86 protein-coding genes, 1 pseudogene and 1 riboswitch (1 of these 88 only partly in view) are annotated in these 109,892 nt (G+C 49.8%); of the genes and pseudogenes, 62 read left to right on the forward strand and 25 right to left on the reverse strand.

The window, feature by feature from the left end; genetic code table 11:
- Positions 1 to 811 carry the 5' portion of a spore germination protein gene (locus KJS69_RS12045; RefSeq protein ID WP_249730477.1) on the reverse strand. 716 nt of this gene lie to the left of the window's left edge, so the window shows 811 of its 1,527 coding nt (coding positions 1–811); its start codon is at positions 809 to 811; its stop codon lies off the left edge, out of view.
- Positions 808 to 1,902, reverse strand: coding sequence for an endospore germination permease (locus KJS69_RS12050; RefSeq protein WP_213583998.1), 1,095 nt, complete (start codon positions 1,900 to 1,902; stop codon positions 808 to 810). The genes KJS69_RS12045 and KJS69_RS12050 overlap by 4 nt, the downstream gene beginning before the upstream one ends.
- A gap of 958 nt (positions 1,903 to 2,860) precedes the next feature.
- On the opposite strand from KJS69_RS12050, the gene KJS69_RS12055 reads away from it, so the two are divergent.
- From KJS69_RS12055 to KJS69_RS12070, 4 genes are all read left to right on the forward strand, one after another.
- Positions 2,861 to 4,192, forward strand: a complete 1,332-nt coding sequence (locus KJS69_RS12055) for an ABC transporter substrate-binding protein (protein ID WP_213583999.1) — start codon at positions 2,861 to 2,863, stop codon at positions 4,190 to 4,192.
- 123 nt (positions 4,193 to 4,315) lie between these two features.
- Entirely contained in the window at positions 4,316 to 5,251 is a 936-nt protein-coding gene (locus tag KJS69_RS12060) for a carbohydrate ABC transporter permease (RefSeq protein ID WP_213584000.1), read from the forward strand.
- Positions 5,252 to 5,261: 10 nt separating this feature from the next.
- Entirely contained in the window at positions 5,262 to 6,095 is an 834-nt protein-coding gene (locus tag KJS69_RS12065) for a carbohydrate ABC transporter permease (RefSeq protein WP_213584001.1), read from the forward strand.
- A gap of 37 nt (positions 6,096 to 6,132) precedes the next feature.
- Entirely contained in the window at positions 6,133 to 7,287 is a 1,155-nt protein-coding gene (locus KJS69_RS12070) for a hypothetical protein (RefSeq protein ID WP_213584002.1), read from the forward strand.
- A gap of 90 nt (positions 7,288 to 7,377) precedes the next feature.
- Here KJS69_RS12070 and KJS69_RS12075 read toward each other — a convergent pair whose 3' ends face one another.
- The gene (locus KJS69_RS12075) at positions 7,378 to 8,151 is read right to left on the reverse strand and encodes a DeoR/GlpR family DNA-binding transcription regulator (protein ID WP_213584003.1); all 774 of its coding nucleotides are present in this window, start codon (positions 8,149 to 8,151) and stop codon (positions 7,378 to 7,380) included.
- A 426-nt stretch (positions 8,152 to 8,577) separates the two neighbouring features.
- Between KJS69_RS12075 and KJS69_RS12080 the strand changes: the two genes are divergently transcribed.
- From KJS69_RS12080 to KJS69_RS12110, 7 genes are all read left to right on the forward strand, one after another.
- Complete coding sequence (locus KJS69_RS12080; protein WP_213584004.1) at positions 8,578 to 9,657, forward strand: MDR/zinc-dependent alcohol dehydrogenase-like family protein; 1,080 nt, start codon at positions 8,578 to 8,580, stop codon at positions 9,655 to 9,657.
- Positions 9,658 to 9,703: 46 nt separating this feature from the next.
- The gene (gene rpiB, locus KJS69_RS12085) at positions 9,704 to 10,189 is read left to right on the forward strand and encodes a ribose 5-phosphate isomerase B (protein WP_213584104.1); all 486 of its coding nucleotides are present in this window, start codon (positions 9,704 to 9,706) and stop codon (positions 10,187 to 10,189) included.
- A gap of 42 nt (positions 10,190 to 10,231) precedes the next feature.
- Positions 10,232 to 11,233, forward strand: a complete 1,002-nt coding sequence (locus KJS69_RS12090) for a dihydroxyacetone kinase subunit DhaK (protein ID WP_213584005.1) — start codon at positions 10,232 to 10,234, stop codon at positions 11,231 to 11,233.
- 80 nt (positions 11,234 to 11,313) lie between these two features.
- Positions 11,314 to 11,961: a dihydroxyacetone kinase subunit DhaL gene (gene dhaL / locus KJS69_RS12095; protein WP_213584006.1), complete on the forward strand. Its 648-nt coding sequence runs from the start codon at positions 11,314 to 11,316 to the stop codon at positions 11,959 to 11,961.
- Between the two features lie 5 nt (positions 11,962 to 11,966).
- Positions 11,967 to 12,911 carry a class II fructose-bisphosphatase gene (glpX, locus tag KJS69_RS12100; protein ID WP_213584007.1) on the forward strand — a complete coding sequence of 315 codons (945 nt, stop codon included), beginning with the start codon at positions 11,967 to 11,969 and terminating at the stop codon, positions 12,909 to 12,911.
- A gap of 95 nt (positions 12,912 to 13,006) precedes the next feature.
- Complete coding sequence (locus KJS69_RS12105) at positions 13,007 to 13,828, forward strand: HAD family hydrolase (protein WP_213584008.1); 822 nt, start codon at positions 13,007 to 13,009, stop codon at positions 13,826 to 13,828.
- Positions 13,829 to 13,830: 2 nt separating this feature from the next.
- Positions 13,831 to 14,541, forward strand: a complete 711-nt coding sequence (locus tag KJS69_RS12110; protein ID WP_213584009.1) for a glycerophosphodiester phosphodiesterase — start codon at positions 13,831 to 13,833, stop codon at positions 14,539 to 14,541.
- A gap of 140 nt (positions 14,542 to 14,681) precedes the next feature.
- Here KJS69_RS12110 and KJS69_RS12115 read toward each other — a convergent pair whose 3' ends face one another.
- Positions 14,682 to 15,128, reverse strand: a complete 447-nt coding sequence (locus tag KJS69_RS12115) for a hypothetical protein (RefSeq protein WP_213584010.1) — start codon at positions 15,126 to 15,128, stop codon at positions 14,682 to 14,684.
- Positions 15,129 to 15,327: 199 nt separating this feature from the next.
- On the opposite strand from KJS69_RS12115, the gene KJS69_RS12120 reads away from it, so the two are divergent.
- Together KJS69_RS12120 and KJS69_RS12125 are read left to right on the forward strand one after the other, a co-directional pair.
- On the forward strand, positions 15,328 to 15,450 hold the full coding sequence (locus KJS69_RS12120; RefSeq protein ID WP_213584011.1) for a YjcZ family sporulation protein: 123 nt from the start codon (positions 15,328 to 15,330) through the stop codon (positions 15,448 to 15,450).
- Positions 15,451 to 15,622: 172 nt separating this feature from the next.
- Positions 15,623 to 15,721 (forward strand): YjcZ family sporulation protein, encoded by a 99-nt coding sequence (locus KJS69_RS12125; RefSeq protein WP_213584012.1) that lies wholly within the window; start codon positions 15,623 to 15,625, stop codon positions 15,719 to 15,721.
- Positions 15,722 to 15,800: 79 nt separating this feature from the next.
- Here the strand turns inward: KJS69_RS12125 and KJS69_RS12130 are convergent, their stop codons facing one another.
- A complete protein-coding gene (locus KJS69_RS12130; RefSeq protein ID WP_213584013.1) occupies positions 15,801 to 16,955 on the reverse strand; it encodes a Gfo/Idh/MocA family protein in 1,155 nt (384 codons plus the stop codon).
- Positions 16,956 to 17,320: 365 nt separating this feature from the next.
- Here KJS69_RS12130 and KJS69_RS12135 point away from each other — a divergent pair, with 365 nt between their 5' ends.
- A complete protein-coding gene (locus KJS69_RS12135; RefSeq protein WP_213584014.1) occupies positions 17,321 to 18,247 on the forward strand; it encodes a helix-turn-helix domain-containing protein in 927 nt (308 codons plus the stop codon).
- Between the two features lie 73 nt (positions 18,248 to 18,320).
- The gene (locus KJS69_RS12140) at positions 18,321 to 19,331 is read left to right on the forward strand and encodes an HD domain-containing protein (protein ID WP_213584015.1); all 1,011 of its coding nucleotides are present in this window, start codon (positions 18,321 to 18,323) and stop codon (positions 19,329 to 19,331) included.
- Between the two features lie 44 nt (positions 19,332 to 19,375).
- On the opposite strand, the gene KJS69_RS12145 is transcribed toward KJS69_RS12140, so the two are convergent.
- A complete protein-coding gene (locus tag KJS69_RS12145; protein WP_249730478.1) occupies positions 19,376 to 20,224 on the reverse strand; it encodes an AraC family transcriptional regulator in 849 nt (282 codons plus the stop codon).
- 156 nt (positions 20,225 to 20,380) lie between these two features.
- On the opposite strand from KJS69_RS12145, the gene KJS69_RS12150 reads away from it, so the two are divergent.
- Entirely contained in the window at positions 20,381 to 21,892 is a 1,512-nt protein-coding gene (locus tag KJS69_RS12150; protein ID WP_213584016.1) for a sulfatase family protein, read from the forward strand.
- A gap of 697 nt (positions 21,893 to 22,589) precedes the next feature.
- Here KJS69_RS12150 and KJS69_RS12155 read toward each other — a convergent pair.
- Positions 22,590 to 23,294, reverse strand: a pseudogene (locus KJS69_RS12155) (ISAzo13-like element transposase-related protein); the annotation flags it as partial.
- Positions 23,295 to 24,099: 805 nt separating this feature from the next.
- Between KJS69_RS12155 and KJS69_RS12160 the strand changes: the two are divergent.
- The 9 genes from KJS69_RS12160 (at position 24,100) to KJS69_RS12200 (ending at position 36,866) form a co-directional block, all read left to right on the forward strand.
- Positions 24,100 to 25,119, forward strand: a complete 1,020-nt coding sequence (locus KJS69_RS12160) for a response regulator transcription factor (RefSeq protein ID WP_249730479.1) — start codon at positions 24,100 to 24,102, stop codon at positions 25,117 to 25,119.
- Positions 25,119 to 26,990 carry a cache domain-containing sensor histidine kinase gene (locus KJS69_RS12165; RefSeq protein WP_249730480.1) on the forward strand — a complete coding sequence of 624 codons (1,872 nt, stop codon included), beginning with the start codon at positions 25,119 to 25,121 and terminating at the stop codon, positions 26,988 to 26,990. The genes KJS69_RS12160 and KJS69_RS12165 overlap by 1 nt, the downstream gene beginning before the upstream one ends.
- Positions 26,991 to 27,090: 100 nt before the next feature.
- Positions 27,091 to 28,059 (forward strand): ABC transporter permease, encoded by a 969-nt coding sequence (locus KJS69_RS12170; RefSeq protein ID WP_374706628.1) that lies wholly within the window; start codon positions 27,091 to 27,093, stop codon positions 28,057 to 28,059.
- Between the two features lie 34 nt (positions 28,060 to 28,093).
- Complete coding sequence (locus tag KJS69_RS12175) at positions 28,094 to 28,990, forward strand: carbohydrate ABC transporter permease (protein WP_213584019.1); 897 nt, start codon at positions 28,094 to 28,096, stop codon at positions 28,988 to 28,990.
- Positions 28,991 to 29,030: 40 nt separating this feature from the next.
- On the forward strand, positions 29,031 to 30,674 hold the full coding sequence (locus tag KJS69_RS12180) for an ABC transporter substrate-binding protein (RefSeq protein ID WP_213584020.1): 1,644 nt from the start codon (positions 29,031 to 29,033) through the stop codon (positions 30,672 to 30,674).
- A gap of 203 nt (positions 30,675 to 30,877) precedes the next feature.
- Complete coding sequence (locus tag KJS69_RS12185; protein ID WP_213584021.1) at positions 30,878 to 32,803, forward strand: alpha-L-fucosidase; 1,926 nt, start codon at positions 30,878 to 30,880, stop codon at positions 32,801 to 32,803.
- Positions 32,804 to 33,004: 201 nt separating this feature from the next.
- Positions 33,005 to 34,021 (forward strand): glycoside hydrolase family protein, encoded by a 1,017-nt coding sequence (locus tag KJS69_RS12190; protein ID WP_213584022.1) that lies wholly within the window; start codon positions 33,005 to 33,007, stop codon positions 34,019 to 34,021.
- A gap of 376 nt (positions 34,022 to 34,397) precedes the next feature.
- Complete coding sequence (locus KJS69_RS12195) at positions 34,398 to 36,623, forward strand: glycosyl hydrolase family 95 catalytic domain-containing protein (RefSeq protein ID WP_213584023.1); 2,226 nt, start codon at positions 34,398 to 34,400, stop codon at positions 36,621 to 36,623.
- 66 nt (positions 36,624 to 36,689) lie between these two features.
- On the forward strand, positions 36,690 to 36,866 hold the full coding sequence (locus tag KJS69_RS12200; RefSeq protein WP_213584024.1) for a hypothetical protein: 177 nt from the start codon (positions 36,690 to 36,692) through the stop codon (positions 36,864 to 36,866).
- 125 nt (positions 36,867 to 36,991) lie between these two features.
- Here KJS69_RS12200 and KJS69_RS12205 read toward each other — a convergent pair whose 3' ends face one another.
- Together KJS69_RS12205 and KJS69_RS12210 are read right to left on the reverse strand one after the other, a co-directional pair.
- Complete coding sequence (locus tag KJS69_RS12205; RefSeq protein WP_213584025.1) at positions 36,992 to 38,947, reverse strand: dihydroorotate dehydrogenase; 1,956 nt, start codon at positions 38,945 to 38,947, stop codon at positions 36,992 to 36,994.
- A gap of 314 nt (positions 38,948 to 39,261) precedes the next feature.
- Positions 39,262 to 40,125 carry an AraC family transcriptional regulator gene (locus tag KJS69_RS12210; protein ID WP_213584026.1) on the reverse strand — a complete coding sequence of 288 codons (864 nt, stop codon included), beginning with the start codon at positions 40,123 to 40,125 and terminating at the stop codon, positions 39,262 to 39,264.
- 118 nt (positions 40,126 to 40,243) lie between these two features.
- On the opposite strand from KJS69_RS12210, the gene KJS69_RS12215 reads away from it, so the two are divergent.
- From KJS69_RS12215 to fabI, 10 genes are all read left to right on the forward strand, one after another.
- Complete coding sequence (locus KJS69_RS12215) at positions 40,244 to 42,637, forward strand: glycoside hydrolase family 2 TIM barrel-domain containing protein (RefSeq protein WP_213584027.1); 2,394 nt, start codon at positions 40,244 to 40,246, stop codon at positions 42,635 to 42,637.
- 56 nt (positions 42,638 to 42,693) lie between these two features.
- On the forward strand, positions 42,694 to 44,493 hold the full coding sequence (locus KJS69_RS12220; RefSeq protein WP_213584028.1) for a sensor histidine kinase: 1,800 nt from the start codon (positions 42,694 to 42,696) through the stop codon (positions 44,491 to 44,493).
- Between the two features lie 4 nt (positions 44,494 to 44,497).
- Positions 44,498 to 46,129, forward strand: coding sequence for a response regulator (locus KJS69_RS12225; RefSeq protein ID WP_213584029.1), 1,632 nt, complete (start codon positions 44,498 to 44,500; stop codon positions 46,127 to 46,129).
- Between the two features lie 118 nt (positions 46,130 to 46,247).
- Positions 46,248 to 47,618: an ABC transporter substrate-binding protein gene (locus KJS69_RS12230; RefSeq protein ID WP_213584030.1), complete on the forward strand. Its 1,371-nt coding sequence runs from the start codon at positions 46,248 to 46,250 to the stop codon at positions 47,616 to 47,618.
- 97 nt (positions 47,619 to 47,715) lie between these two features.
- Positions 47,716 to 48,627 carry a carbohydrate ABC transporter permease gene (locus KJS69_RS12235; RefSeq protein ID WP_213584031.1) on the forward strand — a complete coding sequence of 304 codons (912 nt, stop codon included), beginning with the start codon at positions 47,716 to 47,718 and terminating at the stop codon, positions 48,625 to 48,627.
- 12 nt (positions 48,628 to 48,639) lie between these two features.
- Positions 48,640 to 49,515 carry a carbohydrate ABC transporter permease gene (locus KJS69_RS12240; protein WP_213584032.1) on the forward strand — a complete coding sequence of 292 codons (876 nt, stop codon included), beginning with the start codon at positions 48,640 to 48,642 and terminating at the stop codon, positions 49,513 to 49,515.
- 85 nt (positions 49,516 to 49,600) lie between these two features.
- Entirely contained in the window at positions 49,601 to 50,650 is a 1,050-nt protein-coding gene (locus KJS69_RS12245) for a glycoside hydrolase family 88 protein (protein ID WP_213584108.1), read from the forward strand.
- A 163-nt stretch (positions 50,651 to 50,813) separates the two neighbouring features.
- On the forward strand, positions 50,814 to 51,407 hold the full coding sequence (locus KJS69_RS12250; RefSeq protein ID WP_213584033.1) for an HD domain-containing protein: 594 nt from the start codon (positions 50,814 to 50,816) through the stop codon (positions 51,405 to 51,407).
- Between the two features lie 712 nt (positions 51,408 to 52,119).
- Positions 52,120 to 52,725, forward strand: a complete 606-nt coding sequence (wrbA, locus tag KJS69_RS12255) for an NAD(P)H:quinone oxidoreductase (RefSeq protein WP_213584034.1) — start codon at positions 52,120 to 52,122, stop codon at positions 52,723 to 52,725.
- Positions 52,726 to 52,909: 184 nt separating this feature from the next.
- Complete coding sequence (gene fabI, locus KJS69_RS12260) at positions 52,910 to 53,683, forward strand: enoyl-ACP reductase FabI (protein WP_213584035.1); 774 nt, start codon at positions 52,910 to 52,912, stop codon at positions 53,681 to 53,683.
- A 293-nt stretch (positions 53,684 to 53,976) separates the two neighbouring features.
- Here fabI and KJS69_RS12265 read toward each other — a convergent pair whose 3' ends face one another.
- Positions 53,977 to 54,168, reverse strand: a complete 192-nt coding sequence (locus KJS69_RS12265; RefSeq protein ID WP_213584036.1) for a PspC domain-containing protein — start codon at positions 54,166 to 54,168, stop codon at positions 53,977 to 53,979.
- Positions 54,169 to 54,780: 612 nt separating this feature from the next.
- Here KJS69_RS12265 and KJS69_RS12270 point away from each other — a divergent pair.
- The 3 genes from KJS69_RS12270 to KJS69_RS12280 all read left to right on the forward strand — a co-directional run bounded on the left by KJS69_RS12270 (position 54,781) and on the right by KJS69_RS12280 (position 58,168).
- Positions 54,781 to 55,362, forward strand: a complete 582-nt coding sequence (locus KJS69_RS12270; protein WP_213584037.1) for a hypothetical protein — start codon at positions 54,781 to 54,783, stop codon at positions 55,360 to 55,362.
- A 281-nt stretch (positions 55,363 to 55,643) separates the two neighbouring features.
- Entirely contained in the window at positions 55,644 to 56,711 is a 1,068-nt protein-coding gene (locus KJS69_RS12275; protein WP_213584038.1) for an acyl-CoA dehydrogenase family protein, read from the forward strand.
- 146 nt (positions 56,712 to 56,857) lie between these two features.
- Positions 56,858 to 58,168 carry an acetamidase/formamidase family protein gene (locus tag KJS69_RS12280; protein WP_213584039.1) on the forward strand — a complete coding sequence of 437 codons (1,311 nt, stop codon included), beginning with the start codon at positions 56,858 to 56,860 and terminating at the stop codon, positions 58,166 to 58,168.
- 666 nt (positions 58,169 to 58,834) lie between these two features.
- Here the strand turns inward: KJS69_RS12280 and KJS69_RS12285 are convergent.
- The 5 genes from KJS69_RS12285 to KJS69_RS12305 form a co-directional block, all read right to left on the reverse strand.
- Positions 58,835 to 59,842: a C45 family autoproteolytic acyltransferase/hydrolase gene (locus KJS69_RS12285; RefSeq protein ID WP_213584040.1), complete on the reverse strand. Its 1,008-nt coding sequence runs from the start codon at positions 59,840 to 59,842 to the stop codon at positions 58,835 to 58,837.
- 122 nt (positions 59,843 to 59,964) lie between these two features.
- Entirely contained in the window at positions 59,965 to 60,666 is a 702-nt protein-coding gene (locus KJS69_RS12290) for a GyrI-like domain-containing protein (RefSeq protein ID WP_283777455.1), read from the reverse strand.
- A 37-nt stretch (positions 60,667 to 60,703) separates the two neighbouring features.
- Positions 60,704 to 60,823: a MerR family DNA-binding transcriptional regulator gene (locus KJS69_RS30245; RefSeq protein ID WP_213584042.1), complete on the reverse strand. Its 120-nt coding sequence runs from the start codon at positions 60,821 to 60,823 to the stop codon at positions 60,704 to 60,706.
- A gap of 54 nt (positions 60,824 to 60,877) precedes the next feature.
- Positions 60,878 to 61,591 carry a hypothetical protein gene (locus KJS69_RS12300; protein WP_213584043.1) on the reverse strand — a complete coding sequence of 238 codons (714 nt, stop codon included), beginning with the start codon at positions 61,589 to 61,591 and terminating at the stop codon, positions 60,878 to 60,880.
- Positions 61,588 to 62,439 (reverse strand): ATP-binding cassette domain-containing protein, encoded by an 852-nt coding sequence (locus KJS69_RS12305; RefSeq protein WP_213584044.1) that lies wholly within the window; start codon positions 62,437 to 62,439, stop codon positions 61,588 to 61,590. Before KJS69_RS12305 ends, KJS69_RS12300 begins: the two co-directional genes overlap by 4 nt.
- Positions 62,440 to 62,956: 517 nt before the next feature.
- Between KJS69_RS12305 and KJS69_RS12310 the strand changes: the two genes are divergently transcribed.
- Positions 62,957 to 63,169 (forward strand): YezD family protein, encoded by a 213-nt coding sequence (locus KJS69_RS12310; protein ID WP_213584045.1) that lies wholly within the window; start codon positions 62,957 to 62,959, stop codon positions 63,167 to 63,169.
- A gap of 136 nt (positions 63,170 to 63,305) precedes the next feature.
- On the opposite strand, the gene KJS69_RS12315 is transcribed toward KJS69_RS12310, so the two are convergent.
- Positions 63,306 to 64,184: a carbohydrate ABC transporter permease gene (locus KJS69_RS12315; RefSeq protein ID WP_213584046.1), complete on the reverse strand. Its 879-nt coding sequence runs from the start codon at positions 64,182 to 64,184 to the stop codon at positions 63,306 to 63,308.
- A gap of 11 nt (positions 64,185 to 64,195) precedes the next feature.
- Positions 64,196 to 65,152 carry an ABC transporter permease gene (locus KJS69_RS12320; protein WP_213584047.1) on the reverse strand — a complete coding sequence of 319 codons (957 nt, stop codon included), beginning with the start codon at positions 65,150 to 65,152 and terminating at the stop codon, positions 64,196 to 64,198.
- A gap of 262 nt (positions 65,153 to 65,414) precedes the next feature.
- Here KJS69_RS12320 and KJS69_RS12325 point away from each other — a divergent pair, with 262 nt between their 5' ends.
- The 9 genes from KJS69_RS12325 (at position 65,415) to KJS69_RS12365 (ending at position 82,086) form a co-directional block, all read left to right on the forward strand.
- Positions 65,415 to 67,109, forward strand: a complete 1,695-nt coding sequence (locus tag KJS69_RS12325; protein ID WP_213584048.1) for an extracellular solute-binding protein — start codon at positions 65,415 to 65,417, stop codon at positions 67,107 to 67,109.
- A gap of 98 nt (positions 67,110 to 67,207) precedes the next feature.
- Positions 67,208 to 68,965 carry a sensor histidine kinase gene (locus KJS69_RS12330; RefSeq protein ID WP_213584049.1) on the forward strand — a complete coding sequence of 586 codons (1,758 nt, stop codon included), beginning with the start codon at positions 67,208 to 67,210 and terminating at the stop codon, positions 68,963 to 68,965.
- Positions 68,940 to 70,646 carry a response regulator transcription factor gene (locus KJS69_RS12335; RefSeq protein ID WP_213584050.1) on the forward strand — a complete coding sequence of 569 codons (1,707 nt, stop codon included), beginning with the start codon at positions 68,940 to 68,942 and terminating at the stop codon, positions 70,644 to 70,646. The genes KJS69_RS12330 and KJS69_RS12335 overlap by 26 nt, the downstream gene beginning before the upstream one ends.
- Positions 70,579 to 71,907, forward strand: a complete 1,329-nt coding sequence (locus KJS69_RS12340; RefSeq protein ID WP_213584051.1) for a GH39 family glycosyl hydrolase — start codon at positions 70,579 to 70,581, stop codon at positions 71,905 to 71,907. Before KJS69_RS12335 ends, KJS69_RS12340 begins: the two co-directional genes overlap by 68 nt.
- On the forward strand, positions 71,904 to 73,409 hold the full coding sequence (locus tag KJS69_RS12345; RefSeq protein ID WP_213584052.1) for a M81 family metallopeptidase: 1,506 nt from the start codon (positions 71,904 to 71,906) through the stop codon (positions 73,407 to 73,409). Before KJS69_RS12340 ends, KJS69_RS12345 begins: the two co-directional genes overlap by 4 nt.
- A gap of 1,011 nt (positions 73,410 to 74,420) precedes the next feature.
- Positions 74,421 to 76,172: a dihydroxy-acid dehydratase gene (gene ilvD, locus KJS69_RS12350; protein WP_213584053.1), complete on the forward strand. Its 1,752-nt coding sequence runs from the start codon at positions 74,421 to 74,423 to the stop codon at positions 76,170 to 76,172.
- Positions 76,169 to 76,930: an SDR family NAD(P)-dependent oxidoreductase gene (locus tag KJS69_RS12355; RefSeq protein ID WP_213584054.1), complete on the forward strand. Its 762-nt coding sequence runs from the start codon at positions 76,169 to 76,171 to the stop codon at positions 76,928 to 76,930. Before ilvD ends, KJS69_RS12355 begins: the two co-directional genes overlap by 4 nt.
- A 24-nt stretch (positions 76,931 to 76,954) precedes the next feature.
- Positions 76,955 to 77,851, forward strand: coding sequence for an SMP-30/gluconolactonase/LRE family protein (locus KJS69_RS12360; protein ID WP_213584055.1), 897 nt, complete (start codon positions 76,955 to 76,957; stop codon positions 77,849 to 77,851).
- Between the two features lie 68 nt (positions 77,852 to 77,919).
- Positions 77,920 to 82,086, forward strand: coding sequence for a CehA/McbA family metallohydrolase (locus tag KJS69_RS12365; RefSeq protein ID WP_213584056.1), 4,167 nt, complete (start codon positions 77,920 to 77,922; stop codon positions 82,084 to 82,086).
- Positions 82,087 to 82,489: 403 nt separating this feature from the next.
- On the opposite strand, the gene KJS69_RS12370 is transcribed toward KJS69_RS12365, so the two are convergent.
- Entirely contained in the window at positions 82,490 to 83,299 is an 810-nt protein-coding gene (locus tag KJS69_RS12370) for an extracellular solute-binding protein (protein WP_249730481.1), read from the reverse strand.
- A gap of 227 nt (positions 83,300 to 83,526) precedes the next feature.
- Between KJS69_RS12370 and KJS69_RS12375 the strand changes: the two genes are divergently transcribed.
- Together KJS69_RS12375 and KJS69_RS12380 are read left to right on the forward strand one after the other, a co-directional pair.
- On the forward strand, positions 83,527 to 84,093 hold the full coding sequence (locus KJS69_RS12375) for an RNA polymerase sigma factor (RefSeq protein WP_213584057.1): 567 nt from the start codon (positions 83,527 to 83,529) through the stop codon (positions 84,091 to 84,093).
- A 4-nt stretch (positions 84,094 to 84,097) separates the two neighbouring features.
- Positions 84,098 to 84,910, forward strand: a complete 813-nt coding sequence (locus tag KJS69_RS12380; RefSeq protein WP_213584058.1) for an anti-sigma factor — start codon at positions 84,098 to 84,100, stop codon at positions 84,908 to 84,910.
- Between the two features lie 199 nt (positions 84,911 to 85,109).
- Here KJS69_RS12380 and KJS69_RS12385 read toward each other — a convergent pair whose 3' ends face one another.
- Together KJS69_RS12385 and KJS69_RS12390 are read right to left on the reverse strand one after the other, a co-directional pair.
- Positions 85,110 to 85,778 carry a class D sortase gene (locus KJS69_RS12385; RefSeq protein WP_213584059.1) on the reverse strand — a complete coding sequence of 223 codons (669 nt, stop codon included), beginning with the start codon at positions 85,776 to 85,778 and terminating at the stop codon, positions 85,110 to 85,112.
- Positions 85,779 to 85,781: 3 nt separating this feature from the next.
- Positions 85,782 to 86,420, reverse strand: a complete 639-nt coding sequence (locus KJS69_RS12390) for a hypothetical protein (RefSeq protein ID WP_213584060.1) — start codon at positions 86,418 to 86,420, stop codon at positions 85,782 to 85,784.
- Between the two features lie 414 nt (positions 86,421 to 86,834).
- Between KJS69_RS12390 and KJS69_RS12395 the strand changes: the two genes are divergently transcribed.
- Complete coding sequence (locus KJS69_RS12395) at positions 86,835 to 87,803, forward strand: Gfo/Idh/MocA family protein (RefSeq protein ID WP_213584061.1); 969 nt, start codon at positions 86,835 to 86,837, stop codon at positions 87,801 to 87,803.
- Positions 87,804 to 87,925: 122 nt separating this feature from the next.
- On the opposite strand, the gene KJS69_RS12400 is transcribed toward KJS69_RS12395, so the two are convergent.
- A complete protein-coding gene (locus tag KJS69_RS12400; protein ID WP_213584062.1) occupies positions 87,926 to 88,810 on the reverse strand; it encodes an AraC family transcriptional regulator in 885 nt (294 codons plus the stop codon).
- A gap of 207 nt (positions 88,811 to 89,017) precedes the next feature.
- Here KJS69_RS12400 and KJS69_RS12405 point away from each other — a divergent pair, with 207 nt between their 5' ends.
- From KJS69_RS12405 to alr, 6 genes are all read left to right on the forward strand, one after another.
- The gene (locus KJS69_RS12405; protein ID WP_213584063.1) at positions 89,018 to 89,986 is read left to right on the forward strand and encodes a Gfo/Idh/MocA family protein; all 969 of its coding nucleotides are present in this window, start codon (positions 89,018 to 89,020) and stop codon (positions 89,984 to 89,986) included.
- A 98-nt stretch (positions 89,987 to 90,084) separates the two neighbouring features.
- A complete protein-coding gene (locus KJS69_RS12410; RefSeq protein ID WP_213584064.1) occupies positions 90,085 to 91,098 on the forward strand; it encodes a Gfo/Idh/MocA family protein in 1,014 nt (337 codons plus the stop codon).
- 98 nt (positions 91,099 to 91,196) lie between these two features.
- Entirely contained in the window at positions 91,197 to 92,060 is an 864-nt protein-coding gene (locus KJS69_RS12415; RefSeq protein ID WP_213584065.1) for a sugar phosphate isomerase/epimerase family protein, read from the forward strand.
- Between the two features lie 354 nt (positions 92,061 to 92,414).
- A complete protein-coding gene (locus KJS69_RS12420) occupies positions 92,415 to 93,500 on the forward strand; it encodes a D-alanine--D-alanine ligase (protein ID WP_213584066.1) in 1,086 nt (361 codons plus the stop codon).
- Positions 93,497 to 94,888, forward strand: coding sequence for a UDP-N-acetylmuramoyl-tripeptide--D-alanyl-D-alanine ligase (locus KJS69_RS12425; RefSeq protein WP_213584067.1), 1,392 nt, complete (start codon positions 93,497 to 93,499; stop codon positions 94,886 to 94,888). The genes KJS69_RS12420 and KJS69_RS12425 overlap by 4 nt, the downstream gene beginning before the upstream one ends.
- Positions 94,885 to 96,066 carry an alanine racemase gene (gene alr, locus KJS69_RS12430; protein WP_213584068.1) on the forward strand — a complete coding sequence of 394 codons (1,182 nt, stop codon included), beginning with the start codon at positions 94,885 to 94,887 and terminating at the stop codon, positions 96,064 to 96,066. Before KJS69_RS12425 ends, alr begins: the two co-directional genes overlap by 4 nt.
- A 270-nt stretch (positions 96,067 to 96,336) precedes the next feature.
- On the opposite strand, the gene KJS69_RS29970 is transcribed toward alr, so the two are convergent.
- Positions 96,337 to 96,465: a hypothetical protein gene (locus tag KJS69_RS29970; protein WP_283777456.1), complete on the reverse strand. Its 129-nt coding sequence runs from the start codon at positions 96,463 to 96,465 to the stop codon at positions 96,337 to 96,339.
- Positions 96,466 to 97,147: 682 nt separating this feature from the next.
- A riboswitch (cyclic di-AMP (ydaO/yuaA leader) is annotated at positions 97,148 to 97,289 on the forward strand.
- Positions 97,290 to 97,554: 265 nt separating this feature from the next.
- Here KJS69_RS29970 and KJS69_RS12435 point away from each other — a divergent pair.
- Together KJS69_RS12435 and KJS69_RS12440 are read left to right on the forward strand one after the other, a co-directional pair.
- The gene (locus tag KJS69_RS12435; protein WP_213584069.1) at positions 97,555 to 98,736 is read left to right on the forward strand and encodes a KamA family radical SAM protein; all 1,182 of its coding nucleotides are present in this window, start codon (positions 97,555 to 97,557) and stop codon (positions 98,734 to 98,736) included.
- A gap of 237 nt (positions 98,737 to 98,973) precedes the next feature.
- Positions 98,974 to 99,630 (forward strand): hypothetical protein, encoded by a 657-nt coding sequence (locus KJS69_RS12440; protein ID WP_213584070.1) that lies wholly within the window; start codon positions 98,974 to 98,976, stop codon positions 99,628 to 99,630.
- Between the two features lie 176 nt (positions 99,631 to 99,806).
- Here the strand turns inward: KJS69_RS12440 and KJS69_RS12445 are convergent, their stop codons facing one another.
- The 3 genes from KJS69_RS12445 to KJS69_RS12455 form a co-directional block, all read right to left on the reverse strand.
- Positions 99,807 to 100,775, reverse strand: a complete 969-nt coding sequence (locus KJS69_RS12445) for an ATP-grasp domain-containing protein (RefSeq protein ID WP_213584071.1) — start codon at positions 100,773 to 100,775, stop codon at positions 99,807 to 99,809.
- Positions 100,776 to 101,275: 500 nt separating this feature from the next.
- Positions 101,276 to 101,452 (reverse strand): hypothetical protein, encoded by a 177-nt coding sequence (locus tag KJS69_RS12450; protein WP_213584072.1) that lies wholly within the window; start codon positions 101,450 to 101,452, stop codon positions 101,276 to 101,278.
- A 385-nt stretch (positions 101,453 to 101,837) separates the two neighbouring features.
- Entirely contained in the window at positions 101,838 to 102,965 is a 1,128-nt protein-coding gene (locus KJS69_RS12455) for a PsbP-related protein (protein WP_213584073.1), read from the reverse strand.
- Between the two features lie 547 nt (positions 102,966 to 103,512).
- Here KJS69_RS12455 and KJS69_RS12460 point away from each other — a divergent pair.
- From KJS69_RS12460 to KJS69_RS12470, 3 genes are all read left to right on the forward strand, one after another.
- On the forward strand, positions 103,513 to 103,854 hold the full coding sequence (locus KJS69_RS12460) for a hypothetical protein (protein WP_213584074.1): 342 nt from the start codon (positions 103,513 to 103,515) through the stop codon (positions 103,852 to 103,854).
- 141 nt (positions 103,855 to 103,995) lie between these two features.
- On the forward strand, positions 103,996 to 105,018 hold the full coding sequence (locus tag KJS69_RS12465; RefSeq protein ID WP_213584075.1) for a DUF4261 domain-containing protein: 1,023 nt from the start codon (positions 103,996 to 103,998) through the stop codon (positions 105,016 to 105,018).
- A gap of 493 nt (positions 105,019 to 105,511) precedes the next feature.
- Positions 105,512 to 109,510: an FIMAH domain-containing protein gene (locus tag KJS69_RS12470; RefSeq protein ID WP_213584076.1), complete on the forward strand. Its 3,999-nt coding sequence runs from the start codon at positions 105,512 to 105,514 to the stop codon at positions 109,508 to 109,510.
- Positions 109,511 to 109,892 lie beyond the last annotated feature (382 nt).

Raw genomic sequence — 109,892 nt, forward strand, 5'->3', positions numbered from 1 at the left:
CGTCAATCAGAATGACGAACCGGCCTCTTAGCAAGCTGGCGGACGCATAGTCCGGCCTCCCGATGTAGTCGAAGAGCGGGAACAAGGAATGAGAATAATCGGATAGCGCCTCTTCCAATTGCTCATTGCTTAACAAGCCGTCCAGATCCAATTTGTTGATTCGGTGACGCACCTCAGCAATAACTTCCGGTCGGGCTACATCGTACAGGTACAGCAAGGAGACCTTCGTCTGGCTTCTTCGTCCCACCCGGAACTGTTCATGATGAAGAGAAGGAGTTTTAAGCCGCTTGCGAATCAAGGCAATGTTATCTGACAATTGCTCGGTAAAACCGTCCCGGGGACCTTTGATCGATACCTCCGTATTCGATTCTTCCGGTGTCCGATGGGGAATATTGGACACATCTGCCGAAAAGAGTTTCTGTTCTTTTTCAAAAACAATGACCAGGTTTCCGTCATAGAGATGATGCAGCAAATCTTGTCCATTCTGAATGACGTTTAATTGCAGTAATGGGTTTGATAAGAAATAATCGTCTATTTGTTCAGATTTATAGAGCATGCTATTGAGCTGGGGCAGCACGAATTCGTTAACTTGCTTAATATCAGCCATTCCTTCGCAATAAAACAAGATAGTCTTGATTTGCTGATCGATTCCAAACTGATAAATTTCTACGGTTATGTCCGCACTGGAGCCGAATAAGGCATGAATAGTATCCTCGTTCCAATGGTGGGGCAACCACCCGGTATGCTGCCATTCCTTTTCCGTATGAGACTTTCCCAGAAGCTTTTTTCGGAAATAGCGGTAAAAATTCAAGGCTGTTCTCTCCTCCGTAGATGGGATTTAACAAAAACAAGGGAAGCAAGCAAGCAGGAAAAGACGAGAATAAAACTCAACGATGCAGGATAATAAACTTGTTGAATCCATCTCAAATAGGTCATATCGCTGACAGGGGCGAGTGCGGCCGAGAGTAAAAAAACAAAAAACAGCGACAGGAAGACTCTTTTATTTAATCGGCTTTTAGGTTTCACAAGATCTAAAATGATGTATAGAGCAAGCGAAATCCGAATAAAGGCTCCAGACAGCCACTGATACAAAGCTAAAAAATCAACATGAGCTACATACTTTCCTACGCTGACGAGTCTCCATTGTTCGAATGCGGGATACCTTTGGTTGGCAGATTCGACCGGACCATAGGTGGCCATTGAGCCCATTAGTGGTCCCAAAGTTAATCCAACCAATATAAAAGCTAACAGGAGCCAGGCTTTCAAATGGACGGACTTCGACACCTTATGTTGAAAAAGAAGCAGGATAAACACTTCCACAAATCCTCCGCCTGCGTAGACCATCGCTTGCATAATCGGCTCAACCCCTTGGGTGAATACAGGAAAAAGCCTGGAGTAATCTTTGTACTGGAAGTTGGCGGACATGACAAAATAACCAAAAATCCAGACAAAAGGCAGTAAAATCCCGGTTGTAATGGCTATGGAACGGATACCGGAGCCAGCGATAAACAGGCAGAGTAAAATAAAACTGGCGGCTATTACTACTCTGGGTGTCAGCGTTAAATAAGTAATGTTCACCCAGGATACCGTTTCTTTTATTGTAAGAGCGGCGATGAACAGCAGGTAAATACCGAGCGACCAGATGATCAGGTTGGCGACCCATCGGTTGTAATGGTCTTTAAGCCAGTCGAACAGAGACTGCTGCCCCGTTCTTGAGGTAATGTAATAGGGGAGCAGTAACCAAACATTAAACAGCAAATAAGTGAACAGGACACTGATCCAGGAGTCACGCAATCCGACCTGCAGCAGCAATGGGATGATAATGACATGGTTGGAAAATCCGACGGCCATGATCAAAATGAACATAGCCTGAAGCAAGCTTATGTTTTTAGTACTTTTCATTCCATGCCCCCTAGCCATATCCGCTAATATATACATTGTGAACCGATTAGTGCCAAATCATACAAACTCATTTCCGGCACCTGCATGATTATCCATATAAAGGGTTTTCATTTAAGATTGCCTATGGTATAATGAGGATGTTCATTATTGGAAAATTTGGAATGAATGCGCTTTCCAGTAGTGAGCAACAATATCATAACGACAAAGGTAGAGACCGTGAGAAAACCTTTGGAGCTGGCATCCTCGTAGCGGGAGGACTGGTTTCAATGTGTTTTTTGTTGCGGTTTTTTTGTATTTACAAAATATTAGCAAAATGATTATTTTCCGTTAACATTCGATAGCTAATGTTAGGGAGAACCAAATTTTGAAAGGATGCAGCCCAAAGTTGAATAAAATCGAATAGGGGGAGAATGGGTAGTCATGTGCAAAAAATAAGTAAAAACAAAGATAAACGACAGAGAACGATATTAAACAATTGCAAAAACTAAAAATATCATTGACAAATAAAGGTCTAAGTGTTAAAAATAATAGTAATATTTTGGTTGTTATTGGCTTTTGTTGTTGTGTGTCCAGCGATGAATCCAGATAACGGCTTCATAGAATGACGAAATAGCTCGACCATGAAGGAAAGTGCTCATTGTTTGGTGCACTCCAGCATTTCACTCTTTAAGCAATTTGCGCGATATTCAGCAGTTTATCTTGCTGTTTGTTGCTTACGCAATGCGGAAACACTAATGTTTGCTTAAATAATAATGAAGCCTCAAATTGCAGCGAGAGATTTTTGAAGGCCCAAGAAATTAGCGCGGTGAAAGCGCATCCAATTCTTTTTTTGGCAATATTACTTTAGGTTGTTTTCGCCTGCGGGCGAATTCATACAAATCCCGCTTAATTAACGGGAGGTTGGAATGACGAGATTCAGAAAACATTTAATCAGGAAATAAGAGAGGGGAAAAATGTTATGAAGATGAAAAAAACATTGCAAACCGTTGCCGTAGCAGCATTAGCAGCGACCAGCATCGTCGGCTGCTCTTCCGGCCAGAACGGCGGGGGGGCATCGGCGCCAAACACAACACCAGCGCCAGCCGCAACACCGGCACCAGAAGATCAAACTCCGGTTACGATTCAATATTGGCACGCCCACGCAGAGGGCCAGATTGAAGGGCTCAATTTTATGATCAAGGAGTTCCAGGACAAATATCCATGGATTACGGTAGAACCTGTTTATCAGGGGGCTTATGGAGATTTACATAAAAAGCTCATGGCAGCCGTTGCCGCAAAGGAAGTGCCGGCCGTAACAAATGTGGAGGTGGCTTCGCTGCCCACGTTCGGTGAAGGCGGTATTTTCATGGACCTGGGCCCATTTATCCAGCGTGATCAATTGGATACTGACGATTTTGCACAAGGAATGTTTCAGGCCTATTCCTATGAGGGCAAGCAATACGGTTTCCCGCTTATTGTGAGCGCCAACGTCTTTATTTATAACAAAACCATGTTTGATGAATTGGGAGTTACCCCGCCGCAAACCTGGGATGAAATCGTGCCGTTCTCTGAAAAGGTAACCCAGAAAGAGGGCAATAATGTAACGAGATATGCCTTCTCCGTACCGGGTTGGGATGCTTGGTATGCGGAAACCTGGATTCGTAACGGAGGCGGGACCCCGCTGACGGAAGACCTGAAATCCGGATTGGATAAAGAAGAGAGCTTGAGAATGATTAGAAGCTTCAAAGAATGGATGGACAAAGGTTATATGCATATGGGTTACGGTAAAGGGGCTTCCGCCGATATGAGACAAATGTTCTTCGACGGCAAAGTCGGCATGGTTCATCATACGTCCGGACAAGTGAAATGGTATGTAGAAAATTCTGATTTTGAAATCGGGGTTTCCTTCCCTCCCGGAGATGCGAAACATATTTCGCAGATCGGCGGCGCGGGCATAGCGATTATGGATATGGCCAAGGATATTGAGAAGGAAGCTGCATGGAAGTTTGTCCAATTTATGACCTCTTCGGAATACAATGTCAGATGGGCGGATTACTCCGGGTACCTGCCTACGAGAAAATCGGCTATTAACTCTGACGAAGGTAAAGAGTACTTCGACAAACGGCCGCAATATAAAGCGATTCTGGACAATATCGACAACGTCGTGGCACGCCCGCAATATCCGCCTTATCCGGAATCTGTCAAATATATAACAGAGGCGCTCGGTAAAATTGTTCTGGAGAATTTAGATGTAGAAGCGGCATTTAAAGAAGCCGCCGAGAAGATGAATGAGGTGCTTGAGGATTATTAATCGTAAATAGGCGAGGGGGATTGCCCCCTCGCGCCCTTCATCGGACAGAAAAGCAAAGAATCAGCGACAATCGGCAGTATGCGGACACTTCTTAGCCGCTCAATTGGAAAAGAGGGATGATCGATGGATACAGATACGACGATAGGGAAGAATCCTCTGCCTAAGACAGGGAAGAAATTAAAATTTCAGACGATCCAGAGTATCAAAGATTTTTCGTTTGCCTTGCCTGCGATTTTACTCCTGGCAGCGTTTACCTACTATCCGCTGTTGTTTTCGGTTTATATCAGTTTTACCGATTGGAACTTGATTAAGCCGGTCAAAAAATTTGTCGGATGGCAAAATTACGAAAAATTGCTGACGGACGAAAAATTTTATCATGTTTTGAAGATTACTTTTACTTATACGATACTGGACGTTGTGCTGACACTGGTGATCGGCCTGCTGCTCGCCATGCTGTTTAATGTGCAGTCCAAACTGTTCGGATTTTTGCGGATGTTTATTTTTATGCCGCATTATATATCAATGGTTATTGCCTCCATGGTGTTCATATGGATTCTTAACAATCAGTACGGAATAATGAATCAGCTTTTGCAATCTATCGGGATGGAGCCTGTACGTTGGCTGGACAGCACGACCAACGCTATGTGGTCGCTCATTATGGTGGCTATATGGAAAAGCATTGGCTTCACCATGCTGATTTTTATCGCTGGTCTTCGCAGTATCCCGACGGAATACTATGAAGCTTCCAGTATCGATGGAGCTAACCGATTCCAGCAATTTAGAGCCATTACGATCCCGTTGCTTTCTCCGACATTGCTCTTCCTCGTTGTTACCCAGTTCATCTCGTCGATGCAGGTGTTTCAATCAGTAGACGTTATGACCGGGGGAGGTCCGTTGGAATCTACGAAGGTGATGGTCTACTGGATTTATCAGATGGCGTTCCATGATTTCAGAGCAGGCCGCTCGTCCGCTCTTGTCATTATTTTCTTCTTTATCATCATTACGTTAACGATATTGCAGTTTGTTCTATCACGGAAGAAAGTTCACTACGAAGGTTAGGAGGGATATAATGACAGCTAGGTTGATTTGGAAGCCAACAAGAATCGTACTTGCTATTATTGTCACATTAATCATGTTCTTTCCATTATATTGGCTGTTGATCACATCCGTGAAATCTCCCTCTGAGCTGAGCTTGGCTGTGCCGACATTCTGGCCGAAGAAATTTGCCTGGAACAATTATCAGGATATTTTCTATACGGCTCCGTTCGCCCGTTATGCTCTGAACACGTTGATTCAGACGGTAGGCCTTGTTATGCTGCAATTGAATCTGGGGCTGTTTGCCGCTTACGCATTTGCCAAGGGTCAATTCTGGGGAAGAGATAAATGGTTTATTCTAGTTCTTGCTGCTTTGATGGTGCCGGAACAGGTTACTTTTGTTCCTGTTTATGTCATGATGTCCAACCTGGGATGGCTCAACACTTTTCTCGCCTTGATTGTCCCGCATGGAGTATCGGCATACAGCATCTTTTTAATGCGCCAAGCTTTCAAATCTATCAACAACGATGTTCTGGAAGCGGCGAAGGTAGATGGGGCGGGGCGTTTCCGCATTATTTACCGCATTCTGGTGCCAATGGCACTGCCTACAGTGATCACGATTATTATTCTGAAAGTAATCGGCAGCTGGAACTCCTACTTCTGGCCGCTAATTATGACGAATTCCGATAATATGCGTGTCCTGACCGTTGGGATAGCGATGCTCAAGGATTCTTTCCCCGGTCAAGAAATGTTAAGTCTTCATCTGGTCATGGCGGCAAGTGTCGTTGCAATTACCCCGATAGTTCTATTGTTTATCTTTGCGCAAAAACACATTGTGAGCGCTATGGCCAACTCTACTTTCAAATAAGCCGGCCTCAGATTACGACTAGCCCAGGAGGTATGAAATGAAAGGAAACAATAGATACATGGCGATCTTGCTGGGCGGGTTGTTACTGGTGTTATCCGGTTGCGCAGCATCGACGGAAACCAGCGGGAAGCCATCATCCGAGACGAGTCCGTCGCCGGCACCCTCAGCGAACGATAATTTGTCCGGATCTAATGAGGAGAAGGGGGATGAGACCATCAAGCAGGAGGAAGTGGAGATTAAGTTAAGGGTGGATTCTCCCAGCTATAAAGATTTTTTTGAATGGAGTGAACCGGGGCCGGTCATTCCCGGATTGAATCAGGATTTGATTCCTCAGGGAATTGCTTATGAACACAGCAATGATTGGATGATAGTGTCCTATTATCGAAAAGACAAGAGACCCAGCATGTTAACTGTGATTCAATTAACGGACGGTAAGCTGGTCAAGTCGGTAGAGCTGTATAAAGATGAGAACACACCCTATAACGGCCATGCAGGTGGGCTCACCGTAAGCGATAGCCATGTCTGGTTATCTTCAGAAAAAAGTGTCTATCAAATCAAGATAGAGGATTTGGAAAAGGTGGAGGATGGCGGCAAGCTGATCATCTCTGATATTGTCCGAATTGAAACGAACGGTTCTTATGTGTACTATTCGGATGGGATTCTATGGGTAGGAGAATTCTCAAGAGCCAATTACAAAACAGATGAAACCCATCATATGAACAATAGGGATGATCGAAAATATGCCGCCTGGATAACCGGGTATAAGTTAAATGCTGACGATTCCATTGATCCCGCGAAAATACCGGAAGATTCTAAGCCGGCGGTTCCTGATTATATCCTGTCCGTTCCGGAAGAGATTCAAGGAATGGAAACGATGGCAGGCTCCGTCATATTAAGCCAATCCTACGGTCGAAATAATGAAAGCTCTCTGCTGGCGTATCGTTGGACATTGGAAGAAGACCCCCATGTCTATACGGACAAATTCGCCGAGCCGGTTCCTATATGGTTTCTGGATAGCAAGAATGCGGAAGGAGCATTAACTTTGCCTCCCATGTCTGAGGGGATCGTGAAACGGGATGGACGGTTATACGTTCTGTTTGAATCCGGCGCGGCCGAGTACCGCAACGGGTTGTATCCATTGGATCGGATATATAGTTTAGAGGTATCCCAATGGTTGGATAGCCAACCATGAGTCGACCCGCCGGTGGTCGCTAATAAAGATCACCCCCGTACCGGACCTGGCACGGGGGTGATCTTCTAGCGTTTATAAGCTTGTTGAGAGTTAGAGGATCGGCTGCTTCTCGGCTTGGATGATGCGGATCCCCTTCAACGAATTAAGGAATTCCGGGGGAGCCTGATCATCTGTTACGAGAGTATCGATTTGTGACAGGTCTGCGAAGGTGGCTATAGAGCGGCGGTTCAGCTTGGTGTGATCGAGCAAGGCGACCACCTGACCGACATTGGCTACCATCTGCTTCTTTAATTCCGCTTCATACACACTGAAATCCGTGAGCCCCTCATTGATAGTAAAGCCTTGAGCGGAAGTGAAGAACACATCGGCATGGATTTGTCCGAGCAGCCCCTTGCCAAGCAGTCCCTCTAACGAACTTGAACCAGGACGCAGCACCCCTCCGACGACGATGACGTTAATGCGTGGATTCTTGGTCAGCTCCTGGGCAGTTGTGAGACCATTCGTTACCACCGTCAAGTAATCATAATGAATCAGATGTTTGGCCAGCTCCAAAGAGGTCGAGCTTGCATCGAGAATGATGCATTGCCCGTTTTGTATCAGTTCAGCGGCAGCTTTGCCGATCGTCATCTTTTCCTGCTGATTAATTTGACTGCGGGAGTGAAACGTGTATTCTTGCGTCGGAGGCTTGGGCAGCACTGCCCCGCCATGGGTTCTCTCGAGCAGACCATCCTCCTCCAAAATTTTCAGGTCATTGCGCAATGTACCTTCCGACACGTTCAAAGCCTGAGAAATTTCCTTGACGAGAATCTGCTTGTTCTCATTCAAGATTTGCATAATTCGGTTTCTTCGTTCGGGTGCTAGCATGTTACCGCATCTCCTAATGTTATTTTATTAAATTATAGCAAACCAGATTTATCCATTCAACTGAAAAATTATTAAACATTAATAAAGGTCAATATTCTATAACGCAAATCCGATGTTTATTAAGAAAAGTTTGGCTGAACTGCCGAAAAATTAATCATCTTTCCGATAACATGTAATTTTTACCATATATTAATTTGAGAAAAGAAAGCTAAAATGAACGAAGTCCTATAAAAGTTAAGTGAATATCGTAATATCAGCAATAAACAACAATAATCGAATGATAAATGATGATGAAAGTAATTAAAAATCAATAAAAATCAACAAATGCATTGACAAAAACAGGGAGTGATGTGAAAATGATCGTAAGCTCAATTCGCTGCCAGAGTCAAAATCGGCAGTATTTTATCCAATAAGGAGGCCGTATAAATGAAGAGTAGCGCAATTCCAGATAAGATGAAGGCCGTCGTCGCTTATGCCCCCGGGGATTATAGATTGGAAACGGTTTCTGTGCCGCAGGCCGGGCCAGGCGAAATGGTGATCAAGGTGGAGGGATGCGGGATATGTGCTGGAGACGTGAAGGCTTATGGAGGAGCCCCCAGCTTCTGGGGAGACGAAACCCAGCCCCCCTATATTAAAGCTCCGATGATTCCCGGTCATGAGTTTATCGGTCATGTGGTCGAGATAGGAGAGGGAGTAGAAGGCTACGAATTGGGAGACAGAGTCATTTCGGAGCAGATCGTCCCCTGCTGGCAATGCCGGTTTTGTAATCGCGGCCAGTACTGGATGTGTGAGAAACATGATCTATACGGATTCCAGAATAACGTTAACGGCGGTATGGCGGAGTATATGAAATTTACGAAAGAAGCCATTAATTACAAGGTACCTCCTGAGCTGCCGTTAGAACAAGCGATTTTAATCGAGCCCTATGCCTGTTCACTGCATGCTGTTCAGCGGGCGCAAATTCAATTTGGCGACTTCGTCGTCCTCTCAGGAGCCGGAACGCTGGGTCTCGGTATGGTCGGTGCCGCCAAATTATCCGGCCCGGGTACATTAGTTGTGCTCGATCTGTTCGATGATCGATTAGAGCTGGCGAAATCGTTCGGCGCCGATCTGGTTCTGAATCCTAAAGAAACGGATGTCGTCGCGGAGATTAAACGGTTGACCGACGGCTATGGCTGCGACATCTACATTGAGGCGACGGGCCATCCCAAATCAGTGGAGCAAGGGCTGTCGATGATCCGCAAGCTCGGCCGGTTCGTGGAATTCAGCGTATTCAAGGACCCGGTAACCGTAGATTGGAGTATTATCAGTGACCGCAAAGAACTGGATGTTCTCGGCTCCCACCTTGGCCCCTATTGTTATCCGCTGGTCATTGATGGAATTGCAAGCGGTAAATTGCCTACAAATGGAGTAGTTACCCACAAACTTCCGCTGGATCGATTCGAGGAAGGATTTGAGTTAGTGCAGCAAGGTTCGCAATCGCTGAAAGTTGTCCTTATCCCCTAACTAAATATTCTCTACTATAATATAGGAGCGGAGGCAGGTGTCCGTTATGAAAATTGCGATAGGAGCCGATGAAGCAGGCTTCGGCTTGAAGGAAACTATTAAAGCTTATCTGAAAGAGCTTGGAGTGGATGTGACGGATTTTGGGCCGTCCGACTCGAGCCAGGAAGTGGACTATCCCGATGTCGGATTTGCAGTGGCCGACGAAATAGCGAGGGAAAGCTTCGAGAGGGGAATCCTCATTTGCGGGACGGGGATAGGGATGACGATAACGGCTGATAAAGTACCCGGAATACGAGCCGCTCTTTGCCATGATACCTATTCTGCAGAACGGGCGATCAAGAGTAATAACGCCCAGGTGCTTACGTTGGGAGCACGGGTGATTGGTCCCGAGCTTGCGAAGCAGATTGTGAAAGTGTGGCTGGAATCGGAATTTACAGGAGGAAACTCCGGCCGCAAAGTACAGAAGATTATAGATGGAGAGCGTCAGTACCGCGGCGGTCTGGAACATCCTGATTCCAATACTTGTTCTTAATGTCATCATTTTTACCTCTTAAACTGAAGGAGCGGATCAAGAGTGAAGAAGCTAATCAACCAACCGAATGCTGTCGTTGACGAAATGATTGAAGGCTATGCGGCTGCCTATCCCCAATATATCCGGGTGCTTCCGCAGAACAAACGCTCTCTCGTCTCCGTCCAGACGGTTCGGAAAGGCAAGGTAGGGATCGTCATTGGCGGAGGATCTGGCCACGAGCCGGCTTTTATGGGCTTGATCGGCAGCGGATTCGTGGACGGGGTTCCCGTAGGCAATGTGTTCGCATCGCCTCCGCCCGACCCGATTCTGGAGGTGACCCGGGCGGTTAACGGCGGAGCAGGGGTGCTGTACATGTATGGAAATTATGCAGGGGACTGCATGAATTTCGACATGGCGGCCGAACTGGCAGCGATGGAGGATATTCGCGTGGAAACCGTTAGAGTCACGGATGATGTGGCCTCGGCCCCTAAAGAGGACGCGGAGCAGCGTCGGGGAATTGCCGGCGGCTTCCTTGTCTTCAAAGCGGCAGGTGCAGCTGCGGACCAGGATTATTCGCTCGATGAGGTCGTGAGAATAGCGAATAAAGCGAATGATTGCGTCAGGACGATGGGTGTCGCCTTGTCCCCTTGTTCTGTGCCGCAAACCGGCAAACCAAGCTTCACACTGGCCGAGGACGAAATGGAGATCGGGCTGGGCATCCATGGCGAGCCCGGAGTGCGCAGAGGGAAGCTCAAGACGGCAGACGAGGTGGCCGATGAATTGCTCGATCAGATTACTGCTGATATGGAGCTTAGCAAGGGAGACCGGATCGCAATCCTCGTGAACGGACTTGGCTCTACTCCGCATATGGAATTATTTATCGTGTACAGACGTGTGGCGGCCAGATTAGAAGAGCTGGGCGTACAGATTCATCGGTCGTTTGTAGGAGAGTTCGTCAGCTCCCTGGAAATGGGAGGCTGCTCTGTCTCGGTTATGAAGCTCGATGAGGAATTGATTCGGATGATAGACCATCCGGTCGATACGCCAATGTACGTACAGAAGTGATCAGGCATTGTCTATGCCGGGGACGACAGGCTGTAAATAGGGATAATTCGCTGATTGAATGGGATTAAGGGGGAAAGCAAATGAGGCTGTCCATAGAACAATTCAAACAGATTATGGATCAGATCGGACGAGACATCGAGGATAGGAAAGATTATTTATCCGAGCTGGACCGAGCGGTCGGCGATGGGGATCACGGTGTGACAATGTCGCTCGGCTGGGAGGCGATCCGCAACAAGCTGCGGGAGTATGAAGGGGAAGACTGCGGCGCCATGTGCAAGGAGATGGGGATGGTCTTCCTCAATGCCGTCGGTTCTTCCGTAGGACCGCTGTATGCGACTGCCTTTATTCGAGGGAGCGGCGTATTGCAAGGCAAAGCGGAGCTGGAGGAAGAGGATATAACGAATTTCTGGCTGGCGGCCGTTAACGGGATCCGGGAACGGGGCAAGGCGGAAATTGGCGACAAGACGATGATCGATACCTGGCTTCCCGCTGCCGAGGCGCTGCAGAATAGCAGGGAGAAGGGCATGGGAGTAGCCGAGAGCTTCCGCGAAGCGGTACGGGCCGGCGAAGCTGGAATGAAATCTACGGCCGAACTGGTCTCGCGGAAGGGCAGATCCAGCCGGATCGGGGATCGGGCCGTCGGACACATTGATCCGGGAGCTGCTTCGGCCTGGGTTATCCTATCTTCCTTCAGCCAAGCACTCGACGATATTGAAGCGGGTGGGTGATCGTCATGAAGCAGTTGGCGCTTGATTTGCTGCAAGTAACGGAAGCGGCTGCGCTCGCGGCAGTTCCATGGATTGGCCGCGGCAATAAGCTGGGGGCCGATGATGCGGCGACTACAGCGATGAGAAAGCTGCTGAACGCGATGCCGATTGACGGATGTGTCGTCATCGGAGAAGGAGAGATGGACGAAGCGCCGATGCTGTACATCGGAGAAAGAGTAGGTATGGGGCAGGGCCCGCTGCTGGATATTGCCGTAGATCCATTGGAGGGGACTAATTTAGTCGCAGGCGGCTGGGATAATTCGTGCGCGGTGATAGCCGTCGCCCCCAGAGGTGCACTGCTTCATGCACCGGACATGTATATGGAGAAAATCGCGGTCGGGCGAAGAGCCGCCGGGGCGATCGATCTGAATGCTTCCATATTGGATAATATGAAGAGAACGGCTGATGCGTTAAACAAACGGATTTCGGAGTTGACCGTCATTATTCAGCATAGGGATCGCCATAAATCGGTGATTGAAGATATTCAAAAAACCGGAGCCCGGGTCAGGCTGTTTAGCGAAGGAGATGTGACCTGCGCTATTGCCGCTGCCCTGGATAAAACCGGCGTCGATTTATTCTACGGAGTAGGCGGGGCTCCCGAAGGAGTTCTTTCCGCCGTAGCTCTTAAATGTATGGGCGGCGAAATGCAAGCCCGGCTGCTTCCGGCAGACCGCCGCGAGCACGAACGATGTGTCCGCATGGGGTTGAGCGATCCCGGCCGCGTCTTGCGCATGGAAGAGCTCGTCTCCTCCGATGATTGTATATTCGCGGCTACCGGAGTAACTTCCGGAATGCTGCTGGAAGGGGTTAAGCTGGGCCGCGGGATAGAGGCAACCACCCATTCTTTGCTGACCTGCGGGGATATGGAGTCTGTCCATTTCATTCGATCCGTACGGGCAGCGACCGGATAAATGACACTGTCGGACGGAAGGGAATATTTTGCACCCCCGAGGAATTACAGACAGGAAAGGTTAGAAGATGTATGTTGAAGGGAAAGAGTGCAGCAATGAAAAACATCCGATTAATTGTGAGCGATTTGGACGGTACGCTTCTGTCTCCCGATCACCAGATCACTGATTCGGTTTGGCGCGCGGTGCGCGCCTTCACGGAGGCGGGAGGATGGTTTACAATAGCTACGGGTCGGACCGGAGTTTCGGTGCGGCAAACCGTCGAACGATTGAATATCGATCTGCCGATGATATTATGCAACGGTTCAATCCTGGCGGATAAGGGTAAAATATGGGAGCAGGCGGAGCTGTCCACCGGAGGATTAATTCCTTATTTGCAGGAAGCGGACCGACAAGGTCTTTCCGCAGTTGTGTTCCAGGAATCGGGGTTAAGCGCGATAAGTCGGACGCAGGACATTGCCCGGTTTGAGCAAAGGGAGAATGTCGATTGTCGTCTGGCGGATTTGACAGAAGAGCAGTGGGCAGTCGGCCACGCGCATAAAGTTTTGATCATAGGCGATATGAACAAGGCGCTCACCCTTTGGGAGGCTTATTCGCCGGATTTGCCTAATGCTTACTCCACGGTTCAATCCGAGGTTGATTTCTTTGAAATCCTTCCAGCGAACCAGAGCAAAGGCAGAGCCTTGATCCAACTGACCAACCTGCTCGGAATCGAACTGTCGGAAGTGATGGCAATCGGAAATCAGATGAACGATCTCGATATGCTGGAACAGGCGGGGATCGGTGTAGCTGTGGCAAACAGTCATCCAGAGCTCGCAGCCAAGGCGGACTATGTCTGCTCGGGGAGCTTTGGAGAAGGAGTAGTGGAAGCAATGAAAGTCTTTTGTGCAGATCGAATGAAAGGATACGAGGAGGAATAGCTATGGTTCGCGGAGTCGCTCATCGCGGAGATCCTGTACTTTATCCCGAGAATACGCTGCCGGCTTTTGAAGCGGCGGTTCGGAAATCATACTCACATCTGGAGCTCGACGTGCAATTAAGCAAGGACGGAGTACCCGTCATATGTCACGACCTGTCGGTCAATCGGACGACAGACGGAACCGGGAGAATCAAGGAATTAACTTTAGCGGAGCTGAAGAAGCTTCGTATCCGGGGTGAAGGAGAAATCCCCACGCTGGAGGAGGCTCTGACCCTGCTAAAGGATCAAATTATCGTTAACATAGAATTGAAGCAGTTAGGGGATTATTATCCCGGCTTGGAGCAAGCTGCCCTGGATGTTGTCCGCAAGCTGGGAATGGAGGAGCAGGTCTTCTTCACCTCCTTCGACCATTACTCCGTCTTACGGATGAGGGAAATAGATTCTGAGGTGGAGCTTGGACTGATCAGCCATGGAGCCTCACCGGCCTTTTTTCCTTTAATGAAAGAACATAACATGCGTTATCTGGCCGTCCAGTATCCTTTTTTAACACCGAGCTATATTGAAACATGCGAGCAGCTAGGAATTCAACTTATTGCATGGACGGTGGATGACGAGGAACCTATGCGGCGGATTCGCCAGTATCCATCCTTGCTCATTTGTACCAATCAATTGGATAGATGGGCAGCGATTCACCGTCATCCTGTTTCACAATAATCATTCCGTTCGGTTTATGTCCATTAACTTTTAAATAGCCGTGTCCTGCGATAAGCCGGAGGCGGCTTCTTTTTTTGGAGCCAAACTGAATTCAAGAGCGCAAGCGACGTGGCCGACACGGTCCGGGAGTAAACAGACCGTTAGCTCCCTCCAGAAGCGGAGGAGTTCCGTGAACCGCCCTGGCTGTTATTCTGCACAAAATCCGCGGTCCAATCAATCATTCCATCCATTAGTGTGAGTACAAGATTAACTACGTCCTGTTCCTTCAGGCTCCCGCTGCTTTGATTGGAAACAAATTCATTTGTTCTGGCTTCAAGCTCCGTGATCATCGTCTTAATTTGCATCAATTCATTGGCCAAATCCGATACCTGGGCGTTCGCCCTTTGTTGTTGTCCGCCATGCTGGCTGGAGGACGAGCCTTGTTGTCCGGATGATTGCTGATTGCGCTGCTGCCCGCTTGAATTATTGTCAGGCTGCTTTGTGAGGCCTTCCCTAATCAGCTTTTTTAATTGATCAATTTCGTCGAGAACCGTTTGATTCTGCTCGGTTAATTCCTCCACCCGGGTTTTTAAATCTTGTACTTTCATGGTTAAAACAACCTCCACTTTTGATTTCCAGCTTCTTTCATTATTCCCGATGACTAGAAAAACATGCTTGTCCAACTTAGAACATATTGACCTGAAAAAACAGGCGCAATAGACTTCTACATTTACCGAATAGTCCAGACAGCAAGATTTGCGTAGTCATATAATGGTATTAGTTGGCGTAGAAAGGAGGACTCATACTATGGGTGGATTTGTAGGAGGAGCAGGTTTTAGTTGCGGAGGAATCGGCGGACTGTTTACCAGCACAGGAGTCATCTTGGTTCTGTTTATTCTGTTGGTTATCGTAAGCCGTGCATTTATCTAAAGTGATCCTTTCAAGCTGAACAAACGGCCGATAACGGAAGGGTTATCGGCCGTTACATTAGAAAACCAGTTGATTGAAAAATAAGCGGTTGCCCATTTTGCAATACGTCCAGTTCATCTCAGTTGGAAGCGTCATAGGATATGACTAGCAAGTAAAGAAAGGAGGAATGAACATGGGAGGTAGTTGTGGATTTGGCGGCTTGTTTACAAGCACAGCAGTGATCCTCGTTCTTTTCATCCTTTTGGTCATCGTCAGCCGCCACTTTATCTAATCAGTCCATCTGATTGCATGACAAACAGGCTGGTACTTGAAAGTGCCAGCCTGTTTTTTTTGCATGCGGCATTACCGTTTTATCTGCTAATACTCGCGTTCGTGCGAAGCGGCGTCCAATCGATCGTCTGGAAGGTTCCTGTCTCCGCAGATTGCTTCGCCTTCAAACACATCAAAGCGCTTAATATACCATCGTCCAGAGTGCTGATAGATTCCGCTTGTCCACGCATGACCTCAATAAAGTTGCGGGCCAGAACGGTGTCCCCGCCAAAATGGCCATCGGTAGAAACGATATCATAGGTCTTGACGGTGTCTTCATGATGCATCATCACTTTGACTTGCTTCGTATAAAAATCGAATTCGACCGTTCCCTTAAAACCCATTAACCGGGCACTCCGGGCACCTGCCTGGTTGCGTACAAAGAAATTTTGCGTATAGGAAACGTGCATTCCTGTCTTGTAGCGGATTAATGCACTTCCTGAGTCCTCATTCCCGGTATCCTCGGCAAAGCAGCAATATTTCCAGGTGTCGGGAAGATCCTCACGGAAAGCAGTGCTTTCCGGACAAGTACGATTCTCTTCGCAATCCACGCATAGCAATCCGGCCGGCTTGGTTCCTTTAAATATTTGTTTGGATGTCATTGCGCATATACTCTCTGGCTGATTATTCAGCAAATAAGTAATGTAGTCGAAATCATGAGTTGCCTTCTGCAGGAACAATCCGCCTGTTTCCGCCTCATCCCGATACCAGTTATGATAGTACACTCCGCCATAGGGTACATTGTTAACCGCTTGCACATGTTCGATCGTGCCTAACTGTCCTGAATCGACAATTTCCTTGACTTTGTCTACGATCGTAGTCACCCTTAGCGGGAAGGAAACGACTACCTGCGAGCTCGATTGTCGAAAGCCTTCCTTTAATCGCTCCAAATCTTCCAGGTTTGTAGAAACCGGTTTTTCCAGAAATAACGGCAGACCTGTTGGCAGTACCTTGAGCGCCAATTCGGTGTGCAGGGAGCAGCGGGTGCCGATCAGAATCCCGTCCAGCTTGGGTCCGTTAAGCAATTCTTCTACCGAACCATACCAGGCAACATCGTGCAGCTCGGGATGCTCCTCCCTGACTTTGTTATGCCGAGTATCGGCAATAGCGGCAATTCGACAGGAAGGCTCCTGCCGGATGATTTCCTCAATAAAATGCGAGATTCGAACTCCATAACCAATCACACCAAGCTTCATTAGCTAAATCCCCCGATTTCTCATCCAAATTATTGACTTCAATGGCTCCATTATAAATCGATCCTGCTTTGGTTTCTTTGTTCTGAGAGCCCATTTATTTGTACTTTTGCATGGAGCTATCGGTTTTGGCGGGGTTTTCTAAAAGTAAATGGATTCGCTACGAAGCTTATTTTCACTTGTTGGGGGATAGTATAGAGGTTTTAAGCTTCGGAGCCCCTTTCCTTCGGAATGGGGGACAATTTACTTCAGTGCCACTTATATAGCGTAACGGCATTTTTTGCTAAAAGGAAAGTTCCCTAGATTTATTAGGTAGGGTATGATGGACATACAGATATTCATCATTCAAATGTGGGGTGAGCATCGACATGGACTGTGAAATAAGCAGCGCCAGGAGGCAGTATCCGCGAACTGTTCTGCGCCCGTCTATCGTTATTGATCGAATCATTTCCTTATATTATTTTGAATTTGCAAAAGATTACGTGTTTGCCGGCGAGTATCATGATTTTTGGGAAGTGCTTTATATCGATAAGGGCGAGGTGACGGTCAGGGCGGATAACATCCTGCATCACTTAAAGCAAGGGACGATTATTTTTCATAAGCCCAATGAATTTCATAGTATCTACGCCAATCATGTCGTGGCGCCTAACCTGATCGTAATGAGCTTCGAGTGCCATTCTGAAGAAATGAAAGCTTTTGAAAACAAACTGATAAGCCTTGGGGATGAGGAGCGGAATCTGCTGGCGGAAATTGTCCGGGAGGGCGTGAACGCGTTTCACTTTCCATTCCAGGTTCCATTACAACGCAGAGAGGATGCGCCTGTTGGAGCGGAGCAGTTGATTAAGCTATATCTGGAAACGTTTTTATTACGGCTGCTTCGCAAAGAAAAGTCCGGACAGACGGAGGAGAGAGTTTCCGCAACCCTATCGTCGACAGCCAAGGAAAATAATGAAGGTGAGGTTATCAAGAGCATCATTGCTTATCTGGAGGGGCAGTTAGGCTCCAAGCTGTCTCTTGCAGAAATGAGCGATGCCCTGCATTTGTCGAAGACGAAGCTTAAAGAGCTGTTCAAGCGCAGAACGGGATATACTCTGACGGAATATTTCGGGCAATTAAAAATCGACAAAGCCAAAACGTATATTCGAGAGGAACCGTCCAACTTTACAGAAATTGCGGAGAAGCTTGGATTCAGCAGTGTCCATTATTTTTCCAAAGCATTTAAAAAGGCGACCGGCATGAGTCCTTCGGAGTATGCCAAGTCCGTCAAGGCCAGAGTCCCCGCAGTGAAGAAGTAAGTTGTCAGATAGATCATTGGAATCAGAGGAGGATGGTCTAATCTTCCATTTTTAACGAGCAGGGGGAAATAGGATGACAAGATATGAAGCAGATTACATAGCCAGAACGGATGGGGCATCGGACCATCTATGGGAGCCTCTCTGGCAGATCCGTACGGAATTGCGGGATGCGGAAATAAAAATATTACGGTCCGGCGCGCTGAGAAGGCTGCATTACATTCACCACGGGGGAGCGTCGAGGATAAATACGCATCATACTTTCACCCGACTTCAGCATACGCTAGGCGTGTTCTCCTTGATTGCTTACTATTGTCCGGACCAAGAAGCTTTAAGAGCGGCTTCGCTGCTGCACGATATTGGTCATGGTCCGTTCAGTCATTCCTTGGAAGGAATCGAAGGGATGGATCATCATGAGTGGACCCGTGATCGGCTGGAGGGGCCGGAGTTGTCCGGGATATTGACGGAGCACGGATTAAACCCGGAGGAAATATGGGCTTATATTAACGGAGAACGTCCAAGCCTGCTAAGGAATTCATCCGGTGTCCTTCATCTCGATCATCTGGATTCGTTGGTTAGAAGCGCGCAAACCGGCGGATATCTGTCTATACGACCGAAGGACCTGCTCGATTGCTTGACCGTCATAGATGAAAATATGCAGACGGATAAGGAAACGGCGGAGCAGTTAGTCTTGCTGATTGCGGAGGAAGCGGTGTTGCATTGCTCGCATGCGAACATAGGGGTGAACGCGGTGTTGCGTCAGATTGCAGGACAATGGTTGAGCGATGTAAAGCCGGAAATGGAGCTGGTGGCCGACATGACCGACTCCATGCTGGAACAGCAGCTGCTAAGCTACCCTCCGACATCCGCAAGAATGAGGGCGCTGCTGATGGAATCTTCCCGGATTCACGTTACTCGTGAGCGGGATCAAGCACCCGCCCATGCTCTTGAAGCAGAGATCGATAAATTGTATTTTTCGGTCCCGCAGGTGGAAGGGAAGAAAATAACCGACATTTCCGAGCGGGCGCGCCGGACGATAGCCGATTTGCAGCACCGTAAGGGCAAGTATTTTGTCTATTGGCAATAAAAGTGTTGAATAGCGCGTTCTCTTCGCGGAAGTGGCTTTACTGTTCATTTGCGATAGTGGCTGGGCGGCTGGCCAAAGTATTTGGCAAATGCTTTAGAGAAGGAGAACAGATCCGGGTAGCCTGTTGACAAGGCGATTTCCGTTATCGGCAGAGAAGTGTCCTGGAGCAGCCTTGCTGCTTTATCCATCTTCAGCTTCTGCAAATAGCGAAGCGGGGGGACCCCCATCTGCTCCGTGAATACGGTGGAAAAATGGGACCGATGGACACCCGCATAATTAGCGGCATCCTGAATCGTAATGCCTTCGGCAAAATGAAGATTCATAAAATCAACGCTTTGCTGCACCCAGGCAGAGCGCTTGACAGGTGGGGAATTCGCTTGGCGGACAGCGAGCTGGCTGAATAATTGATAAATGAAAGCGAGGATCGCAAGCGAGGAGCTTGTCCCTCTAAGCTCGCGCAGCGTGTCCATTAATGCGTCTAACGTAGCGTTCACGTGGGACCCGACCGCCTGCTCCCGATAGGGGCGTTCTCGGACTACCCCCGCAGCTTGAAGCAAGGACGGAACTTGTCCGCCATCTATCGCCAGCCAACACATCTGCAGCGGTGAGGACGAGGGAACGACCTGATAGGAATAGGCGATTTGGGGAAACAGGCAGAATAAATCGCCTTGCCGCAAAATTACCGATTCCTCTCCCCGCTCCAGCTTGACCTGACCTTCGCGTACAAAGTGAATGCTGTAGCATTCGATAAATCGGGAGCCGACCTGGTAATTCGGTTTGGCGATATTCCTTCCTGCCCGAACAGGCCATACCCCTCCCAGTCGTTCCAGCTCTGACGGTTTGTAATAGTAATACTCGGCATATTCGTGAGTGTACTCCTGCATGTCTCTCATCCCGTATCTCCTTAAATGTGTTAAGCTTTATATTAATAAAATACGAGAAACCTAACAAAATGACAAGTCAAGCAAACAGGAGGGTATGGGTGTGAGTCCTCTGCTGCGTTAAGATGAAGGTATGACTATTTCCGATGGATAAGGAGGAAGAGGCTGATGAATAAGCCGAACATTTTATTGATTACGAGCGATCAGCAGCATTGGAATACGATCGGCGCCTTCAACAAGGAGATCCTCACGCCGAATTTGGACCGGCTGGTGGCGGAGGGAACGACGTTTACGAGAGCTTACTGTCCTAATCCAACCTGCACCCCTACCCGTGCTTCAATCATTACAGGACAATATCCGAGCCAGCATGGAGCCTGGACTCTCGGGACCAAGCTTCTGGAAGACCGGCATACGGTCGGTGAAGATTTCTTGAACGCAGGTTACCGGACCGCGCTGATCGGCAAGGCGCATTTTCAGCCCTTGAGAGGCAACGAGGAATATTCATCGCTGGAATCGTATCCGATTCTTCAGGATTTGGATTACTGGCGCAAATTTAATGGACCTTTCTATGGATTTGATCATGTCGAGCTCGCCAGAAATCATACGAATGAAGCGCATGTCGGTCAACATTATGCTATCTGGATGGAAGAGAAGGGCTGTGCGAACTGGAGGGAATACTTCCTTCCGCCAACAGGAACGATGGACCGGTCGATCCAGCATACATGGCCGATCCCGGAAAAGTACCACTATAATACTTGGATTGCGGAGCGAACCAACGCAATGCTCGATCGTTATAAGGAGGAGGATGAGAGCTTTTTCTTATGGGCGAGCTTCTTCGATCCGCATCCCGATTATCTCGTTCCCGAGCCATGGGATACGATGTACGATCCGGATCAATTGACGATCCCGGCAGTCACCCCGGGGGAGCATGAGAAGAATCCTCCGCATTTTCAATTGACACAGATGGATAACCCGGATTTTACCCCCTGGAAGGAATCGGGGAACGGCATCCATGGCTATCATTCTCATGTTGGTCTTTCGGAAGAAGAGCGTAAGCAGCGGGTGGCGACCTATTATGGCATGATCAGCCTGATGGACAAGTATATTGGGGTTATCCTGGATAAGCTGGACGAATTGGGATTAGCGGACAATACGATTGTCGTTTTTACGACCGATCATGGACATTTTTTTGGACAGCACGGTTTACAGGCCAAAGGCGGATTTCATTACGAAGATTTAATCAAGCTTCCCAATATCGTTCGCTATCCCGGTAAAGTTCCGGCGGGACGTATTTCCGACTCCATTCAATCCTTGGTCGATTTGGCGCCTACGTTCTTAAGCTTCAGCGGGATTCCCATTCCGCACGCGATGACAGGCGTAGATCAGAAGCAGGTTTGGCTGGGCCATCAGGAGCGGGCCCGAGATCACGCGATTTGTGAGTTTCATCACGAGCCGACAACGATCCACCAAAAAACATACGTGGATGCGAGGTACAAGCTGACGGTATATTACAATCAAACCTATGGCGAGCTGTTCGATTTGCAGGAGGACCCTGGGGAGATTAACAATCTGTGGGACGATCCGGCATCCCGTGATTTGAAATCGCGCCTGTTGCTCCAATATATTTGGGCGGAATTGGGCAAGGAGTCTTTGCCGATGCCAAGAATCTGGGGGGCTTGACAGCGTGCAGGGGAGTTGTTTAAGCAGAAAATTAAAGTGCAAAAATGCCTCTTAGGCTGAAATAGTAAAGTTAGGGTGCAATATTGCACCCTAACTTTAATGTCTAACATAAATATTTATATACTCGGCACTAAAGATTTCAAAGCTCATGAAGTGGAGAAAGAAAGATGCTTCCAGGGCGAGTTTTGGCTTTGTATTCCTACCATCCGAAGGCCCATCCATATAGAAGGAATCTGTTGGTTTCGGGGTCCCCGAAAAGTACCTGGAATCGCTTCGAAGCTCATCTTCACTTTTTGGGGAAGGAGTGTGATGTTTGAAGCTTCGGAGGCACTTTCCTTCGGAACGGAATGATCGCTTTCTTTAGTGCCACATATATAGATTAGCAAGTCTCGGCTGTGCACGGTGTGCATGGAGAATAAAAAAGGAAACACTGAAGTAACGTCGGCGTTGATTTCGTCAAGCACGGATCCTAGTATTTGGCGTTTATTTATTGGTTTCTTTAAAATGAAGAAGCAACTCTTTCAGCAGGTCCAGAGTGAACTTTCCTTGTGTCTGAACTTCATAGTACATCTCATCTTGAACTCCGCGCAGTAATTCGTCCGAGTAATAGCTCCATTCGATCTCTCCGATCCTAAAAGTTTCCACTGGAACGGGGGGATGAAAATCAGTGTCCGGCACTCTTATTATCGTATTACCTCGGATTGTATTTGCTGTGGTACGGCGGGTAGTAGGCCAGGACCACGGTCACGTTGTTCGTGACTGCGAATTCCACGATTCGCTTCATGAATTGCGTGCGACGGCTGTGATTTTCCGGGCCGTTGTCGCCATAGAGCACCAGGGTATCCTTTGTTCCTGCGCAACCGCTTGTTCGCCAATATTCCTCGATCCGATCCACTATAAAATCCGCCGTGACTTTCGATGTCGTAAAGAACAAACCGACTTGATCGGTGCACACGTCCAGTATTCCAAACGGGGTGACGAACTCCTTGGAGAAATCATGGTCCGCCGCCTTCACTTCCATTCGGCTGGCGCCGCCTCGAGAGAAGTTGCCGATCTTCACGCGATCTTTCGTATCGATGGAGAGGCAAGCGACGTTGCTTTGATCGTGATATGTCTCGCGCGTCTGTTTCAATTGCCCAAAGATGGCATCCGTCTGCTCAATTTTCTTCAGCGGCTTCGTTTTCTTCACTTTGCGAGGGGTGTAGCCGAGTTCATTGACCTTCGTATTCAGCGTCTGCGGCGTAGGCTGTTCTTCATCCGTATAGCCCTTCTCGCGAATCAACTGCTCGCGAATTTCCTTTACCGTCAGACGGGTAAAGAGCCGCTCGGTTTTAAAACTTGGATCGGTCTGGCTCTGGCTGTACACGATCGACCGGATGTCTTCAAGTAAATGAGGGAGCTTGCAGCTATTATAGTCGCTTTTTAATCATCCTGCACTCAAGAGATTTACCGCTTGGGACGCCATTCCGTCTGCCATTAGATATCGCCACACAAAAGTCGCGGCGGGAGCGACCCGTGCACGGAGGTGGCCGTAGGCAGGAGCGCATCAGCGCGGACTGGCCATCGGGGCGCATCGGGCGCGCACTTGCCGGAGACGGGGGCGCATCGGGCGCCTAACGAAACTGGGTAACCTTATTTGTGCAAAAACAGGCACGGCGGGATTGTAACGAAACTGGGTAAAGCTATTACCGAAAAAATCGATAAAAAGAGGTGAAAAAGTGAAGATAACGATACACAGTTTCGTTAGGATTTGAAACAGGGCAAAAATGGCGATTTAACGATATGGAGTTTGTTACGATTCGTAAATACGATCTTTAAACACGATCCGTGATCGTAATCGGTGATTGATCTCTTCGTACTCCAGTCTCTGCAAGGTTTCAAAATGATTTTCCTCATTTTCCTTGACCACTTACCCGTTGTGGTCTGTTATTTTCTTTAGCGTGCCTAATTAGATCACTCACGAGAGCAAAAGGTTCCTATTATTTTACCGTATCTGTGACTTTAAGAAAAGCACTTCCTGCCTACCGATTTTTACCCTCCTTTGGTCCCCCGTCCGTTATTCCGCTTGCCTATAACCGTAAAAAAAGCAATCCCATCATAAAACAGCCATGAGACAATTGGAAAAGTTTATGATAAGATCATCCAACCGTGGGGCTGAGTCCTCCAAGGACCTACCTATCGCCCCGGATGGGAAGGGAGTGTTTGAGGTGACAAGATTGATGGTCGTCGACGACGAGCCGATCATTCGCGCGGGCTTGATGAAGCTGATCAGACAATATAATCCGCATTGTGATGTAGTGGGGCTTCCGAATGGCGCGGCGGCTCTGGAGCAAATAAGCAGGCAAGCTCCCGATTTGGTGCTGACGGATATTCGTATGCCCAAAATGGACGGTCTGGAGCTGTGCAGACAAATTGATGAGCTCCAGCTTCAAATTAAAACGATAGTTATATCGGGGTACAGCGACTTTTGCTATGCCCAAAAGTGCCTGACTTATGGAGTTAAAGAGTATTTATTGAAACCGATTACAGAAAAAGAGCTGTATCCGGTGCTGGACAAGCTGCTGAGTGAAGAAGACCCCCATTCTATTTCGCTAATTCATTATGAAGAATGGCTGGAGCAAGTAGAGGAAGCGATTTGGTCGGTCAATGTGGAGGAAGTGTCTGCTTTGGCCGAGCAGTGGGTGAAAAGCGGATATGCTCATTTGAAAATATCCCAGCTTCAGCAATTCGCGGAAGATGGGCTGACGCTGCTTGTCAAAAAGCTGAATTCCCGCAACGTGTTTCGCTTCCAGATCGAGTCAACTCGCAAGCTGCTGGCGTCGCGAACGGAAGTCATCGAATATTTGAAGCAAGAACTGGATCAGCTTTGCAACCAATTGTATCAATGGCGGGGAGGCTCCGAAAGAAATTTGTTCGAGGAGGCGAAGGCTTACATAGACCAGCATATTACAGAGGAAATTAGCCTGGAGGCTGTTGCCGAGAAGGTGGGGCTTGCTCCTACCTACTTTAGCTTTTACTTTAAAAAAATGACGAATGAAACGTTCGTGCAGTACCGGATGAGAAAGCGGATTGAAATAGCCAAGAAGCTGCTGGAGCTTCCTCATTATAAAATTGTCGATGTTGGAATGGAGATCGGCTATCAGAATTATCCTCATTTCACTAAAATTTTCAAAAAGATAACGGGCCTTTCTCCGACAGAATATCGGCAGCTGCTGGGCATTCGGTAATGTGGAAATCCAGCCTGGCTTTCAAAGTATTTACGTCGTTTGTTATTGTCATCGTCGTCACACTCACTATTGTCAGCGTTTCCACCTATGTTACATCCTCGCGGGAGCTGGATCAGCTGCATGAAGAAATGCTGACGCAAATTGTCGACAATGCTCTGCATCATACCGATCTGTATTTAAAAAGCTACGAAAGGGCCACTTTGTCTCTGCTAACCTCGAGCTATGTCAAGCAGTTTTTGGATGCTGAGCAGAACCACTATTTTGCCTATTATTCTTTATCTGCACATATTAAGGAAGAGCTGTTCAAGCCTATTTTTATCAACAATCCGGAAATCAGCATGATCTATTTGATCAGCTATAACGGAATGAGCCTGCACGACTTCAATATCGACTATCCGGGGTTTACCGACTCGGATTTGACGGAAAGCTTAGAGGATCTGCGGGAGCAAACGAAGGAAGACGGTTCCCTCTCGTTGATTGACTGGAGCTTTCTAGATGGCCAATTAACGCTGGCACGCAAAATATCCGGACGCCAAACGTCTAAGCTTTTCAAAGGAATCGTGGGCATTGAGCTAAGAATAGAAGAATTGACCACGCTATGGAAAGGAATTCGGCTTGGAGATCAGGGGTATTTTTTTATTGTGAACGACCGGGGAAAAATTGTTTATGATCCGAATAAAGCGAAAATCGGCAAGCAGTTGGATGGCCGCTTGTTCGAACAGGTGAGGGATCATGCCGGCGCCTTCTTCATTAATCAGGAAGAAGGAGAGAATCAGCCGCAACGGGTATATTTCAGCAGACGTTCCGATTATTCCGGTTGGACGCTCGTTTCCTCCATGCCGCTGGAGGCGGTCCGCAAACCGGTCCTGAACATTAGACAAACCACCCTCATAGCCAGTGCCGTCAGCGTTATTCTTGCTCTGCTAGTAGCCTTTCGCTTTGGGCGTGCGATTATCTCTCCCATCCGCATGCTGGAGCAAGGGATGAGAAGAACGGAGAAGGGGGACTGGACGAAGGTCCCTTTGCGCGGCAAGAAAGACGAGATGGATCGGCTAATTCACAGCTATAATCTGATGGTAGCTCGTCTGTCTGAGCTGGTGGAGCGGGTATACGAGAGCGAACTAAAAAACCAGGATAATTTATTCAAGCGGCAGTTGGCGGAGTTCCAATCCTTGCAGCTGCAAATCAATCCTCATTTTCTGTATAACACTCTGGAAACGATTATTTGCTACGCAGTTGTTCAGGACTCCGAAGAGATTAAGGAGATTGTCCGTTCCATGTCGCTTATGCTCCGGTATTCCGTCCAGACCGATCTGGAGGAAATTACAGTAGCTAATGAATTGAAGCATGTTCTTCATTATATGACGATTATGAATTATCGTTTTGAGCAGCCTTTTGAAGTTCAAGTCCATATTCCTCCTGAATTTTTGCTGAAAAAGATGGTCCGGCTGACCCTGCAGCCTCTGGTGGAGAATGCGTTTAAACATGCGTTTCCCGACGGCATTGAGGATTATCACTTCATACGGATTAATGCGGAGGCGGAAGGGGGTCAGCTGACGATTACGGTGGAGGATAACGGTCAAGGAATGACGGAAGAAGAGCGGGCTGCGCTGCAGCGTAATTTGGAGGCCGGGCAATCGCAGCCGATCAACAAGCAGGGCGGGATTGGTCTGATTAACGTGCACAACCGAATTCAGATGGTTTTTGGAGAGCAGTATGGTCTATCGGTGAAAAGTGTGCCAGGGGAAGGGACAGCGTTTACACTAACAATGCCGGATACCGATGCGATCCGATTTGTCGGAATGGGCAATCGTCAACTTAAGTTAAGAGATAGGAACGTAAATCAATATAATGAGCTTTTTCCCGATTAATCTATGATTAATTTAGGCTTGGATACCGATGAGCTGCAATATTTAGTGCATGAGGGGGAATGTAAAACATAGTAACAGCATTCAGGAATAAAGGAGGAGGATGGATCTGGAACTAACCAGACAAAAACAAAACCACCGAGCGGCCCTGACCTCCCCGATGGTGCTGCTGGTCAAAAACGTAAAAAAATGCTGGCAGCTTTATTTGTTAATGGCAGCGCCTTTAGTCTACTTGCTTATTTTTAAGTACTGGCCAATGTATGGAGCGCTGATTTCCTTTCAGGATTTCGTTCCGACCAAAGGCTTTTGGGGGAGCGACTGGGTTGGATTGAAACATTTTAGCCGATTCTTCGACTCTTATGAGTTTTGGAGAGTCATGAAAAACACACTGATCCTGAGCTTGTACAGCCTGGTCGCCGGATTCCCGTTCCCGATTCTGCTAGCCTTGTGTTTGAATTATGTCAATCGAAGGTTTTTCAAAAAATCGGTGCAAATGATCACATATGCGCCCCATTTTATTTCAGTAGTCGTTATGGTCGGTATTATTTTGCAGCTGCTCGATCCGCGGATCGGGGTCGTGAACATGATTTTGCAATTTTTAGGATTTCAGCCGATCAACTTTATGGGCAGTCCCGATATGTTCAAGTCGATTTATGTATGGTCCGGGATATGGCAGAACGTCGGATTCTCCTGCATCATTTATTTGGCGGCGCTTTCATCGGTCGATCCTTCGCTGCACGAGGCGGCGGTCGTGGACGGAGCGAGCAAGGTTCAAAGAATGTGGCATATTGATTTGCCGGGAATTGTGCCGGTAGCCATTATCCTGCTCATCTTGAATACCGGGAATATACTCGACACCGGTTTCGAGAAGGTGCTGCTGATGCAGAACCCGTTGAATCTGAGCACTTCGGAAGTCATTGATACTTATGTTTATAAAGTGGGACTGGCTTCTACGGCGATCAACTATTCGTATTCATCCGCCATCGGATTGTTTAAATCGGTCATCAATTTGATTCTGCTAGTGCTCGTCAATCGAATCGCCAGAAAAGTCGGAGAAACGAGCCTATGGTAGTTCCCAGCTTAATGAACGAGAGGCGTGAATACAGATGAAAGAAAATCGAATAGTCGAAAGCAGTGGAGATCGATTATTTAATGTCATTAACTATATCATTTTATTTTTATTTACGATTACGATTCTTTATCCGCTTGTCTATATTGTCAGCGCTTCCTTCAGCTCTCCGCTTGCCGTCGTATCGGGCAAAGTCTGGCTGTGGCCGGTAGATTTTTCGCTGGACGGGTATGAGGCCGTGTTTAAACATAAGTTGATCTGGACCGGGTTTGCCAACTCGATTTTCTATACGGTCGTAGGAACGGCTGTCAATGTCGTTCTGACGCTCATGGCCGCGTATCCTTTATCGCGCAAAGATTTCTATATCCGGCATATTGTAATGGCTCTGTTCGTGTTTACGATGATGTTCTCCGGAGGATTAATCCCGTCCTACCTGCTCGTTAAAGATTTGGGCATGATCGATACGCGGTGGGCCTTAATCTTGCCGGGAGCGCTCAGTGTCATGAACGTCATTATTACGAGAACGTTCTTTCAGACAACGATCCCGGACGAGCTGTTGGATGCGGGGCAGTTGGATGGTTGCAGCGACTTTAAATTTATGCTTCACATCGTTCTTCCGCTTTCCGGACCGATTATTGCTGTACTGACACTATTTTATGCAGTCGGTCACTGGAATTCCTTCTTCAGCGCGCTCCTGTACTTAAAGAGCCAGGATTTGTACCCGCTGCAGCTTGTCTTGCGGGATATTCTGATCCAGAACGAAGTCGATGCGGAAATGATGTCGGATGTGGCGGATTCCGCCGCCAGAGAAAGCTTGCGGGAGCTGTTGAAGTATTCTTTGATCGTCGTTTCCACCATTCCTGTTCTTGTGATTTATCCTTTTATTCAAAGGCATTTTGTAAAAGGAATCATGATTGGTTCTTTGAAAGGGTAGTCTGCAGTCCATTATTAATCAGATTAAGGGAGGGGTCTATATGTTAAGAAAATATATGGTTGCCGGTATGTGTGTGGTGTTAAGCTCGTCTTTAGTTCTAAGCGCTTGCGGCAAAACAGAAGAAAAAGGAGCGGAGTCCAGCCCGGCGGGAGAAGTGAACCCAAAGGGAGTCTTCCCCATTACAAATGAGAAAACCACCCTCAAGGTGATGGTGAAAGGGAGCAACTCGGTCGAAAATTTCGCCACTAACGAGTTTACGAAGTGGCTGGAGGAAAAGACCAACATTCATATCGAGTGGGAAGTAGCACCCAACAAAACAGCCGATGAGAAGCTGAATATTACACTGGCCAGCGGGGATTATCCCGACGTTCTGCTTGGTTTCGCGGTCAAGCCTGTTCAGCAGGCGTTATACGGAAAGGATGGAGTATTCCTGCCTCTTAACGATCTGATAGACAAGTACGGGGAGTATACGAATCAGATGTTCGAAGCGGAACCTACGGCCCGGGATGTCATCACCGCTCCGGACGGAAATATTTATGCCCTGCCGATGGTCAACGACTGCTTCCACTGTTCGATGGGAACGAAGATGTGGATTAACCAAACGTGGCTGGATAAATTAGGCTTGTCCACTCCCCAGACGACCGAAGAATTCCGGGAGGTGCTTAGAGCGTTCAAGGAGCAGGATCCCAACGGCAACGGCAAGGCGGATGAAATTCCACTGGTTGGCGCTACGAATGGTCCACAGTCCAAAATCGAGTTGTTCTTAATGAGGTCGTTCATTGAATTTGACGGCTCGGGACAGTTCCTGAAGGACGGTAAAATCGATGTAGCCTACAACAAGCCGGAATGGAAGGAAGGCTTGAAATATTTGAATTCACTGTTTGCAGAAGGCTTGTTATCTCCGCAAAGCTTTACGCAGGACCGGAATCAATTGAAGCAAATGGGAGAAAATCCGGATGCTCAAATATTAGGGGCTGTCCCTTCACAGAATCCAACGGTGTTCGTATCGATGGAGTCCGAAAGAGCGAAGGACTATGTGACCATTCCGCCGCTTGAAGGGCCTAACGGTGTCCGCTCTGCCAACTATAACCCTTACGCTGCGACAGGCAACGGATATTTTGTCATTACGAACAAGGCTAAAAATCCGGAAGCCGCATTCCGTTTGGCAGACTTCCTGTACAGCGAAGAAGCGACGATGAGAGGGAATATAGGAAGGCCGGATCAGGAATGGAAGAAGGCGGACGATGGGGAATTGGGCATCGACGGCAACCCGGCCAAATGGAAGCAGCTTTCGACCTTCGGTAATGTGCAGAATGTCCATTGGGCTCAAACCGGACCGTCGCTGCGCACGAGTGAATTCCGCTTAAGTCAGGCGGCCGATCCGGACAATCCGCTGGAGATCATTCTGTACAACGAAACGAAAAATAACTACGAGCCCTATAAAATGGACGCCAGTCTAGTCGTTCCACCGATGTATTATACGAATGAACAGGCGGAGGAAATGGCCGATATTACGAAGACGATCACGGATTACAAGGATGAGATGCTGGCTAAAGCGGTCATTGGGGAGATCGATATCGACAAAGAATGGGACAACTATGTGAAAACGTTAGAAAAGATGAAGCTTCCTCGATACCTGGAAATCATGCAAGAGGCTTATGACGTTTCTGTGTTTAAAAAGTAAGCAGTCAGCATAAGAAAACCCAACGGAATGTTAAATAAGCCATCGGCTGGTTCCTTGTTGCTATGGTATCATTTTTAGAAAATATCCATGTGTAAAGGTCTGGTGAAGCTGTCGATTTCCATCGACTCTCTGCTAAAAGTAATCTTGGGAGTGATTAAAAATTTTGCCAGACCTCTGGATAAAGAAAGGAAAAGCCTATAGCGATGTTAAAAAAAGAAGATTTAATGGATAACGCCGAGCAGGAGGCTAAGGAGAGCCGGCAGCAAGGGAACGGCGCATTGGCTCTCCATGATCCGGAGCATGAAGAGAGGATAGCTTGGTGGCGGGAAGCGAGATTAGGAATGTTCATCCATTGGGGGCTCTACTCGTTACCGGGCGGAATATGGCGCGGCGAGGAAGTAAAGGCGGCCTATGCCGAGCATCTCCAATTAAAGGCGCAAATTCCGATTAAGGAATATGAAACGATCGCTGCCGAATTTAATCCCGTCAAGTTCGATGCCGATGAATGGGCGCGAGCCGCCAAGGATGCCGGGATGAAATATTTGGTCGTCACAACCAAGCATCATGACGGATTCGCGATGTACGATTCGAAGGTGAGCGATTATAACATCGTCAAGGCTACTCCTTATGGACGTGATCCGATGGCGGAATTGGCGGAGGCGTGCCATAAGCATGGAGTGAAGCTGTGCTTTTATTATTCGCATTCGATGGATTGGCATCACCCTGATTCCCAAGGGAATACGCTGGATTTTCCCGCCAATATCGGAGCTTATGATCCGGTCGAATCCTGGATTGACGATGAGGATAAAGCCTCTCGATACGAGCGATATTTACAGCAAAAAGCGTTCCCGCAAATCAAGGAGCTGCTGACGCAATACGGACCGGTCGGTGTGATCTGGTTCGATTGCGGACACAAGCTGACGAGAGAGCAGGGAGAACGCTTCATGGAAGTGGTCCGCAGCGAGCAGCCCGATTGTCTTGTTAATCGCCGTGTATGGAAAGACCCTCTCGGGGATTACGGCAATACGATGGATAACCAGCCTCACGTCCGGGTCTCGCGCCCGGATTGGGAATCGATTGCTACGCTGAACGATTCGTGGGGCTACAAAAAGCTGGATAACAACTGGAAAACGCCATTAGAAATAATCCACAATCTGATAGATGTGGTCAGCATGAACGGCAATTTTCTGATCAATGTCGGCCCGACGGGTGAAGGAGACTTTGATCCGATGTCGTTGCAGCTCCTTAGAGAGATTGGCGGTTGGCTGCGCGTCAATGGGGATAGTATTTACGGCACCGTACAAAGCCCGATCGGCAAACCGCCCTGGGGACGCTGTACGCTGAAGGGGAACAAGCTGTACCTGCATGTGTTCGACTGGCCGGCAAGCGGCAAGCTGCTTGTGCCGGGAATTCGTAACGGGATTGTACGGGCTTCCCTGCTAGCTGATCCGGAAGGAAGTGCCCTCGAGGTGACCCGGCTCAATAGCGATGATCTGCTTATCCGCGTTCCCAGCGAGGCTCCAGATGAGCTCGTATCCGTCGTTGCTCTCGAGTTGTCCGGGCCGGTGTCCGCCAATCCGGTCAAACGGCTGTATACGTCCGAATATGACAATGTTTTCTCCGCGTTCGATGGGGAAATTCATGGCACTATGTTACGTTACGATACCGGCAAGAAGGATCGCGACGTCGTAACCGCCTGGTCGGAGGTCAACGACTGGCTCGAGTGGACTTTTCGGGTCGCTGAACCGGCCTGCTGCAAGGTGGAAATTACTTACGGAGTGGAGCCCGGAGACGAAGGCGGGGCCTTCACCGTCTCGACCAGCCTGAAAGCCGGGTCGGAGGCTTCCGGAGCGAGCGGCATTAGTGGGGCCGATGTGGAGGGCGCGCTGGATTCGTCGGATTCAGCCCGTCTGAGTGCCAAGGCTGATACCATTCATGGCAAAGATGCGGCCTTCCTGTCGGCGGAGGTTCAAGAGACGGGGGGAGGGTATGAATACCGGACCTTCGATATCGGTGAAATCCGTCTGGAGCAAGCGGGGATTTATACGCTTGCCGTTCAGGCCGAGCACATAACCGGTCAGTCGCTTATGAACCTCAAGCAGGTGGTTTTGGTTCGAGCGGATGCTTAGCCGGCGAGCCTGAATCGCTCGGAGGCCGAGAGTTTTTTGGCCTATCCGTTCAAAATCATTCCATGGTATTGTGTTATTGAAAGATAGGGAACCCTGTTGGTTCCCTCTTTGCATACCCGGCAGCATATTTCGGTTCATGGATTATTAGAGATTGTTGGGCTTGCGTTAGATTATGGAAACTACAGATAGGGAGGAAGGATCATGTTTACAAAATTGCTGCCCGCGCCGGTAGGCGGAGGCTTTAAAATGGAAGGCTACTGGGTCTGGTGCGGCTCGGTTATTCAAGGCGAGGACGGCCGATTTCACCTATTCGCGTCCAGATGGCCTAAAACGGTCCCGATGCATCCCGGCTGGATAGTAGCCTCGGAAGTCGTTCGCGCGGTGTCGGATACTCCGGCAGGACCGTACCAGTTTCAGGAGGTCGTTCTGCCTGCCCGCGGAGCCGAGTATTGGGATGGCCGCAGCACGCATAATCCTCATATTACGAAGCATGGCGATACGTATTTATTGTATTACATGGGTTCTACTCATCCGTTACCTGATCCTGAGCCTGGGGAAGCGTTTGATTTGCAGGACCCGAGGTGCATTGTCGGCCGGGCCAACAAGCGGATCGGTCTGGCTACAGCCAAAAGCGTATTCGGTCCTTGGGAAAGAAGAGACGCTCCCATTCTGAACACTCGCCCAGGCAAGTTCGATAGCTTCCTGACGTCGAATCCGGCTCCCTGCGTTCATGAAGACGGTTCGGTGCTGCTTATTTACAAAGCGAGAAGGTACGAAGGGAATATCCATGGCAAAATGATGATTGGAAGCGCCAGGGCCCCTCATTACAATGGCCCTTACCAGGTAGTGAGCGAAAACCCCGTTTTTCCTCCGGAAAAAATTCACCTGGAAGATCCGTTTATATGGAAAACGTCCACCGGCTACGAAATGATTGCGAAAGATATGGAAGGTCACTTATGCGGAGAAAAACTCGGGGGCATTCACGCCTATTCCGAGGACGGTCTGGACTGGAAGCTGGCGGATGATCCGCACGCCTATTCCCGAAATATTGTGTGGGATGACGGGAAAACCCGGCTGATGGGGAATCTGGAGAGGCCTTTTCTACTGTTTCAGAATGGAAAGCCTACCCATCTGTTCGCGGCAACCTCTAACGGAACCAAAGGTTTTCATGACGCGACCGAAACGTGGAATATGGTTATCCCGCTTGCGACTGAATAGTCGGTCAAAGAGCGCTGGTGAGCTTGACCAAGGCACGTCCGAATAGTGGGCAGCGAAGGGGCCGTCGAACTGATCGACGATATCCCTTATTTTGTTAACAAAGAGGGCAGGAGGGAGCTTCCGATCACGGAATCAGCTTATGAAAGCAAAAGCTATTCATTGTATGAATTCGCCCGTTCGATTCGGACCCACACCGCGTCCAAGACGGAACCGACAATCTCAACACCTTTCTGATGGTCTATGGCGCGATTGAGTCCGCCAGAATGAATACGCGGAAGGAATATGAATTCTCACCTGACAAACTAATCGGCTCTTCTTATAAATCTTACCCATGTTTCGCCCTTGGGACAAGCTCCAGATCGAGAGGAGATTTGGAATGATCTATAATTCTAATGAAAATATTGAGGTTGAGATAGACTGGACAGAGTTTATGTCTCGCCACGACATGTCCTGGAGCGTTCGGCCGCTCTCCTGGAATGAGGGTGCTTTTATCGGCAACGGCTTGCTGGGAGCGATGATTTATTCCGAAGAGCATAGAAGCAAGCGGAATGTTCTTCGGTTTGTGCTGGGTCGGACGGATGTGACCGCCCAGAGGCCGGATGGAAAGGGCTTTCCCGTCAGAGTCCCTATCGGGGAGCTGGATTTGGAGCTGGAAGGGATGATCTACCAGCCTGCGGATATCCAGTTGGATCTGTGGAACGCTGAGCTTCGGGCTCATCTGCCGACTACACAAGGCGAGGTTCGGCTGCGTGCTTTTATTCATAGTGAAAAAAATACGCTGGTGGTCGAGCTGAATACGTCTTCGGGGGAGAGGACAGCTAAGTTTCAGTGGTATGCTTACCCGGATGTCGATCCAGTGCTCAAAAATGCAGACGGAATCAATTTCAATCAGTACATCCCCGAGATGGAAGTGGAGCGTGGAGAGCAGGAGGGGGTTCGGTGGGGACGGCAAATCTATCCGTCCGGAGAAGGCTGCCTTACGGCATGGAAGGAAATCGAGCTGGCTCCCGATTATCGTGTCTTGGTTTTGACTGTAGCCGGGGGAGTGGCGGAAGGCGACCTTCAGCATGCGGTTAGTACGATTCAATCGGCCGGAACTCAAACGTTAGATTCCTTGGCTGAGTCTCACCGAGACTGGTGGCATGATTATTACCGGCTAAGCTTCGTCTCGATACCCGATACGAGGCTGGAAGGGTTTTATTGGATTCAGATGTATAAGCTTGCTTCGGCAACAAGGGCTCATCATCTCCTCATCGATAACCAGGGACCCTGGCTGACAACGACGCCTTGGCCCGGGGTATGGTTCAACATGAATGTGCAAATGAGCTATTCCCCGGTATATGCGTCCAATCGGCTCGATATTGGACAGTCCCTTATTCGGGCGCTCGACCGCAACCAGGAGCAATTGATTCGCAACGTTCCCGAGCCCTTCCGTCATGATTCGGCTGGACTGGGTCGAAGCTGCAGCTACGATTTGGCCAGCGAGGTCGGCACAGAGGTCGGGAATTTGACATGGCTCTGTCACAGTGTGTGGAGGCATTACCAAGCTACAATGGATGACGAGCTGTTGAGGACACTGCTGTATCCGGTTTTGCGCAGAAGTGTCCATTATTATTTGCATATTCTGGAGGAGGGGGAGGACGGATTATATCATTTGCCCCCGACGGTATCTCCGGAATATGGCTCGTTCAAGCAATTGACGGTAAGGGATTGTCATTATGACCTGGCCCTGCTGCGTTGGGGCTGTCAGACATTACTGGACATCTGCGACCGGTTAGCGGTCGAGGATGAGCTGGCCGAACGCTGGCAGGAAGTACTGGACCGGCTGGTCCCCTATCCTTATGACGGGCAGGAAGGGTTTCTCATCGGCGAGGACACCCCGCTGGAATTCGGGCACAGGCATTTTAGCCATCTGCTGGCGGCTTTCCCGCTCCATCTTATCGGAGACAGCGAGGAAGATAAAGAGAAAATCCGGCGAACGCTAAGGCATTGGATCGGCCAGGAGGGAGATCTCCGCGGCTTCAGCTTTACAGGAGCGGCCTCCATCGCCGCCATCTTGGGCAGCGGAAGCGAGGCGCTGCGCTATCTGCATACGTTGATGCACCTTATCAAGCCGAACACGATGTATCGGGAGGCCGGACCGGTCATCGAGTCGCCATTAGCCGGAGCGGAGGCGATTCATGAATTGCTGCTGCAAAGCTGGGGAGGAGTGATCCGCATCTTTCCCGCAGTACCCGACGAATGGAGTGACGCGGTCTTCCATCAGCTGAGAGCAGAAGGAGCCTTCCTGGTAAGCGCCGTGCGGAAGGACGGGCAAACACAATGGATTCGGATAGAAAGTCTGGCGGGGGAGCCATGTCGAATTCGAACCGGTTGGCCGACTGACCGCATTGCCTCTGCTTCCGACCGTTCGCTTGCCATGAAGTCTTGCGGAGACGGGATAGTGGAGCTCGATTTACGGAAGGGGGAGGCGGCGACTCTTTATCTCCAGGATGAAGCCATCGATTTTACGCTCCGCCCGGTCGCCGCTCAGTCTCACCTATGCCGTTTTTTTGGAGGAAATAAACCGTGGAGGCTTTATGGCTTACCGCTGCAGGACTAGCCCCAGGCAAGTTGCTGCTAAGCTTCGCAGGCATGTTCCTGCGGGACGGAAGGATTGCTTTCTTTAGTGCCATTTCAGAGCCGACTGGAGCATGCCGGCTTTTATCCTCTCGAGGCGAAGATAGAAGAAGTGGCTGCCGGTTTGGGCCTGGCCGAGCTGGGCATAGACCGGGAAGTTGACAAGCTGAGCGGCTGGCAGCGGGTTACCGAGGTTTGGCAAATGCAGGACTGGATGACGAAATAGAGGACTGCCAATTGACCTCAAAAATAGTTACAAGGGAAGGAGGGTCTGCTTAATCGCAGGCCCTCTTGACGTATCAGAATGAATCTTGTCGATTGGAAAGGCCGAACGTTGACAGTTTAACCAAATTAACCGCGATGCTGCAGCCTCGTTCGGACGATCGATGGGCTCTGTGCTCCCATCATGTAGGGATACAGCAGAATAAGTCCGGCAACATATAATAGGACGGCAAAAATGGCCGGAGATAAATGAAGCAAATCAGTGTAACCGATAGCTATATGGACGCCAAAGCCGGCTGCAAATCCCGGAAGCCCCCCGAGCAGCAGCGCCCACCATATCCAGCGCTCCCCTTTATTGATGCCCCACAGAGCTATAATGGTTATAGCGGCAGCATCGCAAAATAAAGCTCCTCCGAAGCCGGCACGATCATGCGCAATTAGCGGGATCAGCCGGTCGTTGATTTGAGAAATCATCTCCGGAGTCATGCATAAATACGCCAGATCCTCTCGGACGAACACATAGCTAATTCCTACTCCGGCGATGACTAACCCTCCCAGTGCCAAAGCAAAACCAAGCACGACGAACATCAACTGTCCCCACTGAGCCAGCCTCCAGGCCCGATCATTATGAAGGCTGGGCTCTTGTCGCGATGGGCGATCCGCGCGACCGCGCATGGAGAGAATGAACAAGGGCAATAGAATAATAGCCGCCGAAGCATGAAGCGGATCGAAATAGCCATATCCAAGATACAGAAAAAAGCTGCCGAAGCCGATGATTCCGGAAGTGGCCAGAGCTGTTTTGGACCAATGAAGGCCGTAGCGCAAACCGAATCGGGCGAGCATCCCGTACAGAATGCCGATAGAAATCATCGTGCCGGCCAATGTGATCCGGTCATGAGACATGAAATAAAGCAATCTCTCGCTAATGAGAGAAAGCGAGAGCGGGTCCATACCAAGGAAAGCTTCGTCGTAAGGCAAAATAACGGTAGTCGCGGCAATGATCCAGGCCAAAATACCTCCCAGAACCATCCCCAGCCCCAACAGACACATCCACCCCCAATTGCGCCAAAAAGAGAACGGGCCCGGATCGGGGGAAGTGATCGTGCGCTTGTAAAGAATCGCTTCGTTCACTCGCTTGGGCAAGCCGGGACCCGAATAGACCAGCCCGCTATGAAGCTGAATATAGTCCGCGCCTTCCTCTATCAAGTCCAATGCATCCTGGGGTTCATGGACTCCTGCGGCGGCAAGAATCGGAACTGAGGGGCCTAACGTATCTCGAATCATTCGGATTTTGGTTAGACAATCGGCTTTGCCATTCCGTCCGATGACAGCCCCTTCTTCTGTCCGGATGAAATCTCCGATAGTTATTCCGTCCCACTGTGTCGAATGATCTTGAGAATACAGCTCATCCCACAGTGAAGGAGAGGAATCGAGAGGAAGATAGAGCAGCAGCGGCTTATCCGGGTAGCGGGTTCGAGCCGCTTCGTGGATCGATTGGAGCATGCTTTTTATTTCTTCGGGCTTCCAAGTCATATCGATGGCATCCACTACGAAAGCTGCTGCATAGGGGACTAATTGATCCATCAACCGAAGATGCTCCTTCATCGCTTGCTCTGGATCGGCCCCGGCATGATGAGCTATACGGAGCAGATAAGGCAGCTTGCGCCCCCGTTCCTTGCTTAACCGCCGAACCGTTTCATCCAGACCGATATTTACATAAGCATCCGGATAAAGGATAGCTTCTTGAGCCACATCCCGAAGGATGGGTCGGGGGTCCGATATCGGACGAACGCTGACTGGCCCAATTTCTATGTATCCGAAGCCGAATTGCGATAGAGCTTGGCGCGCAGTTCCGCGGGGATCGAGGCCTCCGCTTAATCCGATGGGACAAGACAGACTGAGCCCCCAACCGTCGCTGCGCAGCATAGGATGCAGCTCCATATGCCCCAGCGTTCGAATGATAAAGGAACCGCCGGGTATTCGGCTTAATCCGCCCATGGCCCGTAAGGTAAAATCTCTGGCAGCGGCCGATGGCAGACGAAAGAGCAACGGACGAAACAATGTCTGATAAGACCAATCCGGCATTACTGAAAATCTCCTCTCTGGGTGAATTTCAGGAAGGTTGCATAGCTATATAAAATGAACTAAAGAATGGATAGATCATGGAGTGGAGAAAGAAAGATGCTTCCAGGGCGAGTTTTGGCTTTGTATTCCTACCATCCGAAGGCCCTCCATATAGAAGGAATCTGTTGGATCGGGGTCCCCGAAAAGTACCTGGAATCGCTTCGAAGCCCATCTTCACTTTTTGGGGAAGGAGTATGATGTTTGAAGCTTCGGAGGCACTTTCCTTCGGAACGGAATGATCGCTTTCTTTAGTACCACATATATAGTAAACACTCCTATCCCCGATGAGAGCGGTATTGAAGGGGAGTAACGCCTAATTGTTTTTTAAACAGCTGGCAAAAATACGAAAAGTTAACGAAGCCGACCCGTCTGCCAATTTCTTGAACGGTCAAGGTACTGGTCCGCAGCAGCAGGCATGCCTGCTTCATTCTCCGCGCGGTCAAGTATTCCGTCAGACTGCTGCCGGTTTCCTTGCGGAACAGGTAGGAGACGTGATTGGGAGACAGATGAACGGCGTCAGCCAGCTCAACCAGCTGGAATTCGGCGGCGTAATTCTTCTCGATCCAATGCATGATGGCTGTAATATGATCCGATACGGTCATGGCCGAGTTGGAGCGGGTCCGCGCCTGGCTTTCCCAAATCGGCTTCAAATAATGAAGGAACGATACAAGGCACAGCGCATTCTCCTCCGTCAGATCCTGGCGAGGAGCAGAGGCTATTCTGCGATTGTAATTTTTCAGCATGCGGTCCGTCTCCTCCTTGTCCGGAGGGCGGATGATCTGGACCGCATAAGGATCCTTCCATAAGTACAGCAGGAATTGATAGATGGAAGGAAACGGTGTCACATATTGGCTCAATACGGACGGCTCGAAGACGAACAAGGAGCGAATGTAGGATTGCCCTTGCTCCGTACTCATTCGCACATGATGTAATTGATAAGGTCGGATGCAGAGCAAGGTTCCTGGAACGACATCGATCAATTGTTGCTCAATAACGACCCTTCCTGCTCCTTCATGAACATAAAGAAGTTCAATTCCTTGGTGGGAGTGGATGATTTCCCGAAAGTTCTTCGTCCGGTTAAGGTATAGAGACGACTGAATGGGACGTTTATTGAGGTTTAAATAGTTGGCCAGTCTCATATCGCGATTACTCCCTTTAAATCAATCGTAAACTAACAACATTTTATCATAATCTTTCACAAATGCCAGCGGGTAGTTTTTGCTATGATTAACCCACAACGTTAATTGGGAGGCTGCTATGATTACTAATCGATTGAATAACGGTTGGGAGCATTATCGGGGGAGTTTAGGAGGCGTCTGGGAAGTATGGCGTCAATATAAGTTAAACAATCATTATAACGTCCCGTGGATGGATGTGGAACTTCCCCATTGCTTCAACGGTGAGGATTCGGTGGATCCGGACGTTCTTTATTATGAAGGGCCAGGCTGGTACAGGACGTTGTTAGAGGTCAATAATCCGTATCCTAATGGAAGAACACTGCTGCATTTTGAGGGGGCCGGTCAGGATACGGACGTCTACCTATATACAAGCAAGGTGGCTCGTCATGTCGGAGGCTATGACGAATTCAAGGTAGATTTAACCGATGCGATTGAAGAGCGAAAATATAGTGAATTATTCGGAAATAGAGTACCTGTCGCTGTGCAATGCGATAACACCCGCAATTTGGAGACCATTCCGTCCGACATTAGCGATTTTAATCTATACGGAGGCATTTACCGCTATTTGAACCTCGTTTATGTTCCCGAAATTTCATTCGAATATATTCATATAGATACCGAAGTGAAATCTCAGAATAAAGCAGACATTACGGTGAAAGCCAGGTTGTACAACCCGCAAGGCCTGGGGGCAGATGTTCGCTTGACCATTGTCGTCCGCGATCCGCAAGGTCAGGAACTCCATCGTCACGAGGTAACGACGAAGGCGTGGGAAGGATGGCAGGAACTGGCGGTTTGTGAAATAGCAGACGTCAAGCTGTGGTCGCCTGATACCCCAGCGCTGTATACATGTGAAGTTAGCATGGAAGGGGAAACCAATCAGCAGACCTGGACAACTAGGCAGACGGAGCGCTTCGGGCTGCGGACTTTTGAATTCGTCAAGCAGGGCCCTTTCCTGTTGAACGGAGAGCGCCTGCTGCTGAAAGGAACTCACAGGCATGAAGATTTCGCCGGTGTGGCGGCGGCTATGACCGAGGACATGATCCGGCGGGAGATGGGGCTCATTAAAGAAATGGGAGCGAACTTCATTCGACTGGGTCACTATCAGCAATCGCGGATTGTCCTTGAGCTTTGCGACGAGCTTGGTTTACTGGTCTGGGAAGAGATCCCATGGTGCCGCGGCGGCATCGGCGGGGAAACGTACAGACAGCAGGCAAGGAATATGCTAAAGGCGATGATTGAGCAGCATTACAATCATCCGTCGGTCATTATTTGGGGTCTTGGCAACGAGAACGATTGGGAGAGTGATTTCGACACGTTTGATGAGGAGGAAATCCGCCAATTTATGAAAGAACTGCATGATTTGTCTCACTCTCTCGATGACAGCCGGGTGACCGGTATTCGCCGCTGTGAATTTTGCAAAGATATTATTGACGTTTATTCTCCATCCATCTGGGCGGGGTGGTACCGCGGAATCTACCCCGAGTACGAATCGTCCAGTCGGGCAGGCTTTGAAGGAACGGATCGTTTCCTGCATCTGGAGTGGGGAGCCGATAATATGACGGGCCGACATGTGGAAGAGCCCTATACCGGATTTAGTGAAGTTAAGACCGGAGCCGGGGCGGACGAGCGGGACGGTGATTACTTCCTGCAGGGAGGCGATCCCCGGGTATCCAGTCTCGGGGATTGGTCGGAAACCTACTTTTGCGACATGATCGACTGGTATCTGAAAAGCCAGGAAAAGATGGAGTGGTTGACCGGAGCCGCGCAATGGGCGTTCAAAGACTTTTCGACGCCGGTCCGTCCGGATTCGCCGATTCCCTATTTAAATATGAAAGGCGTCGTTCAACGGGATCTGACTCCGAAGGAAGCCTTTTACGTATTCCAATCTTACTGGACAGAGCAGCCGATGATCCGTTTGTACAGTCATACTATGGCGGTTCGCTGGGGACGGCCGGGAGAGAAGAAGCTTATGAAAGTATATTCCAACTGCGAGGAGGTCGAACTGTTCGTTAACGGGGAGAGCTGCGGAATTCGTCAGCGGAATACCCAAGATTTCCCTTGTGCGGGACTCCGTTGGGAAGTCGAGCTTGCGGCGGGTGAAAATCACGTGCAGGCAGTCGGCCGGAAGGACGGAGTTCGGGTAAGCGACGAAATCCGGTTCACTTACCAGACGGAAGCTTGGGAGGAGCCGGAAAGCTTGACCATAACCGCAAGCCGGCAAAAGGACGGTTTGGTGAAGGTAGAGGTGAAAGCATTCGACCGTCACGGCGTATATTGTCCGGATGCCAATCATTTCATTCGTTTTGGACTTGCGGGTGAGGGCAAATTGCTGGACAATAGGGGAACGATTAACGGATCACGGTACTTGCAGCTGGCAAGCGGCCGCGCGGCCATACTCGTGGATCCGCGGGAAGGACGATCGGTCGTCAGCGCATCGTCAGACGGAATGCAGACTGTTTTCGTGGAAGTTTAATATTGTCTTATACAAATCGATAAGCATTCAGTAAGTCAACTGGGAGGAAAACAGACATGAGACCGTTCACGAAGATGATAAGACAATTTCGGAATTCGAAATTGGAAAGCAAAGTCTTTATTATGACTTCTATTGTCATCTTGCTCGCGGTTCCGCTTACGGGCATGTTTTCCTACTCCCAGGCGGCAGGCATCCTGGAAAGATATGCTTACAATGCAGCGGAGCAGACGGCTAATCAATTGAGCGGCTCCATGAACAATGAATTAAAGAATATAAGCGACAAGCTGTATTGGATGAATACAAGCGATGAGATGAAGACGGCGCTTCGCTGGGCCGACGGCAAGCTCGATCTGAACAGCTCGGTCATATTTAATGAGATGTTCGGCCTGTTCTCCCAGACCCGGCTGGCTTCTCCAACGATCCGCTCGATTTATATGTACACCCCTCTCGGAGAATTCTATGAAGGGCTGCCTTATGAGAGGAGAGGAGTTTCTTTCAAAGATACTCCTTATTACGAGGCCATACGGAATGAAAGTACGAATCAATGGGTGTATATGAAGGAGGATCCTTTATTTGCGGGCAGAGGCGAGGTGATTGCGCTGGTCTCCCGTCCCGTGTTCGATATTAGTTTTCTGGAGCAGGATAATTACTTGGTCATGACCCTTTCCGCCAACCGTTTTATGGCGAATCTGAGAAATATCCAGCTCGTTCCGGAAGGCTTCTCGATGGTACTGGACGATAAAGGCAAGCCCATTCTGATGTCGTCTCCCGAGTTGGCTGAGCCTTTTCTGGAGCATTTCGATTTCCAGCAATTTCAGTCCCAGCCCGGATATTTCGAATGGAAGGTGGGAAACCACGAGTATCTGGTTAATCATCAGCCGGTTTCGTTTGCCGGCTGGAGAGCGGTGCTGGTACAGCCGAAGGACGAGCTGCTCCAGGAAATACGTTATATTAAATATTTCACGGTTTTGCTAACCGCTGTCCTCCTGCTGGTTTCCTTCATCTTCATCCGCTTGATTGCCCGCTGGGTAACGAATCCGCTGCGCAAGCTGCAAAGGCTGATGAATCGGGCCAAGGATGGCGATTTGAATGTTCGGTTCGCTTCGGAATATCGAGATGAAATCGGAGCATTGGGCTATCGGTTCAACGATATGATCGAACAAATCCAACAATTGCTGAAGCAGGTCGTGGAGGAAAGCCAAGCTAAGCGAAAAGCTGAAATGAAGGCACTGCAAGCACAGATTAATCCACACTTTCTATATAACACTTTGGATGAAATCTATTGGAAAACGTTGGATTCCCCGGATTCCTCCGCGAGCGAAATCATCTTGTCCTTATCGCGGTTTTTCCGTCTCAGCCTCAATAAAGGGGAAGAGATGACTACCGTAGCTAAAGAAATGGAGCATGTCGAGCAATACTTGAAGCTCGTTAATGTTCAATACCGCCGTCAATTCTCTTATGAAGTGACGGTGGACGAAAGAACCAAGGCGATCCGAATGCCGAAAATTATTTTGCAGCCGCTAGTGGAAAACAGTGTTCTCCATGCCTTCAAAGCGAACGATTACCGGGACCACCGCATTGATGTTTCCAGTGAATGGCTGGACCCCGATCAGGTCCGGCTCCGAGTGGCGGATAATGGCTGCGGGATGGAGCCGGAATGGGTCGAACAGCTTAACGGTCCCCTTTCAATGGGCACAGCGGGCAAGAAGCCATCCACTCCAGGGTATGCTATGGCCAATGTTAAGGAAAGGCTATGGTATGCCTTTGGGGAGCAAGCTTCTTTCCGTATCGAGAGTACTCTGGGAGAAGGAACGGTTATAGACATCGTGATTCGAGTAACGGAAATGGAGACGTAGAAAGATGAAGGTGCTCTTGGTAGACGATAAGGAAAGTGTTGTGCAGGGAATTCGCAAACATATTCCATGGGATCGGCTTGACGTAGCCGAGGTCGAAACAGCGATGGATGGGCTGGAGGCGTTAGCGAAGCAAAGGACGTTCAAGGCCGATCTGATCATCACCGATATCCGGATGCCTAATATGGACGGCATTGAGCTGATGGAGAAATTGAAGGACGAAGGGGAGTCCGTCTGGTATATCGTCCTGAGCGGTTATGAGGAATTCGATTATGCGAAGCAGGCTCTATCTCTGGGTGCGTCTGATTACGTGCTCAAGCCGGTCAACATCGAGGAATTGACCGGGATAATTGATAAAGTGCTGCAAGATATTCGAATAGAGAAAACCGAGGTAGAGCAGAAAGTCATTTTTCAACAAAAAATAAAAAAAAGCTTGCCAGCGCTGAGGAGGCAATATTTGAATGAAATGATCCATTTTCAACACGGCCAGCCGGTCCGCTTCCAGGATAAATGGGCGTTCGCCGAAATTCCGCTTAAGCCCCAGGCGATCGGATTGCTTTGCTTTTCTATAGATCATTTTTCTGAAATTGCGCGCACCTCTATTGAGGAGGTCGAGCTGTCCCGCTTTATTGTTGAAAATATAGTAGAGGATTGCCTAAAGGAATGGGGCGAAGGAATCGCCTTCTTTCCGGAATGGGGCCGATTGGTGCTGATGGTCAACTATAATCCAAGTCTCGCGGGTAAACAGGTTAAGGAGCAACTGGTCGGCTTTGCGGAAAGCTGTCGGCAAGCGGTGGAACAGAACTCCAAGCTGACGGTAACGATCGGAGTAAGCTCGCTCTGTCCGGAAATCAATAATTTGCCCGAAGCATTCCGCCAAGCGATGGAGGCGATCGATCACGTTTATTTTTTCGACCGCAACCTAGTTGTCCACTACGAGGATTTGGTTCATTACAGGGGCAAGCAAGCGAATTATCCTTCTGCCCGGGAAAAAGAACTAATCGCCATCGTCCGAAGAGGGCAAACTAACCTAGTCGACCGAGCTGTGGATCAATTTATTAATGAATTGAAACAGGGGGAAGGAACGCCCCATCAGTTCCGTTATTCCTGTATTCAGTTGGTTACAGTCCTGTCCCGAATTTTGTCCGAGCTTGGTCTCGAGGAGGAGCACCCCGCGGAAGCGTTGAAGCGGAAATACGAAGCTTGTGAATCGGCCAATTTGTATGAATTGCACGAACAAATTACGGAATGGGTCGGTCAATCGGCGCGGCTGGTCAGTCAGTCGATTCAAACCGGGTCCAAACATATTGTCGATCAAGCGAAGGATTTCATTCAGAGAAATGTTCAGGAGACGATTTCCTTATCCACGGTAGCTGATTATGTCAAGGTCAGTCCAACTTATTTGAGCGGTCTATTCAAGAAGGAGACCTCCTCCACCTTTCTCGAATACGTCACGGATACCAAAATGGAGCAGGCCAAGGACTGGCTGAAGAATTCACCTGTTCCGATCTATGAAATAGCCGAGCGTCTGGGCTATTATGATCGTAAATATTTTCGCGAAATGTTTAAAAAGAAGGTCGGAATGACCCCTTCCGAATACAGGGAATCGGAAACGGGAACGCTGGATTCAGAAGGTTAAAAAAACCCCCCCTCCGGATGAAAAATGCCTCCCTAACTGAATAAGGACGGGAAAAGTATACTGGATTTAATAACAGTTTATTAGATTCATGGATATCCATCCTTAAGGGGGAAAAGCAATGAAAAAGCAAGGAGCTATTAAATTAACATCCGCTGTTTTGCTGGCTGCGCTTGCTACGACAGGTTGTGGTCAAGCCAGTTCGCCGGATGGCAATGCTTCGGGAGGGAGCTCCGATAAAGTTAAATTAACTTTTTGGACGAATGCCCGTCATGATGCCGACTTGATCCAGGACAAAATCAAACATTTTAACGAAACGAATATGGACAATATCGAAGTAGATTTTCAGATTATGACGGAGAACTATGAGCAGGCGCTGCAAACCGCGATTCAATCCGACGAGGCGCCGGATATTTTCAACGCCAAAATGAAGCTGAAATTTGATGATCTCGTCAAAATGAATGCGGTTCAGCCGTTGGATGAATTTCTGACACCCGAGTTGAGAGAGCGGTTTGGTGAAGATAATTTAAAGATCGATAGAGTCAATTATTTGGACGGCAAAGTTTACAGCTTGCCTAACTATGGTTCGACCTTCCGTCTGATCTATAACAAAGATTTGTTCGCCAAAGCCGGCTTAACAGAGCCTCCTAAATCGTTGGATGAGCTCGTGGACTACGCTCAAAAAATTACGGAAGCCGGCAAAGCGGACGGAGTATACGGCTTTGGAATTAATATGAAAAATCCGGCCTCCGCGTTCGAAAGAAGTCTGGTGCCGCTCATGCGTATCAACGGCGACGACTACTACGACTGGAAGACCGGAAAATATGATTTCTCGAAAGTAAAGCCGTATGTTGAAGCATTCAAGAAAATGGCGGATTCTCAAAGCATCCTTCCGGGATATGAATCATTGGATATTGACCCGCTGCGCAATCAGTTTGCCTCTGGTAAAATCGGAATGTATTTCTCTCTCTCGGCGGAGCCTGGAGTATATGATTCCCAATTCCCGACCGAAATCGATTGGGCGGTAGCACAAGTGCCGACGATCGACGGCAACGCTCCACAAGGAGCCAACTACATTAACGGCGGTGGGAACTGGCTCTATATGTCCGCTAAGACGAAGAATAAAGAAGCCGCTTGGAAATTCATGGAGTATATGTACAGTGATGATGTTCTCGTTCCTTATTACGAGCAGGGGAAAGGAATCAGCGTCATTCCATCCGTTCTGGAGAAAGCCAATGAGCCTACACTGAAAAACTTTAATGGCTTCGCTCCGAAAGACGATGCGATCTGGCCTGCTTATATTACCCATAAAGTAGAAGGAAAAGCATGGCAGAACGTAATTGCGGAAGCTATCCTGAACGTTATTCCATTGGATAAAGCGATTGAAGATTTAACCAAGCAATATAACACTGATTTGGACAATGAGGAGAAAAACGGGAAGGTGGAGCGGGTCATTATCCCCGACTTTAACCCGAGAAGCTCTATCGAGTAATTGTCCGGCGCTGCGCCTGAGAGAAAGGCCGCTCTCCCGATGGGTCCCTAAACGAGAGCGGCTTTCTCTATGATCCCAATCCCGAGGAGGGAAGCTTATGAGTGCTATTAGAAAGAAATGGAAAGAATATTCGGGCCCTTATATTATGATTTTGCCTTGTGTGGTTTTACTGGCCTTGTTCTCCATCTATCCGCTCTTTTGGGCATTTAAGTATATGTTTTACGATTATGACGGCTTTACTCAAGCGACATTTATCGGCTTGGATAACTTTGTTCGATTGTTTAACCGCGATCCCCAGTTCTGGAATTCCGTGTGGAATACACTCGTGTATGCGGCCGGGAAGCTGATTGTCACTTTGCCGCTTTCTCTAGTACTGGCTGTTATCCTTAATCAGAAAATTTTTGCCAGAAATACGTTAAGAGCCATTTTCTTTATGCCGACCATCATTAGCGCCGCCGTTATTTCCCTGGTGTTTTATTTGATGTTCAACTCTTATAACGGGATTATTAACAATACCTTAATGTCGCTTGGAATCATTCAACAACCCATCGAATGGCTTGGTGTGAAATATTCCATGTTGACCGCTATTATCGTAGCGATATGGGGAGCGGTAGGGAACTACATGGTGTTATTCCTGGCTGGTCTGCAAGGAATACCTAAAGATTTGTATGAAAGTGCTTCGCTGGACGGAGCCAGCAAGATTCAACAGTTTTTTAAAATTACGATTCCGTTGCTTGGTCCAGTTATGCAAATTATCGTCATGTTGGCCATCGTTAACACTCTGAAAGGATACGAGAGCATTATGGTTCTGACCGCAGGCGGTCCGGCAAGCAAGACGGAAGTCATGTACTTATACATCTATAAGCTGTTCTTCCCGGTATCCGAAGGAGAGCCGGTCGTTCAGCAGTATGGATACGGAGCAGCGGTCGGTTTTGTAGCCGCCCTGATTGTCGGAGCGATTACCTGCTTGTATTTGTATCTATCCAGAAAGTCTAACAATGAGTACTAAGGCGGTGATGATATGACTGCATCAACGGAACGTCTGCCATCCTCTTTCTCGTTAGGGAAGCTTCTGTCCCGAGTCGGAATATGGGTGCTGTTGCTTGCCGTAGTTTTATTTACCTTATATCCGGTCCTGTTTTCTTTTTTCGGTTCCTTTAAAACGAACTTTGAACTGCTTGGCAGCACCAGCATATTTGCGAAGGAATGGCATTGGGAAAACTATCTTACTGCGTGGAATCTCGGAAATTTCGCGCGATATACATGGAACAGTATTTTTATTTCAGTCCTTTCTACAGCACTTACGATTCTTGTTTGCTCCATGGGAGCTTATGCACTTGGCCGCAGACAATTTCCGGGCCGCGGCATCATTATGGCTATCCTTGCGGGGACTATGTTTATTTCCATTGGTGCCATTACTTTCCGTCCGCTGTATGATATGATGAGAGAGGTAGCGCTTCATAAATCTTTGTGGAGCATCATTCTTATCTTTGTCGGAACACACTTACCTTTTAATATTTTTCTCCTGGAAAGGTTTGTCAAATCGATTCCAAGAGAATTGGATGAAGCGGCGACGATTGACGGCTGTGGATTTTTCGGAATCTACTGGCGGGTTATTCTTCCTTTGCTGCTGCCGGGACTCGGAGTCGTCGGCTTGTTCGCATTCCGCGATTCCTGGAACCAGTATATCCTTCCCCTTATCTTTACGATGAATAATCCGGAATTAAGACCGCTCACGGTCGGGGTCATCTCGCTGAAATATTCGTCCAACGCAGCCGCTGAATGGCATCTGATGCTGGCCGGATCGATGATTTCTATCATCCCTATTCTCATTGTCTACTTCATGACTAACAAATCATTTATTGAAGGACTGGCAAGTGGATCGGTTAAAGGTTGATTGTAGAAAGGAAATCTAATCTGAGGGGGTATTGAGATTGGACTACAACGCGTTATGGACTAAATTGGAAACAAAGGTTGACCGTATGATCGAAAGCATCGGGGATAAATCCCCCCATGTGGCAGCAGAGGGCAGTTATGACGATATGCGCCATGATTGGTGGACCTCCGGATTCTGGCCGGGGCTGCTGTGGATTATGCACGATATGACCGGTAAGGAGCATTACCGGGAGGCGGCTTGGCCCTGGGACGAACGGATTGAACAATGTATGGTGAGAGAATCGAATTTACATCATGATGTAGGGTTCCAATTCTTGCCAACGGCTATAGCGAAATACAAAATGACAGGCGATTCGGACGGCAGAAGAAGAGGGCTGCAAGCCGCTAATTTTCTGGCGGGACGATTCAACCTCGCCGGACAGTTTCTGCGCGCATGGAATCAGGAAAAGACAGGCTGGGCGATTATCGATTCCAGCATGAACCTGTCTATTCTGTATTGGGCCGCGGAGGAAATCGCTGATCCGAGATTCAGTCAAATCGCCAACGCTCATGCGGACACGGTGCTGAAGCATTTTATGAGAGAGGACGGCTCCGTCTATCATATTGTCAGCTTCGACCCGGCCAATGGCGACTTTATTGAAGGGCTTGGCGGACAGGGGTTCGCTCCCCAATCCGGCTGGAGCCGCGGTCAGGCTTGGGCATTGTACGGCTTGGCCAATTGCTATCGTTATTCCGGCCAAGCCCGTTATCTGCATGGTGCGAAGCGGGTGGCTCATTATTTCTTGTCCTCCCTCGAGGACGATTATGTTCCTCTGTGGGATTTTCGCGTGGATAATCCGGAAGGGGAGCCCCGCGATACGTCGGCCGCATCCTGCGCCGCATCCGGCCTGCTGGAAATAGCCAGCCATCTGCCGGAGACCGAGGCGAGGCTGTACAAAAAAGCATCCGAACGGATCATCCAGTCCTTAACGGATCATTACGCTTCGTTCGATGACGCTTCCTTTGACCCGATCCTGCGTGAAGGAACGGGGCATCGTCCGGCCAACCAGAACGTCAACGTAGGACTCATCTATGGTGATTATTTCTATGTGGAAACTCTGGCTAAGCTAAGAGGATGGAAGCAGCATATTTTCTAATCATGAATAATAATACAGTGATCGTGTAAACAACGGTGGCCTTAACGGGCTGCCGTTGTTTTGTACATTCGGAACGGAAGGATCCCTTTCTTTAGTGCCACTAATATATTATTGTATAAGAAATGGAAGATTCTGTGTCGATATGGGAAGGGGAAACGAGTTTATGGAAAATACAAGATTATTGAAGCAAATAGAGTTTATCGTCGAGATCGATAAATTAAAAAGCGTGTATCGAAAATCAGTCTTGATGGATAAAAGTCGGACAGAGAATGACGCAGAGCATACGTGGCATCTTTCGGTTATGGCCATTCTATTATTGGAGCATGCGAACGATGAGGAGATTGACATATTACGTGTCCTCAAAATGCTGCTGGTTCACGATCTGGTCGAAATTGACGCAGGGGATACGTTCGCCTACGACGATAAAGGTCATGAGGATAAATATGAACGGGAGCTTGCGGCGGCTAAGCGAATTTTTAGCTTACTGCCCGAAGATCAACGGGAGGAATTTTTAGCGCTTTGGCATGAGTTTGAAGATAGAGTGAGTTCGGAGTCCCGGTATGCTGCAGCTTTGGATCGACTTCAGCCCTTACTGCACAATTATTATACAGAAGGGTATACTTGGCAGAAGTATGGAATAACCAGTGATAAAGTGTTGGCGCGGAACCGGCATATCTCGGAAGGCTCGGCTTCGTTATGGGCTTTTGCCGAGAACTTAATCCGATCCGCCGTGGACAAAGGCTACCTGGAGCGATAACATTGGCAGGGAAACTGGGCAGCCAAGCCGCTTGCGGTGACGGGTGACACCTGGGTGTTGCAAGCTGGAAGAAAACCAACGACGCCGGTGCATTACGCCGACTATTCAATGAAGCATGATGTATGGTAATTCTGGTGGGATTAATTGGATCCGGAAAAAAAGCGCCAAGGACCGCGCAGCGTTTGTGGGCTCCTTGACGCTTCTTTGCGATGCTTACTTTGTTGATGATGCGTGGAGGCCGCATGGCAATCCGGGCACACTGAATGCCGCCCCGGTAAAACAACCCCGGTATGTTTCTCGCGCTCATCCGTATAGATGAAATTGTTGCGACGGTCGAGTTTTATTAAACCCTTCGTTTATACGATTTTCGCTACTTTCACGAAAAACAGAGTTATTTGCAGTCGGCGGAGCAGGGTCACGAATAATGTCATTCAGTTGAAGAAATGATAAGGAATGGAGGTTTTTGGGCTCCAGAAAAACCGAGGTTGACAAATGATCTAAAAACGTTTTATAATTATCTCGGATTCAAGATAAATTAATTAAAGATAATAGAGTTTGACTTTATATGCAGCTTGGCGGCGGAAAAGTTAAGGCAACCCGACTTGCCGTTCGATTATGATTTACTTATCCAGCTTGATTTTGCGTATTTGCGAGGCGCCGTAACGGTCTTCGCTTGCGATAATAAACAATAACTATACAAGGAGAGAATACAATGTCTAATGTAAAACTGGCGATTATTTATTACAGTTCTACCGGTACCAACTATAAGCTTGCGCAAATGGCGGAAGCCGGAGCTAAGGAAGCAGGTGCAGAAGTTCGTGTATTAAAGGTACAGGAACTGGCTCCAGAAGGTGCTATTGCTTCTAATCCGGCGTGGAAGGCTCATGTGGATGCAACACGAGACGTTCCGACTGTATCGCTCGAAGATTTGGAATGGGCAGACGCTATCATTTTTAGCGTACCAACCCGTTTTGGAAATATGCCTGCCCAAATGAAGCAATTCCTCGACACGACCGGTGGACTTTGGTTCCAGGGCAAGCTGGCGAACAAAGTCGTTAGCGCCATGTCTTCCGCTCAGAACCCGCACGGCGGCCAAGAAGCGACGATCCTGTCCTTGTATACGACTATGTATCACTGGGGCGCGATTGTAGCTGCTCCGGGGTATACCGATCCAGTCATTTTTGGCGCTGGGGGCAACCCATATGGAACTAGTGTTACCGTGGATCAGAATGGCAATATGGTAGAGAATGTTGAGGCTGCGGTTAAGCATCAAGCCAAACGAACCATTCAAATTGCTTCGTTAGTTAAGCAAGGCTAATCAATCAATCGAGGGTCCATATTAATGTGAGTGATCGAAGGAAGCGGGAGACCGCTTCTTTTTTTGTACTATAATCTATCTGTTTGAGCCATTTCCATGCGGACGGAAGGACAGCTTACTTTAGTGCCGCCCCAATAGTGTGGTAAAATAAAGCATAAGGCATGTAGCAAGAGGAGGACTATTCATGAAGCTGTTAGACGGAAAAACGATCGTAATTATGGGTGTGGCTAATGAAAGAAGTCTGGCCTGGAGCATCGCCAAATTGGCGAATGAAGCGGGGGCTAATCTCATCTTCACCTATCGGAAGGAAAGGTCGCTGCGTAAGCTCAGTCAATTGCTGGAGGAGCACGGAATTTCTCCTTTGCTAACCGTCTGCTGTGATGCGGACGACGACGAAAGCATCCGACAGGCTTTTGCGGAAATTAAGGACAGTGCCGGAATGATTCATGGGCTGGTGCATTCCATCGCTTTCGCGAACAAGGAAGAGCTTCAGGGGGAATATGTGAACACGTCCCGCGAAGGATATCTTCTTGCGCAGAGCTCCAGCGCTTACTCTCTCGTTGCAGTCGCCCGGGAAGCCAAGGCTCTTATGCCGGAAGGCGGAAGCATTGTCACTCAATCTTATATTGGAGCAGAACGGGTAGTTCCCAATTATAACGTAATGGGAGTGGCCAAAGCGGCATTGGAGGCCAGTGTCAAATATTTGGCCGAGGATCTGGGCCGATACGGGATTCGGGTAAATGCTGTCTCCTCAGGTCCGGTTCGGACATTGGCTGCTAAAGGGGTATCCGGATTCAATGAGATTTTCAAAACGATGGAAGCTAAAACCCCGCTCCGCAGAAATATCGAGCAGGAGGAAGTCGGGGACGTGACTTTGTTCTTGCTAAGCCGGATGTCCAGAGGGGTAACCGGAGAGATTATCCATGTCGACGCGGGTTATCATATTATGGGAATTTAAAACGTACCAGATCCTATGCAGGTTGCCGCTATTCTGTTTCATAGTAAAGAAGCTGGACGCGTTGTGAAACAAGATTTTTGGCTGGATATGCTTTGATCAATAAATACAGGCTCAAGGAATAACAGGCGTTGTTCCTTGAGCCTTTTCTCATAGTTGAACCTTGTTCACTCTTCATCCCGGTGCCCGGTGATAATAGAAAGTACGCCTCGTATTGTCTAACTGGATATCCCCCGAACCTTTTCCAATGATGGATTGCATTAAATTGGACTCGCTTCTTACCCTAATGAGGGCTCCTAATAAGTCGATTCATGAGGAACCAGAACACTGGCAATTAGATAAAGAACCAGTACCGCACCAAAGGAGAAGAAGGCAGCAGCCACAACGATTACCCTAATGAGGGTAGAATCCATGTTGAAATATTCACCCAATCCCCCACATAATCCAAAAAGTTTCTTATCTCTACGGGAAAGATATAATTTTTTCATTTCGCATCCCCTTTTCCAGAATTTAATTATTTCAACAGCCTGTTAGCCGTCTTAATTATCCGTTATAATAATAGCTGCTTATTCCATCGGCAACGGCTTGCCCTTCGGTTAATCCTATTGTAATCGGATCAAGCTCCTTTCTAAAACAGACTGCCGACGGTGATGATGCTGGACTTTCGTCGGGGATTTGGAGACAGAAGGATTTCTATTAGGGAATCAAGAATAGTACTTTTAATGAAACTTTATCGAAAGTCAAATCGTTATATATAATGAAGGTTTATGAATAGCCTGCTGAAAAGTTTATGTTAATCATAATATTACTCCGGTGCGAAGAACAAAATGATTCTTACCGCACCTTTTTATTGCCTGAATCATTCGGCAGCGCCTGTATTGCGACAGGGGTGAGGCCGCTTGTCAATCATTAATCGGAATTAAAGACCAAGACTTAAGTCGAGATTTGAATCCGGACGCTAGTCCGTTCTATAAGCAGTTATTGCATATTATAATAGATCTTGAATATTACGAATCATTCGGCGGTGTCGGTGAAGCGGCGGCTGCGACTCCTAACTATACTATATCTATTTCCAATTATGAAGATACGGGTGAGAGATTATGGCTCATGAAAAATCGGTATATATTCTACTATCTGATACGGGTACTTTATTCACGAGACTGATTCGACTATACACTAAGGCACCATATAACCATGCCTCTATTGCGTTCGATAGTGAGTTGACCGAGGTGTACAGCTTTGGGCGCAAACGTCCGAATAATCCTTTTATTGGGGGATTCATTAAAGAAAATGTTCGCTCTTCTTTCTTCCGAAACGCGACTTGCGCGGTCTATTGCTGTAAAGTGGATCTGGCTGTATACGAGAAAATGCGCAATCAAATCCGCGATATCGAGCTGAACAAATGCAAGTATCGTTACAACCTGCTAGGTTTATTCGGAATTCTATTAAAAAGACGCATCCATCGCACCAATGCTTATTTCTGTTCGCAGTTCGTCGCCTGGCTGTTTGAACAAAGCGGAGCTTCTCTCGTCGGTAAATGTCCTTCGATGACCACGCCTTGTGATTTGGAGAAATCGGAAAAAGTCCAGTTAATTTATACAGGGGAATTGTACGATTATTACTTGGATAACCAGGGACATTCTGCTTCCATTAACCACCCCAACACGATCCTCCCCGCATAAATCGATTTAAACCAGGCCGAGCATAGACGCCTGAAGGAGGAACGAAGTTGCTGAGGACTAACTTGAACAAGAGCGGCTGGCTATGTTAGCATGATGATCTCAATCTACTTTATCTTCCGTGCTATTGGACCGTTGTAAAGGCTCGGTTTCTTCCGGGTCGTATAACGCAGAAGGGGAGAGAGTGTATTTAAGCTATCGGGTATTGGTGTATAATAGATCTGACAAGATGGAACAAAAAATAATACATACTATTCATATCGAAATAAGGAGATTTGTCTTCCATGTTGAGCTCAGAACAGGTTTATACAATCAGAGAACGAGCGACCGAATGGGATAAGGCTGCGGTCTTCCCGTCCGAAATGTTAGAAATCATCTACGACCAACAATTATTTAAGTTATTCGTTCCGAATGCGCTCGGAGGGAGGATGACTCCGCTGCCGGAAGCTCTCCGTTCGTTCGAGCAGTGTTCTTGGGCGGACGGGAGCTTCGGCTGGCTGGTAACGATTGGTGCTGGCGGGGGATTTTTCGTCCCGTTTATGTCCGCCCCGGCCTGCACTCTCTACTCCGACCGAAAAGCGGTTGTGGCGGGAAGCGGATTTCCATCGGGAACGGCCGAGAGAGTGGATGGCGGTTATCGGGTTAGCGGCAGCTGGAAATATTGCAGCGGCTCCACGCATGCCACTATGTTTACAGCTAATTGCTTTATTGCCGGGGACTCGGCTTCATCTGAGAAGGAGATGCGCTCCTTCATTTTTCTGCCCGAGCAGGTAAAGATCGTACGGGATTGGACCGCCTTTGGTTTGCGGGCAACCGAGAGCCACACGATAACGGTGGATCAGGTTTTTGTGCCGGACGAAATGACTTTTGATCTGACAGGGAATCCGAATTTATATAACGATCCTATCTACAGCTATCCCTTCCTCCTGTTTGCTCAATCTTCGTTTGCTGCTGTTGCTGTCGGGATAGCGAAGCATTTGATCGAGGAGGCCGGGAGGGTAGCTGAAGGGAATCGGGAAGCATGGGAGCCATCCGGCCGCTATTTATTTATCCGCAACAAGATTGGGAAGGTTGAGGAGCAATGGCGAAGATCGGTGGATGAATTCTATTCCGGTATAGAGGAATCCTGGAACAAACATGTGAGCGGCTTCTTGCTCTCAGAGGATCACCAGCAGGAAATCAGCCGTCTCTGCAAAGCGACCGCCAGCATGGCCTTATCCTGCGGACAAGCATTATTTCCTTATATGGGTATTCGCTCTGTCATGGAGGAAGCTCCTATCAATCGAATTTGGAGAGATTTACAAACCGCTTGTCAGCATACACTGCTCATTTCATTTGAAGAAGTGGAGTAGACAGTATGTTTTGGTTTTCCAGAATATTATTGGAGGAAGTCTGTCCTTAATCTATCAACTCATTTGTATAATGCGGAAGAGAAGAGATATACTTAAAGGGAGTCACGTAGGGGTATAATAATTCCAATAAGCGAGGAGAGACAGACATGAATCATTCTAAGGCACAAGAAACCGTTTATGTCAGCACCTTCACCGATGGAATTTTGGATCCGGCCAAGCCCATGCTGGGACCCGTCAGGGACGGCGGGCATATTGTGGCCAACACGACTCCCGGCTGCTGGGGACCTATGATCACGCCGAAGCTGCGCGGCGGGCATGAAGTGACGCAGCCCGTATATGTCGAAGGAGCAGAGGTCGGCGACGCCATTGCGATTCACATCAAGTCGATTCGAGTGACGTCCTTGGCTACAGCTTCGGGTAACGACAAGACCGTGGAAGGACGGTTCTTGGGTGACCCGTTCGTAGCTGCCAAGTGTCCGGAATGCGGTACCTTCTATCCCGAGACACGCATCGAAGGAATAGGGCCGGAGGCCATCCGTTGTGCTCAATGCGGGGCGGATGTGACACCATTTGTATTCACCAATGGATACACGATGGGCTTTGATCCAAGCCGCGAGTTCGGCGTCACTCTTCCGAAGGAGGCGGCGGAACGAATTGCGCAGGATGGGCGCCGCTATATGGCAACGCCTGGCGGTTCGTGCCAGAATCCGATCGTGACGTTCGCCCCTCACGATATTGTCGGTGCCATTGCCAGAGTCCGTCCTTTCCTGGGCCAATTGGGGACAACTCCTGCCCGTCCCTTCCCGGATTCGCACAATGCGGGAGATTTCGGCTCCTTTCTGCTGGGTGCGCCGCATGACTATGCAATGACCAAGGAGCAGTTGGAGGATCGGACCGACGGACATATGGATATTAACCGCGTTCGCGAGAATGCGACATTAATTTGTCCGGTTAAAGTGCCCGGAGGCGGTGTATATCTGGGAGATATGCATGCGATGCAGGGTGACGGGGAAATTGCAGGGCATACGACCGATGTATCCGGAATCGTCACGGTGCAGGTCCGTGTCATCAAAGGACTGAACATCGATGGGCCCATTCTTCTTCCGGTAGAAGAGGATCTTCCTTATTTGGCCCGCCCCTATACGCCGGAAGAGAAGAGCCGAGCAATGCAATTAGCGCAAAGCTGGGGTGTGAAGCAGATCGAAGAGACGGCTCCCGTATCGTTCGTCGGTACAGGCGCCAACCTGAACGAAGCGACCGACAACGGGCTGAAGCGAGCTGCCGATACGCTGGGAATCACGGTTCCGGAAGTATTGAACCGGGCTACCATCACGGGGGCCATTCAAATCGGGCGTCATCCGGGCGTCGTGACGGTCACCTTCCTTGCTCCGATCCCTCTGCTGGACAAAGCCGGTCTCGCCGAAATGGTGCTTGAGCATTACCATCTCTCTTCTTAATAATATTTGAAGAGGCTGTCTCAAAAGTAGTTTTCCAAACTACCGAGAAACGGCCTGAACCGACAAAGTGATGAGCTTTCGGAAAAAAGAGCGAGGCTGGTGGTCAATTTTCCACTAACACTCGCTCTTACTCTTTCATTGTGCCGCTCGTCTTTCTTACGTATAAAGGTCGCATCCGGATCCGTAAGGACGTCGCAAAGACGAGCAAAAGTACATTGAAATCCGGCCGTTTTCAACAAAGAGAGCGAAAGACGCTCAAATGTGCAGGTCTTTTTGGCAAAATGGTCGATTTCGCAAAAATCACTCCAAAGACCTGCATTATCGCATTAGAATCAAGCATGTCGCGCCTTTTTCCAAAAAAGACCTGCAGTTTCGCTCTAGAATCAGGTGCGGTGCAGCTTTTTTCCAGAAAAGATCCGGACTATCGTCCGTCTTTTGCACTATCCGGCGGGGGAGTGGGGCTGTCCCGAAGGATTTCGCATAAAACCGGACCCTCCAGTATATATACGAAAGATGGACCTCGCACTCCACTGTAAAGGAGGATGGTGAGGTCCTTTTTCTCGCAAAAAGTCGATACTGAGCAGGGCTGAAAATTCGCAAACCCTCTCTTTTTTTGAGACAGCCCCTTATCTATGTAAAGATGTGGTAATATAAGACAAATCCGGATTAAACTGTTCTTTTCAGCAGAGCGGCTAACCGGTCGTCCCTCTTGTATTTGCAGCGATTAGGCGCACCTTCCGCACGGTATAATTCCAATTGGCTTAAATTCATTACTATGGAATATAAGGTCCCGAACCGATGCTCCTTCAAATTCAGGCATACATGCCCCTTCGTATCCGATAGTATCCGGATGGCATCCTCGACTCCCGGCTGGGGAAGAAATCTCAATTGCTGCTGTATGGCAGCATATCTTTCCGTTGTTTTGCTCCAGGCCTCCTGTTGTGAGCCGGTAATGTCGGTCATCTCCGGATGGAGATGATGATTGGTGCAAATAAGCGAATTTCCGTCCGCTTCGGGCCTGCGGACACGGATTCGTTCCGGGGAAGCTTCTACTACGGCCATACCGCCTGTCGGATCGGCCAGCAAGTAATTGCAGCAGAGGGAAGCGGGAAATCCGGACAGGACCCGAATCGCTTCGTCTACCGTACGGCAGTGCTCCAATACATAGCGGGTGGCAAAGTAAAAGTGGACTCCGGGCTGCCGGAGATGGCTCGGCACAAGTGTGATGGCCACAGCCAGTCCATGTTCGTTCATGCCATCCACTTTGCCAATAAAAACGTCTGAATGGCCAATATACCGGAAGCGACCATTGGGGCTTACCAGCGAGCTGTCCGTATACTTCTTGACATCAAGAAGCATGTCGTAGTTCCTACCGACGATCATATCGCTGCCGTTCCATACTGCAAAAATACTGCATTGAGGGGATTGGCCGAAGAGACCTACTGTCAGCAGGAAGGAGCTTACTTGCTCGAAGGAAGCCGCACAGCCGTCTGCAAACCCTTGTATTTCCGCAATCGCTCCGGGATAATAAGCCTTCAGAATCCTGCTGCTTTCCTCTCCGAATACCAGCTTCTCCGGCGAAACCTCGGGAAACCGGAATCCGTTCTTGTGCAGCAGGCTTCCATAGCGATAACCCATCTCATAATAATCTCCGCGTAATCTGGAATGATACATTTTAGAATCTTACTCCTTTCGATCGGGTTAGGGCACGATCAGAGTGGACCGGCCCCCAACCATAAAACATAGACCTCGGAACTGGCCTCAGGCATAATATAAACCCTCCGGCAGCCGGAGGGTCAATCGCTGTTGACAGGAATATAGAGTCGGGTTACGAAGGAAAGAGGGTTAAGCTGAAGGTTCGGTTTAATGGAGCGGAAATCGCGGCTGTTTCCCAAAGGAGGGAGCAGCCCGGTAATGTACATTTCGAAAGGGCGTCCCACGATGGTGTATCCGTTGGACAGGATATAATCGATCAGTTTGGCGTAACCGAAGGGGAGCTCGGAATAAGGGCCTTCGATCTCAACGCCGACATGCTTGCCTCCTTTCATGCTTCGGGTACCGGGCAGACCGGAGAAGGACGGCTGAACGGCCAGTCCAACCTCCAATTCCGTACAAGCCGGATCTATTTCATCATCATGGAATATCGTCATTAGCCTGGCATCATCTTCCACTTCGAGCTTCAGAGCGTATAATCTTTCCAACAGGGTTTGGACAAGATCATCGATACCGGAGATTGGAACAGCTTTACGGATGCTGTAAATCCATGTGTCCTTCCTCATTTCTTCAAAGCAATCGGAAATCGTCGAAACCGGCATAAGCGGCTTGTTGGTTTCCAGATCGTTCAATAAAGACAAGATGTTATTCTTCGTCTGGTTAAGCTCCTCAATGCTCCGCTCGACCTCGTGAATGCTTTCGGTCAGAATCGCTTCCCTTGGCTCCGCTTTTTCTTCACGAAGCCATTGGGAAATCTTGTTCAGCGGCAAACCGCAATCCTTCAAGCGCCGGATCTGCAGAGCGATTCGAATTTGCCCGTAGTCATAATAACGGTAGCCCGTTTCCGGGTCGACACGGTTTTAATAATCCGACTTCGTCATAATGATGAAGGGTCTTGACCGACATGCCGCAAATTCGGGAAAATTGGCCGACAGAGTACATATAGGGCTCCTTTCTTTATTAAAATCAAGAGACAAGATGACGGTATTCGATTGTTTATTTTCGGCGTACCTGCAGATAAACAATCGTCAGCAAGAATAGAACCATTGTATAAAGCAAAGGCCAGCCAAGCTTGGCAATGGTCTCAAGTTCACCCAAAGTATCGAAATTCATCAGGCTATCGATTAGGAGGGAGGCCGGAGGCAGCACCCACAACAGCCATCGGAGAGGGTAAGGAAGCCATTCGTTCAGGCCGGGTACGGCTAGAGACATAATCATCGTGAGCACCAATCCGCCCAGCTTGGAAATAAGCTGGGTGCCGATTTTGGAACAGAACAGGGCCGTCAGCACAATCGCCATCCAGGTGAAAAGCAGATGAGCGTACAGGGAGACCGCCATCTCTATGGCTGTCGGCGCGCGATCGAAGCTCCCGCGAATGATGGGATACAGCACAGCGAACAGCGTTAGGGGAAAAGCAGCCACCCATACGGTTGCCATTCGGCTGGCATGATAACGGATTCCGCCGCGGGAGTGCATCAAGGTCAACTGTTGTTGGGCAGGAGGCTCCGCCGCATAGAAGTTAAAGGCCAGCCAAGCGGCCACAAAAAACAAGCAGACCGAAGTGCTCGCATAGCTGCTCATGACCGGATTAGGAATCATGGAATAAATCCAGGCAATAAAGATGAGATATAAAGACATCGGAGCGAAGTAACGGTACGTTCGTGCAAAAAGCTGTAACTGGTAACGAATCAAGGCCAGCATGGATTTCATGGACGATCCCCTCCCGATGTCCGGTTTACGGTTACGATGGACCCGCCCCTGTCCAGCAGCTCCCGCAGCAAAGCATCGCTGTCGCTGGCATCGACCTTGAGCTCGATGCCGTTCTCCACTTCAGCTACTTCCATTACACCGGGCCTGCTGTGCCAGTCTTCGATTTCTCCGATTCCGACCTGACTGGCTACGATGCAGACGACCGCAGAAGGTCCTTCTTGCAACGTCTTCGATTCAATGCTTGTCTGATGAATCCGGATGGTCCGGTCTGCGAGCTTCTCCCAGAGGACCGCTTCATGACAAGCGAATACGAGAGTGACCCCTTGTGCCTTCAACTGAAGGAACAGCTCCAGCAAATCCTTCTCGGATTCCTCGTCCAGTCCGGATAAAGGCTCGTCCATTAATAGAAGCTCCGGTTTTTCCAGCACGGCCTGGACGATGGCAAGCTTTTGCAGCATTCCTTTGGAAAAATTTCGTATCCAGGTGCGGCCCGCATTCTCCAGACGGGCCCGCTGTAGCAGCTCGGGAATCGTGAGCTGCAAGAGGGCTTTGTCCATCTCTCGGATTTGTCCCATATGCATTAAATATTCAAAAGCATTAAAAGGCAGCTTCGGGAAACGATCAGGCACCCAACCAATGACCGGTCTTCGATTGTGGCCATAAAGTACTTTTCCCTCCGTAGGGGAGGAAAGGCCGGCGATCAGGCGCAATAAAGTGCTTTTACCGGAACCGTTCGGGCCGATAATGGCCAACGACTGTTGTTTATAAATGGATAAAGAGACCTTGTCCAGAATCGGTTTTGAACCGAAACGCATGCTGACTTGGTCCAATTTAACTAGTAGTTCCATGCTTGCCTCCAGTAAATGATGTGGTAGTAAGATTTCAGGATTGGATATTGAGTCTCTGATTGCAGGCGTTTCAGCTTGTCATAAAGTATTTTACAGGATTTGGCGGAGGAAATCATTCCGGCTCGCTTATGAAATGACATGAAATCACTATATTGACACCTGATTCCAGCGATGATAAGATATCGTTAACTAAATATCCGACTAAATTAATGGGAATAGTTGGTCGACCGGACCTCCGGAGGCACAACCCGAGTGTGACGAGCGTTGGTGTGTGTCTTTTTTGTCATTTAATAATAAGTTCCGGGGAAGCAAAATCAGGAAGAGCGACCGCGATTAGGGGAAGGTTTGTCGCCGGTCCTTAGGGTGTGGACGGAATAAGCTTCGAAGGCCATACGTCACTTTGCGGGGTAATTTTATTATTGTTTTTCCGCTTAATAGGGCTGCAATTGCAGCGGCAGATAAACGAAGTAAGCGGGAAGTCGGCTTCTCAATGTAAAGATGAACAGGAGGGAGAGCGGTGACAAAACCGTTACAAATCGACGAGGTGTGGGCAGACCGTATTATAGCGAGTGTTAGCGGATTGGAGTACGGATGTGTACAAATCATTGTCCATGATGGGAAGATCGTACAAATCGAACGAACCGAGCGTAAACGGTTTGATTCCAGTCCTCCCCTTTCCGGAGAGCGGAAACCGGGAAATGGCAGTAAAGGGAACGCCAAGCGGCAATAATACGAAATGTCTGTCGTCGGAATATCATTAATAAAGAAAAAAGCAAAGCGCCCGTCAGCCGTTATAACAATATGCTGGCGGGCTTTTTATAAGCTATATGTGATTTAGAAGTTACATTTTGCATGAAATTTTTATCTTATTCCTTAATGGCCCCCAGAACCACTCCCTTGACAAAATATTTCTGCAGGAACGGGTAAACTGCGAGAATAGGCAGGGCGCCGATAAAGATTTGCGCCGCCTTGACGGTTTTGTTGGAGATGTTCTCCAGATCCCGGCCGACCGAGGAGAGCTGGGACGTATCGATCTGCACCAAGATCGTCTGCAAGAAAGTGGAGAGAGGATACTTCTCTGCTTTAGTAATGTAAATAAGTCCGTCAAACCAGGAGTTCCAGTGATGCACCATCGTAAACAGCGACAGGGTCGCCACCGCCGGCATGGAGATAGGCAGAAAAATCGTGAATAAAATGCGGAATTGACCTGCGCCGTCCATCAGTGCGGCTTCTTCCAATTCCTTCGGAACGTTGCGAAAGAAGCTCATCATGAGAATCAGCAGCCAGACGTTAACCGCTGAAGGCAGAATCAAGGCCCAGATAGAGTTCATCAACCCCAATTTCTGTACTACGATATAGGTGGGGATCAGCCCCCCGCTAAATAATAGCGTGATGATGAAAAACCAGGAATAGTACGTTCTGAAGCGAAAGACGCTGGTCGTTCGGGACAGGGGATAAGCCGCCAGGAAGATGACCAGCATCCCGAATACGGTCCCCAGGAGCGTTCTCTGAAAGGCGATGAACAGCGCCTGCAGGAAATCCGGATTAGCCAATGTTTTTTGATAGGCATCGAGCGTAAAGTCGATCGGAATCAATCCGACCCGGTTGGCATTCGCCGGGGCTCTTCCGCTTAAGGACAAAGCTAGCGTATGCCATAGCGGCAGCATGCACAAGACAGCCACGCCAAACAGCAGCAGATGGTTGAAGAAGCTGAAGAAGCGGTAGGGCCACGTTTTGTAATACATGATCTAACCTCCTAGAAAATACGGTAATCGGCCACTTTATGCGCGATTCGGTATACAATAACGACCAGAATCAGGCTGACCACTGATTTGAATAACCCGATCGCCGTAGAGAAGCTCATCTGCTGATCCAGAATTCCGACCCTGTAGACAAAAGTGTCGATAATGTCCCCTTTGTCGTACACCATGGGGTTGTACAGGTTAAAAATCTGGTCAAAGCCGGCGCTTAATATGTTGCTGAGCTCCAAGGTGGTGCAGACAACGATGATTGGCACCAGGGCGGGCAGCGTAATATAGATCGTTTGCTGCCAGCGGTTGGCTCCGTCCACCTCGGCCGCCTCATAGAGATTGGGATTGATCCCGGCCAGTGCCGCCAAGTAAATTATCGTGCCGTATCCGAATTCCTTCCAAATATGACTAACCACGACAGTTACCCGGAACCAGTCTCCGTCGCCCAAGAAGAAAATCGGATCGAGGCCGAACCAGCCTTGAAGCACCCGGTTCACCAGTCCGGACTGCGGGGACAGCAAATCGACCAGAATCCCGCCAAGAATGACCCAGGACAGAAAATGGGGCAAATAGACAAGAGTTTGCACGGTTCTCTTGAACGCCATCTTCCGAATTTCATTCAACAGGAGCGCAAAGCTGACAGGGACGATAATAATAAAGACGATTTTCAACGAAGCAATGATAAACGTGTTCCAGATGACTTGACTGCTGTCGGATCTGGTAAACATGGAGCGGAAATGCTCCAGCCCGACCCAATCGGAATGCAGAAATCCAGTCCAGGGCTTATAGTTCTGGAAGGCCATCACTACGCCGAACATCGGCAGATAGTTAAATAGAAAGGCGAGGATCACCGCGGGCAGCAGCATAAGGTGAAAAGGCCACGTTTCCCGCAGGAGCTTTCTTTTGCCGCTTTGAATAGCGGTAACTGATGGCGGAGAACTTCGTTTGAGGTGTGAATCCATGGGCAAACCATCCTTTATCCGAGTGATAGTTCACATTTTAGCACGTCCCTTTTCAAACCTATATAACCCATCCTTAACCTGGCGTATTGTTTTATTAACCGGATTGGCAGGTGAATGATAGGGATTATTAACAAGCCATTAAGGTTCGATACCCAATCTTTATAAAACCATATCCCGTTGTTAATAATGGATTATTTCCTCTCTCTCGAAATGAGGTTAGGATTAATGAAGAAGCTTCTAATCATAGATTGGGGGAAAGGAAATGACTAATCACGTTCGCAAAGGTTCACTGCTCGCCCTGGCCGGGCTGCTGGCATCGGTGGCGGTGACGGGGTGTACGGGGGGAGATTCTTCAACCGGCAACAGCGATTCGGGAGGAGGAGGAACGGACAAGCCGCAGGAAACCGGCCTGCAGCTGGTGGACGGGAAGTATGACCCACCCGTTACGATAACGACCGTCAGGCGAATTGTCACTGCAGCCGAGTTCAAGAATGGCGAAACGATGGACGATAATGTTCATTACCGGTGGGCCAAGGATAAGCTGGGAATTGAAATCAAAAACTTGTGGTCCGTGAAGGACACTAACGGGGCTTACGCCACCAAGCTGAAGCTCGCTTTATCCTCCAATGAGGAGATGCCCGATGTGCTGTTTGCCAGCGGTTCGGTGGCACAGATGCTGATCGACTCCGGCAAGTTCCTGGACGTGGGAGAGCTTTTTGACAAATACGCAGGCGAAACCTGGAAGAAGGCCATGAACGAGAATCCTTCCGTGTGGTATGAATTCACCCGGGATGGCAAGCGCTACGGGATCCCGAATTTGGATTATGACTACAATAATGACCCCGTCTTATGGGTGCGCGGCGACTGGATGAAGAAATTGAACCTGGAAGCGCCTGCTACGCTGGAGGAATACGAGAAGATGCTGGAGGCCTTTACGAATGGCGATCCGGATGGAGACGGACAGAAGAACACGTATGGAGTTTCCACAGGGCTCAAGAACTCGTACAATGATTCCTTCGGATTGGGATGGGTATTCGGGGCGTATGGCTCTATGCCCGGCTTTTGGCTGAAGCAGGAAGACGGATCGATAGGCTACGGCTCCGTTCAGCCGGAAATCAAGGAAGGACTGCGGAAGCTGAAGGATTGGGTGCAAAAAGGCTATATTCCGCAGGAAGCCGGAATTTGGGATGGCGCCAAAGCCGGATCGTTCATGTCAGCCGGCAGCGCAGGCACCTTCGCCGGACCATATTGGTCGGAAGCCTATCCGATGGGGGATCTGGAGAAGAACAATCCGGAAGCCGAGCTCGTCACCTTCCCCTTGCCGGTAGGACCGGACGGAAAAAGCATGCATTATGGCCGGCATCCCTACAACGGGGGGATATTCATCAATAAAAATATGAAGAACCCGGAAATTTTCTTCACGTATGCCAATTACTTGTTCGACCATGTCGCTGATCCGAAGCCGGGCAGCGAGTTCGAGAACGGTTGGGTCAAAGGGTATGACTGGGATATCGTCGACGGCGAGGTTACATATGACCTGACGAAGATTCCGGGAGGCGGCGTTCGCGTGTTCTTCTACAGCTTGCTGGAGCAGGGCCCGAGAATTCCTTCACAAAATTTGCAGGCGCTGGTAAGAATTGCGGAGTCCGGCAAAGCAGAGACACCTTATGAGAAAATTTGGGGCGGCTTCGTTCCTCCGATCGAGCTGAAATCCGCTACCGATGTATGGAACTCGCGGGAGTTTTCGGTCAAGAGCGAATTTACGGGCGGAACAACCCCAACTATGGAAACCAAATGGGATTATTTGAAGAAGCTGGAGATGGAGAAGTACAGCAAAATCATTTTCGGCAATGATCCGGTAGAATCGTTCGATGATTTCGTTGAGGAGTGGAAGGCGCAGGGAGGGGAACAAATTACGAAGGAAGTGAATGAGTGGTACCAAAGTGTTACCCGATAAAGTGCCGTGGCGCGAATCCTAGTGTACGGTAAGGAAGGGCTATGTTACTGTTATTCTACAGATAACATAAACTTCACTTCAGGGCGCGTGATGAAACGATGAGTCAAAAGCTGAACAGCTTCTCCAAGGTCGTCATTCTTATCTTTGGACTGCTTCTGTTAATGGTCATCTTATTTACGATCTATAACCACACCACGGTGAAGGTGATCAAGAGCGAAATCGAAGCCGCCAATTTGAACAAGCTGCTCTTTCTGAAAAGCCAGCTGGAAGAGAAATTAAGTCAAATTTCCATCAATTCGATAACTCTTGCCAACGATCCGGCGATCCGGGAGCTGGAGTACCAGCAGCAGTCAGGGGACCCGTATGATCGACAGAAGCTGACGAATATGATCCTGGATCATATCTCGCTGCAATCGGGGATTACGGGCTGGAGAACGGAAATTACCGTTTACTCCCGTTTATCGCAAGAGGTGATCTCCACCTCCAGCAAAACGTTCGGCTACGTAGATTCCGAGCTGATAAGCGGAATTCGCAGGGGCTGGCAATATGTGAAGGGGCAGGGGGATGAACCGGCGAAATTCGTCTGGTTCTCCCTCACTCCAGCCACCGCCTATGAAGAGCCGGAATCCGCGAGATTGATCGTGAAGACGGCCTTCGAAGCCTCGCATCTGCAGACGCTGCTGGATCAGTACAAGGCGGATGGTCAAGGGGACCCTTTGCTGTACAGCCCGGAATTCGGAGTGATCGGCAACCGGACGCTGGATGAGGCCTATGCCCGAGGCGTCGTTGACTATTTACAAACGGTGCCTCTCCGGATCGGGAAGAATATATCGCTGCAGCTTACCGACCAGCAATATTTGCTCAGTTTCGTTCCGTTATATGGGGTGGACTGGTATCTGGTGGATTCCATTCCGGTCGATCAGATTTTATCTCCGGTGACCAAGGCCCGTGATTTATTTTACACGTTTACTCTCATCCTGCTCGGCTTCGGAGTGATCGCCTCTTACATACTGTATCGTCAGCTACAGGTCCCTATTCGGATGCTGGTAAGAAATATGCAGAGGATCAAGAGAGGGGATTATTCCTCCCGGATCCGGCTGGAGGGGGCCAGCGAATTCTCGTTTTTGTTCCAGCGTTTTAACGAGATGGCCGAAGAGATTGAAGATCTGATGACGAAGCTCGATGAAGAGCGCATCCGCTCCAGGGAGGCAGTATTGAAGCAGCTGCAATCGCAAATTAATCCTCATTTTCTTTATAATTGCTTGTTCTTCATCAAGAATATGGCCCGTCTGGGCGATGAAGAGGCCGTTGCGGCCATGGCTTTGAATTTAGGGGAATATTTCCGCTACACCACGAGATTAGGAAAACAAACAGCCCAGCTGGACGAGGAGTTAAACGTGATCGTGAACTATTTGGAAATCCAGAACCTGCGCACTAATCGGATGACCTATCATATCGACGTTCCGGACGCGTTAAAGAGGGTTGTCATTCCAAGGCTGATCCTGCAGCCCATCGTAGAGAACGCCGTCATTCACGGAATTGAGCCGAAGGAAGGCAGAGGCTGTATTTCGATTACGGGTCAATCCGAAGGGAACCGCTCCCTGATCTTCATAGAAGATAACGGTGTCGGCATGGACGACGCCCGTCTGGAGGAGCTTAGGGAGCGTCTGGGACGAGCCGAGAATACGGATAATGGATCGTTCGGGCTATGGAACGTCAATCGGCGGCTGCAATTGATGTTCAGTGAAGGATCTGGCCTGCAGGTGATGCATGGAAGAGACGGAGGCACGGCGGTCGCCGTCGTCCTGGAGAGGAAAGGGGAAGAGAACGATGTTCCGGATCTTGATCGTAGATGACGAACGCTCCGTCGTCGATGCGATTGCACAGACGACTCCTTGGTCGGAGCTGGATATCGAGGAAGTATTCTGTGCATATTCCGCCAAGGAGGCTTTGAACATCGTCGGACAGCAGTTCATCGATATCGTCCTGACCGATATCCGCATGCCGGGAATGGACGGCATCGAGCTGATCGAGACGATCCGTACTTATTCGAACCGGATCCAGTTCATCCTGCTGACCGGTCATGCCGAATTTGAGTATGCCCAGCAAGCCCTTCGCCTGCGTGCGGCCGACTATTTGCTCAAGCCGGTTCGCGATGAATGGCTGGCGAATGCTGTCCGTAAGCTGACGTCCTCCATGCGGAAGGAATGGAATGAAATCACCTCACAGCGGACAACGGTTCAATATTTGCAGAAGCATCTGCCCACCCTTAGGTCGGATCTGCTGCGCAATATGCTGGAGGGAAGCCAGACGGCCGCCGAGTTGAACGAAAAATGTGCACTTCTCGAGCTTCCCTACGGGGAAGGGGATGTGGTCTATCCGGCGGTCATTCGCCTGGAGCGCCGTACACCCGGTCGGGGCAACCGCTCTCTGCTTGAATATTCCGTTATGAATATTGCCGAAGAAGTGCTAGGCGCCATGTATCATATATGGTCATGCAAGGATATCCACAATTATTTGGTCCTTATTCTGAAGCCCAAGGAAAGCGTGCCCGATGGACGTCAAGAAGAATCGGTCTCGCGGCTGCTAAGCCAATTGCAGCATCTGGTCTTGCACTATTTAAAAGAAAATCTGTCGGTCGTATACGGCAAATGCGTCACTTTCCCATTCGATCTGATGACGGTATATGAATCAGCCGTGCAAACCTTAAGAAGAAGAATCGGGGATGATGCCGGACTGCTCCTGACAGCCGGACAATCCGAGACCGCCTCCGTGTTGAGTGCAGCTTCTGTCCTGCAGGCCCCTCCGTCGATATCCCATTTGTTCGCGGCCGGTTACTGGGAAGAGGCCAAAGCCAAGCTGCAAAGTGTCTTTACCGAACTCGAAGCGACTACACGGGATTCGCCGATTCATGCAGATTATTTGTCCGAGATCTACCATACGGTACTATCCGCATGCTTTCATTACGCCCATACGAACGGACAGACGGTGGCCCAGGCGCTGAATTGCGAGGGGGATCCAAGGTTCTATCATTCCCCTGAATTAATGCAGTCCGTCTCCTTGCTCAAGGAATGGGCCTTCGAGGTCTGTCGGCGGCTGTCCCTGTCGAATCAGGTAGAAATTCAAGACGTTAGAAAAACACTCATTGAACAAATTCAAGAATATATCCATTTAAATCTATCGGAGGATGTCTCGCTGCAAACGCTTGCAACCTACGTGGATATGCATCCCGTCTATTTGTCCAAGGTTTACAAGCTGGAAACCGGGGAAGGGCTCAAAGATTATTTGTCCCGGGTGCGAATGGAGCGGGCGGTTCACTTGTTATTAAATACGGATTTAAAAGTTTATGAGATTACGAATGAAGTCGGTTACTTAAATACGGCTTACTTTATAAAAGTATTCAAGAAAGCTTTTGGCGTTACTCCGCAGGAGTATCGCGACCAAAATAGCGACAATGGAGGAGTAGGACATGCCAGAAATTCAATTGAATATCGACCGGCCGCTTGGGGCCGTCAAGCCGATTCACGGGGTGAATAACGGTCCGGTGACTTACGGTTCACTGGTCGATGTTTCCGATTATTTCGTATCTATGAGGGTTCCGCTAGTCCGGCTGCATGATCCGAACTGGCCGCATCCCCGCGAGGTCGATATCCATATCGTCTTCCCTGATTTCTCGAAGGACCCGGCTGACCCGGACAGCTACAATTTCTCTCAGACGGACGAATATCTTCGTACAGTTGCCGCGACCGGGGCGAAAATCGTCTACCGCTTAGGGGAAAGCATCGAGCATACCGAGAAGAAATACTTTGTTCATCCGCCCGAAAATTACGAAAAGTGGGCGCAGATTTGCATCGGGATTATCCGCCACTATAACGAGGGATGGGCCGATGGTTTTCATTACGGCATCGAATATTGGGAAATATGGAATGAGCCGGACTTTAGTGTAAAGATGTGGTCCGGTACCCATGAGCAATATTATTCGCTCTATGAAACGGCGGCGACGGCCATCAAACGCTACGATCCTTCCCTTAAAGTTGGAGGTCCCGCCGTAGCCAGGCCAACCGCCGACTTTGTCCCTGAATTTCTTGAGCACTGCCGGGAGAAGCAGGTGCCACTCGATTTTTTCTCCTGGCATACGTATACGGCCGATCCGCAGGTCTTTGCCGACCGTGCGCTTCATGTCCGGAGCCTGCTGGACCAGTACGGGTTCAAGGATACGGAGAGCCATCTCAATGAATGGAATTACTTTGTCGCCGATTTCGGCACTATCTGGCAAAAAGGCAATGAATATTTGCGCGCAGACACCTTCAACCGGCAAAAAGGGGAGGAAGGGGCATCCTTCTCCGCCTACATTCTTGCTTTATTGCAGGATCTTCCGGTGGATGCGGCCAACTATTACGACGGTCAGCCGACCGCTCTGTTCTGCGGCCTGTTCGATTACCACGGCGTTCCGCAGAAGACGTACTACACCTTCCAGGCCTTCGAGAACTTGCGGCGGCATAATGTACGCCTTCACTGTGAGCTGCCGGAGGATGCCGAGGGGCTGTCGTGTCTGGCGGCCAAGGATGAGAACGGCGCGATCGCGGCTTTGCTGACCAATTTCCATAACGAGGACCGCGGTCTGACCTTGCGTCTGAATGGATTAACCGATTCCGCCTCCGCTTATGAGCGGATTCAAATTTATTCTATCGATGGAGAAAGGAATTTGGAGCTTATTCAAGAAGAACAGCTTTCCTCCGCTGAATGGAAATTGGAGCTGAAAAAATATTCCGTATTCTATGTGAGAATCCTCCCATGAACAAACCGAAGGTATTAATTGGCGCTGTCATTCAGGAGAGCAACACATTCGGTCCGGCTAGAAGCACTATGGACAATTTCCGCCGGCATCGGCTGCTGTTCGGAGAAGATGTGCTGCATGCGGGGACGGAGAATGAACTGAGCGGATTTATGCGCGCCGCCTCTACCGAAGGAATAGAGGTGATTCCGACGATGGCTGCCAATGCGGTCTCATCCGGAATGTTTACGGCAGAAGCCTTGGAACAATTGAAGGCAACCCTGCTTCGGGAGCTTCAATTCCATTCCGGATACAACGGAGTATATTTCGCGATGCATGGCGCTATGGTGGCCGAAGGGTGCGACGATGTGGAAGGATGCTTAATGGAAATGATTCGGAGTGTTATAGGGGACGTCCCTTTCGTCGTCTCCCTTGATTTGCATGCCAATGTAACGGATAAAATGGCTTCCGTGACGGACGGAATCGTAGGGTTTCGCACCTATCCCCACACTGATTTTGTCTCCACGGGCATGCGCTCCGCTGCTCTGTTGTTCTCCATGCTTCGAAGCGGGAGGAAGCCGGTGGTACGCATGCGGAAGATCCCGATGATCGTCCCCGCCGAGAACAGCCAAAGCTCTCACGGCCCATTCGCCGAGCTGTGGCAAGCAGCGGAGGAGGGAGAGAGGTTAGGGAACTCCTGGGTGACCTCCCTGTTTCCCGTACAGCCGTGGCTCGATATCGAGGAGATGGGCTGTGCGGTCGTCACGGTCCATGAGGATGAAGAGGCGGCGGAGCGGGAGGCGGACCGGCTTGCCGATCTGTTCTGGCAGAAGCGTCACGAGTTCCATATCCGGCTTTACTCGGTACGAGAAGTGGTGAAGCTCGCCTCTGAGCGGCAAGCGGGCGACGGGCCGTTCGTCATCTCCGATTCGGCCGACAGTCCCGGCGCGGGTTCGACCGGGGACAGCAACTATGTCCTCCGGGAACTGTTGAGCTGCGAGGCGCATCTTCGTCATAGTATTTTGTTGACGATTGTCGATGCACCGGCGGTGGCTCGGGCTATAGACGCCGGAGAAGGCCAGTCCGTAGAGCTGGAAGTCGGCTATTCCATCTGCCCGGACGGTGAACCGCTGCGAGTCTGCGGTCGGGTCAGGCATATAGGAGACGGGCGCTTTACTCTGGCCGGAGGCTATGCCAAGGGAACGGAAGCGAATATGGGCCGCTGCGTCGTGCTGGAGCTGGAAAGGCTGTCGCTTCTGATTACGGAACGGCCCACCTTCTCCGGTGATCCAAGCATGTATCGAAGCGTGGGACTGGAACCGGCGGCCGCCGACATCGTTCTGGTGAAATCGGCCAATCAATTCCGGGCCGATTACGAGGCGATATCGAAGCGCATCTTCCTGCTGGATACGCCGGGACGCAGTCCAGCCGATCTGCGAAAGCTGGTATTTAACAACCTAAGGCGCCCCTGTTATCCGTTCGACGATTCCTTCGACTGGAGGAATCCGCAGCAGAAGTCGACATAAACAGCCTTTGCTGTACACATTGTTCTGCTATCCCTTTGTCTCAGGGGAGTGTTCAGGCCGTTCTTGTCCTGTTATCCCTTGGACTCAGGGGAGGTGTTCGGGTCGTGCTTGCACTGCTATCCCTTGGACTCAGGGGAGAGTTCGGGTCGTGCTTGCACTGTTATCCCTTGGACTCAGGGGAGAGTTCGGGCCGTCCTTTGTCCTGTTATCCCCTAGCCTCAGGAGATGGTTCGATGGTGATCTGGCACTATTATCCCTTTGTCTCAGGGGCTATTCGGGCTGCCCCTTGTTCTGCCATTAACTCAGGTGATGGTCCGCCCGTGCTTTTGCACTGTTATCCCTTGGACTCAGGGGAGAGTTCGGGCCGTCCTTTGTCCTGTTATCCCTTAGACTCAGGGGAGAGTTCGGACCATCCCTTGTCCTAGCCTTTTGACTCAGAGAGCTGGTTGGACCCGTACCATTGACCTGCTATTCCATTGCTCAGTAGGCAAATCGGCCAAGATTATTGTGCGGATTTCTGGCAAAAGTTACAGCGGGCTAGGCAGGCACCGGGGACAATCTGACCAAATCGACAGTGAATTCTGAGCGAGGGGGATAACAGTCAAAAGGTACCGGTAATCAACCAGTCCAAGGTCATAGCGGATATCCTGATAAAAGTTACAGCGGGCTGAGGCAGGCAACAGGGACATCTTGACCAATCAACAGTGGACATTCTGATCTAAGGGGATAACGGACTAAAGGTGTCGGTAATCAACAGCCCAAGGTCATAGGGGACACTGTGGCAAAGTTACAGCAGGCTAAGCAGGCACGGGGGACATCCCAACCTAATCGATAGCGGATTCTGAGCGAAGGGGATAACAGTCAAAAGAGGTTGATAATCAACATAGGGCTCGTATTATGCAACTATTTTCCCATTATTCCCATGTGAATAATCAATATTTAGTAGTTGCAGGTTGGCTCGTAATGATTATCCACACGATACAAAAGTAAAGCCTATAGGAGGTGCAGCCGGTGGCTGAAATAGACCATACGCGAGCCAGTCAGAAGGTTCGCAAAATAAGCTTTGAGGGCGACGCCCTGCGCATGTCGATGGACTGGACGGTGGAAGACCTGGACCGCATTCAGGTATTGGTAGAAAGCACGCACGGGGCAAGTCACCCCAGCTCCTACCACTTGAATGAACTGGTCGGAGAAATGGAGAAAGGGGTCTTCCAGATGGGCGGGAAGCCCGCCATCTATACGACGACCGATATTTGCGATGGTATTGCACAGGCGCATAACGGGATGCACTACTCCTTGCCTTCGCGGGACATGATCGCTTCTATGGCAGAAATTCATGCGCTGAGCACACCTTTTGACGCCATGGTGCTGACTTCTGCGGGGGACAAGGCGGTTCCCGCCCATTTGATGGCGATTGCCCGATTAAATATTCCGTCCATTCATGTGCCGGGTGGTGCCATGGGGGCAGGCCCCTGCATGCGTTCCAACGAAGAGCTGTGGCATATGAGCGTTGAGGTCGAGCGAAATCAGATGACGAAGGAGGAATTTTTGGCATTCCAAAGGGCCTGCTGCCCAACCTGCGGTGCCTGCCAGTATATGGGGACGGCCGCCACAATGCAGGTCATGGCCGAAGCGCTTGGTTTGGCGCTTCCCTGGTCCGCGCTGATCCCCGCCACCAATGCGGAAATCCGTAGAGCGGCCCGGGCTGCCGGTCAACAAGTCATCAGGTTGTCGCAGGCAGGAATCCGGCCCGAGCATATCCTTACACGCGAGGCTTTCGAGAACGCGATCATGGTGCACTCCGCCGTTGGAGGGTCGCTGAATGCCGTCATGCATCTGATCGCCATTGCCAAGGAAATCGGGATCGTCTTGGAGCCTAAGCTGTTTGACGGCATCCATCGAAGCATTCCTGTTCTGGTGGATACGAAGACCGCCGGGCATTACCCGACGGAGCTGTTTTGGTATGCTGGCGGCGTTCCTTTTCTTATGGATGAAATTAAAGACTTCCTGCATCTGGATGTGATGACCGTAACGGGCAGGACGCTTGGAGAAAATCTGGAAGAGATGCGGCGCAGCGAAATGCGGAATTATGCCGAGATGTTTCTGGCTAACTACAAGCTGAACCGCAGGAACGTCATCTATCCTATCGCTAAACCACTGAAGCCGGAAGGCTCGCTGGCCGTTCTATACGGCAACCTGGCGCCGGAGGGAGCGACGATCAAGAAGTTCGCCGTTGCCGCGGAGATGCAGGTGCATACCGGCCCGGCCCGCGTGTTCGACAGCGAACGGGAAGCGGTGGATGCATACGTGGCCCAAAGCATTCAGCCCGGGGATGTCGTCATCATCCGCTATCAGGGGCCTAAAGCGGTCGGGATGCCGGAGATGTTCTTCATGTCCGAACTGATCGCTTCGGACCCGGTGCTGTCCCACACTACCTCGCTGATTACGGACGGAAGATTTTCGGGCGCGACCCGGGGGCCGTGCGTCGGCTATTTGGGGCCGGAGGCACTCGATGGAGGCCCGATAGCGTTCGTGGAGGATCGGGACATGATCTGTGTCGACATTCCCAACCGCCGCATCGATATTGTGGGAATTCGAGGGACGGAACGGACGCCGGCCGAGATCACCAGCATTCTTACGGAAAGAAAGCGGTCCTGGAACCCGCCGGAATTTCGCCACAAAGGGATCTTGAGCCTGTACACCCAATCCGCTAGCCCTGCACTGCAGGGAGGATCTTGCGCACAAGGAGGAATAGGGCTATGAGGTTAGCCGAGAGAGTAGCAATCATCACCGGTTCTTCCCGCTCCATCGGGGCGGCGGTGGCCAAGCGTTATGCCAGGGAAGGAGCCAAAGTCGTCATCAATTACCGTACGCATCCCGAGCTTGCGGAACAGGTAAAGGAGAACATTGTTGCCGCTGGCGGAGAAGCTTTTGCCATACAGGCGGATGTATCCCGGGAGGAAGATGTTCACAGGATGGTGGAAGAAACCGTACGAAGATACGGTAAAATCGATATTCTGGTCAATAACGCGGCGATGGACCCGCGTAAAATCTGGCACGAGATTACAACGGAAGAATGGGATGCCCTGATGGGAGTGAACGTCCGGTCGCAATTTCTCTGTGCCAAAGCTGTCTTTCCCTATATGAAAGCGCAGAGCTACGGGAAAATCATTAACGTATCATCCGTCACGTTTTTTACCGGACAGAAGCAGTTTCTTCACTACGTCACCTCCAAAGGCGCCATCATTGGTTTTACTCGTGCGTTGGCGCGCGAGGTTGGCGAAGATTCCATCACGGTTAACTGTATTACTCCCGGGGCCGTTCTGACGGAAACGGAATATGAGAAGGTGAGCTTGGAGACGATCGAGGAAAGTGCTGTCTTCCTGGCCAAGGCGCAGTGCTTCTCCAGACGCGAAGTCGCAGCGGACGTCGAAGGGGCCTTTGTCTTCCTCGCTTCGTCAGACAGCGATTTTATAACCGGGCAAACGCTGAACGTGGATGGCGGCTGGATGCTGCATTAACTTATAACGGAAAGGAAGGGACTCATGCACAAGGAGCTGGAATGTCTGGTACATCGAGAAGCATTACTTGGTGAAGGTCCATGCTGGGACGCAGCCCGCAACCGATTGCTGTGGGTGGACATTACAGGCAAGACCCTGCATTTGTATGATCCGGAGAAGCGCGAGGATACCGTGCATTCCTTCGGGCAATTTGTCGGGGCGGCGGTACCGTCGGAGGACGGTAGCTTGCTGCTGGCTCTGCAGGATGGATTTTACCGGTACGATGAACACGACAGGTCGCTTGCAAGGATAGCCGCTCCGGAGAAGCATCTGCCCGACAATCGGATGAATGATGGCAAATGCGATCCGGCGGGACGTTTTTGGGCGGGCACGATGAGTATGACAGGTAAGCCTGAAGCAGGAAGTCTTTATTGCCTGCATTCCGATTTCACCCTGACGCGGGAAGTCTCGAACGTTAGCATTTCTAACGGGCTGGGATGGAGCCCCGACGGGAAGACGATGTATTACATCGACACAATCGCGGGACAGGTATATGCTTTCGATTATGAAATGGCTTCCGGGAGGATTGACGGCCGCCGAACGCTGCTGGAAATTGCGCGGGAGGACGGGCTTCCCGACGGCATGACGGTGGATGAGGAAGGGGCGCTCTGGATAGCCCATTGGGGCGGGGGCAAAGTATCCCGCTACGATCCTACCAGCCGACAATTGCTGGAGGAGATTAAGGTTCCGGCCCGTTTGGTGACGTCTTGCGCTTTCGGAGGTCCCGAACTCGATGAACTGTATATTACAACAGCGAGAGACGAGGAAGCGGATGATCGCCACGGAGGCAGCTTGTTCCGGGTGAAGCTTAACGTCAGAGGCCTTCCGTCAGCCTCCTTTCGTCCGACCGCCGGCCGAAGCCGGCCATTAGCCCTTTACTAATGCTGAAGAAGGGATGAACGGATCGGTTCACGTACAAACTGCTCTTTATTTGAGAGAGGAGGAAGAACATGGGATCGCGATTTTTCTCGAAAGGTGTAGCTGTCATCTTATCGGCGATGTTATTGGCGGGCTCTTTCCCGAGCGGGTCAGCGGGCGCTGCCTCTGGCAGCGCAGTAAGGAGCAAGGAGAGCTCTGCCCCCGGAAACTTACAGGAGGGCAACGGGAGGGGGTTCAGCGACATTGTGGCGGGGAATGAAGAAATCTCCGTTACGGAAGCGAGCTATGGGGTGGATAGCCGCAGTGTTTCCGAAACGAGCGTCGTGCCGGAGCTGCCGGATTCCACCACCGCTGTAGCGGGGAAGACCGGTGGCGACCCCGGATTTACTTATGCTGTTGGGGCCAGAGATTGGGTAGAGGGCAAAGACTACTATTTTATTGAAAACGATCAGGTCAAGCTAACCATCGGGACGGACAGATTATCGACCAATGATCCTGTAGACACAAGCGACGAAGCGACCGGCAATAACAAATGGGGGACCTTGACACCCGGCCATATGATGGATGCCGCCCCCAAATTCAACATGCGGGACAACCTGGATTACACGGAGTTTGTGCTTAGCAAGAACGTCGGGAGGACGTGGTGGTATCCGACCGAAAAGCTGAGCATGCCGAATATTCAAGTGGCGGATCACACGGTTGTGGCCGATGGAACTTGGGACAGCGATCCGAGCGTCAAAGCCCAGGTTACTTACTCGATTGTCGAAAATTCCCCCCTGATTAAAATGAAAGTCAAGCTGATCAACGAGGGGACCGCCGATTTCTCCGGACATCTTGCCTACATCATTGATCCGGAGGAGGCGCTTGAGCAGCAGAGCTATGTTCCCGGCTGGGGCTGGAGAGGCGGCCAGGTCAGCGAATATATTACCTCCGGCTGGAATAAAAACTACATTTTCAACGGAATACAGGATAAATATACCGGCCGTACAGCTCATGCGATCATTTGGCCGGACGATCAGCAGCCCTCGGCGCTCATCCCGGAAGGATATATAACCGGCGCCTGGTTCAAGGTGACTTTGCCTGTCCGCGGGACCAAGGAACTGGTGATCTATCATCTGCCGCATAACCCGGGCCCGGCCTATGAAGCGTATCAGACTGCGGAGTTCTGGGCCAATGTGGTGAAGCAGGGAATCGATCCGGCAGCGATTGGCCAAATAACGGGGCAGGTCACCGATTCCGAGGGCCGTCCGTCAGGCGGCGTGGAGATTGAACTCAGAACGGCGGAAGGAGGAAAATATGCCGCGGCCACTACGGACAGCAGAGGAATGTACAGCCTATACGCCGTGAAAGGAGAAGGCTACAGCCTTCACGCCACCAATGGAAGCGAGAATTACGAGCAGCAGTTAGCGGGGTGGGGCGACGGAAATCCGATTCGGGTTGACTTCAACATGACCGCTCCTGTCGGGGAGATTGTAGCGGGCGTGACCCGCGGGGACCCGGGATTTACCTATGAGGGAACATCAAGAGATTGGTGGCCGAAGAACGATTACTATTACATCGAAAGCCCGGATATTAAATTTACGGTCGGGACGGTAAGAACAGCTGGCAAAGACCCGGTGGATTGGAGCAACGACGCTTCCGGGAACAATAAGTGGGGCAGTCTGACCCCCGGTCATATAATGGATGCCGTTCCCAAACTGACGATGCAGGAGAACCTCGATTTTACGGAATTCGTCCTGAGCGATGACTTGGGTGTAACGCCGGAGGACGAAGCGAACGGCAAGCATATGGAATGGTCCTGGTTTCATCCGCTAACGAAGCTCCAGCTTCCGGATATCCGTCTGGACGGCAATGCCATTGTAGCCGACGGGGACTGGGATTCCAATGACGAGATGAAAGCCTCGGTGCGGTATTCCATAGTTGAAGGCACGCCGTTAATTAAGATGGAAATTACGCTCGATAACCGGACGGGAAGCGATTTTAACGGAAATTTCGGGTATATTATCGATCCCGATCAGCCGGGAGAGCAGCATAGCTACCTGCCGGGAAGAAATTGGGTGTATAGTCAGGAAAAGAATGCGATCAGAAGCGGATGGACGGATCACTATCTGTTCAACGGAATCAACAACGCCTTCACCGGGAAAACAGCCCATGCGATCCTTTGGCCGAACGAGCAGCAGCCCGAAATCATTATGCATGAGGCTATATTCATGGGGGTTTGGTTCCCGGCGGTAATCCCTGACGGCGAGAGCCAAAGCTATGTGATCTACCATTTGCCTCATGTCGCCGGCCCTGCGGATAAACCCTACGCCGCAGCAGAATTCTGGGCGCAATTCATTCGGGATCATGGTCAGGCCGAAGAGTACGGGAGCATAATCGGCTCAGTGACGGATGAGGCGGGGGCCCCTGTGCCTTTTACAGAAATAGCGGCTGCGGACGAGAACGGAGCCGTCTATGCAAGAGCAGTAACTAATCGCGAGGGCAAATACCAGATTTTTGCGAAGAAGGGCGTCTATCGGATCACTCCTGTAAATGAAGAGTACTCGGTAGAAGGCCGAACCGTCGAAATTGGGGAAATAAGAAGGATACAAGCGGACTTTACGATGAAAAAGTATGCGGAGGTCAGGGTTGAGCTGCCTCCGGATCTCGTGGCGGAGGCACCGTTTGAGATCACAATGACCGTGCAAAATCTGACCGATGCCCCTTTGCAAAACGTTGCCCTGGAGGTACATCCTCCGTATTTTGTCCATTTGCTGGACGAGGGAAGCCTGGAAATCCCGGTTATCGATGCCCGTGTGCAGGCGGTAAGGAAGGTCCGCGCGGTGGCGATGGAAGGCGGGAGGTCTGTTATCCAGGCCAAAGTATCCACAGATATTTTTAATCTGACGGGCACTAGCAGCTTTGATGTCCGCGGGGCAGGGTATTATGGAGGAGACAATCATTCCCATACGAAGCACAGTGACGGAGTTCATACCGTAGCCGAAAACTCCGCCAGCGTTTATAATAATCGGCTGTTATCCTGGCTATGGAGCTCCGATCATAATACCGACTCGCAGAGGCCGGATACGGATACGGTTACCGAGAGCTATAACGGACGCTTCCTCAGTCTTCCGGCTGCGGAAATCACTACGAAATCAGGCCATGCGCTGGCCTTCGGAATAAATGGCGTCCCGAGACATGACATTAACGACCCGGAATCCGGCTACAGCTGGCAGGACAGTATCGATGAGGTGACAGGTCTTGGCGGCCTGTTCTATATCGCTCATCCGTTCGATCAAACCTATACGTTCCAGAATCCGTATCAGTGGACGGGATATACCGGGGTGGAAGTATGGAACGGCACCTGGCATGCCCTGGACAACGGGGTGAATGAGCGGGCGTTCCGGTTCTGGGACGAAATCAATATACGTATACGCGGGGACGGCAAGTACTATGGAATAGCCAATTCCGACGGTCATACCAAAGATAAGGTTGGAGATCCCTATATCAAAGGCTTGATCGGGGAGCTTTCCGAGCAGAATGTTCTGGAACTGCTGCGGAACGGGGGTTATTACGGCTCTAACGGCCCAGAACTCAGATTCAGCATCGGCGGAGTCGATATGGGAGGAACCCTCCAACTGGAAAGAGCCGGCCATATGCCGTTTCAGCTTCAGGCTTATGATCCCAACTCTAATCTGACCAGCGTCCGCGTCATTAAATATCCGGTAACCGGTAATATCGCGGATTATGCCCGCAGAGAGATTGTTTTTGAAGAGGACCTTACGGGCCGGCAAACGAACACCTTCTCCAAGACGATTCCTTTGCCTGTGACGGATAAGGAATTTTACCGTATGGAGGTGCGCAGTGAGAAGGCACAGGAGAATAGCTCCGGCATCGGCCCTCTGGCCGGCACGGGCTTCGCTTTTTCCAATCCGGTCTGGGTAGAGCTCTCCGGTTCTTCCAACTCTGCGGCCATCGAGTCCATTTCTTATAAAAATAAAACCAAGTATAAACTGCTCCCGCCATTCGGGGTGAATCGCTTAGAGATGTATGACAACCGTTTCGATCCCAAAAAGCTGTCTGTCACCACAAGCAGCGGAGCAAAAGTAACGTCCGCCCATTATACTGAGCTGATTAAAGGTGCAAGAAGTGTCGGTCTGCTGAAGATTAGCGTGACCGCCAAGGATGGAACGCGGAAAGACTATTCCTATGTAGTGGACACCATAAGTGTTCGCGATAAACAAAAGTACGGGCAATAATGACCTTTTAAAGTCAAATCATACAGCGTGATAAATCGCTTGCGGAATGCTGCCCCCACTCAATCAACATGAAAAAAAGAACCTCGGATTCCACAATACATGTGGCTCTCGAGGTTCTTTTTTACCGCGTACAGACTTTATCTTTCGCAGAGCCAAAAATGGGCTCAACTGCCTGCAAAACTATATTCTTTTTCTCGTTCCAGTGACGATCGGGTGGTATTATGTGGAAAATGCTGTATCATCGCAGGCTTTTGTCTCTAGCACTCGAACTCGATTCCTAATAACTTGATATTCGCAGGAATTCGTATACGTTAAGGAACTAAGAAACGGGTAAGCGTTGACCAAGCCTCAAGTGAAAGTGAATGAGCGTGGCTGCGCAGGGCACGGGTTTCGATCCATTTGGTTACTTCCAGCCCCACTTTTGAAACACTTGATGGGAATCTTCCGTTTTTAGATAATCAATAAACTGTTGTGCTTCTTTTCTATTATCGGTATGCTTGGCAATAGCTATCGGAGTTCCCCGGTACAGCTTGTCCTGGTCAGGCAGCTCGATCAATTCGGTCACGTCCTGCAAGCGGTAGTGCCAGGATTCGTAGGTGATCCAGGCATCCAGGGACGAGTTCGATTTCCACAGTTCGATCGCTTCTGCGCTGGACTTGACGGAGACCGCGATATTATGGTCGATGCCCGGAATCAACCCTTGCCGCCCGGCCAAATCTTCCCATAGTCCAAGCTGGCCGGCGCCGTTCACGTCTATGATCTTGACGCCCGGCTTGGTCAGGTCGTCCAAAGAATGGATCTTTTTGGGATTGCCTGTGCGCACCAATATCCCGGCGGCCCGCGAGTAGAGCTCGGTACGCGACTTAGCGTCGATCAGATCGGGATAGTTATTCATCATCTCGCGGAGCATATATTCGGCCCCGCCATAGATGAGATCCGCATCCTGCTTTGCTTGATCGATCCATTTGGCCTCCGGCCCGGCTGTAATTTCCACCTCAATGCCCGTTTCCTTCGTAAAACGGTCAGCGAGCTCCTGAATAGGGCCCAGCGGCCCCCCGGGACCGTATACTTTAACGGTGTTGGAAGTTTTGTCTCTTTTGCCCGGATGGTTTCTTGCGGTGTCCGGCTGACCTTGACCGGCGAGCACGACCGTAGCGATAACGGCCGAAGCCACCAGCAGGGTGAATAGGGTGGTGAGCGTCTTTTTCATCATAAACCTCCTTGGAATTTAGATTTGAACCCGGAGTTGGATTTCCGGTCACTATAAGTCAACGTAAGGAAGGGTCAAACGGTTTGGTCTTTCGGAAAATAGTTAGCAGCGTGTTGGTCGTCCAAACTTGCTGCGGGGTTTTTAATAAATTATCAACTTTTAGCGTTCACCCTAAAACTGTTATACCTTTGTTTACGTTTTCTTATAAGAGGCATGAAGGAGGACCGCAGATGCAGAATATGATGGACGAACAATTGATGGATCGGGTTAGGGATAAATCCCGTGCGGCTCTGGAAGAACTGTATGATCGCTATGTGCGTCTCGTTTATTCGTTTGCCCTGAAATCGACACGGAATGAACAATCCGCCAAGGAAATCGTTCAACTGGTCTTTACCCGATTATGGACTACGGAGAAGGGGTATCAATCGCACAAAGGTCGATTCGTCAGTTGGCTGCTTACGGTTACCCGCAACTTGACGATTGATTATATCCGGAAACAGAGAAGCGAGCATAAGACGATTTCTATGGATGAGATGGAGTGGGGGCGAACGCCATCCCCCTCTTCCAACTCGACGGAAAATGAAGTGCTTCGTAAAATGATCAGGCTGCAAATCCAGGAGGCTTACCGCTGGCTGTCCGCCAGTCAAATTGAATTGCTCCAGCAGTTGTACTGGGAAGGATATTCGCTTGCGGAGATTGCTCGAATGCGGGACGAACCGCTCGGTACGGTGAAGAGCCGGCTTCATCAAACGTTAAAAGTATTGCGTAAACATCTGCAAATCGAATGGGAGGGATAACGATATGGATTACCGGAACGACGATTGCTTGCTGCTCGTCTCCTATATAGCCGAGGAATGCCCGGAGGAAGAACGGATCCGTTTTGAGCGCCATTTGCTTCATTGTCCCTCTTGCCGGAAAGAAGTCCGGGAATTAAAACAGGTTTGGACGGCATTGGCTTTACAAGCAGAGGAAGAGGAAGTGCCTGCTGATTTGAAAGCGCAGGTGATGGGCTCCCTTTTTCCCGAGAAGCAGATAGAACCGGAGGCAATCCCGGTCACCCTTCCTTCCCGTGTGGAGACGGCCCGCAGACGCAAAGAGGAGCGGCGTCGGGCGAGATGGAAAAGGGAGCGTTATACTCCGTGGTTCTTTAAATCTGCCTCGGCTGTCCTTCTTGGGGCGCTTCTGGTCTCCCTATGGGGGAATGTTACGATGCTCGAGCAGCTGATGGCCGTGCAGAAACCTTCCAAGCCTTCCGTTGTACAGACACCCTCGGTCCCCGCGCAAGTGATGAAGATTTATGCCCTGGAATCGGCGGATGCAGCCATGGATACGGCGAAAGGTACCGTCTGGCTGTTGAAGCAAGGGGAGGAGGTAAAGATCGTCGGCAGCTTCGAAGGACTAGCGGCCAATCAGGCAGGAGAAGCTTATCAGGTCTGGCTCATTCATGAAGGGCAGCGGCGGAATGCCGGGACATTCCAGGTGGACCCTCTGGGCAATGGCGCGATTACTTACCGTATGGAAAATCCGGACTTGCCGTTCGATTCAATAGGCATTACCTTGGAGCCGGACTCTCATGGAACGGAGCCGAGAGGCAAAAAAGTGTTAGGGACCTAGCGGATTAAGCGTTAATCTATTGTGCGGAAATGATCCGAAACAGAAGTACAAGTACATCAGCATAGAAATCCGGGTCGAGGCCCCTAATGGAGAGGGGGAGTGATATTCGCATTAATAAAGCCTTATCGCTCCGGTTATGGAGGATAAGGCTTTATTATGGTGGGCGCTATATGGCGGCGGTCGGCCACATGAACGGATGTTATTCCTGCTCGTTCAACCGGCTATCGATTAGGGCGGCTTCTATAAACAGCCGTTGATCGGTCCAGGTTAAAGCATCGAGCGGATAGCAGGTTTCCAGAGCTAAGGCCGGATAAGCGGTATCAGGCAGGGCATCCTCGATATGCAGAAGTTGCTGTCCCATTACTTGGAACGTAAACGTACCATCCAAGGTCGAGACCGTGATCAGGTCTCCGGCGGCCAACTCGTCCAGGTGCCTGAAAAAGGTAGCGTTATGAGCTGCGATTACACTTTTGCCGACCTGTCCCGGGAGCACGCTTTCCGGTAGATGTCCTGGAGCTTTAGCCAACTGTCTCTGATCGGTGCCTTCCAGTATAGCTTCCTCAAATTGAAGTGAAGGAATGGATAGCTTGCCAAGGAGTTCTCCCTTGACGGGGTTTCCGATCAACGATTTCTCCTGAGCCGGCTCCGGGAATAGTCCATTAGAGAATGCCGGGACTCCTGCTGACTGTGCGGCGGGAGAGGGGGTGGAAATCCACCCCTCCTGCGATTCAAATCGGCTCTCCGCCTGGGCCCGGAGAGGGGCAGCCAGGCTATCGGAGCAAGCTATCCACAGGAAAGGAACAAGGAGGAAGGATACTCCAATAGCCACCAATCCTCCCGCCAAACGGGCAAGACTCAGGCGATTCATCGATCAGTTAGCCGCATGTCGGCGGGACAGGAAATAAACGAAGGCTCCGGCCAATAAGAAGATTATGCCGACAGCCGCCCATGGATACAGGTTGATACCGGTTACCGGGGAAGTCGCCTTATCGACTGAAACGGCTGGAGAAGTGACGGCCCATCCTACAGGGGCGCCCGCAATCGGATGGGATAAAGTATTCCCTTCGATCTTGGCCGGTACTTTGTTTAGCGTGAACGTTCCATCTTCCGCTGTATCGTAGTATTTGCTTTCCTCGCCAATGCTCGGCGAGGTAAAGCTGAACGTCACGGGTGTATTGAATTTGCCGATCAATTCGTTCGTAGTCGTATCGGTCACCTTGAAGGCAAAATCTATCAGGACCGTTTCACCTTCCGGGGCTTTGGCCTGGAAATCGGCGAGTGGTCCTTCCAGCACTTGAAATTTCACCGAATTGGCAAATGTTCCTTCCGGAATCTCAATCTTGACCGAGCCATAGCTAATAGTGGCCGCCTGACCGGCTTCAATCGTTTGCTCTGCCGCAACCGTCGGGAATCCGAGTTGTTCGAAATCGGGCACTGCAGCCATGGCGGCCGTGGCGAACAGCGATAGAGTAAACAACATCGACAAGCAGGCTGAAGAAATTCGTTTCATACAGAAACACTCTCCTTAACGATAATTTGACTTTCGATAGAAGATAACGAAATCTTTGGTGTAACGGTTTGCCGGTTTGATAAAGAAACAGATAAAAACTACATAGTAAGACGAAGAATAAGCCTCCGAGAGTAAAAGTTTTTGTACCATTGGGAATTTACTCATCTAGTAGACAATCATCCCGTGTTATGTTTGATATACAATGTTCTTCCGTTAGACAGCAGTATATTCCTCTGCTATAATTGTTGACGTCTGTGATAGAGCCGGGATTGAATAGAATGACGTAATAAACCACGCAACAAACCCCGCATCCCAGTAGTAGACGCGTAACCGGTCACGTGCGGGGCATTTTTCACTATGACTGGAAATATAAGAATCTCTTTTCATAGATTAAATGAATAAAGGAGAATGGGTATGAAAGCGATTTTGATCGGGTTGGGCGTAGCCGGCTTCGGATGGTTCAAGAAGCTTAGTAACGACTACGGCTTGCAAGTGGCGGTTGTAGAATCGGACGTCAAGATGAAAAGCAAGCTGGAGGGACTCGAAGACGTCCCTTTCTATACTTCGTTAAGAGAAGCGATAGAACAGGAGCGGCCGGATTTTATCGTTAATGTGACACCGCCGCATGTCCATACCGAGATGAACCATATTGCGCTTGATTATGGGCTGCCTATTCTATGCGAGAAGCCCATCGCATTCGACTATGTGGAATCGATCGGGATCGTGAAAAGGGCGGCTGAGGAAAATATTCCTTTTATGGTGGCCGAAAATTACCGTCACTTTGCTCCGGTTCGCAAGCTGAAGCAGCTGTTGGAAGAAGGAGCGATCGGTGCGCTTTCGGCTGTCGATGTAAGCTTTTATCGTTATCATCACCGGGAGCGTTCTTATCCGGCCAGCCTGCTTAAAGACATCGCGGTGCATCATTTTGATATGATGCGTTTCTTGACAGGGCGGGAAGGGAAGGTCCTATTCGCTAAAAACTATAATCCTGCGGGGAGTTGGGATGCCGAATTATACAGTGTAAATCTGTACGCCTGGCTGGAAATGGAAGGGGGGCTGCCGATCAGCTACACCGGTTCGATGACAGCCCGGGGAAGGCAGACGGAATGGTGTGGAGATTGGCGGCTGGAAGGGACGGAGGGGGCCATCGAGCTTTCCGATAAAAAGCTGACTCTAACCCAAGCAGGGACGACTAGTGTTATCGATGATTTCAGCGATATAGCCCCTTATGGCTGCTTGGATGAATTTCTGGCTTCCTTGCGGGAGAACCGCGAGGCGGTTACTAGCGGAAGAGACTATCTTAAAACCCAGGCGCTGGTTCATTATGTGGAGGAGTCGTGCAAGGCCGGACGATTAGTGGACATTAGACTGCCGGAGCTATAACCCCCGGCCAATAGGACGAACACTCGCCACGCGCGCCTCTCCGGCGTGCGTTGCTGCGTTGAAAGGTAAATTAGCAGTGAATCCGATTTAGCGGGTAGAGCTTTTCACCAGTTTAATCGCAATCAGTCCAACGCTCTGGCTTTGATGCTTTTGTCATATTCCGATGGGTTCATGCCCGTCCATTTCTTAAAATGTCTGGAGAAATAATGAACGCTGCTGTATCCGAGCTTCTCGGCAATTTGCGTATAGTTCATCGTTTCTTCCCGAATATAGAGCTTGGCTTTTTCAATTTTTAAATTGGTCAGATATTCCGACAGCGTGTAACCGGTTTCTTTTTTGAATAGCTTTTTTAATCGGGTAGCGCCGATATGAACATGCTGGCATAGTTCATCCAGAGTTGGGTTGTTGGACAGATTGCCCTCCATATAACGGATGATCGAAGCAGTAATTTTGCTGTCGCTCTTTTCCTTGGCTGCCGAAGACAATCGATGCTCCTGATGCAGCAGATTTCCGTATCGGAATAAATGAATCAGCATCCATTCCAGATGAATTTTGACCATCTGCTCGGAGCCGAATACGGCAGGATTTCTTTTTTCCAAGCGGGCTGTCTTGTTATCCGGACGCTGGAAGGCCAGCTTCCCTTCTTGCAGCAGGGTAGATAGAATCTGTCTTTCGCGGTCGCCCAGATAAAACCATTTATCTTTAAAATAGCTCATAGCCGGAGAATCGCATTCGAAGCTGACGATCATAATGTTCGGGGCATGGCGATTGTTGCCTTTTAAGCTGTGAAGCTCATTAGGGGTATAGAACACCAGATTTCCTTGCTTCAAATGAAGCGTCTGGCGGCCCGCTGTGATTTCCGCCTCGCCTTTATCCATATACAAAAATTCCCAAAAATCATGCTTTTCTCCGGGATAAAACGAGTTTTTGGGCAATTCCGAGTAATGAAAAGAAATGATTTTATTAACTACAAATTCTTCTTTTAAGGCAAGCCTGACATAGTTCAAGCGGGGTCACCTCTTCTCTATGACCATTCAACCATCTCCTTAATCATACACAAAATCCTCTAGTAATAAAATGATTCTCCATACATAATCGATGGCAAAGCTGCCATTCGTTCAAATAATGCAAAAAAACGGTCTGGAAAGTCAAAGATTTATGCGAGCGGTTCCATTAGGATGATAGACAAACCTGATTCATAAGGAGGAATCGTATTGGCCAAGATACGAACGGCTGTCGTTGGATTAAACATGGGACTGCAGCATGCTTACGCTTACCATGCCGCAGAGCAAGCCGAGCTCAAATGGGTAGTCGATCTGGATGAAGAAAAGGCGGCACGTATCGCTAAAGAGTTGGGCTGCAGTTATACGACCGACTGGACTTCGATTATCGATGATATCGACGCGATCAGCTTATGCACTCCACATCATCTGCACGCCGCACAATCACTCAAGGCGATTGCCGCCGGCAAGCATGTGCTGCTGGAAAAGCCGCTGGCCACGACTGAAGAAGATTCTCTTCGCATCATACGCGCCGCCGAAGAGCAACATGTTGTGTTTATGATGGCTTATATTGTTCGTTATTTGCCAATCATCAGGCGGCTCAAAGAAATAGTGGAGAATAAGGAATTTGGCGAGGTGTTCAGCGCGCAGTGCTGGATTGAAGGGTTTTTGCCTCCGGCGCCCGGATCGTGGTTCTCACGGAAAGCAACGTTAGGCGGAGGAGTTCTGTTCAGTCATGGCTGTCATTATGTAGATCTGCTAATCTGGCTTCTGGGCGATTGTATTCGTTCTGCTTTCGTTGGAACGAACAAGGGGACGGAATGGATGGAAGGGGAAGGCACCGCGCACAGCATTATGAAGTTTGAAAGTGGAGCTATTGCTCATCTGGTCACAAGCTGGGGAATGAAGTATAAGGAACCGCCGGCCCTGCTTCATCTGCACACTCCGGACGCGCTGATCGTGCTGAGCGCCGGGATGACGAGCATTGAAGTGGTGGACGCGAACGGAAAGCGGACCGTGTTCGGTCCCGCAGCCCAACTGCCGGAGAACCAAGGGACGAATGCTCTTTATCAAGTCCGGCATTTTCTGGATTGCATCGTTCATGGCAAGACCCCGGAGACGGATGGGCGGGATTCGTTGAAGTCTCACCAGGCGATCTGGAACATGTATTCTTCTGAATAAGCTCTTCTACTATCCGAAGGCGTGTGAAGCTTCGGAGTCACTTTCCTTCGGAACGGCAGCACAGCTTTTCCTAATATAAATAAGAACAGGGTGACGAAATGATCAAAGTTGGAATCATCGGCTGTGGACTGATGGGGGCACTTCATGCAAGAACGCTGAATGACTTACCGGGGGTTAAGGTTGCCGCCGTTCATAATCGGACGAGGGACAAAGCGGAGAGCCTGGCCCGGGAAGTAGGAGCGATCGTCTACGATCGGGCAGAAGACCTGCTGGAGCAGGACTTGGATGCGGTATGGGTAGCGACGCCAGATCATCTGCACGTCGATATTTCCATAGCGGTCCTCGAATCGGGAAAGCATTTATTTCTGGAGAAAGCTTTGGCGACTTCTCTGGAGGACGGGGCAAAAATTGTAGCAGCCGGTGCCAAGCATCCCGAGCTGAAAGCGATGATCGGCTATCCGCTTCGTTTTGACCCGGCCTACCGCAAGATGAAGGAAACGTTAAATCGGCCGGACGCCGGGAAGACGCTGCAGGCCTGGTCGATGCGGACCCATTATTTAGACCCGAATATGAAGGTATATGACAAATACCGCGATCATTACTATGATACGCCGAGCTGGTACTTTAGCGACGCGGAGGCGAAAGGCCCGATTTTTTCCCATGGCTCTCATGACTACGATTTGCTTCTGTGGATGTGCGGGGAAGTGGAGAGTGTATTTTCCTACGGAGGGACTTACATGCTTCCTCCAGGCAGTGTAGCTGATGGATTTACGGTAGCGATTCGCTTCAAGAATGGCGGGATTGCCCATGTCAGTACTCCTTGGATCACGCGGGTCGAGCATGACATGACCGGAGTGGCTGCGGAAGGCTTGACGGTGCTGAACAATAACGGGGAAGTGAGGGTTCAAGCAGCCGAAGGTCCCGAAGAACGAATCACTTTTACGAGGAATGATATGTGGCAGCGTCTTAACGGCCATTTCATCGACTGTATCCGCGAGGATCAAAGTCCGTTAATCTCGTTAAAAGACGGTCTCCAGGCGATTTCCGTCTCCGAAGCCGCTTACCGTTCCTTGAAGGAGAGACGGGAAGTTTTTGTAGAATCGCTCGATTGAGCACTGCCGGCTGTTGGTTTGGCGTAGACGATTCGAATAGTAACGGCTAATGAAAGTTGGTTCTATAGAAAATAACAAGCAGGAAGGAATGGAGCGAGATGGTCAAATTGGCATGTATGACGCTCCCCTTTGCCAATTACTCTTTGGAGAGAGCGTTGGAAGGAATGGCACGGGCCGGCTACCGTTATTTATCGTTCGGATTACCCCATGCAGGAATGGAGGTGCCCGACGAGAGCGATCCGGCCTCCGTGGAGCGGTTGAGCCGCTTGTTCGAGCAATACCGCCTGGAGCCGGTTAATCTGATCAGTACTAATCAACTGGCACCCGGCCAAACCCTGGAACGGGCTCGAATAAGGTTCGAGACCGCCCGGGCGTTGGGGGTGAAGGAATTATTATCTCTGGGGACGTGGGGCTACCGTCAATTTCCTGATGTTCCCGTACCTGAGGAAGAGCTGGCCAGGCTTAATGAGCGATTCGTCTCGCGATTCCAAGAAATCGCTGAACTGGCTGAGCGCTACCGCATCCTGGTGACGATCAAGCCGCATACCGGGAACACGGCGACAGCGGCCCATATGAAGCAAACGTTGGAGGCCATCGGCTCCGAGTACATTCAAGGCAGCTACGATCCCGGCAATGTGCATTATTATGAAGGAATCCGTGCCGAGGAGGATATGCCGCTTATCGCGGATCGGCTGCAATCTTTTATCGTCAAGGATCATCGCGGGGCCAGGTCAAACCTCGATTTTCCGATTCCCGGCGACGGAGAGGTCCGATTCGTCGAGCTGTTCGGACAATTAAAGCAGTCGGGTTTTACGGGACCGGTCATTGTCGAAAGAGTCGACGGCACCGCCGATAGACCGTGGCTCCCGGAAGAAGTCGAAGAGCGGCTCTATCAGACCAGAGTTCGGATAGAACAATGGCTGAAGGCTGCCGGCCTGTCGATCCATTCGCCTGAACCATAAAGAACATACGGATGAAGAACCTGAACCTTCGTGTGGGCATTTTGCCTCACGAAGGTTCTTTTTTTTCTAAACAGGATACAGGCCGATCTAACGAACTCTGGTAACGTTATAGGGGCTGAATTAAGGATTTGGATCGCTGACGAATGTCTGTATCGTTATTAAACGGAATATTATTGCAGACAGGAGTTTTCCTTAATGGCTTATCTATAGATTTAGATTTTGTTCAGTGTTTCTTTAAAGATTCTTAAGTTTTATTTGAAATTAATTTTAGCTTCTTTATTTATAGTGTGTTATAGACATCAGTCATGCTGCAGATCGGTTAGACTACGGCATCAAATCATTGGGAGGACTAAGATGAAAACCAATTTATACGTATTATACGGTGGCAAATCGGCGGAGCACGAAGTTTCCCTGTTAACCGCATTTACGGTGCTGAACACGTTGGATAAAGAGAAATATAATGTATACCCCATTTACATAACGGAAGAAGGAATTTGGTGCAGTCTCGGCTTATTGGACCATGAATTGCTCGATGTGGACGAGCTGCGGGGGAGCCGTACAGGAGTAAGTCCCGCCGCTTCTATGGGGGAACTTCTGTGCAAGCTGTTCTCCGGAGAAGGAAGCAGGGTGGTCCTGCCGGTTCTGCACGGGACGAACGGCGAAGACGGGACCGTCCAAGGCATGCTGGAACTGATGGACGTGCCCTATACGGGCAACGGGGTGCTTACCTCAGCAGCGGGAATGGACAAGGTAATTATGAAGGAACTATTCGCCAGAGCTGGAATTCCCCAAGCGGATTATTTGGCGCTCCTTCATTACGAGTGGAACCAGGAGGCGGGGCGTCAGTGCCAGCGGATTGAGGAGACGATAGGATATCCCTGTTACGTCAAACCGGCTAACCTGGGCTCTAGCATAGGAATCAGCCGGTGCGAGAATGAGCAGGAGCTGTATCGTGCTATCGAGTTGGCCTTTCAATATGACCGCAAGCTAGTTATCGAGAAGGAAGTGGTTGGGCGCGAGGTTCAACTGGCGGTCATCGGCAACGACCGTCCGGTATGCTCGGTGGCCGGAGAGTTTTTGAAGAACAGGGAGTTTTTTGACTATAACAAAAAGTATAAGAGCGGCCAATTGATCCAACAAATTCCGGCTCATCTGAGTGAAGAGGTTCATGACCGGTTGAGGGAGCTGTCTATTCAAGCTTTTACGGCATTGGATGGGGCCGGATTGATGAGAGCGGATTTCTTCGTGACGGACGAGGATGAAATTTATATTAATGAAGTAAACACTCTTCCCGGTTTTACTAAAATCAGCATGTTTCCTGCATTATGGGCCAAGACCGACGGAACGACTTACGGCCAGCTAATCGACAAGCTGATCGAGCTGGCGCTGGAGCGCCATGCACACAAGCAAAATCGGAGCTATAGGGGGAATGAGCAATGATTACGAGAACGTTAGGACAAATAGCGGAAATGATCGGGTCGCCGCAGCCTGCGGAGTCTTATCGGAAGATCAGGGTGCAAGGTGTATCTATCGATACGCGGTCGATTCAGGAAGGGAACTTGTTCATCCCGATAATTGGGGATCGCTTTAATGGCCACAAGTTTGTGCGCGATGCGTTCTCTCAAGGAGCGGCGGCCGTCCTGTGGGATCGGAACGAACCGGATCCGCCGGTGGATCTTCCTTTCCTTCTAGTCGACGATACGGTGGCCGCCATGCAGAGCCTGGCCCGAGCGTACCGGCAGCAGCTTCCGGTCCGAATCGTCGGCATCACAGGGAGCAACGGGAAGACATCGACCAAGGATATGCTGGCCGCGCTTCTGGCCACCCGATATAAAACGGAGAAGACGTTCGGGAATTTAAATAATCATCTAGGCGTTCCATTGACCCTTCTTAAGCTGGAAGAAGATACGGAAATGGCTGTGGTCGAGATGGGAATGTCCGGATTGGGGGAAATTTATCAGCTGTCTTCGATAGCTAAGCCCGATGTCGCTATTATTACCAATGTGAGCGAGGTGCATTTGGGGGATTTAAAAACGAGGGAGCGGATCGTGCAAGCGAAGCTGGAAATTTTATGCGGTCTCCGCAAAAACGGGCTGTTCATCTATAACGGGGACAATCCCCGTCTGACCAATCAGTTGGATGAGTTGACGCTGGAGTTTGAGACCGCCTCTTTTGGCAGCAATCTGCAAAATACACTTTACCCGACTCAGTATCAGATGGAGGAGACCGGCATTCGTTTCTCCATCAACGATGAGGAATGTCCTCCGTTGTCCGTTCCTCTGCTCGGCCGGCATCAAATGATCAATGCTTTGAGCGCGATCGCCGCGGCCCGCTACTTTGGCGTAACGTATGAGCAAATCCAGCAAGGCTTCCTCGCTGTGGAGGCTACAGGCATGCGCAATGAATTGATTCGGGCCGGTCAATGCCTGATTATCAATGATGCTTATAAGTCGAATCCGACCAGCTTGCGCGCCGCGCTGGACACCTTGTACTCGATGGACCCGAATAAACGAAAAATCGCTGTTCTCGGGGGGATGGTCGAATTGGGGGAGGAATCGGACTCCATGCATAGCGAGATCGGAGAGCAGCTGGACCCGGGCCGGCTGGATGCTTTATACACAATAGGTGATTCTGCGGCACGGATCGCCCAGTCAGCCAGAAGCCGATTGGGAGACAGCCGGATTACAGTCTGCTCGGAAAAGAACGAATTAATCGAACAACTAAAGGGGAAGGTCAACGAGGATTGTGTCATTTTATTCAAAGGTTCGAGGGGCTGGCATTTGGAGGAAGTGGTCGAGTCCCTGATCAGAGAGGCGAGCGGCTTATGAGAACGAAACCTTGCCACCGGCACACTTGGGCTGAAGTTCATCTGGACCGGATCGGGCACAATATCCGGGAAATTCGCAGGCGTTTGCCGTCAGGCGTGAAGTTCATGGCTGCGGTCAAGGCTGATGGCTATGGACATGGAGCCGTGCAGTCGGCCAACGCCGCCTTGAAAGCCGGTGCCGACGCATTGGCGGTAGGCATGATCAGCGAGGCGCTGCAATTGAGACAAAGCGGCATTCGGGCCCCGATTCTCGTGCTTTCCCCGGCGCTTCCTTCCGAGGTGGATCTGGCGGCCAAACATGACATTGCGTTGACGGTAAGCGAGGCAGCCTGGCTGAAGGAAGCGCGCCCGTTCCACCAGAGCCGCAAACCGCTGCGTCTGCACATCAAGATGGATTCCGGTATGGGTCGCATAGGAATTCGCGACCGGTCCGAATGGGAAGCGATGGTGCCGCTGCTCAGGAGCGACGGAATAATGGTGGAAGGGGTGTATACCCATTTTGCAACAGCGAACCAGGCGGATTCTGCTTATTATTTCGAGCAATTCGACCGATTCACGGAAATGCGAAGCTGGGTCGCGGAATCGGGTTTTACCGGTTTTATCGCTCACTGCTCCAACAGCGCGGCTGCGCTCCATTATCCGGAGCTGTCCTTGGATATGGTTCGGGTCGGTGCGGCCCTATATGGGATCAACCCGTGCGAGGAGGAAGTCAGACGAAGGAGGCCTGTTGATTTACAGCCCGTTCTATCGCTGCATTCTGAAATCATTCAGGTCAAATTCGTCAAGCAAGGGGAGAGCATCGGATATGACCGCTCTTATGTGGCGACACAGGACGAGTGGCTGGGCACAGTTGCCATAGGATACGCTGACGGTTATTGCAAAGGATATCAGGGATATCACATGCTGGTGGACGGCCAAGCGGCCCCGATTGCGGGCAACGTCTGTATGGATCTGCTGATGATCCGGCTGCCGGGACACTATCCTGTCGGCACAGTTGTAACGTTGATTGGCAGGCAGAACGGCCGGGAAATTACAATGGAAGATCTGGCTGCCCGGATCGGAAGCATCCCCCAGCAGGTGCTGACCATGCTTTCGTCCAGAGTGCCGCGTATTTATTATAATAAGGGGATTTATGCCGGGACGGCAGATTCTCATTCATTGTCCGCTGTTACCTCTTAATCAGAATGAAAGCAGGAGGCAGGCTGATCATCCCGATACCAGGGTTATGCGGCGGATCAATGGGAAAGAGCAGCCTCGGCTGCTCTTTTGGTAAAATGATAAGAATTTATTTATGAGATTCACACTTGCATTCCTGCTTAATCATTCACCGCGAAACGTTATTCCACCGCTAAAGGACGGCGATAGCCGTTTACGTTTGCCTGCTGTCCATTCCTTACAGATCATCAAGGCGGGAAGAAGCTGGTTCGACTTCGAGCCTGGAATGAAGAATTAACCCAGCCAGAAGTACATAACGGCAATAACGATTCCCGCAAAGATACAGAACAGCAAGGTATTAAACAATTCTCTATAAATGCGTTTGGAATCGTTCTCGTCGAATGGAGGCTTGTTCTGCTGCATCTTCCGTCAACTCCCTTCCGTATAGAAATGTTCGATGGAACAAATCTATCGGAAGAATCCACGAAAGTGGACGTATATTTAATCGGCAGCAAAAATTCCCGAGAACGCAGCTTGACCCTCATTAGATCAGCATGGCGAAAAGGGAACAGCGGCAATAGCTTCTTCTTGTGCATCAACCGATACAAGACAACAACAAGCAGGATGACAGCACCTGTTTCAAAGCTTCGTGCAAAGGAATGGAGGTAGGATCCGTGTTGTTCAGCGGACAGATACGGCCCTTCAACAGCTACGATTCCGTGATTCGCCAGAGGAAGGGGAAAGGAAGCCGCCACAATGAGAAGAAACACGACTAACCATAGTCTGACTTTGCCTCTTAAGCTCATGATGACCCCCATCTTGAACATTTTTCCTTATCGTATCATGCCGCCTTCCGGCTGTCTATCTTCCATGCCGAAGCATGTTAGATCAGGGCCACCGGTCAAATCGATGGCTGCAAAGAGCGATTAAATACAAGACGAAACTTTCGTCCTGGAGAACCTTCTTTCTCCACTCGATAGGCTATAAGTCTTTGCTCGCTGTGTGCGCAAGATTTACAGGGGAGAATCACGCTGGTTATGAGGTTAGCCGCTTGTTTAAGACATGTCAAGGCGTAAAGGTTGACAATTGCCGGCTTCTGCTATAAAATTTAATTACGCTTAATTTCCGATTTTCACATCGGAAAGCGGGGGAACCAGTCTTTGGGGCGAATCATTCTTTGATAAGAACGTAGGGAACCATCTTCCCGAGCCCGTCAGCTAACCTCGTCTGCAGTGGATGGGTCAGAGCCAACAATACAAGCAACTTCTGCTTACACATGACCCTTTGAGGGTCTTTTTGTGTATAGAGCCCCGCCGCTGACAAAAAGACGAAACGTTTTTGTCAACGCGGGGTTTTTTGTTTGTAAATCGTTTTTGGAATGGGGTGCTTAACATGGATACCGATGAATCGATTCATAACGAACCGCCGCCTCTGCCTGTTTGGATATTGTGGGATGGTGATGATGCGAAACAATTAAGAAATTCGAGTTGATCATTTAAAGGAGGAATTAGAATGGCCCAGCCGAAGTATATTACCGATATCGACAAGATAACGGCTATACCGGAGGAAGAGAGAGAGAAGCTAAAGAAAATTACTGAAAAATTTGTGTTTCGGGTTAACGATTATTATTTAAACTTAATTCGTTGGGACGACCCTAACGATCCCATAAAGAAATTGGTCATTCCTAATGAAGGCGAGCTTCAAGAATACGGCCGCTGGGATGCTTCGGACGAAGACACGAACTATGTGGTGCCGGGCTGTCAGCATAAGTACAAGACAACCGCTTTGCTTATCGTATCTGAAGTATGCGGTGCTTACTGCAGGTACTGCTTCCGTAAACGGCTATTCCGCAACGATGTCAAAGAAGCGATGATGGATGTGGATCCGGGTCTTGAGTACATCTCGAAGCATCCGGAAATTAACAACGTCTTGCTAACCGGGGGCGACAGTCTGATTCTCGCCACCTCCAAATTGCGAATGATTCTGCAGCGGCTGCGAGAAATCAAGCATGTCAAGATTATTCGCCTCGGCTCCAAAATCCCCGTATTTAACCCTATGCGAATATATGAAGACCAGGAACTGTTAGATACCATTCGAACCTATTCGACTCCTGAACAACGCATTTATGTTATGGCACATATTAATCATCCGCGAGAAATAACGCCGGAAGCTAGACGGGGCTTCGAGGCGCTTCACGAAGCAGGCGCCATTGTCGTCAATCAGACTCCTGTTTTGAAAGGCATTAACGATGACCCGGCTGTTTTAGGCGAGCTGCTAGATAAGCTGTCCTGGGCGGGGGTCACTCCGTATTATTTCTTTATAAACCGTCCGGTTGCCGGAAACAGAGATTTCGTCCTCTCGCTAAAAAGAGCCTATGAGATCGTGGAAGAAGCTAAAGCGATGACTTCCGGATTAGGGAAGCGCGTCCGACTGTCCATGAGTCACACATCCGGTAAAATCGAAATATTAGCGATAGACAAAGGGAAAGCCTATTTGAAATATCACCAATCCCGAGATGGTCATTATGGTCGCTTCATGGTGCTGGATTGTCCTGATGATGCGGCCTGGTTCGATGATTTGCCGGGCAACGAGCAGTATTGGGAGCGCCCGGAGAAGAAAACAGATAAGGTAGTATCCGTTAATGAGCTTCCCGATATGCCCCAAAGAAAGGTAAGGGTCAGAGTTAGCAGATAAATATTATTATGAGTAAAGAAGGCGGTCTGTCTCTTCATAGAGGCAGCGCCTTTTTATGTTTTCGCTAGTCACAAGGATGAAAATCAAGAGACAATATTTCCGTTTTATGGTAAAATATATCGAATATCCATCCCGTGAGCCGTATGCTGCTATTAAGGAGAGGGCATCAGGTACCAGGTATTTCAGGCCAAAGACTTCGGGTACAATCCTAGGCATTATGCCGATGGAGGAGAGATTGTGAGAAAGTACAAAGGGAGAGCTTATGTTACGCTGACCTTGCTTGCGATATTTTTTTTGTCCCCTCATTATTACGGCATTTCTGTAGGGGATTACTTGATACAAAAAATAGGAGTGCCGCCCTGGATAAAGCTGAGCGAAACTTCCAGACTTCATCTGTCCGTCTTGATAGGAATAATTATTTTGATAGTCGGATTTATTTGTGCAGTCCAATATTACAAAAAGACAGACCCGAAGATTACGAGGAAGCTTCTCATGGCATGCGTCATTATTGCGTTGGTTACGCCGCTTGCCTCTGAGCAGCTTTTGTATCTTTTCAACTCAAGGGCTGCAGGAATTCATTCGGTTCACTATGTAAAGGAGAATAGCCGCTGTCAATATCATTCCGATGTGGGGGGATTACAGTTGGACTGCTCTTTGATGATTGTCAATTTCAGTGGAAAACAGCAGAGGATAACCGTTAAGCCTAATTGGGACTCTTTTCCGGACAGTTTGTGGTACAGCAGCAGGGAATTAGGAGAGAAGGGAGAAGCTGAAGAGCTGTTTCTCGGCCCGCGATCCAAGATGGTCCATACCGTACAATATTGTGCTCCGGTGGGGCAAGGCGTGCTGTGGGGATCTATTGAAGCACCAGATATGATTATAGAAGAGGAATGAAGAGTTAAGCAACCTGTCAACTTGACTCTGGGGCCGTTCAGTATCGTTTCTGGTTATTTACCTGTCCAACCGGACGACCCGATTGGGCCGCACCGGTCTTATCCCATGATCTTAGGCTTGCTTTTGTCCTGATTCTGCAGTCAGACAGGGTGCTGCCAATAAAAGGCCAGACCGGATCATCTAATGACGGCCTGTTTTGTTGTCCGTGCTTTCCGGATCAAATATTGGGTTAACTGCGAGACGATGGAAACCGGTGCTTTCCGGTCGAATCCTTCGAACATAGGGCTTGGATTGCATTCGATCAGGACGACGGAACCGTCCGTACAGAGCTTAAGATCTACTCCACTGAATATAAGTCCGAGCGTGCGGCAGGCGAGAATACAGAAGGAAGCGATTGTATCGCTGATCCTTATCGGTATTAGAGTTGTTTCTCCTTCGCGATAATCGGTCTCGCCGCCGGCAATTTCAAAAGCGGCGATGACTTCGCCATCCAGAATAAAGACACGAATGTCCTTGCCTGATATGTATTCCTGGAACAGCACGGGTGCGTGTGCGAGTGTTTCCAATCTTTCCTTGGTCTTATCTTCTGAACTCAACAGTCGACACAGAGCTCCGCCGGCCACCGGCTTATATACGACGTCCCGATGGCGAGAGAATTCCAGCACTTGCTCACCATCCCCAGTTATCAACGTCTTGGGTATCGGCAGACCGGCACGGCGCAAGCTTTCCAATTGAAATGGTTTAGCGAAATGAAGGAGCAGAGTGTCCACCGGATTAACGAGGAGCTTGCCCTGCAGCGGCATGTTTTTAAGCCATGCAAGCCAAGTTGCATAACGCTCTCGTTGGGCCGCAATCGCGACATAACCGTCCTCCTCGATTTGCTGTTGGATCGATTCCGTATCGATAGCGGGAGTTGGAATAAACAACGCCCGTAAGAAGAACACGTCTATATTTTCCAATGGACTTTTCTGATAGTGGACATCATATTCCTTCCCACCTGAGAACATAGTGAGCGGGAAAGGAAGATTCGGGGCGTTATCCAGGATGACAGGCAGTGCACCTTGACGTTCAATTTCCCGGGCCATGTACTTGCAATGCCGTTCGTTAGCGGCTCCTATGATACCGATTCTTAAATCTCTATTCATGTTTCCTCCGTTTATCCGTTGAATTGAGACATTTCAATAAAGCTTACAATTTCATTCGTTCTATATATTTGGCACTAAAGAAAGGATCATTCCGTTCCGAAGGAAAGTGCCTCCAAGCTTCAAACATCATACTCCTTCCCCAAAAAGTGAGGATATGCTTCGTAGTGAAATCCGTCCGCACCGTAACACGGTCGGCGTCTAAATCCTCCTCTAAGCGCGGTCCCCCTGACTTTGCTTCGAAAAAGGTTTATACATTACTTTTCGGGGACCCCAATCCAACAGATTCCTTCTATATGGATGGGCCTTCGGATGGTGGGAATACAAAGCCAAAACTCGCCCTGGAAGCATCTTTCTTTCTCCACTCCATGATCTATTAAATCTTTAGTTCAACTTTTATATAGTTCTAGTATTCACAAAATATAGGCGGAAATAAATAGAGCGCCGCAGGGAAATCATGTACGGACCGTTTCCCATGCGGCGTTACAAACCATTGTCTCAGTCTAGCCATCGTAAGTAAAGCCGCACTCTTCGCCAATAGCCATTGTCGTAAAATCCCCGCCTTCTTCTCCTATGGCATGAGTCGTTATGATAGAGGGGGAATCCGAGCTATTCGAGAATAGAGGGGCACTGGATTTGCGTACTTCCAGTTCTGTAATAAACAGTTTCTTGGCTTCCATATCATTTACCTCCTTCCTCTCCAATGATAGAATGTAATCTATAATTTTTGATTACCCCCATAAATACCCATAAATGGAATAGATGAATCACTATTACGAATTATTCACGATTGCCGATGTTTGAAGGTGTATCAGATTGCTAATGATCTCATTTCGCAATTTTATGTCTATTACCAGAACAGCGATACCGTATTATCCGCCAATGATAGAATGAACAGCAGAGCCCTCAATTCGGTCATGCGGCTGGGCCATGATCGTTATTCCTTATCGTTCCGTGATTGATCTAATAAAACAGCGGAGGGGCGTCAGCCGCCCTCTCCGCTATAATATCAAGCATCCATTCGTTGCACTTGCAAGCATATCCCTTCGATTATGCACCTTCTAGTTACTCTTTTACTTTAAATGTATTGATCGCATCTAAATAAGTCTGTTTATTCTCATCCAGCTTTTGATCGTTAGTCCAGAAGATGAGTTGGTGAAAGCCCGACTCGGATTCGACAAGAGTGAACAGATAAGCTATTTTAACTTTATCCACTTCGCCGCGGACTTCAAATTGAACGGCCGGGAGTCCATTGATTTCCAATTCTACCGCATCCGTGTAATTGGAATTGCCTATGACCTCATCGGTCAATTGCATCTCCATGATCAAGTCATAATAATCACTTAAAGTATGCCCCTCTTCGAAATCTTCCTTCGGTTCGGATAAGACAACCATATAGTTTTCGCTTGCATTAGTAATATAACTGGCTTGGAGGGAAGCCTCCTCATTAAGTCCATGGATCTGGCTCCACCCTCCGGGCAGTGTAATTTCGGTCCAATCCTCATCATCCGTTAAGGTGACTTTCTTAAGATTTTTCTTGCTGTTTGAATTCTCCACTGCCGCTGTATCGGGATTCTCATTCAAAATACGGAAGGAATTAATGACATTGCTAAATTCTTTTTCGTACTCGTCATATCTTTCATCCAATGTCCAGGCAGCCAACTGATAGAATCGGTTGCCTTTCTCCAAATAAGTGATCAAGTACCTGACCTGGATTCCCGATACTTCTGCGGCTATGACGGTTTGTTTGGCTGATACATCATCTATCTGGACTTCTTTGATTTCCCCGACTTCCATTTTCGTTGCAGTAAGCTCTATGTTTGAATTAGTGACGCTAATAAAATCATCGAGCGTTGTGCTATCCGCAAATTCCGATTTGGCAAAAGGTACCGCGATCACGTATTTTTCCTTCCTCAAGTTGGCGGCGCCAAGGATCGCTTGCGGATTTAAGGTGCTGTTTTCCTTCCAATCGCTTGGAACCGTTATCTGCACGCTCTCATCCTGGCTCTTAAGCTCTTTCCCTTCCACTTTTGACTTGGAGTCTGTCTCCTCTTTGTCAGCTCCTTTAGGGGTCTGTGTTGCTTGTGGTTCGGCCGATGGTGCAGGAGGCTTGCTATCGGCCCCGCATCCAGTGAGCAGTCCAGCCGTTAGGACGGTAGATGCCAACAGCAGGTTCCATTTTCTCTTCTCCATCTTTCTCTGACTTCTCCTTTTTTCTCTCCAATAATTAACAACATTTAATACTTTACCGCGAATTTCAAAAAAATGAAATAGTTACATAAAGAAATTGCTAATAATTTTAAATATTCCTCTGAAATACGAAATGAAAAACCTTAAATTCGAGAAATGATCCACTATAAGGGCTTTACGAATGTTAAAATACGATGGGGTGATTTTTTGAATCTCCTGGAATGGGTGGATTCTGCATCGCGAATGACGGCGGTTGCTCGTGATGAGCTTGATCAAGAAGGGAGGGAATTAGACCAGAGAGGAAAGTCAGATGATTCATGGCCTCGACTTCCCTTAATAACCGGCTCCGGATAATGTAACGGCCGGCGCCGTCTTACCCAGAGGGGGATTCGAATGCTTACACTTGCTCCTTACAATTGTTTCTTCTTGCAGCGGCACCGTTCTTTTTTGGCCTGCTGGTTAACAGCTCAGCATAGCGCTTTCGCTATATAGCAATTCGATATTTCTTTGGCAGGTTGTTTTCCTGATCTATAGGTTTTGGGCTGGCACGGTGTTTGCTAAGCTGCGATTAAATAAAGCGGTGAGCTTTCTTATAGGTAACTTTTTTTGGTTAGTTGGATTTGCTTTGTTCGTGTGGCAAATTTATTATGTAAGTGACGGGCAAAGGAATATGCTGCTTGCCGGGTTGTCACAGCACTTTATGCTCCCTTTCGTGTACATTGGCACTAAATTATTGGTCTTCTCTAAAGCGGAGGTTATCCGCAGCAATGCTGTGATTATACTTGCATATTTGTCTATGCTTGTTACTTTTTCCGCCGGTTTACTATACTCGCTTATTAAACATATGGGAAATAGGGAGCGGAGAGAGGGACTGGAGCTGGAGAAGCATTAGCTGTAAGTTCATAAAAAGCTTCTATTGGAGTCTGTTCGCAAAAGTCGTCGAACTAGTAGAAGCTATGGCAGCCGGCGTTAGCCTGAGGCAGCCCATTAGACAGCGACACCATGATAGGAAATGACAGGAGGTAATGACTTAATGGGCGTGTTGGATTTTTTTAGAAAAATAAGAAAGAAAGCCGAACAAGAGCCGGAGGAGGCCAGTCCACCGGTCGAGGAGCCAGTCACGGAGGAGGAAGGATCGGCCCCTGCGGGTACGGACGATTCCGGATTCGCTCATGTATGGATGGTAGAATTGTTATACCGGGGCAAGCCGGTATTGAATTTGGACCGGCTGTATTCGAAGATGCAGGACTACACGGGGCCGGTACAGCTGCAGGATGAGGAGGAAAGGGACGGCCCGGATGAAAGCGGCCGGGATGATTCCCGGAAGTACAGCTTTGAACCGCTAGTGTTCTTTCATGACAACTATAGGGTTCAATACAAGGACGGGGCGCTGCCTGCCCAAACGTGCATTTTGCCCCCTGAACGGTCTCCGGAGCCGGCGATGTACGAAGCCGCACTGCAGCAATCGTGGCATTGGCCGGAGGCGCGCCAGGTGGTTGGACAATGCCGGCATTCTTTGCTGCTGACTGATTTTGGCGCGGCGGGGCTAGATTATAAAGAAAGGCTGAAGCTATTCCAGAACGCCCTGCGCGCGCTGCTGGAAACCGTGCCATGCGATGCGATCTACTGGAAAGCGAGCGGCAAAGTTGTCCACCCGGAGGAGTATTTGCGAGCGGTGTCGGAAGGTGAATGGTTATACGGTGCGATGAACGTCCGCTTGTACAAATTAGAGGAGACCGGAGGGACAGCTCCGGAAATGCTCGTCGATACATGCGGTCTTGCCGCTATGGGCATTCCCGATCTGCAATGTCATTTTGGCGGGCTTGATCCGAATGAAGTCGCCACCATGCTTATTGATCTCGCCTACTACCTGTTCGAGAGGGGAGATATTATCCAGGATGGGGAAACGATAGGTTCTGCGGAGAGTCAGCGATGGCGCTGTGAGCATCAGCATGCCCTTGTCGAGCCTAAGCGTTATGTGATTGATCTTGATCCGGGAGAGCCTTATTATGCCGGCAAACAGCACCATAGCGAGCAACGGCAGTCTGATGAATAAAGGTATAACAAAAGTAACGAGCCGGCTGGGGACCCAGCCGGTTATTTCTTGCTGCCTCTGAATCACGAAACTTCAAACAATGGCGCTATATTTGCAAGGATCGTTGGTTTCTCCATCTCCCTTTTTTTCGACAAATCTTCTGAGTTTTAGCGAAATTCCAACAAATGAAATACGACTTATGGAGCATTTAACGAGCAGAGAGGATTGATATAATATACATGACACATACAGGTATTTATACGGGATGACATGATCAAGGAAGGCATAGACGGATTCGTAGACGAGGTTGCAGGACGGGTTCGTAAGGAATGAATGCATACTTCCGGGAGGTGAGGGAGCGGTCATTAACGATTTTGTAAACGGATTCATAGACTCAAGCCCAGCTTGTCGTACTCATGTTACCAAACTCAAGGTGTGCGAACTATCGTCGAATTTCTATCCCAACGATGCAAGGTTTGACTAATTTTCAAACTATGAAAAGGAGCGATTTGCGATGAATTCACGATGGCAGCGAATGATGCGAAATATTGGCATTATATCCATGCTTCTCGGCCTCGGAATGATATGGTTTCCGGCAGCTGGATGGGCAGACGGGGCGGAAGCGGCGAACAGCGTCCTGGAAAAGGCTCTCCTGAACCCAGGTTTTGAGCAGGTAGTGGCAGGCAAGCCCGAGGGCTGGCGGGCTTATGAAGCGGCATCCGTTTTTGAATCCGTCTATGACCCGGTTCATAGCGGCGGCTATAGCGTCAAGCTGATTGATTCAAGTGCGGGCTCCGGTAACGGACTCCGAAGCAACTCTATTGTTGTGCTGCCGGGTAAGACCTACAGGGCGTCCGTGTTTGGCTGGAACGAATCCGGTACGTCCGAGCTGTACTTGGAGTTCTGGAACGAGGCTGGAACGCGGATTGGTGTCTCTAGGGCGGGGGTGCCCGGTGTGCAGACCTGGGAGCAGGTAAGCCTCGTTGCGGAGGCCCCGTCAAATTCTGCATACGCGACATTATTGTTATATCAGCATCAAAATAATGTGGGCACCGCCTATTTCGATGATGCTGCTTTCGTCCCATATGAAGCGCAATATCCTGTTAACGGAGACTTTGAGGAAGCGGTAGATGGGAAGCCGGCCAACTGGAAGCCGCTGGACAATGCTAGCGCGTACAGCGTCGTCACGGAGCCTGTTTACAGCGGCCAGTACAGTGTAAAGCTGGAGGACCCGAGCGACACGGTTGGCCCCGGTCTTCGCAGTGAGCCTATTCCCGTTACGCCAGACAATAGGTATAAAGCATCCGTTCAATCGTATAATGAATCTGGAGTCTCTCAACTCTATCTGGAGTTCTGGGACTCGTCCAATCAGCGGATCGATGTGAAAATCGCGTCGAATAACGAACTCGGCCGGTGGAAGCCGATAATGATCGAAGCTTATGCGCCGGAGGGAGCGGTTTATGCGACGCTTCTACTGTATCAGCACAAGACAAATGTGGGGGTGGCTTACTTCGATAGGGCACAGTTTGAGACGGTTCCGCCGGAGCCGATCAGGGAATTCCCTTTACTGACGGAGGGGCATCCGCGTCTGTATTTTACAGGGGATGAACTCCCTGCTTTACGAGACCGAGCGGCGGATGATGTGAATGCGCCATTCGGTACGAGCGGCAAGCAGCTGTGGGAGTCGGTCGAGAAGAATGCGCAGCAATATTTGACCGAAACGGAATTCTCCATTAGTTATTATGGCGGTAAGATCGTTACTTTTCCGCTGCCGCCCGTTCAACCGGACCCGATGGAGAATCCGCCGGGCTTTCCGAGCCCTTATCCGTACTGGACGATGATGACCCGGGCCATCCAGGATCGGCTGGAGACGCTCAGTCTTGCTTACGCCGTTACAGATGATTCGGTTTATGCCGACAAGGCGAAAGCCTATATGCTCTCCGTGACCGATTGGGAGACATGGAGCGACCCGACTTATCCATGCGGCGGTTATACTTGTCTCGATACTGCGCATCTGACGTTCGGCGTCAGCATGGCCTTCGACATCTTATACGCACAGTTGACTGAGCAGGAGCGCAATCAGGTCGTGGAGGCGCTGGAGAATAAGGGCCTTAAGCCGCTCTATAAAGATGTGCTGGGGCAAATCGACCATAACATCCAGACGCTTCGTGCGGCTGCACTCGGCAGCGGAGCCGCGGTGCTGCTCGGTCACAGCCCGAACGCGGACGCATACTTGACCCGGGCGATGACCTACTATCAGTGGTATTTGAATGAACGAATGGAGTCCGGTCAGCAGGAAGGGATGCTCTATACGAGCTATGCTACGGATAACATGATCAAGGCCTTCGACCATATTGACCGCGTGACCGGTGTTCGGGAACTGGCGGATCATCCGTTCCTGAACGATTATCTCGTCCGCTGGGTGACTTATTTCCTCGCACCGGGCGGAGGCGGGCTGGCCAACTTCTCGGATTCGGGTACAGCCAACTATTTCGGATTGACGATGAATGTTATCAATGCATGGTTGGGTAACGGTCAAGCGGGCTGGTATTTGAAAGAAACCCGGTCGGCGGCCGGCGGACTGGAAGGATTTCTATACTTCCGGCCCGATGCGGTGATTGTGCCTCCGGACAACTGGCCGGAATCGGCCGTATTTGACGAAATCGGCTGGGCCGCCCTCCGTTCGGGCTGGGAGAATAACGATATTTTGTTCGCCATGAACGCGAACCAATCCAAGCTCGGCCATAATCATTTTGATCAGAACAGCTTTCAGATCGCAATGAACCGTTCCTGGATCGCAGGAGACCCGGGTTATCAGGATTATGTAGCGGGACCCGTTAACGACTTTACTGTCCGGATGGGGCACAGTACCATTCAAGTCGACGGCCAAGGCCAAAGCTCGTTAGGCGGTGGCGTCATGACCCGGGGAATGCTGGCTCCAACCTATGATTACATTAAAGGGTCGGCCCCGGGAGCGTACACGAATCCGAGCTTGACCCAATACGATCGGCATGTAGTATACATGAAACCGGGCTATTTTGTAATGCTGGATGATCTGAGGGCAGATGAGCCGCATGTCTATGATTGGATCTTGTACAGCGGCGGACTGGAGACTTTCGAGATCGACGGAGAAGCGGTGGAAGCGGGATCGACTCACCTTGCCAGCGAGCTGTATTTGCGCAATGGCGGAGCGGAGCTGGCCGCCAAGTTTCTCGGACCGGCCGAGCTTCCCATGACGGTGACGACTTATCCCGGAGCGGAATCGTATGGCTATTATTCCAAGGTCGGGAGCGGGGATGCGAAGAAGGAGCATCGTTTTCTCACCGTTATGAAGGCTCGTCCGTATCACAAGACAGGACAATTTGATGAGTCCAATCTGCTTCCGCTTACGGACAGCTCGGGGCGCGAGGTGAAGCTTGTACAGGCAGCCGGAAGCACGGTCATTTTCTACCGCGGACTTGAAGCCGGGGATTATATGACCGTAACGGTAGAAGTGCCGGAGGATGGAATCTATACGGTGCTAAGCCACTTCCTGCACTCCCCTCTCTATGGCAAAGTGCAGGCGTATATAGACGGGCAAGCGATAGGCGGCGTTTACGACGGATACGCAGCGGAGGTTACTCCGTCGCAGTCCTTCATCCATGGAGACCTGCATCTTACCGCTGGCGAGCATACGATCCGCTATGAAGTGGTCGGCAAAAACGAGAGCTCCGGCAACTACTTTATCGGGCTAGATGCGATACAGCTTCTCCCGGAAGGATGGGAAGATCCGGACAGCGACAAGCTGATGGTCGACGCCGAATGGATCCAGGGGAGCGGAGCGATCGGTGCCAAAGTGAATCGCGAGGATGGCAGCGGGATACAAGACCGGGTACTCTTTGGCATCGACTCAGGCGAATACACCGTTGATGGGGTGACCAGCGATGCCGAGCAGGTGGTTGTAAGCCTGGTGGAGGACGAAGAAGTCGCAGGCTTTAAAATGACGAGAGGAACGCTGCTTCAGCATGAAGCCCAGACGCTCCTCGAGGGAGAGGCGCCATTCAGCGCTTCCGTCGACGTCGAGTGGACTACACTGGACGTCACCGGGGTCGTCGAGCTGGCGCAAACGCAGAGCCTCCGTATCTATGCTCCGGAAGCCGCATTCGTCAGCGTGAACGGGATCCTGCTGCAGAAGGAGCAATACACGAAGGACGAAGCCTCCGGCATGATCGAAGTCCGCCTCGAGGAGGGGCGCCACGAGCTTCTTATCGAAGCGCCTGCGGCCAGAATCACTTCTTATATCGATGCTTTCGAGCAATCAGGAGAGCTGCAAGGCCCAATGCTGGAGCCGCTGCGCAACAGCATTCGGCAGACCGAGCACCATAGAAGCAAAGGGAATATCGATCAGGCGAGGCATCATTTGCAGCGGTTTATCGACCGTCTGCATCAAGCTTCCATGCAAGCTTTTATTTCCGAAGCTGCCAAGGTTAAGCTGAATGGGGAAGCGACGCGATTCATGGAGAGGCTGAATTAGGAGACAAGGTTGCCGGTAGCCGGGCTGTTGCCCGGCTTTTTTTTTCAGGCTGCAGCAAGTCAAAATAATTCCAGGCTATTCAAAGGGGCAAGGCACGATGTTCCATTTGCTGTTATTTTGAGGTACTGTCGCGGGAGTGCTGCCACGTGAGTCTGCCACAGGAGTGCTGCCACGTGAGTGCTGCACGTGAGTCTGCCACAGGAGTGCTGCCGCAGGAGGGACAGACTCAGGTTGACAGGAAATCCACTGCAAAAGCTCCACGGCCCCCTAATCAAACTGGAGTCTCAGCCTACAATATATTATTGTATTTCTAAGGGAGGCGACCAGGATGAGACGATCCAACAAATTGTATGAAGAAGTTCGACTTGATGTCGTCCGACAA

It is taken from the genome of Paenibacillus sp. J2TS4 (assembly GCF_018403245.1).
In the GTDB taxonomy this organism is placed as follows: domain Bacteria; phylum Bacillota; class Bacilli; order Paenibacillales; family NBRC-103111; genus Paenibacillus_L.

Bases quoted from the DNA above. Each gene is read 5' to 3' on its own strand.
- KJS69_RS12175 (WP_213584019.1), top strand. From the start codon at position 28,094: ATGAAAGAAAATCGAATAGTCGAAAGCAGTGGAGATCGATTATTTAAT.
- KJS69_RS12385 (WP_213584059.1), bottom strand. From the start codon at position 85,778: ATGAATCGCCTGAGTCTTGCCCGTTTGGCGGGAGGATTGGTGGCTATT.
- KJS69_RS12455 (WP_213584073.1), bottom strand. From the start codon at position 102,965: ATGGAGAAGAGAAAATGGAACCTGCTGTTGGCATCTACCGTCCTAACG.
- KJS69_RS12340 (WP_213584051.1), top strand. From the start codon at position 70,579: ATGCCAGAAATTCAATTGAATATCGACCGGCCGCTTGGGGCCGTCAAG.
- KJS69_RS12375 (WP_213584057.1), top strand. From the start codon at position 83,527: ATGCAGAATATGATGGACGAACAATTGATGGATCGGGTTAGGGATAAA.
- KJS69_RS30245 (WP_213584042.1), bottom strand. From the start codon at position 60,823: ATGTACTCTGTCGGCCAATTTTCCCGAATTTGCGGCATGTCGGTCAAG.
- KJS69_RS12265 (WP_213584036.1), bottom strand. From the start codon at position 54,168: ATGAAAAAATTATATCTTTCCCGTAGAGATAAGAAACTTTTTGGATTA.
- KJS69_RS12325 (WP_213584048.1), top strand. From the start codon at position 65,415: ATGACTAATCACGTTCGCAAAGGTTCACTGCTCGCCCTGGCCGGGCTG.
- KJS69_RS12360 (WP_213584055.1), top strand. From the start codon at position 76,955: ATGCACAAGGAGCTGGAATGTCTGGTACATCGAGAAGCATTACTTGGT.
- KJS69_RS12050 (WP_213583998.1), bottom strand. From the start codon at position 1,902: ATGAAAAGTACTAAAAACATAAGCTTGCTTCAGGCTATGTTCATTTTG.
- KJS69_RS12470 (WP_213584076.1), top strand. From the start codon at position 105,512: ATGAATTCACGATGGCAGCGAATGATGCGAAATATTGGCATTATATCC.
- KJS69_RS12245 (WP_213584108.1), top strand. From the start codon at position 49,601: ATGATCGAAAGCATCGGGGATAAATCCCCCCATGTGGCAGCAGAGGGC.
- KJS69_RS12355 (WP_213584054.1), top strand. From the start codon at position 76,169: ATGAGGTTAGCCGAGAGAGTAGCAATCATCACCGGTTCTTCCCGCTCC.
- KJS69_RS12335 (WP_213584050.1), top strand. From the start codon at position 68,940: ATGTTCCGGATCTTGATCGTAGATGACGAACGCTCCGTCGTCGATGCG.
- KJS69_RS12275 (WP_213584038.1), top strand. From the start codon at position 55,644: ATGTTGAGCTCAGAACAGGTTTATACAATCAGAGAACGAGCGACCGAA.
- fabI (WP_213584035.1), top strand. From the start codon at position 52,910: ATGAAGCTGTTAGACGGAAAAACGATCGTAATTATGGGTGTGGCTAAT.
- KJS69_RS12250 (WP_213584033.1), top strand. From the start codon at position 50,814: ATGGAAAATACAAGATTATTGAAGCAAATAGAGTTTATCGTCGAGATC.
- KJS69_RS12070 (WP_213584002.1), top strand. From the start codon at position 6,133: ATGAAAGGAAACAATAGATACATGGCGATCTTGCTGGGCGGGTTGTTA.
- KJS69_RS12180 (WP_213584020.1), top strand. From the start codon at position 29,031: ATGTTAAGAAAATATATGGTTGCCGGTATGTGTGTGGTGTTAAGCTCG.
- KJS69_RS12450 (WP_213584072.1), bottom strand. From the start codon at position 101,452: ATGGAAGCCAAGAAACTGTTTATTACAGAACTGGAAGTACGCAAATCC.
- KJS69_RS12055 (WP_213583999.1), top strand. From the start codon at position 2,861: ATGAAGATGAAAAAAACATTGCAAACCGTTGCCGTAGCAGCATTAGCA.
- KJS69_RS12195 (WP_213584023.1), top strand. From the start codon at position 34,398: ATGATCTATAATTCTAATGAAAATATTGAGGTTGAGATAGACTGGACA.
- KJS69_RS12150 (WP_213584016.1), top strand. From the start codon at position 20,381: ATGAATAAGCCGAACATTTTATTGATTACGAGCGATCAGCAGCATTGG.
- KJS69_RS12215 (WP_213584027.1), top strand. From the start codon at position 40,244: ATGATTACTAATCGATTGAATAACGGTTGGGAGCATTATCGGGGGAGT.
- KJS69_RS12465 (WP_213584075.1), top strand. From the start codon at position 103,996: ATGGGCGTGTTGGATTTTTTTAGAAAAATAAGAAAGAAAGCCGAACAA.
- KJS69_RS12240 (WP_213584032.1), top strand. From the start codon at position 48,640: ATGACTGCATCAACGGAACGTCTGCCATCCTCTTTCTCGTTAGGGAAG.
- KJS69_RS12135 (WP_213584014.1), top strand. From the start codon at position 17,321: ATGGACTGTGAAATAAGCAGCGCCAGGAGGCAGTATCCGCGAACTGTT.
- KJS69_RS12125 (WP_213584012.1), top strand. From the start codon at position 15,623: ATGGGAGGTAGTTGTGGATTTGGCGGCTTGTTTACAAGCACAGCAGTG.
- KJS69_RS12145 (WP_249730478.1), bottom strand. From the start codon at position 20,224: ATGAGAGACATGCAGGAGTACACTCACGAATATGCCGAGTATTACTAT.
- KJS69_RS12165 (WP_249730480.1), top strand. From the start codon at position 25,119: ATGTGGAAATCCAGCCTGGCTTTCAAAGTATTTACGTCGTTTGTTATT.
- KJS69_RS12435 (WP_213584069.1), top strand. From the start codon at position 97,555: ATGGCCCAGCCGAAGTATATTACCGATATCGACAAGATAACGGCTATA.
- KJS69_RS12080 (WP_213584004.1), top strand. From the start codon at position 8,578: ATGAAGAGTAGCGCAATTCCAGATAAGATGAAGGCCGTCGTCGCTTAT.
- KJS69_RS12220 (WP_213584028.1), top strand. From the start codon at position 42,694: ATGAGACCGTTCACGAAGATGATAAGACAATTTCGGAATTCGAAATTG.
- KJS69_RS12320 (WP_213584047.1), bottom strand. From the start codon at position 65,152: ATGGATTCACACCTCAAACGAAGTTCTCCGCCATCAGTTACCGCTATT.
- KJS69_RS12060 (WP_213584000.1), top strand. From the start codon at position 4,316: ATGGATACAGATACGACGATAGGGAAGAATCCTCTGCCTAAGACAGGG.
- KJS69_RS12390 (WP_213584060.1), bottom strand. From the start codon at position 86,420: ATGAAACGAATTTCTTCAGCCTGCTTGTCGATGTTGTTTACTCTATCG.
- KJS69_RS12365 (WP_213584056.1), top strand. From the start codon at position 77,920: ATGGGATCGCGATTTTTCTCGAAAGGTGTAGCTGTCATCTTATCGGCG.
- KJS69_RS12210 (WP_213584026.1), bottom strand. From the start codon at position 40,125: ATGAGACTGGCCAACTATTTAAACCTCAATAAACGTCCCATTCAGTCG.
- KJS69_RS12345 (WP_213584052.1), top strand. From the start codon at position 71,904: ATGAACAAACCGAAGGTATTAATTGGCGCTGTCATTCAGGAGAGCAAC.
- glpX (WP_213584007.1), top strand. From the start codon at position 11,967: ATGAAGCAGTTGGCGCTTGATTTGCTGCAAGTAACGGAAGCGGCTGCG.
- KJS69_RS12270 (WP_213584037.1), top strand. From the start codon at position 54,781: ATGGCTCATGAAAAATCGGTATATATTCTACTATCTGATACGGGTACT.
- KJS69_RS12415 (WP_213584065.1), top strand. From the start codon at position 91,197: ATGGTCAAATTGGCATGTATGACGCTCCCCTTTGCCAATTACTCTTTG.
- KJS69_RS12185 (WP_213584021.1), top strand. From the start codon at position 30,878: ATGTTAAAAAAAGAAGATTTAATGGATAACGCCGAGCAGGAGGCTAAG.
- KJS69_RS29970 (WP_283777456.1), bottom strand. From the start codon at position 96,465: ATGCAGCAGAACAAGCCTCCATTCGACGAGAACGATTCCAAACGCATT.
- KJS69_RS12065 (WP_213584001.1), top strand. From the start codon at position 5,262: ATGACAGCTAGGTTGATTTGGAAGCCAACAAGAATCGTACTTGCTATT.
- KJS69_RS12115 (WP_213584010.1), bottom strand. From the start codon at position 15,128: ATGAAAGTACAAGATTTAAAAACCCGGGTGGAGGAATTAACCGAGCAG.
- alr (WP_213584068.1), top strand. From the start codon at position 94,885: ATGAGAACGAAACCTTGCCACCGGCACACTTGGGCTGAAGTTCATCTG.
- wrbA (WP_213584034.1), top strand. From the start codon at position 52,120: ATGTCTAATGTAAAACTGGCGATTATTTATTACAGTTCTACCGGTACC.
- KJS69_RS12420 (WP_213584066.1), top strand. From the start codon at position 92,415: ATGAAAACCAATTTATACGTATTATACGGTGGCAAATCGGCGGAGCAC.
- KJS69_RS12425 (WP_213584067.1), top strand. From the start codon at position 93,497: ATGATTACGAGAACGTTAGGACAAATAGCGGAAATGATCGGGTCGCCG.
- KJS69_RS12120 (WP_213584011.1), top strand. From the start codon at position 15,328: ATGGGTGGATTTGTAGGAGGAGCAGGTTTTAGTTGCGGAGGAATCGGC.
- KJS69_RS12205 (WP_213584025.1), bottom strand. From the start codon at position 38,947: ATGCCGGATTGGTCTTATCAGACATTGTTTCGTCCGTTGCTCTTTCGT.
- KJS69_RS12300 (WP_213584043.1), bottom strand. From the start codon at position 61,591: ATGAAATCCATGCTGGCCTTGATTCGTTACCAGTTACAGCTTTTTGCA.
- KJS69_RS12285 (WP_213584040.1), bottom strand. From the start codon at position 59,842: ATGTATCATTCCAGATTACGCGGAGATTATTATGAGATGGGTTATCGC.
- KJS69_RS12235 (WP_213584031.1), top strand. From the start codon at position 47,716: ATGAGTGCTATTAGAAAGAAATGGAAAGAATATTCGGGCCCTTATATT.
- KJS69_RS12105 (WP_213584008.1), top strand. From the start codon at position 13,007: ATGAAAAACATCCGATTAATTGTGAGCGATTTGGACGGTACGCTTCTG.
- KJS69_RS12190 (WP_213584022.1), top strand. From the start codon at position 33,005: ATGTTTACAAAATTGCTGCCCGCGCCGGTAGGCGGAGGCTTTAAAATG.
- KJS69_RS12140 (WP_213584015.1), top strand. From the start codon at position 18,321: ATGACAAGATATGAAGCAGATTACATAGCCAGAACGGATGGGGCATCG.
- KJS69_RS12370 (WP_249730481.1), bottom strand. From the start codon at position 83,299: ATGATGAAAAAGACGCTCACCACCCTATTCACCCTGCTGGTGGCTTCG.
- dhaL (WP_213584006.1), top strand. From the start codon at position 11,314: ATGAGGCTGTCCATAGAACAATTCAAACAGATTATGGATCAGATCGGA.
- KJS69_RS12330 (WP_213584049.1), top strand. From the start codon at position 67,208: ATGAGTCAAAAGCTGAACAGCTTCTCCAAGGTCGTCATTCTTATCTTT.
- KJS69_RS12445 (WP_213584071.1), bottom strand. From the start codon at position 100,775: ATGAATAGAGATTTAAGAATCGGTATCATAGGAGCCGCTAACGAACGG.
- KJS69_RS12110 (WP_213584009.1), top strand. From the start codon at position 13,831: ATGGTTCGCGGAGTCGCTCATCGCGGAGATCCTGTACTTTATCCCGAG.
- KJS69_RS12130 (WP_213584013.1), bottom strand. From the start codon at position 16,955: ATGAAGCTTGGTGTGATTGGTTATGGAGTTCGAATCTCGCATTTTATT.
- KJS69_RS12395 (WP_213584061.1), top strand. From the start codon at position 86,835: ATGAAAGCGATTTTGATCGGGTTGGGCGTAGCCGGCTTCGGATGGTTC.
- rpiB (WP_213584104.1), top strand. From the start codon at position 9,704: ATGAAAATTGCGATAGGAGCCGATGAAGCAGGCTTCGGCTTGAAGGAA.
- KJS69_RS12075 (WP_213584003.1), bottom strand. From the start codon at position 8,151: ATGCTAGCACCCGAACGAAGAAACCGAATTATGCAAATCTTGAATGAG.
- KJS69_RS12170 (WP_374706628.1), top strand. From the start codon at position 27,091: ATGGATCTGGAACTAACCAGACAAAAACAAAACCACCGAGCGGCCCTG.
- KJS69_RS12305 (WP_213584044.1), bottom strand. From the start codon at position 62,439: ATGGAACTACTAGTTAAATTGGACCAAGTCAGCATGCGTTTCGGTTCA.
- KJS69_RS12410 (WP_213584064.1), top strand. From the start codon at position 90,085: ATGATCAAAGTTGGAATCATCGGCTGTGGACTGATGGGGGCACTTCAT.
- KJS69_RS12225 (WP_213584029.1), top strand. From the start codon at position 44,498: ATGAAGGTGCTCTTGGTAGACGATAAGGAAAGTGTTGTGCAGGGAATT.
- KJS69_RS12315 (WP_213584046.1), bottom strand. From the start codon at position 64,184: ATGTATTACAAAACGTGGCCCTACCGCTTCTTCAGCTTCTTCAACCAT.
- KJS69_RS12230 (WP_213584030.1), top strand. From the start codon at position 46,248: ATGAAAAAGCAAGGAGCTATTAAATTAACATCCGCTGTTTTGCTGGCT.
- KJS69_RS12380 (WP_213584058.1), top strand. From the start codon at position 84,098: ATGGATTACCGGAACGACGATTGCTTGCTGCTCGTCTCCTATATAGCC.
- KJS69_RS12280 (WP_213584039.1), top strand. From the start codon at position 56,858: ATGAATCATTCTAAGGCACAAGAAACCGTTTATGTCAGCACCTTCACC.